Annotated in this window: 104 protein-coding genes and 3 pseudogenes (2 of these 107 cut by a window edge); 49 read left to right on the top strand and 58 right to left on the bottom strand. The window is 72.6% G+C overall.

The annotated features are described in order from the left end of the window. The 3 genes from GA0070613_RS13805 to GA0070613_RS13795 form a co-directional block, all read right to left on the bottom strand. Positions 1-2,771, bottom strand: partial view of an ATP-dependent helicase gene (locus GA0070613_RS13805; protein ID WP_089012671.1) — the 5' portion only. Its footprint begins 784 nt before the window's first position; the window shows 2,771 of its 3,555 coding nt (coding positions 1-2,771); its start codon is at positions 2,769-2,771; its stop codon lies beyond the left edge, outside the window. A 141-nt stretch (positions 2,772-2,912) separates the two neighbouring features. Further along, the gene (locus GA0070613_RS13800) at positions 2,913-3,458 is read right to left on the bottom strand and encodes an LOG family protein (RefSeq protein ID WP_089012670.1); all 546 of its coding nucleotides are present in this window, start codon (positions 3,456-3,458) and stop codon (positions 2,913-2,915) included. A 4-nt stretch (positions 3,459-3,462) separates the two neighbouring features. Next, entirely contained in the window at positions 3,463-4,317 is an 855-nt protein-coding gene (locus GA0070613_RS13795) for an LOG family protein (RefSeq protein ID WP_089012669.1), read from the bottom strand. A gap of 155 nt (positions 4,318-4,472) precedes the next feature. Between GA0070613_RS13795 and GA0070613_RS32750 the strand changes: the two genes are divergently transcribed. Then, on the top strand, positions 4,473-4,640 hold the full coding sequence (locus GA0070613_RS32750; RefSeq protein WP_172875814.1) for a hypothetical protein: 168 nt from the start codon (positions 4,473-4,475) through the stop codon (positions 4,638-4,640). Between the two features lie 96 nt (positions 4,641-4,736). On the opposite strand, the gene dapE is transcribed toward GA0070613_RS32750, so the two are convergent. Next, positions 4,737-5,810: a succinyl-diaminopimelate desuccinylase gene (gene dapE / locus GA0070613_RS13790; RefSeq protein WP_089012668.1), complete on the bottom strand. Its 1,074-nt coding sequence runs from the start codon at positions 5,808-5,810 to the stop codon at positions 4,737-4,739. A 24-nt stretch (positions 5,811-5,834) separates the two neighbouring features. Between dapE and dapD the strand changes: the two genes are divergently transcribed. Together dapD and GA0070613_RS13780 are read left to right on the top strand one after the other, a co-directional pair. Further along, positions 5,835-6,794 (top strand): 2,3,4,5-tetrahydropyridine-2,6-dicarboxylate N-succinyltransferase, encoded by a 960-nt coding sequence (dapD, locus tag GA0070613_RS13785; protein WP_089012667.1) that lies wholly within the window; start codon positions 5,835-5,837, stop codon positions 6,792-6,794. 108 nt (positions 6,795-6,902) lie between these two features. Then, positions 6,903-7,460, top strand: a complete 558-nt coding sequence (locus GA0070613_RS13780; protein ID WP_089012666.1) for a sugar O-acetyltransferase — start codon at positions 6,903-6,905, stop codon at positions 7,458-7,460. A gap of 40 nt (positions 7,461-7,500) precedes the next feature. On the opposite strand, the gene GA0070613_RS13775 is transcribed toward GA0070613_RS13780, so the two are convergent. From GA0070613_RS13775 to fdxA, 5 genes are read right to left on the bottom strand one after another with little or no spacing between them, the layout of a single operon-like run. Beyond that, positions 7,501-8,148 carry a nucleoside/nucleotide kinase family protein gene (locus GA0070613_RS13775; protein WP_089012665.1) on the bottom strand — a complete coding sequence of 216 codons (648 nt, stop codon included), beginning with the start codon at positions 8,146-8,148 and terminating at the stop codon, positions 7,501-7,503. Continuing rightward, positions 8,148-8,798 (bottom strand): SIMPL domain-containing protein, encoded by a 651-nt coding sequence (locus tag GA0070613_RS13770; RefSeq protein ID WP_089012664.1) that lies wholly within the window; start codon positions 8,796-8,798, stop codon positions 8,148-8,150. The genes GA0070613_RS13775 and GA0070613_RS13770 overlap by 1 nt, the downstream gene beginning before the upstream one ends. Positions 8,799-8,849: 51 nt before the next feature. Continuing rightward, complete coding sequence (locus GA0070613_RS13765) at positions 8,850-9,887, bottom strand: prephenate dehydrogenase (protein ID WP_089015931.1); 1,038 nt, start codon at positions 9,885-9,887, stop codon at positions 8,850-8,852. 16 nt (positions 9,888-9,903) lie between these two features. Then, positions 9,904-11,010: a succinyldiaminopimelate transaminase gene (gene dapC, locus GA0070613_RS13760; RefSeq protein WP_089015930.1), complete on the bottom strand. Its 1,107-nt coding sequence runs from the start codon at positions 11,008-11,010 to the stop codon at positions 9,904-9,906. Beyond that, entirely contained in the window at positions 11,007-11,333 is a 327-nt protein-coding gene (gene fdxA, locus GA0070613_RS13755) for a ferredoxin (protein WP_007464872.1), read from the bottom strand. Before fdxA ends, dapC begins: the two co-directional genes overlap by 4 nt. Before the next feature lie 428 nt (positions 11,334-11,761). Between fdxA and GA0070613_RS13750 the strand changes: the two genes are divergently transcribed. Beyond that, on the top strand, positions 11,762-12,721 hold the full coding sequence (locus GA0070613_RS13750; protein WP_089012663.1) for a GNAT family N-acetyltransferase: 960 nt from the start codon (positions 11,762-11,764) through the stop codon (positions 12,719-12,721). Positions 12,722-12,730: 9 nt separating this feature from the next. On the opposite strand, the gene GA0070613_RS13745 is transcribed toward GA0070613_RS13750, so the two are convergent. The 3 genes from GA0070613_RS13745 to mshB form a co-directional block, all read right to left on the bottom strand. Beyond that, the gene (locus GA0070613_RS13745; protein ID WP_089012662.1) at positions 12,731-13,195 is read right to left on the bottom strand and encodes a hypothetical protein; all 465 of its coding nucleotides are present in this window, start codon (positions 13,193-13,195) and stop codon (positions 12,731-12,733) included. An 82-nt stretch (positions 13,196-13,277) separates the two neighbouring features. Next, positions 13,278-13,712, bottom strand: a complete 435-nt coding sequence (locus tag GA0070613_RS13740) for a hypothetical protein (RefSeq protein WP_089015929.1) — start codon at positions 13,710-13,712, stop codon at positions 13,278-13,280. Between the two features lie 17 nt (positions 13,713-13,729). Then, the gene (gene mshB, locus GA0070613_RS13735; protein WP_172875813.1) at positions 13,730-14,653 is read right to left on the bottom strand and encodes an N-acetyl-1-D-myo-inositol-2-amino-2-deoxy-alpha-D-glucopyranoside deacetylase; all 924 of its coding nucleotides are present in this window, start codon (positions 14,651-14,653) and stop codon (positions 13,730-13,732) included. An 86-nt stretch (positions 14,654-14,739) separates the two neighbouring features. Between mshB and GA0070613_RS13730 the strand changes: the two genes are divergently transcribed. Then, positions 14,740-16,887, top strand: coding sequence for a S9 family peptidase (locus GA0070613_RS13730; protein WP_089012660.1), 2,148 nt, complete (start codon positions 14,740-14,742; stop codon positions 16,885-16,887). Between the two features lie 64 nt (positions 16,888-16,951). On the opposite strand, the gene GA0070613_RS13725 is transcribed toward GA0070613_RS13730, so the two are convergent. From GA0070613_RS13725 to GA0070613_RS13705, 5 genes are all read right to left on the bottom strand, one after another. Further along, positions 16,952-18,697, bottom strand: coding sequence for an ABC transporter substrate-binding protein (locus tag GA0070613_RS13725; RefSeq protein WP_089012659.1), 1,746 nt, complete (start codon positions 18,695-18,697; stop codon positions 16,952-16,954). A gap of 109 nt (positions 18,698-18,806) precedes the next feature. Then, positions 18,807-19,793, bottom strand: coding sequence for an ABC transporter permease (locus tag GA0070613_RS13720; RefSeq protein WP_089012658.1), 987 nt, complete (start codon positions 19,791-19,793; stop codon positions 18,807-18,809). Positions 19,794-19,805: 12 nt separating this feature from the next. Next, positions 19,806-20,807, bottom strand: coding sequence for an ABC transporter permease (locus GA0070613_RS13715; protein WP_089012657.1), 1,002 nt, complete (start codon positions 20,805-20,807; stop codon positions 19,806-19,808). Then, positions 20,804-21,859 carry an ABC transporter ATP-binding protein gene (locus GA0070613_RS13710; RefSeq protein ID WP_231929772.1) on the bottom strand — a complete coding sequence of 352 codons (1,056 nt, stop codon included), beginning with the start codon at positions 21,857-21,859 and terminating at the stop codon, positions 20,804-20,806. Before GA0070613_RS13710 ends, GA0070613_RS13715 begins: the two co-directional genes overlap by 4 nt. Beyond that, positions 21,856-22,959 (bottom strand): ABC transporter ATP-binding protein, encoded by a 1,104-nt coding sequence (locus tag GA0070613_RS13705; protein WP_089012656.1) that lies wholly within the window; start codon positions 22,957-22,959, stop codon positions 21,856-21,858. Before GA0070613_RS13705 ends, GA0070613_RS13710 begins: the two co-directional genes overlap by 4 nt. 236 nt (positions 22,960-23,195) lie before the next feature. Between GA0070613_RS13705 and GA0070613_RS13700 the strand changes: the two genes are divergently transcribed. The 6 genes from GA0070613_RS13700 to GA0070613_RS13675 all read left to right on the top strand — a co-directional run bounded on the left by GA0070613_RS13700 (position 23,196) and on the right by GA0070613_RS13675 (position 30,710). Further along, positions 23,196-23,744, top strand: a complete 549-nt coding sequence (locus tag GA0070613_RS13700; RefSeq protein ID WP_089015928.1) for a Uma2 family endonuclease — start codon at positions 23,196-23,198, stop codon at positions 23,742-23,744. 33 nt (positions 23,745-23,777) lie between these two features. Then, the gene (locus tag GA0070613_RS13695) at positions 23,778-25,214 is read left to right on the top strand and encodes a TldD/PmbA family protein (protein WP_089012655.1); all 1,437 of its coding nucleotides are present in this window, start codon (positions 23,778-23,780) and stop codon (positions 25,212-25,214) included. Beyond that, positions 25,211-26,617, top strand: a complete 1,407-nt coding sequence (locus GA0070613_RS13690; RefSeq protein WP_089012654.1) for a TldD/PmbA family protein — start codon at positions 25,211-25,213, stop codon at positions 26,615-26,617. Before GA0070613_RS13695 ends, GA0070613_RS13690 begins: the two co-directional genes overlap by 4 nt. Positions 26,618-26,873: 256 nt before the next feature. Beyond that, entirely contained in the window at positions 26,874-27,680 is an 807-nt protein-coding gene (locus GA0070613_RS13685) for a hypothetical protein (protein WP_089012653.1), read from the top strand. Positions 27,681-27,691: 11 nt separating this feature from the next. Further along, entirely contained in the window at positions 27,692-29,602 is a 1,911-nt protein-coding gene (locus GA0070613_RS13680; protein WP_089012652.1) for a fumarate reductase/succinate dehydrogenase flavoprotein subunit, read from the top strand. Positions 29,603-29,606: 4 nt separating this feature from the next. After that, positions 29,607-30,710 (top strand): succinate dehydrogenase/fumarate reductase iron-sulfur subunit, encoded by a 1,104-nt coding sequence (locus tag GA0070613_RS13675; RefSeq protein WP_089012651.1) that lies wholly within the window; start codon positions 29,607-29,609, stop codon positions 30,708-30,710. A gap of 84 nt (positions 30,711-30,794) precedes the next feature. On the opposite strand, the gene GA0070613_RS13670 is transcribed toward GA0070613_RS13675, so the two are convergent. Next, a complete protein-coding gene (locus tag GA0070613_RS13670) occupies positions 30,795-31,235 on the bottom strand; it encodes a (deoxy)nucleoside triphosphate pyrophosphohydrolase (protein ID WP_089012650.1) in 441 nt (146 codons plus the stop codon). A 184-nt stretch (positions 31,236-31,419) separates the two neighbouring features. Here GA0070613_RS13670 and GA0070613_RS13665 point away from each other — a divergent pair, with 184 nt between their 5' ends. From GA0070613_RS13665 to GA0070613_RS13650, 4 genes are all read left to right on the top strand, one after another. Continuing rightward, complete coding sequence (locus GA0070613_RS13665) at positions 31,420-31,728, top strand: 4a-hydroxytetrahydrobiopterin dehydratase (protein ID WP_089012649.1); 309 nt, start codon at positions 31,420-31,422, stop codon at positions 31,726-31,728. 176 nt (positions 31,729-31,904) lie between these two features. Beyond that, positions 31,905-32,249, top strand: coding sequence for a hypothetical protein (locus GA0070613_RS13660; RefSeq protein WP_172875812.1), 345 nt, complete (start codon positions 31,905-31,907; stop codon positions 32,247-32,249). Between the two features lie 174 nt (positions 32,250-32,423). Continuing rightward, positions 32,424-32,786 (top strand): PH domain-containing protein, encoded by a 363-nt coding sequence (locus GA0070613_RS13655; protein ID WP_089012648.1) that lies wholly within the window; start codon positions 32,424-32,426, stop codon positions 32,784-32,786. A gap of 105 nt (positions 32,787-32,891) precedes the next feature. Further along, positions 32,892-33,617 carry a class I SAM-dependent methyltransferase gene (locus tag GA0070613_RS13650; protein ID WP_089012647.1) on the top strand — a complete coding sequence of 242 codons (726 nt, stop codon included), beginning with the start codon at positions 32,892-32,894 and terminating at the stop codon, positions 33,615-33,617. 47 nt (positions 33,618-33,664) lie between these two features. On the opposite strand, the gene GA0070613_RS13645 is transcribed toward GA0070613_RS13650, so the two are convergent. Next, entirely contained in the window at positions 33,665-34,153 is a 489-nt protein-coding gene (locus GA0070613_RS13645) for an SRPBCC domain-containing protein (protein WP_089012646.1), read from the bottom strand. Then, positions 34,153-34,470 carry an ArsR/SmtB family transcription factor gene (locus tag GA0070613_RS13640; RefSeq protein WP_089015926.1) on the bottom strand — a complete coding sequence of 106 codons (318 nt, stop codon included), beginning with the start codon at positions 34,468-34,470 and terminating at the stop codon, positions 34,153-34,155. The genes GA0070613_RS13645 and GA0070613_RS13640 overlap by 1 nt, the downstream gene beginning before the upstream one ends. A gap of 105 nt (positions 34,471-34,575) precedes the next feature. Here GA0070613_RS13640 and GA0070613_RS13635 point away from each other — a divergent pair, with 105 nt between their 5' ends. Next, on the top strand, positions 34,576-35,292 hold the full coding sequence (locus GA0070613_RS13635; RefSeq protein ID WP_089012645.1) for a SanA/YdcF family protein: 717 nt from the start codon (positions 34,576-34,578) through the stop codon (positions 35,290-35,292). A 32-nt stretch (positions 35,293-35,324) separates the two neighbouring features. Here the strand turns inward: GA0070613_RS13635 and GA0070613_RS13630 are convergent, their stop codons facing one another. Next, complete coding sequence (locus GA0070613_RS13630) at positions 35,325-35,582, bottom strand: hypothetical protein (protein WP_089012644.1); 258 nt, start codon at positions 35,580-35,582, stop codon at positions 35,325-35,327. Next, complete coding sequence (locus GA0070613_RS13625; protein ID WP_089012643.1) at positions 35,582-35,896, bottom strand: DivIVA domain-containing protein; 315 nt, start codon at positions 35,894-35,896, stop codon at positions 35,582-35,584. The genes GA0070613_RS13630 and GA0070613_RS13625 overlap by 1 nt, the downstream gene beginning before the upstream one ends. 239 nt (positions 35,897-36,135) lie before the next feature. Here GA0070613_RS13625 and GA0070613_RS13620 point away from each other — a divergent pair, with 239 nt between their 5' ends. From GA0070613_RS13620 to GA0070613_RS13610, 3 genes are all read left to right on the top strand, one after another. Next, positions 36,136-36,546 carry a GntR family transcriptional regulator gene (locus tag GA0070613_RS13620; protein ID WP_197699074.1) on the top strand — a complete coding sequence of 137 codons (411 nt, stop codon included), beginning with the start codon at positions 36,136-36,138 and terminating at the stop codon, positions 36,544-36,546. A gap of 185 nt (positions 36,547-36,731) precedes the next feature. Continuing rightward, a complete protein-coding gene (locus GA0070613_RS13615; protein ID WP_089015925.1) occupies positions 36,732-37,388 on the top strand; it encodes a GNAT family N-acetyltransferase in 657 nt (218 codons plus the stop codon). A gap of 70 nt (positions 37,389-37,458) precedes the next feature. Next, positions 37,459-37,869, top strand: a complete 411-nt coding sequence (locus GA0070613_RS13610) for an SRPBCC family protein (protein WP_089012641.1) — start codon at positions 37,459-37,461, stop codon at positions 37,867-37,869. A gap of 77 nt (positions 37,870-37,946) precedes the next feature. On the opposite strand, the gene GA0070613_RS13605 is transcribed toward GA0070613_RS13610, so the two are convergent. Both GA0070613_RS13605 and ychF read right to left on the bottom strand, forming a co-directional pair. Further along, complete coding sequence (locus GA0070613_RS13605) at positions 37,947-38,555, bottom strand: DJ-1/PfpI family protein (protein WP_089012640.1); 609 nt, start codon at positions 38,553-38,555, stop codon at positions 37,947-37,949. A gap of 218 nt (positions 38,556-38,773) precedes the next feature. Beyond that, a complete protein-coding gene (ychF, locus tag GA0070613_RS13600) occupies positions 38,774-39,859 on the bottom strand; it encodes a redox-regulated ATPase YchF (RefSeq protein WP_089012639.1) in 1,086 nt (361 codons plus the stop codon). A 208-nt stretch (positions 39,860-40,067) separates the two neighbouring features. Between ychF and GA0070613_RS13595 the strand changes: the two genes are divergently transcribed. Next, positions 40,068-40,301, top strand: coding sequence for a hypothetical protein (locus GA0070613_RS13595; protein WP_089012638.1), 234 nt, complete (start codon positions 40,068-40,070; stop codon positions 40,299-40,301). On the opposite strand, the gene GA0070613_RS13590 is transcribed toward GA0070613_RS13595, so the two are convergent. Then, positions 40,298-41,032 (bottom strand): Type 1 glutamine amidotransferase-like domain-containing protein, encoded by a 735-nt coding sequence (locus GA0070613_RS13590; RefSeq protein ID WP_089012637.1) that lies wholly within the window; start codon positions 41,030-41,032, stop codon positions 40,298-40,300. The genes GA0070613_RS13595 and GA0070613_RS13590 overlap by 4 nt on opposite strands. Before the next feature lie 100 nt (positions 41,033-41,132). Further along, the gene (locus tag GA0070613_RS13585) at positions 41,133-41,633 is read right to left on the bottom strand and encodes a MarR family winged helix-turn-helix transcriptional regulator (protein ID WP_231929771.1); all 501 of its coding nucleotides are present in this window, start codon (positions 41,631-41,633) and stop codon (positions 41,133-41,135) included. Between the two features lie 91 nt (positions 41,634-41,724). On the opposite strand from GA0070613_RS13585, the pseudogene GA0070613_RS13580 reads away from it, so the two are divergent. After that, positions 41,725-42,495: pseudogene (locus GA0070613_RS13580) on the top strand (EamA family transporter); the annotation flags it as partial. Between the two features lie 77 nt (positions 42,496-42,572). Here GA0070613_RS13580 and GA0070613_RS33410 read toward each other — a convergent pair. Beyond that, on the bottom strand, positions 42,573-43,037 hold the full coding sequence (locus GA0070613_RS33410) for a hypothetical protein (protein ID WP_231929770.1): 465 nt from the start codon (positions 43,035-43,037) through the stop codon (positions 42,573-42,575). Positions 43,038-43,416: 379 nt separating this feature from the next. On the opposite strand from GA0070613_RS33410, the gene GA0070613_RS13570 reads away from it, so the two are divergent. The 6 genes from GA0070613_RS13570 to valS all read left to right on the top strand — a co-directional run bounded on the left by GA0070613_RS13570 (position 43,417) and on the right by valS (position 53,551). After that, positions 43,417-44,928 (top strand): DNA-3-methyladenine glycosylase 2 family protein, encoded by a 1,512-nt coding sequence (locus GA0070613_RS13570; RefSeq protein WP_089012634.1) that lies wholly within the window; start codon positions 43,417-43,419, stop codon positions 44,926-44,928. Then, positions 44,925-45,446, top strand: coding sequence for a methylated-DNA--[protein]-cysteine S-methyltransferase (locus GA0070613_RS13565; protein ID WP_089012633.1), 522 nt, complete (start codon positions 44,925-44,927; stop codon positions 45,444-45,446). Before GA0070613_RS13570 ends, GA0070613_RS13565 begins: the two co-directional genes overlap by 4 nt. Positions 45,447-45,483: 37 nt before the next feature. Next, positions 45,484-47,298, top strand: coding sequence for an ABC transporter ATP-binding protein (locus GA0070613_RS13560; RefSeq protein WP_089012632.1), 1,815 nt, complete (start codon positions 45,484-45,486; stop codon positions 47,296-47,298). After that, positions 47,295-49,196, top strand: coding sequence for an ABC transporter ATP-binding protein (locus tag GA0070613_RS13555; protein ID WP_089012631.1), 1,902 nt, complete (start codon positions 47,295-47,297; stop codon positions 49,194-49,196). Before GA0070613_RS13560 ends, GA0070613_RS13555 begins: the two co-directional genes overlap by 4 nt. A gap of 139 nt (positions 49,197-49,335) precedes the next feature. Continuing rightward, positions 49,336-50,895 carry a trypsin-like serine protease gene (locus GA0070613_RS13550; protein WP_089012630.1) on the top strand — a complete coding sequence of 520 codons (1,560 nt, stop codon included), beginning with the start codon at positions 49,336-49,338 and terminating at the stop codon, positions 50,893-50,895. A 91-nt stretch (positions 50,896-50,986) separates the two neighbouring features. Further along, the gene (gene valS, locus GA0070613_RS13545) at positions 50,987-53,551 is read left to right on the top strand and encodes a valine--tRNA ligase (RefSeq protein ID WP_089012629.1); all 2,565 of its coding nucleotides are present in this window, start codon (positions 50,987-50,989) and stop codon (positions 53,549-53,551) included. 45 nt (positions 53,552-53,596) lie between these two features. Here valS and GA0070613_RS13540 read toward each other — a convergent pair whose 3' ends face one another. The 4 genes from GA0070613_RS13540 to GA0070613_RS13525 are packed head-to-tail and all read right to left on the bottom strand — an operon-like array spanning position 53,597 to position 57,048. Beyond that, entirely contained in the window at positions 53,597-54,307 is a 711-nt protein-coding gene (locus tag GA0070613_RS13540; RefSeq protein ID WP_089012628.1) for an ABC transporter permease, read from the bottom strand. A gap of 2 nt (positions 54,308-54,309) precedes the next feature. Beyond that, the gene (locus GA0070613_RS13535) at positions 54,310-55,260 is read right to left on the bottom strand and encodes an ABC transporter ATP-binding protein (RefSeq protein WP_089012627.1); all 951 of its coding nucleotides are present in this window, start codon (positions 55,258-55,260) and stop codon (positions 54,310-54,312) included. Continuing rightward, complete coding sequence (locus GA0070613_RS13530; RefSeq protein ID WP_089012626.1) at positions 55,257-56,141, bottom strand: ABC transporter permease; 885 nt, start codon at positions 56,139-56,141, stop codon at positions 55,257-55,259. The genes GA0070613_RS13535 and GA0070613_RS13530 overlap by 4 nt, the downstream gene beginning before the upstream one ends. Then, entirely contained in the window at positions 56,134-57,048 is a 915-nt protein-coding gene (locus tag GA0070613_RS13525) for an ABC transporter ATP-binding protein (protein WP_089012625.1), read from the bottom strand. The genes GA0070613_RS13530 and GA0070613_RS13525 overlap by 8 nt, the downstream gene beginning before the upstream one ends. Before the next feature lie 220 nt (positions 57,049-57,268). Here GA0070613_RS13525 and cysC point away from each other — a divergent pair, with 220 nt between their 5' ends. The 3 genes from cysC to galT all read left to right on the top strand — a co-directional run bounded on the left by cysC (position 57,269) and on the right by galT (position 60,910). Then, positions 57,269-58,798, top strand: coding sequence for an adenylyl-sulfate kinase (cysC, locus tag GA0070613_RS13520; protein ID WP_089012624.1), 1,530 nt, complete (start codon positions 57,269-57,271; stop codon positions 58,796-58,798). Between the two features lie 238 nt (positions 58,799-59,036). After that, positions 59,037-59,840, top strand: coding sequence for a DeoR/GlpR family DNA-binding transcription regulator (locus GA0070613_RS13515; protein ID WP_089015924.1), 804 nt, complete (start codon positions 59,037-59,039; stop codon positions 59,838-59,840). Next, positions 59,837-60,910, top strand: a complete 1,074-nt coding sequence (gene galT / locus GA0070613_RS13510; protein ID WP_089012623.1) for a galactose-1-phosphate uridylyltransferase — start codon at positions 59,837-59,839, stop codon at positions 60,908-60,910. Before GA0070613_RS13515 ends, galT begins: the two co-directional genes overlap by 4 nt. Before the next feature lie 319 nt (positions 60,911-61,229). Here the strand turns inward: galT and GA0070613_RS13505 are convergent, their stop codons facing one another. Next, positions 61,230-62,447 (bottom strand): NADP-dependent isocitrate dehydrogenase, encoded by a 1,218-nt coding sequence (locus GA0070613_RS13505; RefSeq protein WP_089012622.1) that lies wholly within the window; start codon positions 62,445-62,447, stop codon positions 61,230-61,232. Between the two features lie 135 nt (positions 62,448-62,582). Between GA0070613_RS13505 and GA0070613_RS13500 the strand changes: the two genes are divergently transcribed. Then, positions 62,583-63,389, top strand: a complete 807-nt coding sequence (locus GA0070613_RS13500) for an MBL fold metallo-hydrolase (protein WP_089012621.1) — start codon at positions 62,583-62,585, stop codon at positions 63,387-63,389. Between the two features lie 116 nt (positions 63,390-63,505). Here GA0070613_RS13500 and mdh read toward each other — a convergent pair whose 3' ends face one another. Then, complete coding sequence (gene mdh, locus GA0070613_RS13495; protein ID WP_089012620.1) at positions 63,506-64,456, bottom strand: malate dehydrogenase; 951 nt, start codon at positions 64,454-64,456, stop codon at positions 63,506-63,508. A gap of 122 nt (positions 64,457-64,578) precedes the next feature. Beyond that, the gene (locus GA0070613_RS13490; RefSeq protein ID WP_089012619.1) at positions 64,579-65,439 is read right to left on the bottom strand and encodes a bifunctional methylenetetrahydrofolate dehydrogenase/methenyltetrahydrofolate cyclohydrolase; all 861 of its coding nucleotides are present in this window, start codon (positions 65,437-65,439) and stop codon (positions 64,579-64,581) included. 413 nt (positions 65,440-65,852) lie between these two features. On the opposite strand from GA0070613_RS13490, the gene GA0070613_RS13485 reads away from it, so the two are divergent. From GA0070613_RS13485 to GA0070613_RS13460, 6 genes are all read left to right on the top strand, one after another. Then, the gene (locus GA0070613_RS13485; protein WP_089012618.1) at positions 65,853-67,457 is read left to right on the top strand and encodes a peptide ABC transporter substrate-binding protein; all 1,605 of its coding nucleotides are present in this window, start codon (positions 65,853-65,855) and stop codon (positions 67,455-67,457) included. Between the two features lie 197 nt (positions 67,458-67,654). Continuing rightward, positions 67,655-68,593 (top strand): ABC transporter permease, encoded by a 939-nt coding sequence (locus GA0070613_RS13480; protein ID WP_089012617.1) that lies wholly within the window; start codon positions 67,655-67,657, stop codon positions 68,591-68,593. Next, positions 68,586-69,542: an ABC transporter permease gene (locus GA0070613_RS13475; RefSeq protein ID WP_089012616.1), complete on the top strand. Its 957-nt coding sequence runs from the start codon at positions 68,586-68,588 to the stop codon at positions 69,540-69,542. The genes GA0070613_RS13480 and GA0070613_RS13475 overlap by 8 nt, the downstream gene beginning before the upstream one ends. 7 nt (positions 69,543-69,549) lie before the next feature. Continuing rightward, positions 69,550-70,587, top strand: coding sequence for an ABC transporter ATP-binding protein (locus GA0070613_RS13470; RefSeq protein WP_089012615.1), 1,038 nt, complete (start codon positions 69,550-69,552; stop codon positions 70,585-70,587). Beyond that, positions 70,571-71,602: an ABC transporter ATP-binding protein gene (locus GA0070613_RS13465; RefSeq protein WP_089012614.1), complete on the top strand. Its 1,032-nt coding sequence runs from the start codon at positions 70,571-70,573 to the stop codon at positions 71,600-71,602. Before GA0070613_RS13470 ends, GA0070613_RS13465 begins: the two co-directional genes overlap by 17 nt. 164 nt (positions 71,603-71,766) lie before the next feature. Then, the gene (locus GA0070613_RS13460) at positions 71,767-72,246 is read left to right on the top strand and encodes a hypothetical protein (RefSeq protein WP_089012613.1); all 480 of its coding nucleotides are present in this window, start codon (positions 71,767-71,769) and stop codon (positions 72,244-72,246) included. A 133-nt stretch (positions 72,247-72,379) separates the two neighbouring features. On the opposite strand, the gene GA0070613_RS13455 is transcribed toward GA0070613_RS13460, so the two are convergent. The 4 genes from GA0070613_RS13455 to purN all read right to left on the bottom strand — a co-directional run bounded on the left by GA0070613_RS13455 (position 72,380) and on the right by purN (position 78,148). Continuing rightward, the gene (locus GA0070613_RS13455) at positions 72,380-75,013 is read right to left on the bottom strand and encodes a beta propeller repeat protein (RefSeq protein WP_089012612.1); all 2,634 of its coding nucleotides are present in this window, start codon (positions 75,011-75,013) and stop codon (positions 72,380-72,382) included. A 202-nt stretch (positions 75,014-75,215) separates the two neighbouring features. After that, entirely contained in the window at positions 75,216-75,695 is a 480-nt protein-coding gene (locus GA0070613_RS13450; RefSeq protein WP_157746353.1) for a hypothetical protein, read from the bottom strand. A 264-nt stretch (positions 75,696-75,959) separates the two neighbouring features. Further along, entirely contained in the window at positions 75,960-77,531 is a 1,572-nt protein-coding gene (gene purH / locus GA0070613_RS13445; RefSeq protein ID WP_089012610.1) for a bifunctional phosphoribosylaminoimidazolecarboxamide formyltransferase/IMP cyclohydrolase, read from the bottom strand. Further along, entirely contained in the window at positions 77,528-78,148 is a 621-nt protein-coding gene (gene purN, locus GA0070613_RS13440) for a phosphoribosylglycinamide formyltransferase (RefSeq protein ID WP_089012609.1), read from the bottom strand. The genes purH and purN overlap by 4 nt, the downstream gene beginning before the upstream one ends. A 183-nt stretch (positions 78,149-78,331) precedes the next feature. On the opposite strand from purN, the gene GA0070613_RS13435 reads away from it, so the two are divergent. Further along, positions 78,332-78,625 carry a CD225/dispanin family protein gene (locus tag GA0070613_RS13435; protein ID WP_089012608.1) on the top strand — a complete coding sequence of 98 codons (294 nt, stop codon included), beginning with the start codon at positions 78,332-78,334 and terminating at the stop codon, positions 78,623-78,625. A gap of 37 nt (positions 78,626-78,662) precedes the next feature. Then, complete coding sequence (locus GA0070613_RS13430; RefSeq protein WP_089012607.1) at positions 78,663-79,286, top strand: DUF4190 domain-containing protein; 624 nt, start codon at positions 78,663-78,665, stop codon at positions 79,284-79,286. 138 nt (positions 79,287-79,424) lie between these two features. Here the strand turns inward: GA0070613_RS13430 and GA0070613_RS13425 are convergent, their stop codons facing one another. Next, positions 79,425-80,786 carry a cell division protein PerM gene (locus tag GA0070613_RS13425; protein ID WP_231929769.1) on the bottom strand — a complete coding sequence of 454 codons (1,362 nt, stop codon included), beginning with the start codon at positions 80,784-80,786 and terminating at the stop codon, positions 79,425-79,427. Positions 80,787-80,944: 158 nt separating this feature from the next. Here GA0070613_RS13425 and GA0070613_RS13420 point away from each other — a divergent pair, with 158 nt between their 5' ends. Then, positions 80,945-81,208, top strand: a complete 264-nt coding sequence (locus tag GA0070613_RS13420) for a hypothetical protein (protein ID WP_089012606.1) — start codon at positions 80,945-80,947, stop codon at positions 81,206-81,208. A 47-nt stretch (positions 81,209-81,255) separates the two neighbouring features. Here GA0070613_RS13420 and sucD read toward each other — a convergent pair whose 3' ends face one another. The 4 genes from sucD to GA0070613_RS13395 form a co-directional block, all read right to left on the bottom strand. Beyond that, positions 81,256-82,143: a succinate--CoA ligase subunit alpha gene (sucD, locus tag GA0070613_RS13415; protein ID WP_089012605.1), complete on the bottom strand. Its 888-nt coding sequence runs from the start codon at positions 82,141-82,143 to the stop codon at positions 81,256-81,258. Positions 82,144-82,145: 2 nt separating this feature from the next. Then, on the bottom strand, positions 82,146-83,324 hold the full coding sequence (gene sucC, locus GA0070613_RS13410) for an ADP-forming succinate--CoA ligase subunit beta (protein WP_089012604.1): 1,179 nt from the start codon (positions 83,322-83,324) through the stop codon (positions 82,146-82,148). Positions 83,325-83,504: 180 nt separating this feature from the next. Beyond that, positions 83,505-84,335 (bottom strand): hypothetical protein, encoded by an 831-nt coding sequence (locus GA0070613_RS32055; protein WP_157746352.1) that lies wholly within the window; start codon positions 84,333-84,335, stop codon positions 83,505-83,507. Between the two features lie 536 nt (positions 84,336-84,871). Then, positions 84,872-85,276, bottom strand: coding sequence for a cobalamin B12-binding domain-containing protein (locus GA0070613_RS13395; protein WP_089012602.1), 405 nt, complete (start codon positions 85,274-85,276; stop codon positions 84,872-84,874). A gap of 387 nt (positions 85,277-85,663) precedes the next feature. On the opposite strand from GA0070613_RS13395, the gene GA0070613_RS13390 reads away from it, so the two are divergent. After that, positions 85,664-86,374 (top strand): M23 family metallopeptidase, encoded by a 711-nt coding sequence (locus GA0070613_RS13390; protein WP_089012601.1) that lies wholly within the window; start codon positions 85,664-85,666, stop codon positions 86,372-86,374. A gap of 261 nt (positions 86,375-86,635) precedes the next feature. Continuing rightward, entirely contained in the window at positions 86,636-87,403 is a 768-nt protein-coding gene (locus GA0070613_RS13385; protein WP_089012600.1) for a M23 family metallopeptidase, read from the top strand. Positions 87,404-87,722: 319 nt separating this feature from the next. On the opposite strand, the pseudogene GA0070613_RS34185 reads toward GA0070613_RS13385, so the two are convergent. Together GA0070613_RS34185 and pcrA are read right to left on the bottom strand one after the other, a co-directional pair. After that, a pseudogene (locus GA0070613_RS34185) lies at positions 87,723-87,884 on the bottom strand (aminoglycoside phosphotransferase family protein); the annotation flags it as partial. 101 nt (positions 87,885-87,985) lie between these two features. Beyond that, the gene (pcrA, locus tag GA0070613_RS13375; protein ID WP_089012598.1) at positions 87,986-90,493 is read right to left on the bottom strand and encodes a DNA helicase PcrA; all 2,508 of its coding nucleotides are present in this window, start codon (positions 90,491-90,493) and stop codon (positions 87,986-87,988) included. Between the two features lie 315 nt (positions 90,494-90,808). On the opposite strand from pcrA, the gene GA0070613_RS13370 reads away from it, so the two are divergent. Continuing rightward, positions 90,809-91,159 carry a chorismate mutase gene (locus tag GA0070613_RS13370; RefSeq protein WP_089012597.1) on the top strand — a complete coding sequence of 117 codons (351 nt, stop codon included), beginning with the start codon at positions 90,809-90,811 and terminating at the stop codon, positions 91,157-91,159. A gap of 98 nt (positions 91,160-91,257) precedes the next feature. Here GA0070613_RS13370 and GA0070613_RS13365 read toward each other — a convergent pair whose 3' ends face one another. The 5 genes from GA0070613_RS13365 to GA0070613_RS13345 all read right to left on the bottom strand — a co-directional run bounded on the left by GA0070613_RS13365 (position 91,258) and on the right by GA0070613_RS13345 (position 97,009). Then, the gene (locus tag GA0070613_RS13365) at positions 91,258-92,271 is read right to left on the bottom strand and encodes an ABC transporter ATP-binding protein (protein WP_089012596.1); all 1,014 of its coding nucleotides are present in this window, start codon (positions 92,269-92,271) and stop codon (positions 91,258-91,260) included. After that, the gene (locus tag GA0070613_RS13360; RefSeq protein ID WP_089012595.1) at positions 92,264-93,292 is read right to left on the bottom strand and encodes an ABC transporter ATP-binding protein; all 1,029 of its coding nucleotides are present in this window, start codon (positions 93,290-93,292) and stop codon (positions 92,264-92,266) included. The genes GA0070613_RS13365 and GA0070613_RS13360 overlap by 8 nt, the downstream gene beginning before the upstream one ends. A 26-nt stretch (positions 93,293-93,318) precedes the next feature. Continuing rightward, positions 93,319-94,296, bottom strand: a complete 978-nt coding sequence (locus GA0070613_RS13355; RefSeq protein ID WP_089012594.1) for an ABC transporter permease — start codon at positions 94,294-94,296, stop codon at positions 93,319-93,321. Further along, positions 94,289-95,215, bottom strand: a complete 927-nt coding sequence (locus GA0070613_RS13350; RefSeq protein WP_089012593.1) for an ABC transporter permease — start codon at positions 95,213-95,215, stop codon at positions 94,289-94,291. The genes GA0070613_RS13355 and GA0070613_RS13350 overlap by 8 nt, the downstream gene beginning before the upstream one ends. A 147-nt stretch (positions 95,216-95,362) precedes the next feature. After that, entirely contained in the window at positions 95,363-97,009 is a 1,647-nt protein-coding gene (locus GA0070613_RS13345; RefSeq protein ID WP_089012592.1) for a peptide ABC transporter substrate-binding protein, read from the bottom strand. Positions 97,010-97,438: 429 nt separating this feature from the next. On the opposite strand from GA0070613_RS13345, the gene GA0070613_RS33950 reads away from it, so the two are divergent. Further along, complete coding sequence (locus tag GA0070613_RS33950) at positions 97,439-98,173, top strand: PIG-L deacetylase family protein (protein ID WP_269459039.1); 735 nt, start codon at positions 97,439-97,441, stop codon at positions 98,171-98,173. Between the two features lie 87 nt (positions 98,174-98,260). Here the strand turns inward: GA0070613_RS33950 and GA0070613_RS13335 are convergent, their stop codons facing one another. Beyond that, positions 98,261-98,941, bottom strand: a complete 681-nt coding sequence (locus GA0070613_RS13335; protein ID WP_089012591.1) for a response regulator — start codon at positions 98,939-98,941, stop codon at positions 98,261-98,263. A 2-nt stretch (positions 98,942-98,943) separates the two neighbouring features. Beyond that, positions 98,944-100,212: an ATP-binding protein gene (locus GA0070613_RS13330; protein WP_089012590.1), complete on the bottom strand. Its 1,269-nt coding sequence runs from the start codon at positions 100,210-100,212 to the stop codon at positions 98,944-98,946. Positions 100,213-100,374: 162 nt separating this feature from the next. Here GA0070613_RS13330 and GA0070613_RS13325 point away from each other — a divergent pair, with 162 nt between their 5' ends. The 3 genes and pseudogenes from GA0070613_RS13325 to GA0070613_RS13315 all read left to right on the top strand — a co-directional run bounded on the left by GA0070613_RS13325 (position 100,375) and on the right by GA0070613_RS13315 (position 104,314). Beyond that, a complete protein-coding gene (locus GA0070613_RS13325) occupies positions 100,375-102,228 on the top strand; it encodes a PspC domain-containing protein (protein ID WP_089012589.1) in 1,854 nt (617 codons plus the stop codon). Then, positions 102,225-102,482: pseudogene (locus tag GA0070613_RS13320) on the top strand (hypothetical protein); the annotation flags it as partial. The gene GA0070613_RS13325 and the pseudogene GA0070613_RS13320, both read left to right, overlap by 4 nt. A gap of 584 nt (positions 102,483-103,066) precedes the next feature. Beyond that, positions 103,067-104,314 carry a phosphatidylserine decarboxylase gene (locus GA0070613_RS13315; protein ID WP_089012588.1) on the top strand — a complete coding sequence of 416 codons (1,248 nt, stop codon included), beginning with the start codon at positions 103,067-103,069 and terminating at the stop codon, positions 104,312-104,314. Between the two features lie 58 nt (positions 104,315-104,372). On the opposite strand, the gene GA0070613_RS13310 is transcribed toward GA0070613_RS13315, so the two are convergent. The 3 genes from GA0070613_RS13310 to GA0070613_RS13300 all read right to left on the bottom strand — a co-directional run bounded on the left by GA0070613_RS13310 (position 104,373) and on the right by GA0070613_RS13300 (position 107,612). Further along, on the bottom strand, positions 104,373-105,287 hold the full coding sequence (locus GA0070613_RS13310; RefSeq protein ID WP_089012587.1) for a CDP-alcohol phosphatidyltransferase family protein: 915 nt from the start codon (positions 105,285-105,287) through the stop codon (positions 104,373-104,375). A gap of 347 nt (positions 105,288-105,634) precedes the next feature. Beyond that, entirely contained in the window at positions 105,635-106,534 is a 900-nt protein-coding gene (locus tag GA0070613_RS13305; protein WP_089012586.1) for an NUDIX domain-containing protein, read from the bottom strand. Between the two features lie 130 nt (positions 106,535-106,664). Next, a complete protein-coding gene (locus GA0070613_RS13300; RefSeq protein ID WP_089012585.1) occupies positions 106,665-107,612 on the bottom strand; it encodes an NUDIX hydrolase in 948 nt (315 codons plus the stop codon). A 144-nt stretch (positions 107,613-107,756) separates the two neighbouring features. On the opposite strand from GA0070613_RS13300, the gene GA0070613_RS13295 reads away from it, so the two are divergent. Beyond that, positions 107,757-108,170: a PspC domain-containing protein gene (locus GA0070613_RS13295; RefSeq protein ID WP_089012584.1), complete on the top strand. Its 414-nt coding sequence runs from the start codon at positions 107,757-107,759 to the stop codon at positions 108,168-108,170. A 7-nt stretch (positions 108,171-108,177) separates the two neighbouring features. On the opposite strand, the gene guaA is transcribed toward GA0070613_RS13295, so the two are convergent. Beyond that, positions 108,178-109,731 (bottom strand): glutamine-hydrolyzing GMP synthase, encoded by a 1,554-nt coding sequence (guaA, locus tag GA0070613_RS13290; RefSeq protein WP_089012583.1) that lies wholly within the window; start codon positions 109,729-109,731, stop codon positions 108,178-108,180. Positions 109,732-109,817: 86 nt separating this feature from the next. After that, positions 109,818-111,515, bottom strand: a complete 1,698-nt coding sequence (locus GA0070613_RS13285; RefSeq protein WP_089012582.1) for an FAD-dependent oxidoreductase — start codon at positions 111,513-111,515, stop codon at positions 109,818-109,820. Positions 111,516-111,657: 142 nt separating this feature from the next. Between GA0070613_RS13285 and GA0070613_RS13280 the strand changes: the two genes are divergently transcribed. Further along, on the top strand, positions 111,658-112,785 hold the full coding sequence (locus tag GA0070613_RS13280) for an LCP family glycopolymer transferase (RefSeq protein WP_089012581.1): 1,128 nt from the start codon (positions 111,658-111,660) through the stop codon (positions 112,783-112,785). 1 nt (position 112,786) lies between these two features. Here GA0070613_RS13280 and GA0070613_RS13275 read toward each other — a convergent pair whose 3' ends face one another. Continuing rightward, positions 112,787-113,373, bottom strand: the final stretch of a protein-coding gene (locus tag GA0070613_RS13275; RefSeq protein WP_172875810.1) for a M1 family metallopeptidase. The gene runs 877 nt beyond the window's last position; the window shows 587 of its 1,464 coding nt (coding positions 878-1,464); its start codon lies beyond the right edge, outside the window; it ends in the stop codon at positions 112,787-112,789.

The raw sequence follows: 113,373 nt of genomic DNA, 5'->3' as shown, positions 1-113,373 counted from the left end.
TCCATGGCCGACGGGGTGACCCGGACCGGCTCGCCGTCGTCCACCAGGGGCCGGTCGTCGGAGAGGCCGCGCAGCCCCCACCAGTCGTCGGGGTGCGCGCCGGGGACCCCGGCGGCGGCCAGCCGGGCCAGCTCGGCCGCCGCCACGCGCCGCCGGGCGGGCGGCGCCGCCGGGTCGGTGACCGCGGTACGCAGCTCCGCCACCAGCGCCGACAGGGTGAGCCCGCGCGGCGGGAGGGTGACCGGCAGCGCGCCGGGCCGATCGGCCTCGCCGTCGTCGTGCTGCTCGCCCTCTACGGTCAGCGCCGCGCCGTCACCTGGGCGGCCGCCGGCACCGGGCCGGGTGCCCCCGGGTCCGGCGGGTGTCGGCCCGGCAGGCTTCGGGTCGGGCGGCGTCGGTCCGCCGCCGGTCGCGGGCGGCTCGGTGGCGCCCAGCTCGTGCAGGAAGCGGCTGGGCTGCTCCTCGTGGTCGTCGCCGCCCACCGCCGCCGAGGCGACCGCGGTGACCAGCAGCCGGCGCCGGGCCCGGCTGACCGCGACGTGGAAGAGCCGGCGCTCCTCGTCCAGCAGCGCCGAGGTCTGCCCGACCAGGCTGGCCCGGGTGCCGGCGCCGTCCGCCCGGCCGGCCAGCACGTCGACCAGCCGCTCGGAGCCGAGCAGGCTGCCGCGCAGCCGCAGGTCAGGCCAGACGCCCTCCTGCACGCCGGCGACCGCGACCAGATCCCACTCCAGCCCCTTCGCGGCGTGCGCGGTGAGCAGCCGGACCGCGTCGCCCCGGTCGGCGCTGGCGGCCAGGGTGTCGGCGGGCAGGTCCTGCCCGACCACGTGGTCGAGGAAGACCTCGGTACGCGCGCCGGGCAGCCGGTCGGTGAACCGGGCCGCCGCGTCGAAGAGCACCAGCACCGCGTCGAGGTCCCGGTCGGCCGCCTCGGCCCGCCAGCGCGAGGCGGTCTCGTGCTCCCCGGTGGCGGCCCGCCCCCGGGTGATCGCCCCGGCCCAGCGTTCGGCCAGGCCGCTGTCCCGCCAGACCGCCCAGAGCACCTCCTCCGCGGTGGCGCCGGGGGCGGCCGCGGCCCGCCGGGCGGTCTCCAGCAGGGCCGCCACCGCCTGGGCGGGGACCGCCCAGCGCCGGTCGATCGCGGCCAGCTCGACCGGGTCGCGCAGCGCCTCCACGATCAGCTCGCCGGAGGGCCGCCGGTCGCCGCCGGCCAGCGCGAGCGCGCGCAGCCCCTGGCGGAGCCGCCGCTCGGCGAGCGGGTCGGCGCCGCCGAGCGGCGAGTGCAGCAGGGCGACCGCGGCCTCCTCGTCCAGCCGGTCGGGTTCCAGCGCGCAGCGGAGCAGGAGCAGCAGCGGCGCCACCCCGGGTTGCAGGTGCAGCGGCAGGTCCTCGCCGTGCACGACGGTCGGCACGCCGGCGGTGTGCAGGGCGCGGCGGAGCGACGGCAACTGTCGGCCGGTCGAGCGGACCAGCACCGCCATCCGGGACCAGGGCACCCCGTCGAGCAGGTGGGCCTCGCGCAGGGCGTGCGCCAGCCAGGCCGACTCGCTGGTGGCCGAGCGGAAGGTGCGGACCTCGACCGAGCCGGGCGGTGCGTCGGGCAGCGGGCGGAGCTTCCGGTGCGCCGCCGGGCCGCGCAGCCGGCGGGCCAGCCGGGCGGTCGCCGCCAGCAGCCCGGGGCCGGCCCGGTACGAGGTGGTGAGCAGGACCTGGGCGGCCGGCGCCCCGGAGGCGGTGCGGAACCGGTGCGGGAAGGTGGTCACCCCGGCCGGGTCGGCGCCGCGGAAGGCGTACGTGGACGAATCGGGGTCGGCGAACGCGACCAGGGACTTGCCGCCGCCGGCGATCACGGCGAGCAGGTCGAGCTGGGCGGGGTCGGTGTCGGCCAGCTCGTCGACGTAGATGTGGGCGAGCCGGCGACGCTCGGCCGCCAGCAGCTCCGGGTCGTCCAGCAGCATCCCGGTGGCCGCCCGGACCAGCTCGGCCGGGTCGTACGCGATCGAGCCACGGTTGCTCACGTCGCGCAGGGCGAGGACGGCCACGTACTCCCGGAGGAAGCGCGCGGCGGCCGGCCAGTCGGCGCGCCCCAGCTTCTCCCCCAGCCGGGCCAGCTCGGCCGGGCCGACGCCGCGCTCCGCGGCGCGCATCAGCAGGTCGCGGAGCTGGGCGGCGAATGCCCGGGTGCGCAGGGCGGGGCGCAGGTCCTCCGGCCAGCCGACCGGGTCGTCCTCCGGCTCCTCACCGACCACGTCGAGCAGCTCGCGGATGATCAGATCCTGCTCGGGGCCGGTGAGCAGCCGGGGCGACGGCTCGCCCCGCTCGGCGGCGGCCCGGCGGAGCAGGCCGAAGGCGTAGGCCGGAAAGGTCCGCACCAGCGGCTCGCGGACCACCCGGTGCCCGTCCCCGGCGATCCGCGCCTCGATCCGGTGGCGCAGGTCGGTCGCGCCCCGCCGGCCGAAGGTGAGCACCAGGATGCGCTCCGGGTCGACCCCCTCGGCGACCCGGGCGGCGACCGCCTCGCTCAGGGTGCTGGTCTTGCCGGTGCCCGGACCGCCGACGACGAGCATCGGCCCGTCGGTGTGCGCCATCACCTCGGCCTGCACCGGGTCGGCCAGCCGGGTCGCGGGGTACGCGTCATCGCCCGCCGGCCCCTCGGGCCGGCGAGCCGCCGCGGTCGTCCCTCCGGACCGACCGTCCCCCCGCCCCGCCCCGCCGGACCGCCCGCCAACCGGGGCCGCCGCAGCAGGCCGACGCACCAGCCGGTACGCCTGCATCAGCTCATCCCACCACGCCCGTACGACACCTCCCGCGCCACCACCTCACCCTCGCCCCCCAGCTCACGTTGATCATGAAGTTGTCACCCCGACACGCCGACATCGACGACAACAACTTCATGATCGAGGGGGCGGCGGGCGTCAGGTGAGGCGGGATTCGAGGGCGTCCAGGGCTTCGGGGACGGTGGAGACCACCGTGAGAAGGTGGAGGCCGGCGGGCTTGAGGAAGTGCTGCTCCGCCAGGGCGTTCAGCCAGTCGACCAGTGGGCGGTAGAAGCCGTCGGCGTCGACCAGCACCATCGGCTTGGCGTGCATGGCCAGCGTCGCGGTGGTCCACACCTCGAACAGCTCGTCGAGGGTGCCGAGACCGCCCGGCAGGGTGATGAAGGCGTCCGACTTGTCGATCATCAGCGTCTTGCGGCTGGCCATCCCGTCGGTGACCAGCAGCTCGTCGGAGGCCAGGTCGGCGACCTCCAGGTCGACCAGGGCCTGGGGGATGACGCCGAGGGTCGGCCCGCCGGCGGCCCGCGCCCCGTCCGCCAGCGCACCCATCATCCCGACGCAGCCACCGCCGCTGACCAGGGTGTGTCCGCGCCGGGCCAGCTCCGCGCCGGTCTCGGCCGCGAGGTCCAGCCAGCGCCGGTCGAGGGTGCGGGAGGACGCGCAGAACACGCAGATCGCAGCCACCCGGTCAGCCCTTCCCGCCCTCGTCGGCGGCGGCCCGCTGGTCCGCCTCGGTCCGGGCGACCGACTCCGCGCGGATCGCCTCCTGCTCGGCGGAGAGCACCGCCTCGGCCTCCACGATGTGCCGGACCGCCGCGTCGACGTCGTCGGTGAGGCAGATCAGCTCCAGGTCGGACGGCCCGATCTTGCCCTCGGCGGCCATGCTGTCGCGCAGCCAGTCGAGCAGCCCGCGCCAGTAGTCCACGCCCATCAGCACCACCGGGAAGCGGGTGACCTTGCCGGTCTGCACCAGCGTGAGCGCCTCGAACAGCTCGTCCATGGTGCCGAAGCCTCCGGGCAGCACGACGAACGCCTGCGCGTACTTGACGAACATGGTCTTGCGGGCGAAGAAGTAGCGGAAGTCGATGGCGAGGTCGACCCAGTCGTTGAGCCCCTGCTCGAACGGGAGCTCGATGCCGAGCCCGACGGAGAGGCCGCCCGCCTCGCTGGCCCCGCGGTTGGCCGCCTCCATCACGCCCGGGCCGCCGCCGGTGATCACCGCGTACCCGGCCCGGGCCAGGGCGCCGCCCAGTTCCTCGGCCATCCGGCACTCCGGGCTCTCCGGCATGCTGCGGGCCGAGCCGAAGACGCTGACCGCGGGCGGCAGGTCGGCCAGGGTGTCGAAGCCCTCGACGAACTCTGAAAGGATGCGCAGCGCCCGCCAGGCGTCCTTGGTCTTCCAGTCGCCGCGCCCCCGGGAGTCGAGCAGCCGCTGGTCCGCGGTGCTGGTCGGGATGGCGCCACGGCGCAGCGTGACGGCGCCCCGGTGCCGCTCCCGTCCCCGGTCCGGGCCGGGCTGCTGCCGCCCGTTGCTCTGGCTCATGGGAGCCACCGTAGTGGAGCCGGGGCGGCCGGGTGTGCGGGCCGGCGAGCCGGGGAAATAGTTCGGGATCTTGGGCAACTAATTCGGTCGCTCGTACGTCTTACTATTCACATACCGGGTATGCCCCGGCGCGCGCCTTCGGGGGAGGAGCAAGCGTGATCAGCAACAGCGAGATGATCCGGATCCGGCGACAGATGCAGCGGCGGATCCGGGACGTGGTGGCCGAGCGCCGCCGCGCCCGGCAGTTGGAAGCCCACGACCTCACCGGTGACCCGACCGAGTCCCGCCCCACCGCGGACCAGTCCCTCACCCCGGCCGGCTGACCGGTCGACCAGCGTTGATCAAGAGGTTTGCGTCACCGGATCCCGGTCCGGGTGACGCAAACCTCTTGATCGCTTCCGGGGCGGTCCGGCCGGCGGTCAGGCGGGGGCCAGCCAGCGGTGCAGGGTGGCCGCCCCGTCGCGGATCTTGGTGAGCTCGACGTGCTCGTCCTTGTGGTGGGCCAGGTTCGGGTCGCCGGGACCGAAGTTCAGCGCCGGGATCCCCATCGCCGCGAACCGGGCCACGTCCGTCCAGCCCAGCTTGCCGATCGGGGCCGCGCCCACCGCCGCCAGGAACTCCTGCGCCGGCGGCGCGTCCAGGCCGGGGGCCGCGCCCGCCGCCGCGTCCGTCACCTCGAGGTCGAAGCCGGCGAAGACCTCCCGCAGGTGCGCCTCGGCGGCCGCCGGGTCGCGGTCCGGGGCGTACCGGTAGTTGATCTCGATTTCGCACCGGTCCGGGATGACGTTGCCGGCCACCCCGCCGGTGATCCGGACCGCGTTCAGGCCCTCGCGGTAGTCGCAGCCGTCGATGGTGACCCGCCGCGCCTCGTACGACCGCAGCCGGTCCAGCACCTCGCCCGCCCCGTGGATGGCGTTCACCCCGTGCCAGGACCGGGCCGCGTGAGCCCGCTCGCCGTGCGTGGTGACGATCGCCCGCATGGTGCCCTGGCAGCCGGCCTCGACGATCCCGTACGTCGGCTCGAGCAGCACCGCGAAGTCCGCCTGCAGCCACTCCGGGTGCGCCTCGGAGACCAGGGTCAGGCCGTTGTACTTCGACTCGATCTCCTCGGCCTCGTAGAAGAAGTACGTCACGTCGTAGCGCGGTTCGGGCAGGGCCACCGCCAGGTGCAGCGCGAACGCCACCCCGGACTTCATGTCGGAGGTGCCGCAGCCGTACATCAGGTCGCCGCGCATGGTGGACGGGAAGTTGTCGTTGAGCGGGACGGTGTCCAGGTGGCCGGCGAGCACCACTCGCTGCGCCCGGCCCAGGTCGGTACGCGCCATCACCGTGTTGCCGTGCCGGAACGTGGTCAGGTGCGGCACGCCCCGCAGCACCTCCTCGACGCAGTCGGCTATCGCCTTCTCGTTGAGGGAGACGGACTCTATGTCGACCAGGGCACGGGTGAGCGCCACCGGATCAGCCAAGACCTCGGGGGTCAACGGGTTCTCCATGCTGGGCACGGTACCGTCAAAATCGTGACCAACGCACAGTCTGCCTGGGGCATCGGCCTCGCCACCGTGACCGCTGAAGATCAGGTGCTGGACACCTGGTACCCGACCGGCAAGCTGGGCCTCGGCGAGTTGCCGCTGGTCGCCGGGGAGGACCAGGCCGACGTGCTGGACCTGCCGCCGGAAGCGGTCGGCGAGCGGGCGCTGCCCGGTCTGCGTACGGTCCAGGTGGTGACGGTGATCGGCTCGCTGGACGACCCGATCAAGGACACCGCCGACGCGTACCTCCGGTTGCACCTGCTCTCCCACCGCCTGGTGCGGCCCAACGAGCTCAACCTCGGCGGCATCTTCGGCAAGCTGGCCAACGTGGCCTGGACCTCGGCCGGGCCGTGCCCGCCGGAGCGGGTCGACGAACTGCGCGTCATCGAGCGGGCCGCCGGCCGCCACCTGGCGGTGTACGGGGTGGACAAGTTCCCGCGGATGACCGACTACGTGGTGCCTTCCGGGGTGCGGATCGCCGACGCGGACCGGGTCCGGCTCGGCGCGCACCTGGCCGCCGGCACCACCGTCATGCACGAGGGCTTCTGCAACTTCAACGCCGGCACGCTGGGCACCTCCATGGTCGAGGGGCGGATCGTGCAGGGCGTGGTGGTCGGCGACGGCTCGGACATCGGAGCCGGGGCCTCGATCATGGGCACCCTCTCCGGCGGCGGCACCGAAAAGGTGCGCATCGGCGAGCGGAGCCTGGTCGGCGCGAACGCCGGCATCGGCATCTCGCTCGGCGACGACTGCGTGGTCGAGGCCGGCTGCTACGTCACCGCCGGCTCGAAGATCACCCTGCCGGACGGCCGGGTGGTCAAGGCCCGCGAGCTCTCCGGCGTGGACGGGCTGCTCTTCTGGCGCAACTCGGTCACCGGGGCGCTGGAGGCGAAGCAGCGCAGCGGCCGGGGCATCGAACTGAACGCGGCCCTGCACGCCAACGACTGACGGCAGCCGGAGCCGGGGCCGGGGCGAACCACCCCGACCCCGGTCGCGGAAGTCACCAAGATGACCGTCCGGGCACAACATCGCGGGTCGGCCCGGCATGATCGCCCGGTGAACTCCATGAGGCAACGCATGCTCGCCGGCGAGGCGTACATCGCCGACGACCCCGAGATCACCGCCGACCTGGACCGCGCTGCCCGGCTGACCGAACGCTTCAACACCAGCTCCGCCGAGGACCCAGAGGGTCGGCTCGCGGCGCTGCGGGAACTGCTCGGCTCGCTCGGCGAGGACACCTGGGTGCGGCCACCCTTCCACTGCGACTACGGCTGGCAGACCCACATCGGCCCGCGCAGCTTCGTCAACTTCAACGCCATCTTCCTCGACGTCGCCCGGATCGCCATCGGCGCCGACGTCCAGATCGGACCGAACGTCCAACTCCTCACCGCGACCCACCCGATCGAGGCGGAGCCGCGCCGGGCCAAGTGGGAGGCGGCGAAGCCGATCACCATCGGGGACAACGTCTGGCTCGGGGGCGGGGTCATCGTGCTCGCCGGGGTCACCATCGGCGAGAACACCGTGGTCGGCGCGGGGGCCGTCGTGACGAAGGACCTCCCGGCCAATGTGGTCGCGGTCGGTAACCCCGCCCGGGTGGTACGCGAACTCGCCTGACCGCAGCCAACTGCCGAAACTGCTCCGCCGTGCGGTGCCGTCACCCAGGCGGGGGCTCGGCCAGGCGTACCACCAGGTCGGCGCGGCCGGCGTTGCCGGAGACCAGGGCGGCGTTGGCCTCGTCGCTGCCGAGCGCCCAGGCCCGGGCCTGCTCCGGCGACTTCCCGTACGCCTCGTGCCGGGCGGTGAGCCGGCGCAGCCGCAGCTCGGCGTCGAGATCGAGGAACCAGATCTCGTGCAGCAGGGTCCGGACCTCCTCCCACGGCTCGTCCTGCACCAGGAGGTAGTTCCCCTCGGTCACCACCAGCCGGACCTCGGGCGGCACCTCGATCGCCCCGGCGACGGGCTCCTCCAGATCCCGACGGAACGCCGGCGCCCAGACCGAGGTCGGCTCCAGCCGCCGCAGCCGGCGCAGCACCGAGACGAAGCCGTTGGCGTCGAAGGTGTCCGGTGCCCCCTTGCGCTCCTGCCGGCCGAGCCGGGCCAGCTCGGACTGGGCGAGGTGGAAGCCGTCCATCGGCACCAGCCGGGCGGCCGGCCCGACGGCCGCGACGAGCCGCTCGGCCAACGTGGACTTGCCCGCCCCGGGCGCGCCCGTGATGCCGAGCAGCTGCCGCGGACCGGCGTCGGCGAGGACCCGCGCCCGGGCGGCCAACTCGTCGAAGGGCAGGACCTGCGCCGGAGGCATCAGCCGAGCACCGGCTCGCTGATGGTGAAGCGCGCCTCCACCGCGGCCTGCACCGGCTGCGGGCGCGGGTCGAGCTCCAGCTCCGGCGCGGCATCGGCCGGCCCGCCGGCGCCCTTGCCGAACGCGGCGCGGGCCATCATCGGCTGGGCGCCCGTACCGGTGTCGGACAACTCCAGCAGGGCCGTCACCCGGGCGCCGAGCGCCTCCGCGTACTCCCGGGCGCGGGCCAGCGCGTCCGCGATCGCGGCGTGCCGGGCATCGCGGTAAGCGGGGCTGTCCGGCCGCAGCGACCACCACGGGCCGGCCACCTCGACCTGGTCCTGGTCGGCCAGGCGCAGCATCAGCTCGCCGAGCGCGGTGAAGTCGGTCACCGTGACCGTCGTGCCCACACTGCCGTGGTAGGCCACCACCCGCTCGCCCGAGCGCTTCGTCTCGGGCCAGACCCGCAGCTGGCCGGTCTCCCGCCGGTCGATGGCCGGGCCGGCGGAGTCGAGCAACACCCGGACTGCGGCGGCCCGCTCGGCCAGCCGGGTCAACGTCGTCTCCCGGTCCCGGTCCCGGGCCGTCGCGGTCACCGTGAACTCGGCCAGCTCGGGGGACACCTCCCGGTACGCCTCGCCGCGTACCGCCACGACCGGTGCGTCCGCCATGTCCTCACCCTAACCGCGCGTCGACCCGCCCGGGGCGGTGCGGGTCGCGGTTCAGCCGGGCGGCGCCGGCAGGCGCCCGGTGTAGACGACGGCCCCGGCCTCGACCCGGCACTCCGTCAGGTGGCCCCCGGCGGCGCCCAGCTCCCGCAGGTACGCCAGCTCCCCGGCGTGGTCGACCGCGGCCGGGAATTCCCGCCGGTGGGCGGTGAAGACCCGACCCCCCACCGCGGCGCGGGCGGTCCGGCCCTCGTCGAGCAGGTCGGTCAGGGTGGCGGGGTCACCGGCCCGCACCGCGTCGGCCAGGTCGTCGAGGACGGCGCGGACCGCATCCAGCCCGGTCAGCGCCGGCCCCCGGTTGGCGAGCAGCATGTTGGCGGTCCGCTCGGGCGGGCCGCCGGCCACCCGGGTGCCGTCGGCGAAGCTGCCGGCGGCGAGGGCGAGCACCGCCTCGCGCAGCGCGGACCGCTGCACCGCCCCGGCCAGCGCGCCGGCCAGCAGGTGCGGCACGTGCGAGGAGAGGGCCGCGGCCACGTCGTGCTCCGGCGCGGACATGGGCACGACCCGGGCCCGGAAGACGTCGATGACCAGCGCGGCGAGCCGCCGGAACGCGGCCATCCCCGACCCGGTCGGGCAGAGCACCCAGGCCGCCCCGTCGAGCAGCGCCGGGGTGGCGGAGGCGAGACCGGCACGGTCGGCGCCGGCCATCGGATGGCCGGGGACGAACCGGCGCCCCAGCCCCTGCGCGGTGGCGGCGGCGGCCACCTCCGCCTTGGTGCTGCCCACGTCGGTGAGGACGCAGTGCTCCTCGGTGGCGGCGGCGGCCCGGGACAGCGTCTCCGCCAGGCTGGGCAGTGGACCGCAGAGGAACACCACGTCCCGGCCGGCGACCGCCTCCTCGAGGGTGTCCGGAGCGGCGAGGCCCTGCTCGTGGGCGTACCGGCGGGTGGCCGGGTCCGGGTCCCACCCGGCGACGTCGAGCCCGGCCGCGCGCAGCCGCAGCAGCACCGACCCGCCGATCAGTCCGGTGCCGACCACCGCGGCCGTCCGCTCGCCGAGGACCGGGCGCCGGTCGGTCACCCCGTCAGTCATCGCCGCCGCCCGGTGGTCAGTCGCGCAGCCGGCCGGCGACCGCCGCGACATGTTCGTCGGACTCGGTCAGCGCCGCCCGTACGTGCCGGGAGCCGGCCGGGCCGTAGAAGACCCCGGCGGCGACCAGGATGCCCCGGCGGGCCAGCCAGTCGACGGTCTCCCAGCAGTCCTCGTCCCGGGTCATCCACAGGTAGAGCCCGGCCTCGGAGTGCTCGACGGTGAAGCCGGCGCCGGTGAACGCGCCGTGCAGCCGCTCCCGGCGGGCCCGGTAGCGCTCCCGCTGGGCGTCGGCGTGCGCCTGGTCGCCGAGCGCGGCCACCATCGCGGCCTGCACCGGAGCGGGCACGATCATGCCGGCGTGCTTGCGGATCTTGAGCAGCTCGGCCACCAGCGCCGGGTCGCCGGCGACGAAGCCGGCCCGGTAGCCGGCCAGGTTGGAGCGCTTGGAGAGCGAGTGAACCGCCAGCACGCCGTCGTACGACCCGCCGCAGACCTCGGGCGAGAGCACGGAGACGGGCTCGGCGTCCCAGCCCAGCGGGAGGTAGCACTCGTCGCTGGCGACCACCGCGCCGCGCTCGCGGGCCCAGTCCACCACCTTGCGCAGGTGCCTGGCGGGCAGCACCCGCCCGGTCGGGTTCCCGGGCGAGTTGACCCAGACCAGGCGGACCCGGGGGGTGGGGCCGACCGCGGTCAGCGAGTCGGTGCGGACGGTGGTGGCGCCGGCCAGCCGCGCCCCGTCCTCGTACGTCGGGTAGGCGACGGACGGCACCACGACCACGTCACCGGGGCCGACGCCGAGCAGCGTGGGCAGCCAAGCCACCAGCTCCTTGGAGCCGATCGTCGGCAGCACACCCAGCCCGTCGACGCCGGCGCCGCAGGCCCGGGCGACCCAGGCCGCGATGGCGTCCCGCAGTGCGGGAGTGCCCGCGGTCAGCGGGTAGCCCGGGGCGTCCGACGCGTCGGCGAGCGCCTGCCGGATCACCGTGGGCACCGGGTCCACCGGCGTGCCCATGGAGAGGTTGATCAGACCGTCCGGGTGCGCCGCGGCCGTCGCGGCCGCGGCCTCCAGGGTGTCCCAGGTGAAGTCGGGCAGCCGCGACGAGACCGGCGCGGGCCGGTTCAGTGGCCCTCGCCGCGCGGCGGCTGGGCGGCGACGAACGTCGCGTCCTTCTCCACCTTGCCGATCTTGGAGGCGCCGCCGGGCGAGCCGAGGTCCTCGAAGAACTCGTAGTTCGCCCCGGTGTAGTCCTTCCACTGCTCCGGGACGTCGTCCTCGTAGAAGATCGCTTCAACCGGGCAGACCGGCTCACAGGCACCACAGTCGACGCACTCGTCGGGGTGGATGTAGAGCATCCGATTGCCCTCGTAGATGCAGTCGACCGGGCACTCCTCGATGCATGCCTTGTCGAGCACATCGACGCACGGCTCGGCGATGATGTAGGTCACCGGTCTTCTCCTCCGCAAGACTCGCCGCGATCACCCGCGACGGTAAGAGCCTAGTATCTCGGCGGCAGCATTCTGTCGTCCCCCCGGCCTACCATGGCAGCGCCCCGAGCCAACGAGTGAGGTATGCCGTCCGATGACTGACCCTGTCCGAGCGCAACTACATCTGCACATCGTGCGATCTGATTTTGGATCGGGACCTCAATGCCGCACGGAATCTCGCCGCCCTCGCGCCTGGTGTCAGTGACGCCCGGAGTGGCCGGGAGTCGGCAAACGGACGTGGAGCCGACCGTAAGACCCGCTGCAGCGGGCCGGTGGCTGTGAAGCGTCAACCCGGCACCGCCGCGGCGGTTCAGACCGGGACCGTCCCACCGCAAGGCGGGACTCCTGTCGGTGCACCTTTGAGCGAACACTGACGGGAACGGTGAATCGTGCTCCGACAGCAGGACGTGGGACACCGGATCGTGGTCCGCCGGATTGTGGGGATTCGCGAAGGCCGGCCGCTCTTCACCGACGCGCTCGGCGAGCTGGTCGAGCTGAGCGAGACCCACATCACGCTGGCCACCGCGCAGGGCCGGCTCCGGGTCCCGGTCGGCGAGGTGCACCGCGCGAAGCGGGTGCCCGCCGCCCGCCGACCGACCGCCGGCGCGGTGGTCGCACTGGAGCTGGCCGCCGACGAGGCCTGGCCGGCGCCGGTCACCGGCCGGCTCGGCGACTGGCGGCTGCGCAGCGCCGACGGCTGGACCGGCCGGGCCAACTCGGCGCTCCCGGTGGGCGACCCGGACCGCCCGCTCCCGGCCGCCCTGGACGCCGTCGAACGCTGGTACGCCGACCACGGCCAGCCGGCCATGGTCAACACCCCGCTGCCGCTCGCCGCGCCGGTCGGCGCCGAGTTGGACGCGCGCGGCTGGGGTGCCCGGCCGCCGGTGCTGGTGCAGACCGTCGCGCTCACCGCGCTGCCGCCGGCCCCGACCGGCCGCGCCGACCTGCCGCCGATCGAGCTGACCACCACGCCGTCGGACGACTGGCTGGCCGTCGCCGCCGGCCGCAAGGGTGGCCTGCCGGACGCCGCCCGACACGTACTCACCGCCGTGGAGCGGATCCGCTTCGCCCAGGTGCACGCCGCCGGCAGGCTGGTCGCCGTCGGCCGCGGCACGGTCACCGGGCAGGGGCGCTGGCTCGGCCTGACCCTGATCGAGGTGCTGCCCGAGGCGCGTCGGCAGGGGCTGGCCGGCCGGGTGATCCGGTCCCTGGTCGGCTGGGGCGTCGCGGAGGGCGCCAGCCACGCCTTCCTCCAGGTCGAGCAGCGCAACACCCCGGCGGTGGCCCTCTACCGGGGCCTCGGCTTCACCACCCACCACACCTACCTGACCCGGGTCGCCCCGGCCTGACCCCCCGCGTCAGCGGCGGACGACCTTGCGGGGCTTGGCGGCCTTGAGCTGGGCGTACCGCTTGAGCTGCCGCGAGCGGTGGTCGAGGCCGAGCGCGGTGAGGATCAGGTAGCCGACCAGCACGCCCGCCCCGGCCGCGGCCAGGTAGAGCCAGATCTGGGCAAAGAAGAGCCCGGCGCCACCGCCGAACGGGTTCTCGCCGACCAGCAGCGGGGCGACGAACACGGTCAGCGCCAGCGCCACCCCCACCGCGGCGGCGAGGTCACCGGCCCAGCGGCCCACCGAACGGTCGCGCCCCCAACGGAACGCCATCGCGGCGAGGATCAGCCCGATCACCACGAACATCACCAGCGACACCCGGTCCGCGGCGGTGTCGTCGCCCGCGAAGCCGAACTTGATGACCAGCCGGGCCACCACGTTGACCGTGAACAGCGCCGCCGCGAGCACGCCGACCGCGCGCCACCGCTCCCTCATCGCACCCCTCCCGCCGTACCGCCCGCCCCTGCGACGGGACTCCCTGGCAGGAATATCTACCACCGCGACCGGTGCGGCGTCATCACCCTCGACGGGTGGGCTGCGGCGCGAGGATCTGCCGGAAGCCCATCACCGCGAACGTCATCGCCCCGGCGACGATCATCGCCAGCCCGACCCAGTTGTCGCCGGAGACCAGCAGGTCCCCCTCGGTGGTCCGGACCGAGGCCACCGCCATCAGCGCGAACCACGGCACGGCGGGCAGCGCGACCGCCCACCGGGTGCCGACCGCCTCGTGGGCGAACCAGCTCAGCGCGATGCCGGCGCCGATCGCCACCAGCGCCGACACGCCGATCAGCTGACCGCCCACCCGCACGGTGGCGAGCAGCAGCTCCAGCACCGCCGAGAGCACCCCGGCGAGCACGGCGACCAGGCCGCCGGCGACCCGCAGCGTGAGGTCGACCGCCGGCCGCGGGCGCGCGGGCGGCGTGGCGGGCTCCTGTTCGGGTACGACCGACATCGGCGCGGTCGGCAGGGTCACCGGAGGCCGGCCGCCGCGACCGGGGACCGGTCCGGCCCGTCCAGCGCCAGCCCGGCGAACAGGTCGTCCTCCCAGCCGTACGGGCCGCTGCCCGGGCCCTTCTCGCCGACCGCGAGGGTGAAGTACTCCACCCCCATGAACTCCGCGCCGAAGTTGCCGGCGATCGAGTAGAGCCAGGAGGTGGCCGGGATCTGGGTGGCGTGCGCCCGCATCGCCGCCTCCTTGGCGACGTGCTGCTCGGTGGCGTCGATCCGAGCGGCGATCTCCGGGTCCGGCGTGCCGAAGGGCAGGTCGTCGGCGCTGTCGATGCCGGCGAAGGGGTTGTCCGACGAGTCGACGAAGTGGTCCAGGCCGGCCGCCAGCACGCTGCGCGGCATGGCCGTCCAGTAGACCTTCGCCGGGGCGAAACCCTCGGCGGCGGCGAGCTCCACCGCCCGCATCGCGACCCGGTGCGCCTGGATGTGGTCCGGGTGCCCGTAGAAGCCGTTGGGGTCGTACGTGATCATGACCTGGGGGCGTACCTCCCGCATGATCTCCACCAGGTGCCCGGCGGCCTCGTCGAGGTCGGCCTGCCAGAAGGCGCGGGGGTGCTCGTTGGTGGCGAGCCCCATCATCCCGGAGTCGCGGTAGCGGCCGGCGCCGCCGAGGAAGCGGTGGTCGGTGACGCCGAGCGCGGCGCAGGCGGCGGCCAGCTCGCCGATCCGGTACCCGCCGAGCTGGTCCGCCTCGGCCGCGGCGAGCTGGGCCAGCTCCGGCACGTGGATCTCGCCCTCCTCGCCCAGTGTGCAGGTCACCAGCGTGACGTGGGCGCCGGTCGAGGCGTAGTGCGCCATGGTCGAACCGGTGCCGATGGACTCGTCGTCGGGGTGCGCGTGGACCAGCAGCAGGCGGCGGTCGGGCAGCGTCGTCACGACCGTCACTCTATCCGGCGGTCCTCTCCGACCGAGCCTGACGCGTCCACGCAGGTCGGCCACATCACGCCCGACACGGCTCTACGATCCGAACTGTGGACTTTCCCGAGCTGGCCGCCCGTACCCGCCGGTTCAGCCACGGGGCGCCGCGCGCCGTCTCCGTCGCCGACGACGGTTCCCGGGTGATCTTCCTGCGCTCGTCCGGTCCGGAGGATCCCGCCGACGCGCTCTGGCTGCTGGACGTCGCCTCCGCCGACGAGCGGCTGGTCGCCGACCCGGCGACCCTGCTCGAGGCGGACGCCGATCCGGCCGCGCTGGCGCCGGGCGAGCGGGCGCTGCGCGAACGGCTGCGGCTCAGCGCCGCCGGCATCGGCTCGTACGCCCTGGACGCGGCCGGCCGGGTGGCGGTGTTCCCGCTGGCCGGCCGCCTGTTCCGGGCGGACCTGGTGCACGGCGACGTGGTCGAGGTGGCCACCGTCGGCCCGGTGATCGACCCCCGGCCGGATCCGACCGGGGAACGACTGGCCTACGTCACCGACGCCGCCGAGGGGGTGCGCCGGGGCCAGCTGCGGGTGGTCGAGTCCGACGGCACGGACACCCTGCTGGCCGGCGAGGACAGCGGGGTCACCTGGGGTCTGGCCGAGCACATCGCGGCGGAGGAGTTCGACCGCTTCCGCGGCTACTGGTGGGCCCCGGACGGGCGCTCGGTGCTGGCCGCGCGGGTGGACGAGTCCCGGCTGCCGCACTGGCACCTGCACGACCCGGCCGATCCGGCGAGCCCGCCGACGACCATCGCGTACCCCCTGGCGGGCGGGCAGAACGCCGAGGTCAGCCTGCACCTGCTCGACCTCGACGGCGGCTGGGTCGACGTGCACTGGGACCGCGAGACCTACCCGTACCTGACCTCGGTGGACTGGGCGGACGGCGGGCCGCTGATCACCGTGCTGCGCCGGTCCCAGCAGCACGGCCTGGTGCTCGCGGTGGACCCGCGCACCGGCGAGACCCAGGTGCACGCCGAGCTGGCCGATCCGCGCTGGGTGGAGCCGATCCCCGGCACCCCGGCCCACCTGCCGGACGGGCGGGTGCTGGTCGGCGGGGAGCTGGCCCACGACGGGTACGACGCCCGCTGTCTGTTCGCCGACGGCACCCTGCTCACCCCGCCGTCGCTCTACGTACGCCGGGTGGTGGGCCGGCTGCCCGCGGGCCCGAACGGCCCGGCGGACCTGCTGGTCGAGGCGAGCGAGGGCGAGCCGAGCCAACGGCACCTGTTCCGGGTCCGGACGGCCATCGGAGGCGGCGTGGACGCCCGCCGGATGAGCGGCGACCCGGGTTGGCACACCGCCGCCATCGGTGGCGCGACGCTGGTGGTCGGCGCCGCCTCGCTGGAGCACCCGGGGACCAGGTGGTCCGTCTGGCACGGCGACCGGGAGGTGGCGCAGCTCCGCTCGCTGGCCGCCAACCCGCCGTACGCGCCAAGGCCGACGCTGGTCCGGGTGACCGACCGGCGGCTGCCGAGCGCGGTGCTCTACCCCACCGACCACGTGAAGGGCACCCGACTGCCGGTGCTGCTGGACGTCTACGGCGGCCCCGGGCACCAGGAGGTGATCGCCGCCCGGGCGGCCTGGCTGGAACGGCAGTGGTGGGCCGACTCGGGCTTCGCCGTGGTGACCGTCGACAACCGGGGCACCCCGGGGATCGCCCCGTCGTTCGAGAAGGCGATCCACCGGCGGCTGGCCGACGTGATCCTGGCCGACCAGGTGGACGCACTCACCGCCCTGGCGGACAAGCACCCGGACCTGGACCTGGACCGGGTGGCCGTGCGGGGCTGGTCGTTCGGCGGCTGGCTGGCCGGGCTGGCGGTGCTGCGCCACCCGGAGCTGTTCCGGTGCGCGATCGTCGGCGCTCCGGTCACCGACTGGACGCTGTACGACACCGCCTACACCGAGCGCTACCTGGGCCTGCCGGACGACGGGATGGACGTCTACGCCCACCACTCGCTGGTGGAGCTGGCCGCCGAGCCGGTCGGCGGCCCCGAGCAGGCCCGGCCGATGCTGCTGGTGCACGGCCTGGTGGACGACAACGTGCTGGCCGCGCACACGCTGCGGCTCTCGGCGGCGCTGCTGGCCGCCGGCCGGCCGCACGCGGTGCTGCCGCTGACCGGGGCGACCCACATGGCCTCCGGCGGCACCGCCGAGCGCCTGCTGAGGCTGGAACTCGATTTCCTCCGCACCTACCTGCGCTGAGGCCACGGACGCGACCGCCCCCGGCCGACGACGCTGTCGACCGGGGGCGGACCGTGCGGTGTTGTTACGGCTTGACGTAGGCGTCCACGAAGCTCGGCCAGCCGAAGATGCTGCCCACGAAGACTCCGCCGGCCTTCTCGCCGTGTGCGACGGAGACGACCTCGTTGTACAGCGGCACGGCCGGTGCCGACTCCTTCATGAGCCGCTCGTCCAGCTTGCTCCACTCGTCGGCCTGCTTGGCCGGGTCGAGCGCGAGCACCCGGTCGAACTCCGCGTTGATCGCGTCGTTGTTGAGCTGCGACGTGTTGCTGTTGCCCTCGGCCTTGATGTTGCGGCCGTCGAAGAGCACCGGCAGGATCGAGGCGCCACTGGGCCAGTCAGCCGCCCACGAGTCGACCCAGAGGTCCCACGGGTTGGTCTTCTTCTTCACCGCGTCGAGGTAACCGTCCTCGGGGATCGGCTTGATCGTGACCGTGAAGCCGGCCTTCTCGAGGGCGTTCTTGACCTGGGTCGCCGTCTCCTGCGAGGGGGTGTCGTCGGAGGTGCCGAGCACCAGGCTGACGGACTTGCCGGCGAGCACCTCCTTCGCCTTCTCCGGGTTGCCGCTCTCGCCGGCCGGGTAGGCGTCGAACTTCTTGTAGCCGAGCGTGGTGGGCGGCAGCAGCGTGGTGAGCGGCAGCGCGCCGTACGGGCCGCCGAGGTTCTTGGTGATGCTGCTCCGGTCGATCGCGTAGTTGATCGCCTGCCGCACGGACAGGTCGGTGACCCGGCTGGTGTTGATGCTCAGCCGGTACGCGTTCGGCGTGGCGGCGACGATCATCCGCTCCTTGAGCTTGGGATCGCCGGTGACCTTGGCGATCAGCTCGGACGGGACGCCACCGCTGGCCACGGCCGCGGCGTCGTTGCCGGTGCCGGCGAGCACCCGGTTGGTCTGGGTGGCGTTGTCGGCGCCGAAGGACCAGATGAACTTGTCCGGGTACTGGTGGCGCACCGGGTCGGTGGCCGGGTCCCAGTTCTGGTTGCGCTCGAGCACCATCTCGACGCCCGGAGTGTGCTTGGTGATCTTGTACGGGCCGGAGGAGAAGGGCTGGGAGTCGAGGTTGACCCCGGTGTCCTTGTCGGCCGGCAGCGGCGCGGTGGCCGGCAGCGACACGGCGAACGGCAGGTCACACCGGGGCTTGTTGAACTCGAAGCGCAGCGTCTGCGCGTCCGGCGTGCTCAGCCCCGGCGGCAGCGACGTCTTGTTCTTCTTGAAGTCCCACTTGGTGTCGTACTGCGGGCTGTCGGCCAGCCACTCCTGCAGGTAGGTCGGGCCGCCGGTGAGGTCCGGGTCGAACGAGCGGGCGATGCCGTACGCGATCTCCTTGGAGGTGATCGGCCGACCGTCCTCGAACTTCACCCCCTGCTTGATCTTGAACTCCCAGACCTTGCAGTCGTTGTTCACGTTCGTGCCGGGGGTTTCGGCCAGGTCGCCGACCAGGGTCACGTTGCCCTTGCCGTCGTCCTTGAAGGTGGTGAGGAAGCGAGCGTAGAGCTGGCTGCCCATCAGGCCCGCGAACGAATAGACCCGCTGGGGGTCCAGGTGGGAGATCTTGTTCTCCCGCAGGATGTAGAAGGTTCCGCCCTTGGCCGCGCCGGGCACTTCCGGCGCCGGCCCGAGGGAGTCCTTGGGGTCCGTCGCGATGGCGCCAGTGCGCGGCTTGTTGGCGTCCACGTTGTCGGTGCTGTCGCCGGTGTTCTTGCTGCACGCGCCGAGGGCAACCACCAGTGCCATCGCACCGCCCATGGCGGTGACGAGTCTTGCTCGCATACTCACTCCTCCGGGTCCGATGAAGGAAAGCTTCGCCTAGGTTTCCTTCGCGGTAAATTTCGAGCAGATAACGGGGCCACAACGATCGACACCCGGACGCGCCGGGAGGTCAGCCGAGGCGTACCCGGGGATCGATGAACGCGTAGAGCAGGTCGACGACGACGTTGGCGATCACGACGAACAGGGCCGAGATCAGCACGGTGGCCATGATCGTCGGCAGGTCCCCCTGCCGGACCGCCTCCACCGCGGTACGACCCAGCCCCTGGATGCCGAAGGTGGTCTCGGTGATCACCGTGCCGCCGAGCGCGCCGCCCACGTCCAGGCCAGCGATCGTCACGATCGGCGTGATGGCCGCCCGCAGCGCGTGCCGGCCGTAGACCTGCCGCTTCGGCATGCCCTTCGCCCGGGCCGTGCGAACGAAGTCCTCCGAAAGGGTCTCCAGCATCTGCGCCCGGGACAGCCGCGCGTAGATCGCGGAGAAGAGCAGCGCCAGGGTGACCCAGGCCAGCACCAGTCCCCGCGCCCACTCCACCGGATTGTCGAAGATGGGCGTGTACCGCGGCGTCGGCAGGATCCTCAGGGTGTAGACGAAGATCAGCAACAGCACGGCGCCGACGAAGTAGAGCTGCAACGAGGCGAACGTCAGGGTAAGCCCGATCGAGACACGGTCGAGCAGCGAACCTCGCCGCAGCGCGGAGATCATGCCGAGTCCCACCCCGAGGGCGAGCCACAGCACCGCCGCCGGGAGGACGACATTCAACGTCACCGGCAGCACCCGGGCGAAGGTGTCGCTGACCGCCTCGCTGTTGACGTAGGAGTAGCCGAGACAGGGCGCCTCGCACTTCCCGCCCTGCGCGCTGCCCAGGTCGCGGCCGACGAAGATGCCCTTCATGTAGTTGGCGTACTGCTCCACCTTCGGGTCGTTCAACCCCAGCTCGGTACGCACCCGTTCCAGGCGTTCGGCGTTGCAGTTCTTCGGGCACATGCCGGTCACCGGGTCGCGGGGCAGCGCGAAGAACATCAGGAAGCTGACGATACTCACCGCCAGCAGCACCGAGACCGCCAGCAGCAGCCGCTTCAGCAGGAAGCGCATCATGCGCAGTACCCCTTACCGTGACGACTTCGGATCGAGCGCGTCGCGGAGCGCATCGCCGAAGAGGTTGAACGCCAGCACGAGCGCGAAGATGGTGATGCCGGGGAAGAAAACGTAGGCAGGGTCGGTCTGCAGGTAGTCGATGCTGCGGTAGATCATCCGGCCGAAGCTGGGCACCGACTCGGGAAGCCCGACGCCGAGGAAGGACAGCGCCGCCTCGCCGGTCACGTACGCCGGCACCGCTAGCGAGAACGACACCAGGATCGGGGCCCAGATGTTCGGCAACAGTTGCCGGAAGAGCATGTGTCCCAGCCCGGCGCCGCTGGCCCTGGCCGCATCCACGAACTCCCGCTCGCGCAGCGACACCACCTGCCCGCGTACCAGTCGGGCGGTGCCGGTCCAACCGAACGCGGCGAAGACCACGATCAACGTGGTGACCGCGAACCAGGTCGGCACCGCGTCCCGGGGGCCGTAGAAGCGCAGCGAGAACGTCGGCACCACGGCCAGCGCGAAGACGAGGAACGGCATCGCCAAGGCGACGTCGGTGATCCAACCGATCACCGCGTCGACCACCCCGCCGAGGTAACCGGCGAGGATCCCGAGCACCACACCGATCGTCGAGGTGACCACGGCGGCGCCGAGCGCGATCAGCAGCGACGTGCGGATGCCGTAGATCATCCGGACGAAGATGTCCCGGCCCAGGCCGGGTTCGAGCCCGAACCAGTGGTCGAAGTTGACCCCGCCGACGTAGCCGAGGGGCATGCCGGTGGCGTCCAGCAGGTCCCCGAACTGCTCGTTCGGCGACACCCCGTAGATCCGCTGGATCATTGGCGCCCCCAACGCCGCCAGGACGAACAGGGCCAGCACGATACCGCTGACCAGCGCCGTACGGTCGCGCCGCAGCCGGCTCCAGACCAGTTGGCCCGGTGAGCGACCGACGAGCGCCTTCTCCTCGGGACCCGCACCGGTGGACTCGATCTCGGCCAGTGCCACGCCCTCGACCGGGGACAGGCTCATTTCGACACCTCCGCGGCGGTCGCGTCGACCGGCCCGGCGGAACTCTCGCCGGCCGGCCCTGGGTCCGGGCTGATCGTTCCCGTCTCGGGGAAGTGGCAGGCGGTGGCCTGGTTGCCGCCGCGGGGCACCAGTGCCGGTTCCTCCGTCGCGCAGCGGTCCTGCGCTTTCCAGCAGCGGGTGCGGAAGCGGCAGCCCGAGGGCGGGTTGAGTGGGGTGGGGACGTCGCCGGTGAGGCGGATGCGTCCGGCGGGGCCGAGGGTGGTGACGTCGGGGATCGCGGACAGCAGCGCCCGGGTGTAGGGGTGCTGGGGGCGTTGGTAGATGTCGTCGCGGTCGCCGATCTCGACGATCTTGCCCAGGTACATGACGGCGACGCGGTGGCAGAAGTGCCGGACCACGGCCAGGTCGTGGGCGATGAACACGAACGCCAGATCGAGGTCGCGTTGCAGGTCCCGCAGCAGGTTGATCACCTGCGCCTGGATGGAGACGTCCAGTGCGGAGACCGGCTCGTCGGCGACGATCAGCTTCGGCTGCAACGCCAGGGCGCGGGCGATGCCGATGCGCTGGCGCTGCCCGCCGGAGAACTCGTGCGGGTACCGGTTGTAGTGCTCCGGGTTCAACCCGACCAGCTCGAGGAGCTCCTGGACCCGCTTCTTCACCCCGCCGGGCGGGGTGATCCCGTTGACCTGCAACGGCATCGCCACGATCCGACCCACGGTGTGCCGGGGGTTCAACGACGCGTACGGGTCCTGGAAGATGATCTGCAGGTCCTGCCGCAACGGCCGCAACGCACCCCGCCGGGCGTGGGTGATGTCCCGCCCCGCGAACTCGATCGTGCCCGCGGTCGGCTCCAGCAGCCGCACCAGCATCCGACCCGTCGTGGTCTTCCCACACCCGGACTCCCCGACCAGCCCCAGGGTCTCCCCCGGCCGCACGTCGAAGTCCAGCCCGTCGACCGCCCGGACCGCTCCGGTCGACCGGAAGCCGTCCCGCACCGGGAAGTGCTTCGTCAGGCCGCGGACCCGCAGCAGCGGCTCGGCGTCCCCGCTCATCGCGCCACCCCCACCTGTGCGATGTCCTCCCGGTAGAGCCGGGCGCGCTCGTCGGCCGGCAGGTGGCAGGCGACCAGGTGGCCGGCCTCTCCCGCCGGGCGCAGCTCCGGCACCTCGGTGCTCGACCGGTTGCCGTTGCGGCCGGCGTACCGGCAGCGGGGGTGGAACGCGCAGCCCGACGGCAGGTTGATCAACGACGGCGGGTTGCCCTTGATCGGCACGAGATCCGCGTCCGCGTCACCACGCAACGACGGCACGCTCGACAACAACCCCCACGTGTACGGATGCTGCGGCCGCCGCAACACCTGCTCCACACTCCCGTGCTCCACCGCCCGACCGCCGTACATCACCAACACGTCATCGGCCACCTGACTGACCACACCCAGGTCATGCGTGATCAGAATGATCGCCGAATGGAACTCCGCCTGCAGATCAGCCAGCAGATCCAGGATCTGCGCCTGCACCGTCACGTCCAGGGCGGTCGTCGGCTCGTCGGCGATCAACAGATCCGGGTCGTTGACCAGGGCCATCGCGATCATCGCTCGCTGCCGCATCCCACCCGAGAACTCGTGCGGATACTGATCGAACCGCTTCGCCGGCTGCGGAATCCCCACCCGATCCAGCATGTCCACCGCCCGCTGCCGGGCCTCCCGCTTCCCCGCCCTCGGATGGTGCACCCGGTACGCCTCGGCGATCTGCTTGCCCACCGTGAAGTACGGGTGCAGGGCCGACAACGGATCCTGGAAGATCATCGCCATGTCCCGGCCCCGCAGCCGCCGCACCTGCTCCTCCGGCAGACCGACCAGCTGACGGCCGCCGACGGAGATCTCGCCGGTGATGGTGGCGCGCTTGGCGTTGTGCAGGCCGAGGATGGCCAGCGAGGTGACGCTCTTGCCCGAGCCGGACTCGCCGACGATGCCCAGCGTGCGACCACGCTCGACCGCGAACGACACCCCGTCGACCGCGCGGACCACGCCGTCCTCGGTGTCGAAGCGGACCCGCAGGTCGTTCACCCGCAGATAGGGCCCCTCGCCGGGGCGCTGCTCCGGCACTTCGGGGCGGTCCGGTTCCCCGGACGGCGCCGACTCCGACCTGCCCATGACGCCTCCCTCAGTGATGAAGAGAACCTACAGCAAACATCTGAGGGCGAAAATAAGCTACAGAGCGGCAGCTGTCAGCGGGGCTCAGCGTAACGAGTCAGCATCGGACCTGAACAGCCCTCACCTGCATATTCACGTCGGCAACTCGACGTCGTTCAACCGCGGTCGCACCTCAGGTGCGACCATGGTTGCGGCAACCACGGGAGGATTCCCGCCGGCATGAGGTGGAGGTGACCATGACCGCGGCGGTGTTCGGGCACGACGGACCGTGGACCGAAGAGGAGTACCTCGCCCTCGGCGAGACGCAGCAACGCGTCGAACTCTTCGACGGGAGCCTCCACGTGACCCCAGCCCCCACCCCACGGCACCAGAACATCTCCGGCGAGCTGCGGGCGGCACTGCGCGTCCCCGCGCGCGCGGCCGGGTTGCACGTGCTCGAAGCGGTCAACGTACGGCTCCGACCCGGTCGCATTCCGATTCCCGACCTCGTCATCACCGGCCCCATCGACTTCGACGAACTCAACGTCGACGCCAGGGACGTACGGCTGGTCTGCGAGATCATCTCGCCGAGCAACGCCGCCACCGACAAGGTGCTCAAGATGCACTACTACGCGGCTGCCGGCATCGAGTGGTACCTGTTGATCGAGCAGGAGAACGGCACCCTGCATCTCCACCGTCGGCACTACAGCCATTACAAGGAGCAGTCGGTGACCAAGCCCGGCCAGGTCCTGGAGCTGAGCGAGCCGGTGCGGGCGACGATCCGGCCGGAGGATCTCGTCCCCTGACGGATGTCGGTCGGCTCGCCTAGGGTCGAGCGCATGACCGAGTTCGACGCGGCGTCCGCCGCCGTCCAGGCCGCCCTCGATGCGGGCGCCCGGTACGCGGACGCCCGGGTGATGCACCGCCGCTACGAGTCGATGTCGGCCCGCAACGGCGACATCGAGGAGCTGACCCAGGACGAGAGCATCGGGTTGGGGGTCCGGGCGCTGGTCGGGTCGAGCTGGGGCTTCCACGCCGTACCGGATCTGTCGGACGCGGCGGCCCGCGACGCCGGCCGGCGCGCCGCGCGGATCGCCGCCGCGAGCGCGCGGGTCCCCGGCCCGCCCATCGACCTGGTACCCGTCGAGGCGACCACCGCGAGCTGGGCCTCGGGCTGCGCGGTCGACCCGCTCGGCGTGCCCCTGTCGGACAAGGGCGATCTGCTGGTCCGGGCCACCGGGACGATGCGGGAGCACGGCGCCGACCTGGCCGAGGGGCTCTACCAGATCTGGGACACCGCCAAGTGGTTCGTCTCCAGCGAGGGGCACCGGATCGACCAGCGGATCCGGGAGTGCGGCGGCGGCATCTCGGCCACCTCCATCGGCGACGGGGAGACGCAGCGCCGCTCCTATCCCAGCTACCGGGGCCAGTACGGCACCACCGGCTGGGAGCTGGTCACCTCCCTCGACCTGGCCGCGCACGCGGCCCGGATCGCCGAGGAGTCCCGGGAGCTGCTCACCGCCCCCGAGTGCCCGGCCGGCGAGACCGACCTGATCCTCGGCGGCGAGCAGCTCGCGTTGCAGATCCACGAGTCGGTCGGGCACGCGATCGAGCTGGACCGGATCCTCGGCTGGGAGGCCGCCTTCGCCGGCACGTCCTGGCTGGACCTGGCCCAGCTCGGCACGCTGCGCTACGGCTCGGAGCTGATGAATGTCACCATCGACCCGGCCCTGCCCGGCGCGCTCGGCAGCTTCGGCTACGACGACGAGGGTTCCCCGGCGGTGAAGCGGGACGCGGTCCGCGAGGGGCGGTGGGTGGGCGTGCTCGCCGGCCGGGACTCGGCCGCCGTCGCCGGTCTCGACCACGGCGGCAGCGTACGCGCCGACGGCTGGGCCCGGCTGCCGATGGTGCGGATGACCAACGTCGGCCTGGAGCCCGGCCCGCACACCCTCGACGAGATCATCGCCGCCACCGAGGACGGGGTCCTGATGGACCTCAACCGCTCCTGGTCCATCGACGACAAACGGCTCAACTTCCAGTTCGGCTGCGAGATCGGCTGGGAGGTGAAGAAGGGCCGGCGCGGGCGGATGCTGCGCAACCCGACATACACCGGGATCGGCCCGCTCTTCTGGCGGTCGATGGACATGCTCTCCTCGGAGATCGTCCCGTGGGGCACACCGAACTGCGGCAAGGGTCAACCCGGCCAGACCGGCCACACCGGCCACCCGGCCGCGCCGGCCCGGTTCCGCAACGTCCGGGTGGGGGTGCGGGCATGAGCGAGCTGGACATCGCCGGTCAGGTGGTGGAGCTGGTCCGCCGGCTCGCCGGGCCGGACGCGCAGGCCGAGGTGGTGGCGAGCCGGTTCGAGCTGGCGCTGACCCGTTTCGCCAACTCCTTCATCCACCAGAACGTCGCCGAGTCGGCCGTCGGGGTGCGGCTGCGGCTGCACGTCGACGGCCGGACCGCCGCCGGCAGCGGCAGCATCGTCACCCCCGACGGGCTGCACGCGCTGGTCGAGCGGACGCTGACCGCGGCGCGGCTCGGCCCACCCGACCCGGCCTGGCCGGGGCTGACCCCGCCGTCGGCGGTGCCGTCGGCCCCCGACTGGGACGAGGCCACCGCCGACGCGGACCCGGACGAGCGTGCCGCCCGGGTACGCGCCTTCGTGGACGCCGCCGGTGGGCTGGAGGCGGCCGGCTACTGCCGTACCGCGCACCGATCCGGAGCGTTCGCCAACTCCGCGGGCCACAGCGCCCGGGGCCGCTCGGCCGAGGCGGCGATGGACGGCATCGCGCGGACCGGCGGGGCGGACGGGGTCGCCCGGCTCTGCGCCGACCGCCTCGCCGACCTCGACGGCGCCGCCCTCGGCGCCCGGGCGGCCGCCAAGGCGCGCGCCGCCGCCGACCCGGTCGAGCTGCCCCCGGGCCGGTACGAGGTGGTGCTCGAACCGGCCGCCGTCGCCGACCTCTTGCAGAACCTGGCGTGGTACGGCTTCAACGGCAAGCGGTACGCGGAGCGGCAGTCCTTCGCCGAGCCGGGCGTGGCCCAGTTCGACCCGGCGGTGACCCTGGTCGACGACCCGCTGCACGGCTCGGCCCTCCCGTACGACCCGGAGGGGACCGCCCGGCGCGCGCTGGCCCTGGTCGACGGCGGTGTCACCCGGGCGGTGGCGCACGACCGGCGCGGCGGCGCGCAGGCGGGGACCGGTTCGACCGGTCACGGCGGGCCGGGCAGCGCCACCTTCGGGCCGATCCCACACAACATCCGCCTCGTCGCCGCAACCGGCGGCGCTGGCTCCGGCGACGACGGGCCGGCCGGCGACGACCCGGTCGGGGGCGCCGGCGCGGTGGCCGACCGGGACACCGCCGAACTGATCGCCGGGGTGGAGCGAGGGCTGCTGGTCAGCGACTTCTGGTACACCCGGGTGCTCGACCCGAAGCGCCTGGTGATCACCGGCCTGACCCGCAACGGGGTCTGGCTGGTCGAGGACGGGGTGCCGACCCGGGCGGTCCGCGACTTCCGCTTCACCGAGTCGTACCCGCGGGCGCTCGGCCCCGGCGCGGTGCTGGGCCTCGGCCGGCGGCCGGTCCGGCAACCGGATCGGATGGACGGCGTCTGGTGGGAGGCGCCGCCGCTGCGGCTGGCCGCCTGGAACTTCACCGGCGGGGCCTCCGGCTGACGCGCGCCGGTCGATCTTTCCTAACGGCCGGACATCGATCATGCTCCGGGGGCTTTCCAACGTGCGGGACACACGGGACACTGCGTTGCGCGGCCGGGCCGCGAAGATCGGCGTAACGTGTGTCACTTAGCTGCGCCGGTACGCCGGTGTGGTCGCCTGCGTGCGCAAGACGTGGCAGTGGACGCGGTCTCGCCGGTCCGCTGACCGGTACGACTGATCCGCCGCCCGCGAGGGCCCCGTCAGGGAGACGACTCGAATGACATCAACGGCAACGAGGCCGCGGGGGGCGCGGGCACGCGCCGCGATCGCGGCGAAGACGTTGCGGACCGACCGCTGGTGGTTCCAGCCTCTGATCACCGTCATCGGGCTCAGCGCCTGGGTCGCGTACGCGACGGTCCGGGTCTTCATGCACAAGTGGTACTGGGTGGACGGGTACCACTACCTGACCCCGTTCTACTCCCCGTGCGTGACGGACCGGTGCGTCGAGGGCTCCTCGCACTTCGGCAGCTTCCTGCCCGGCTGGTGGATCATCCCGGACGCGGCGCTGACCCTGCCGTTCCTGCTGCTGTTCCGGCTGACCTGCTACTACTACCGCAAGGCGTACTACCGGTCGTTCTGGCTGTCGCCGCCAGCCTGCGCGGTGCCGGACGGGCACCAGGCGTACGGCGGGGAGACCCGGTTCCCGCTGCTCGGGCAGAACCTGCACCGCTACTTCTTCTACGCCGCCGCGATCATCTCGCTGATCAACACCTACGACGCGATCTACGCCTTCCACTCGCCGAAGGGCTTCGGCTTCGGCCTGGGCAACCTGGTCCTGCTGGCCAACGTGGTGATGCTCTGGGCGTACACCATCTCCTGCCACTCCTGCCGGCACATCATCGGCGGCCGGCTCAAGCACTTCTCCAAGCACCCGATGCGCTACCAGGCCTGGACGTTCATCTCCTGGCTGAACGTCCGGCACATGCAGCTCGCCTGGATCACCCTCGGCACCCTGGCGCTCACCGACTTCTACGTCATGGCGGTGGCGGCCGGCTGGTTCAACGACCTGCGGTTCATCAACTAGAGGCCCTGGACATGACTGAGACGCGAATCGAACGACACCACTACGACGTCGTCGTGATCGGGGCCGGCGGCGCCGGCCTGCGGGCGGCGATCGAGGCCCGGCTGGCCGGCAAGAAGACCGCGATCATCTCCAAGTCGCTGTTCGGCAAGGCGCACACGGTGATGGCCGAGGGCGGCGCGGCGGCCGCGATGGGGAACGTGAACAGCCGGGACAACTGGCAGGTGCACTTCCGCGACACCATGCGCGGCGGCAAGTTCCTCAACAACTTCCGGATGGCCGAGCTGCACGCGAAGGAGTCGCCGCAGCGGATCTGGGAGCTGGAGACGTACGGGGCGCTCTTCGACCGCACCAAGGACGGGAAGATCTCGCAGCGCAACTTCGGCGGCCACGAGTACCCGCGCCTGGCGCACGTCGGTGACCGGACCGGCCTGGAGCTGATCCGTACCCTCCAGCAGAAGATCGTCTCCCTCCAGCAGGAGGACAAGCGCGACCTCGGCGACTACGAGGCCCGGATCAAGGTCTTCGCCGAGACCACCATCACCGAGCTGCTGCTCGACGGGGAGCGGGTGGCCGGCGCGTTCGGCTACTACCGGGAGTCCGGCGAGTTCGTCCTCTTCGAGGCCCCCGCGGTGGTCCTCGCGACGGGCGGCGTGGGCCGGTCCTACAAGGTCACCTCGAACTCCTGGGAGTACACCGGGGACGGTCACGCCCTCGCGCTGCGCGCCGGGGCCACCCTGATCAACATGGAGTTCCTCCAGTTCCACCCCACCGGCATGGTCTGGCCCGTGTCGGTGAAGGGCATCCTGGTCACCGAGTCGGTGCGCGGTGACGGCGGCGTGCTGAAGAACTCCGACGGCAAGCGGTTCATGTTCGACTACGTCCCCGACGTCTTCCGCAAGCAGTACGCGGACAACGAGGAGGAGGCGGACCGCTGGTACAAGGACCCGGACAACAACCGGCGTCCGCCGGAGCTGCTCCCCCGCGACGAGGTCGCCCGCGCGATCAACAGCGAGGTCAAGGCCGGTCGCGGTACGCCGGCCGGCGGCGTCTACCTGGACATCGCCTCCCGGCTGCCGGCCGAGGAGATCCGCCGCCGCCTGCCGTCGATGTACCACCAGTTCAAGGAGCTGGCCGACGTCGACATCACCAAGGAGCCGATGGAGGTCGGCCCGACCTGCCACTACGTGATGGGTGGCGTCGAGGTGGAGCCGGACTCCGGCGCCGCGTACGGCACCGTGCGCGGGCTCTTCGCCGCGGGTGAGGTCTCCGGCGGCATGCACGGCTCGAACCGGCTCGGCGGCAACTCGCTGTCCGACCTGCTGGTCTTCGGCAAGCGGGCGGGCGGCCACGCCGCCTCGTACGCCGACAAGTTGACCTCGCGTCCGAAGGTGCCGGTCACGGCGGTGGAGACCGCGGTGGAAACCGCGCTGGCGCCGCTGCAGCGGGACACCGGGGAGAGCCCGTACACCCTCCAGCAGGACCTCCAGGCGGTGATGGGGGATCTGGTCGGAATCATCCGGCGGGAGGGCGAGCTCGTGGACGCATTGAGCCGGCTGGCCGAGCTGCGCGAGCGGGTGGCCAAGGTGAGTGCGGCCGGCGGCCGGCGCTACAACCCGGGCTGGCACCTGGCGCTGGATCTGCGCAACATGCTGGTGGTCTCGGAGTGCACCGCGAAGGCGGCGCTGGAGCGGCAGGAGTCGCGCGGCGGCCACACCCGGGAGGACCACCCGGCGATGGACCCGAAGTGGCGGCAGGTCAACCTGGTCTGCTCGCTGGACGGCGACACCGTCCGGCTGACCCACAAGCCGCTGCCGACGATGCGGGGCGAGCTGATCCGCCTCTTCGACCGTGCCGAGCTGTCCAAGTACCTGACCGACGAGGAGCTCGCCGAGTTCGACGCCCTCGCGCAGAAGGAGAGCTGACGAAATGGGTGAGCAGAAATCCCAGGCGGCCGGCAAGCCGGCCGCGAAGCGACAGTTCCGTATCTGGCGGGGCGACGAGACCGGTGGCGACCTGCAGGACTACACGGTCGAGGTCAACGAGGGCGAGGTGGTCCTCGACGTCATCCACCGGCTCCAGGCCACCGACGCACCGGACCTGGCCTGCCGGTGGAACTGCAAGGCGGGCAAGTGCGGCTCCTGCTCGATGGAGATCAACGGCAAGCCGCGGCTGAGCTGCATGACCCGGATGTCGACGTTCGAGGAGGCCGAGACGGTCACGGTCACGCCGCTGCGGACCTTCCCGGTCATCCGGGACCTGGTCACCGACGTCTCGTTCAACTACGAGAAGGCCCGGGAGACCCCGGCCTTCGCGCCGCCGGCCGACGTCGCGCCGGGCGACTACCGGATGCAGCAGGTGGACGTCGAGCGCTCGCAGGAGTTCCGCAAGTGCATCGAGTGCTTCCTGTGCCAGAACGTCTGCCACGTGATCCGCGACCACGAGGAGAACAAGCAGGCCTTCTCCGGCCCGCGGTTCTTCATCCGGGCCGCCGAGCTGGACATGCACCCGCTGGACGCGAAGACCGACCGCAAGGAGTACGCGCAGGCCGAGCAGGGTCTGGGCTACTGCAACATCACCAAGTGCTGCACCGAGGTCTGCCCCGAGCACATCAAGATCACGGACAACGGGATCATCCCCATGAAGGAGCGGGTCGTCGACCGCAGGTACGATCCCCTCGTGTGGCTTGGTAGCAAGATCTTCCGGAGGGGTCAGGTGCCTCAGACCTTCGTAACCAGCGCCCAGCACGGCGGCGCGGTGCATTCCGCCGCCGCCCACGGCGGCGTGCATTCGCACGCGGGGGGCTCGCATGACCCGCGCCACGAGACGGAGGCGCAGCAGGGCGTGAACTGGCACCGCCAGGTGCCGCACCCGACCACCCCGCCCGTCGACGCCAACGGCAAGCTGCCGCTGACGGAGCTGACCTTCGACCGGGCGGCCGCGCCGTCGCCGTTCGGCGACGACGTCACCTTCCCGCTGCCGCCCGAGCACCTCAACTTCGCTCACCCGAGCCAGGACGAGCCGAAGCACTGAGCACGACGACAACAACGAAGACGGGGGCCGCGGCGACTTGCCGCCGGCCCCCGTCCCGTTTTCGCCCCCGTGTCCGCTTCCGCGTCAGCCGGTGGCGAGCAGCGGGCGGAGGGCGGCGACGATCGGGGCGTCGGCGGGGAGCCAGGTGACGGAGTCCAGTTCGGCGGCGGTGAGCCAGCGCAGCTCCGAGTGCTCCAGCGCCTTCGGCTGGTCGCCGTGGTGCAGGCGGGCCGCGTACACCTTGAGCACCGAGCGACCGTGCGCCATCCGGACGTCGCGGCCGATCCGGTCGCCGATCTCCACGCGTACGGCGAGTTCCTCGGCGCACTCACGGATCAGCGCGGCGGTCTCGGTCTCCCCCGGCTCGACCTTGCCGCCAGGAAACTCCCACTTCCCGGCGACCTCGGGCGGCGCGGAGCGCGCGCAGGCCAGGACCCGCCCGTCGGCGATGATCGCCGCCCCGACGACCACCTTCGGCTCGCGCCGGTCGGCCTGTCCGTTTCCGCTTACCCGTTCGGTCCGCACGGGCGTCCAGCGTGCCAGATCAATCGGCGGTTTGGGTAGCGGAGTCGGCCGTCAGGTCAACAGAACACGGAAGTGTGGGCGTGGACACACCCTCCGTGCGACGACAGACTAGAGGTCGTCTACGAGGACACGGGGCGGCGACGATTTGGCCACAAGCCGGCAACGACGCCTGGGAGGTGCGGTGATGCGCGTGCTGTTCAGCGGCCGCTCCAAGCACGACTACCTCAGCGACGCGCTCACCCTGCTGTCGGGATGGACCCGGGAGGGCGAGCAGATCCGCCGGACCATGGTCCTCGACGACACCCAGCACGCGGCCCTGACCGAAAGGGTCAAGGTGGTCGCGGACGCGCTGCGCCTGCGCCCCGAGATCAGCCGCCGGGCCGACCAGACCCACATCCGGGTCGGGCACGGCGACGGCGAGCCGCTCACCGAGGGCGAGGTCCTGCTGGCCGCCCGCATCGAGGACGCGTTCCGCGCGGTCACCGACTCCTGACCCGCACGGTCTCCGCCCGACGGCAGATCACGGGCCCGATCGAGCGGGCCTGGAAGAAGGCTGAAAAACCTTGTTTCCGGCGAAGTACGTACGGGGTAACTGAACCCCGCGGGAGAGCAGCAACCCCCGCATAAGGGTTTTGTCACCTTAATACGTTTACCTTCTCGGGAGCTGACATGACGACGCCCACCACTGCGAGCACGACCCGCGCGACCGACGACATCGACCACGCGCACGCCGGCCACCTCGACCGCGACGTCCGGCACCTGCACCGGCACGGCGAGGAGACCAAGCCGGCGTGGAAGACCACGGAGCTGGCCGTCTACCTGCTGTCGGTCATCGGCGTGCTGATCGCCTCGAACGCCGTCGGCGACGGCGCCGCCAACAACGGGAGCGACTACTTCGCCGCCGACAAGGCCTGGTGGTACATCACGCTGCTGACCGTCGGTTACCTGATCAGCCGCGGCCTGGCCAAGGCCGGCAGCCGCACCCGGGACGACGACCCGCGCACCAACGGCTGACCATTACGTCGCACCGGAGCCCCGCCGCGAATCCGCCGATGCGCGGCGGGGCTCCGTCGTGTCGGCCGTCCCGGTGGGCCACGGCGAGTTCCTCGTCGTCGCCCGGACGCGAGCGCTGGTCTCCAGCGCGGGCGCTCCGCCGGCTGTTGGCGCGGGCTGCCTACCTTGGAACGCATGGCAAACGTGACGTACGACCGCAAGGAACAGTTCCAGCAGGTCCAGAGTGGGCTCCTGGACGGCGAGCAGATCATCGCCGTCTACGACGCGGTCGGCGCGGGCACCGGATTCATCGGCCTGACCGACCGGCGGGTGATCATCCAGGACCGATCGTTCATCGGCAAGCGGTACGCCATCACCAGCATCCCGTACTCGAAGATCACCAGCGTCAGCGTGGTCAGCAACAAGTCGTGGGGCGGTTCATTCTTTTCCACCGGCGCGATCGCCATCCACGTCGGTACGCACACCTACGAGGTCGAGTTCCGGGGCGCGCAGAAGAGCCACCACGTGCACAACGTGATCCTGCACCACATCTCCTGACCCCTATCCTGATCAGTCATGGCGGATCTCCACGCGCACGAGGCCAAGCGCGCCGAGCTGGATCGGGTGGTCCGCGAGATCATCCGCCGGAACGACGCGGCCTGAATGGACCGGCGTCCCGCGGCCATCTACGACGCGGAGAACCGGTGGGGCCGCGACGACGACTTCTTCCTCGCGGCGGTCGACGAGACCCCGGCGGCCCGGGTGCTCGACCTCGGCTGCGGCACCGGCCGCCTCACCCTGGCGCTGGCCGCCGCCGGCCACACCGTCACCGGCGTCGACCCGCATCGCGCCGCCCTCGACGCCGCGCGGGCCAAGCCGGGCGCCGACCGGGTCACCTGGATCGAGGGCACGGCCGAGGTCCTGCCGGAAGCGGCGTACGACGTCGCGGTGCTGACCAGCCACGTGGCGCAGGAGATCCGCGCCGAGGACGGCTGGAGGCGGACGCTGGCCGACCTGCGCCGGGCGCTCGTGCCCGGCGGCCGGCTGGTCTTCGACTCCCGCGACCCGGCGGCCCGCCGGTGGGAACGCTGGACCCCCCACGACTCGCGACGCCGGGTCGCGCTGCCCGACGGCACGGCGGTCGAGGCCTGGACCGAGCTGACCGAGGTACGCGACGGCCTGGTCAGCTTCGTCCACCACTACCTCCTGCCCGATGGCGACGAGCTGCGCAGCCCGGGCACGTTGCGCTTCAGGACCGAGGCGGAGCTGCGGGCGGATCTGGCCACCGCCCATTTCACCGTCGAGCGGATCCACGGCGGCTGGGGCCGGGAGCCGGTGGGCGCGAGCGACGACGGAGAACTGGTCGTCATCGCCCGCGCCGCCGACTGATCAGGCCAACGTGCTCGCGGACTGGCTGTCCATCGCCGGCCCCACGGTCAGCAGGCCAGCGGCTTGCCGGTCTCCAACAGCGTCTTGAGGTCGCTGAGCACCTCGCTCCAGCCGCCTCCGGCGTTGGGTACCTCCCCGGCAACCAGCGCCGCCACGCCCGGCGCGTCGGTGACGTCATGGACCACGGTCAGCCGGGTGACGCCGGAGGAGATCTCTTCGATCTCGTACGTCAGGCGGGTGGCCGGTTCGGCGGCGGCCTCCGGGCCCCACACCGGGTGCCACGTCTGCACGAGGCGGTGCGGCGGGTCGACCTCGACGACCTCACCCTCGACGGCCACCTCCGGCACGCCGGTCGCCTTCATCTCGGCGCTGGCCAGGCCCTGGTAGCGGCCGCCGGGGCGCAGCTCGTAGTGGGCGGGCGATCGGTAGCCGTACCGCTCGCTCCACTCGGGATTCGTGATCGCCGTCCAGACCGCCTCGGGCGTGGCCTGGATGTAGATCCGGTGCACCTGGACGGTGCGCGTGCTGCTGGTCATCATCGGTCCTCCAACTCGGTCTTCAGGTCGACGAGTGCCGACGCGTGGTGCGCGGTGTACTTGTCGATCCACCGGTCGTGGATCTGGCGGATCGGCACGGGGTTGAGGAAATGCAACTTCTCCCGACCCGACCGGCGGGTGACGACCAGGCTCGCGTCCTCGAGGACGCGGAGATGCTTCATCGCGCCGAAGCGCGTCATCTCCAGCTCGGACTCCAGCTCGGTCAGGGTCCGCCCGTCGCGGGCGAAGAGCAGGTCGAGCAGGAAGCGCCGGGTCGGGTCGGCGAGCGCCTTGAACACGAGGTCGTCATCGGGCACGACCTCAACATAGGTGACCATCTGGTCACATGTCAACGTCGTAGCCGCGCCACGGCAACCCGGGCCGGCCCGGGTTGCGCGACCATGACGGGGATAATCGTCCGAATGTGGGGGCGATTCGCGATCATCAACCGGTGGTGCGCCACTCACCACCGCGCCGTACGCCGGTTACGCCGCGCGTTCCTCGCGGTCATCGTCGCGGCGGTCCTCCTGACCGGCGGCACCGTCGCGAGCGTGGCGTGGATCCGCGGCGGCGCCGAGGGCCACATCTTCACCGAGGCCGGCGTGCCGGACGAACCGGTCGCCCTGGTCCTGGGCACGAAGGTGGAGGCGGACGGCACCCCGTCGCCGTTTCTCACCGCCCGGCTGGAGATCGCGCAGCGCCTGTTCACCGCCGGCAAGGTCCGCGCGATCCTGGTGTCCGGCGACAACATGCACGCCGGCTACAACGAGCCGGAGGCGATGCGGCGCTGGCTGCTCGACCACGGCCTGCCGGCGGAGAAGGTCGTGATGGACTACGCGGGCTTCGACACGTACGACTCGTGCGCACGGGCCAAGCGGATCTTCGGGGTGGACCGCGCGACGGTGGTGACCCAGTCCTTCCACCTGCCCCGCGCGGTCGCATTGTGCCGGCACCTCGGCATCGAGGCCAACGGGGTCGGCGACGACACCGCGCGACGGTACGCCCAGCGGTGGCGGGCCAGCTCCACCCGGGAGTACGGCGCCTGCGTGAAGGCGGCGGTCGACGTCCTCTCCGGGCGCGACCCCGTCCACCTCGGCCGCCGCGAGACCGGCGTCGACGACGCCCTCCGCGACGGCTGACGACCCCACGTCCGGGCCCGCGCGGAAGGCTCTCAGCGGGTCAGCCGGCGGGCGCACGGTCCGTCGTGGTCGGCCCGGAGGAGGCAGCGCCGACCGCCCGGCAGCCGCAGGTCGCAGAAGACCCGATGGCGTACGCCCTGGTCGTCCTCGGCGGAGACGGTGGTCTCCCCCGGATCGGCCGCGGACAGCAGGCTCGCCCAGCGGGCCACCACCCGGGCCAGCCGGACCGCGCCGACCAGGTCGCCGGCGGCCACCGGCAGGTGGATGACGAAGCGCTCCCGCTCGACCATCAGCGGTACCGCCCGGCGTTGACCCACTGCTGGTTCTGCTCGGACTGCCAGCGCCGCAGCGCGTCCTTGATCCGGGCCGTCTCCTGCCGACTGTCACCCAGTGCCCGGTAGGCGGCGGTGAGGTCGGCGGCGACCCGGTCGAGGAACTCCGCCACCTCGGCCGGATCGAGACCGCGCCGGCCGAACCGGGTCGACCGGAACCGTCGCTCGCGCACCTGCCAGGGCGCCAGCGGGACGTACGTCGAGGAGCGGTAGCAGTTCCCCGGCCCCCGCTGCGCCGGCTCGTCTCGGCCCCGCCGGAAGAAGCCACGCATGACCGTCCCACCTTTCTGCGCACTCGGGATGGAAGGGGTGGCCGCACCCGCCCGCCGCGCGCGGGCCGACCACCCCGCCCCACCACCGCAGCTCCACTCAGCGGTACGGCAGCAGGGCTGCTCATCAGGGGTCAGCCAGACGAGCGTTTCCGCCCGAGCACCGACCGTCACTGCGACTATACGGTCAGGGGCTCAGGGGCACAACCACACCTGCGCACGGGGGAATGAGGCTATGTGTCATGGCCATCGATCCGCGGTCGCACACACCGGTCTACGTGCAGCTTGCCGACCTCCTCCGCGAGCAGATCGAGGCAGGAGAGCTGACGCCCGGGTCGGCTTTGCCCAGCGAGGCCCGGCTGACTCAGGAGTACGGGATCGGCCGTGAGGCCGTGCGGATGGCAATCTCACTTCTGCGCTCCGAGGGGCTGGTCAACACCGTGCGAGGACACGGCAGCCACGTCCGGGAGACTCCGCAGCGGCGGCAGGTCGAGTTGCCGCCGGGGGCATCGGTCATCGCGCGGATGCCGAGCGGCGGCGAACGCCGGTCGATGCAGCTCGACGAGGGTGTGCCGGTCCTGGAGATCCGCGACCCCAAGGGCACCATCGAGGTCCTGCCGGGCGACGAGGTCGAGCTGACCCGCCCCGCATGAACCCGCACGAGGGCGGTCGATTCGCCGAGAATGATGTGCCTGGTCCAGTCCGACGATCCCGACATCCGCTTCGATGCAATAGGAGTCACGGGCGGTCTTGTTGACGTCCGCGCACCTGGTGGGCAACCTCTTCGTCGTGCCGGACGCGAGGGCTCGGCCGAATCCGGAGGGACGGTGTGGCGACGATGGCGGACACGACCGGGAAGGCCAAGGACGCCTCTATCTCCGTCCTGCCCGCCAACAAGGCGAGCTGGGAGGACCTGCAGGCCGTCTTCGGCACGCGCGGCAACGCGGCCGAGTGCCAGTGCCAGTGGTTCCAGTCCACGCCCGCCGAGTGGCGGTCGCAGTCCGTCGAGGAACGCACCCGGCGGCTACGCGAGGAGACCCGGTGCGGCCAACCCCGGGCCCGTACTACGAGCGGCCTGGTCGCCTACCTCGACGGGGAGCCCGCCGGCTGGTGCGCGGTCCAGCCGCGCGCCGTCTACGTGCACCTGCTGGGCAGCCGCGTCGTGTGGTCGGGCCGCGGCGAGGACCCGGCAGACGCCGGCGTCTGGGCCGTGACCTGCTTCGTCACCCGGGTGGGCTTCCGGCGCCGGGGCGTCAGCGGCGCGCTCGCCGCCGCGGCCGTCGACTTCGCCCGGGAGCGCGGTGCCCGAGCCGTCGAGGGCTACCCCATGATCATGCAGCCGGGCAAGGTGGTCACCTGGGGCGAGCTCTACGTCGGCAGCCGCAACATCTTCGCCGACGCCGGATTCACCGAGGTGACCCGGCCGACCCCGCGGCGCGTGGTGATGCGGATCAACTTCCAGGGCGCGCGCGACACGACGAAACTCGCGGAGTGATCCCGCCGCCACCACGTCGGTCGCCGGTCGATGCCTCCCACCAGCGGGCCGCCGGTGGCATGATCCGGGGGTGGCGTCGGAATCCAGGCAGCTGTCCGAGCGGATCGACCGGCCGGCCACCGAGGTGTACGAGTACGCGTCGAACCCGGCGAATCTACCTCGGTGGGCGCCGGGTCTCGGGTCCTCGGTGGAGAACGTGGACGGACAGTGGTACGTCGAGACGACGACGGGACGGGTCGGCTTCGCCTTCGTCCCGCGTAACGAGTTTGGCGTCCTCGACCACGACGTGACGCTGCCCTCCGGGGAGACCGTCTACAACCCGATGCGCGTGATCCGGGACGGGAGCGCCTGCGAGGTGGTGTTCACGCTGCGCCGGCTGCCCGGCATGAGCGACGAGGACTTCGCCCGCGACGCTCAGCTGGTGGCGGCCGACCTCACCCGGCTCAAGCACGTCCTCGAGTCGACGGGGCGCGAGGCGTAGCAGGCGCCTGCCCAGACGAGGCTCTCAGGAGTCGTCGCCATAACTGTAGGCGGCCCCAAACGGCTGATCGCGGGGCGTCAGCGCAGTGCAAGCTCGCCCGCGTGGACGGCACGCATGGCGCGCTCGACAGTCTCCTGGTTTTCGCCGACCGGAGCCACGTAGCCGATGACGTCGCGCGCGGCGTTCTCCCCGAGCATTCGGGTGATCACCCACGTGGCGAGATACTGGGACGCCAGGCAACCGCCCGCCGTAGCGATGTTCCCCTCGGCGTAGAACGGCGCGTCCAGCACGGTGACGTCGCAGGCTTCGACAAAGGGCCGGCTCTTCATGTCCGTGCAAGCTGGCATGCCATCCAGCAACCCGAGCCGGGCGAGCACCAGCGCGCCGGAGCACTGCGAACCGATCAGCTGTCGCGAAGGGTCGAGCGGCAACATAGAGAGCAGCCGGTCGTCGGCGGCCACGTCGCGTGCTTTCACTCCGCTACCGATCAGCACGACGCTGGCCTCGGTCACGAACTCCATCGGGCGCTGCCCGGTCACCTCGACGCCGTTCATCGACGTGACCACCGGCGTCGGCGTCGTAATGAAGGCCTCCAAGCCGTCCTTACGGCACCGGTTGATCAGCGCGGAAGCGATGAAGCTGTCGAGCTCGTTGAACCCGTCGAAGGTGACCACGGCTACCTGCATCACAACTCCTTCAAGTACGGCATCAGATGTCCAGTCTCCCTGCGCGCCGTTCCAGGTCGAGAGCCAATCAGCGGCTGGCGGCATGCCTACTGACGCTCTGCGTTTCGAGCTCCGAGCCTGAGTGCCGTACTTACCGTCCCGCCGACCTGCTGCCTGCTCGCCACCACGCTGCCAGCTCACCCTGATCGACCCGAGCACCTTGACCACGGGCGGCGGATTCAGACGTTGAAGCGGAACTCCACGACGTCGCCGTCCTGCATGACGTACTCCTTGCCCTCGATCCGGACCTTGCCGGCGGCCTTGGCCGCCGCCATCGAACCGGCCGCGACCAGGTCGTGGTAGGAGACCACCTCGGCCTTGATGAAGCCGCGCTGGAAGTCGGAGTGGATGACGCCCGCGGCCTCCGGCGCGGTCGCGCCGACCGGGACGGTCCAGGCCCGCGCCTCCTTGGGACCCGCGGTCAGGTACGTCTGGAGCCCGAGCGTGCGGAAGCCGACCCGGACGAGCTGGTTCAGGCCGGGCTCGTGCTGGCCGATCGACTCCAGCAGCTCGCGGGCCTCCTCCTCGGGCAGGTCCACCAGCTCGGACTCGATCTTGGCGTCCATGAAGACCGCCTCCGCCGGGGCGACCAGCGCCCGCAGCTCGTCGAGGAACTCGGCGTTGCCCAGCTCGGCCTCGTCCACGTTGAAGACGTAGAGGAACGGCTTGGTGGTGAGCAGATGCAGCTCGCGCAGGTGTTCCAGCTCGATCTTGGCGGCGGCCGCGCCGGCGTACAGGGTGGTGCCGCCGTCGAGGACCTCGACGGCCTTCTTCGCGGCCTCGACCGCGGCGGCCCGGTCCTTGCGGAGCTTGGCTTCCTTCTCCAGCCGCGGCAGCGCCTTCTCCAGGGTCTGGAGGTCGGCGAGGATCAGCTCGGTGTTGATCGTCTCGATGTCGTCGGCCGGGGAGACCTTGCCATCGACGTGCACCACGTTCGGGTCGGAGAAGGCGCGCACCACCTGGCAGATCGCCGAGGCGTCGCGGATGTTCGCCAGGAACGCGTTGCCCCGGCCCTGCCCCTTCGAGGCGCCCCGGACCAGGCCGGCGATGTCGACGAACGACACCGGCGCCGGCAGCACCTTCTGCGAGGCGAAGATCTCCGCGAGCGTGCCCAGCCGCTCGTCGGGCAGCCCGACCACGCCGACGTTCGGCTCGATGGTGGCGAACGGGTAGTTCGCCGCGAGCACGTCGTTCTTGGTCAACGCGTTGAACAGGGTGCTCTTGCCGACGTTGGGCAGGCCGACGATCCCGATGGTGAGGCTCACGGGCCGCCAGTCTACGCGGCCCCCGACCTGGCCCTGCCGGCCGGCGTCCGGAGAGGTGCGCCGACCGCCCGTCCCCGGCCCACCACGCGCTGTCAACGACGGTCACCGGCAGGTGGCACCGCGTTGCTACCCTCTTCGGTGCCGTAGGCCCGCGGGGAGGCGGATCCGCACCCGGCTGCCCGACGCGGTCCCCTACCGGCGTGACTCGGTGGACGTCCGGGGCAACCTGCTGGAGATCAACCCCAACGAGGGAGCCGACCCGCGGCTGGCCGCGACCGACGAGGACGACTACCTCTACTTCCGGTGGCGGGTCGAGCTGACCCCGATGGACCGGACGGTGGACGAGGACCACCAGATCGCGCTGGCCCGGGAGCTGCTCCGGGCGATCGAGGGTCCGCAGGTCCGGGCGACCGTCTGCGCGGCCTTCGAGGACCGGGTCTAGGCGAGCAGCCGGGGCTCGATCCGGGTCTCCCGGACGCTGCCGTCCTCGGCCCGGCTCACCTCGTACGCCGCGACGCCCTCGCAGTCGGCGACCGCCTCGACCAGGCGGGTGCCCCGGTAGACCAGCCCCACCCCGTCGTCGGTGCAGTGGCTCACCGGCAGCGTGCCGTCGCCGACCAGCTTGTGCATCAGCGGCCGGCGCTGCTCCTCGCCGTCGTAGTGCACCCCGTTGCCGTACGGCAGCCAGCCCAGCCCGTCGGTGAAGGACCGCAGGGTCGGGCCGAAGCTGTCGGTGGCGCCGCCGAGGTGCCAGCAGATCGACCCGGCGGAGACCCCGCCCAGCACCACGCCGGCCTGCCAGCACTCGTGCAGGATCTCGTCGAGGCCGTGCACCCGCCAGACCGCGCAGAGGTTGGCCACGCTGCCGCCGCCCACCCAGATGACGTCCTGGGCGAGCAGGTGGGCTCGCACGTCCTCGACGTTGGGCATCGGGAAGAGGGCCAGGTGGGACGGACGGAACCGGGTCCCGGCGAAGGCGCCGTAGAACAGGGTGAACGAGGTCGGCTGGTCACCGACCGCCTGGTTGAGGTAGCAGATCCGGGGCGCGTCACCGGCCTGCGCCAGCTCGGCCATCAGGTCGAAGACCGGGCCGGGCTGCGCGTCGTACGGGCCGCGCCACCGGCTGGAGAAGCCCATGCTGGTGGCGACGATGGTCGGTTCGCTGGCGGGCACGGTCGTCCTCCCGGTCGGTGGCTGGCGGTCACGATCATCCTCCGACACGAGCGTCGGCGGGCGCAGCCCCGCCCTCCGTTCCCCGCCGCCCTGCGACCGCTCAGGCCTCCGCCTCGGCGGCGGCGAGCAGCGTACGCAGCAGGTCGGCCAGGCGCGCCTGCTCCTCGGGCGGCAGCGCGTCGAGGATCCGCCGCTGCACGGCCAGCCCGGCCTCGACCGACTCCTCGACCACCCGCCGGCCGGATTCGGTGAGGGTGACCCGCAGCCCGCGCCGGTCGGCCGGCTCGGGCGTACGCCGGACCAGGCCGGCCCGCTCCAGCCGGTCCAGCCGGCCGGTCATCCCGCCGGAGGTGAGCATCAGGCCGGCGGCGAGCGCCTTCGGTGCGAGCGTGTACGGCTCGCCGGAACGGCGCAGGGCGGCGAGCACGTCGAACTCACCGCGGCCGATACCCCAGTCGGCGTACACCTTCTCCTGGCGGTCGCCGACCAGCCGGGCCAGCCGGTAGATCCGGCCGAAGACGGCCATCGGCTCGGGCCGCATCCCGGCCCGTTCCCGACGCCACTGCTCGACGATCACGTCGACCTCGTCCGCTGCTGCCACTCCGGGATTGTGCCGCATCTCGCCCTTCCCCTTTCACTCGACACTGGTTAGCTTAGCTCTGAGATACTTAACGACAAGGTAAGGACGCGCCATGAACCGACGCTGGACCGACGCCGCGCTGACCGCCGCCGCACCGACAGCCTGGGGCACCACCTACCTGGTCACCACCGAGCTGCTCCCCGCCGACCGGCCGCTCTGGTGCGGCGCGCTCCGGGCGCTGCCGGCCGGGCTGCTGCTGCTCGCGCTCACCCGCCGTCGACCGCGCGGCGTCTGGTGGTGGCGCTCGGCCCTGCTCGGCGCGCTCAACATCGGCGCCTTCTTCCCGCTGCTCTTCCTCGCCGCGTACCGGCTGCCCGGCGGGACCGCCGCCGTGCTCGGCGCCGCCCAACCGCTGCTGGTCGCCGCGCTCGGCGTGGTCGCCCTCGGCACCCGGCCCGGCCGGCCGGCGCTGCTCGCCGCGCTGGCCGCGCCGCTGGGCGTGACCCTGGTGGTACTGCGACCGGGGGCGGCGCTGGACCCGCTCGGCATCACGGCCGGCCTCGCCGCCACCGCCGCCATGGCCGCCGGGCTGGTGCTCACCCGGCGCTGGGGCCGGCCCGCCGGGGTCGGCACCCTCGCGGCCACGAGCTGGCAGCTCGTCGCGGGCGGCCTGATGATCGTGCCGCTGGCCGCCGCCGTTGAGGGCGCGCCAGCCGCACCGGACCGGCCCGCCCTGCTCGGGTACGCCTGGCTCGGGCTGGTCGGCACCGCCGGGGCGTACGCGCTCTGGTTCCGGGGGGTCGCGCTGCTGCCGGTGACCCGGGTGTCGGTGCTGGGCGCGCTCAGCCCGCTGACCGCCGCCGCACTCGGTTGGCTGGTGCTCGACCAGGCGCTCGGCCCGGTGCAGCTCGCCGGCTTCGCCGTGGCGGTCGCGGCGATGGTGGTCGGCCAATTGCCCGGTCAGCCGGCGAGCAGGCGCCGCCAGCCGGGGGGCCGGCCATCGCGGTCCACCCACTCGGGCAGCGCGCCGGGCGACAACTCCGCCGCCGCGGCACGCGGCAGCACGAACCGGTGCGCGGCGGCCGGGCCGGCCGCGTACGACTCGTCGAGCATCCAGCGCACCTCGTCGACGGTCCAGCCCAGTCCGGCCCGGCCGGCGATCTCCCGAACCAGCCGCAGACCCACCCGGGTGTCGTCGTCGTAGAAGCGCACACACCAGTGGTGCGCCCACATGCCCAGCGCGCGCAGCCCGGCCACATCCAGCGAACCGGCGAGCCGGCCACAGGCGGTCTCCGGAAAGGCCCGCCCCGGGTCGTCGGCCCGGTCCCGCTCGATCGCGCCGTAGGCTGCCGGCGCCACCACCCGCATCCGGTCGTAGAAGCCCTGCACCACCGCGCGGTCCAGCCGGACCCGTCCGGACCGCATCAGCGGGCACCTCGCCCGGCCACGCTCGCCATCCCCCGCACCTTTTCTTGAGTTGGTGGCGGGACGGTACCGCCCGCTACCGACACTTTCGGACCGGAAATCGTTGCCGCGCCAGGGATAGCTGGCCTGAGCTGGGGCGTCTGTAACTGCGACAGTGAGAACGGGGAGGGTGGGTGGACGAGGACGAACGGGCCCGGCTGGCCGACTTCGTGGCGAGCCGCACTCCGGCGCTGATGCGGGTCGCGTACCTGCTCACCGGGGACCGGCACGCCGATCTTCCGGGCGGAGGCCGCCCTGCGCCGGGCCCCGCCGGCCGCCCGCACGGCCAGGTCCGAATCCCGCCAGCCATCGCCCCGACCAGCGAGGCAGTATCGGTGGCGTGGAGTTGGACTTCGAGCGGTGCTACCGAGCCGTGGACAGCCGTGACCAGCGGTTCGACGGCTGGTTCTACACCGGCGTGACCTCGACCGGGATCTACTGCCGGCCGTCCTGCCCGGCGACGACGCCGAAGCGGCAGAACGTCCGGTTCTTCCCGTCCGCCGCCGCCGCGCAGGGCGCCGGGCTGCGGGCCTGCCGCCGCTGCCGCCCCGACGCCGCCCCCGGCTCCCCGCAGTGGGACGTCCGGGCCGACGTGGTCGGGCGGGCGATGCGGCTGATCGCCGACGGGGTGGTCGACCGGGACGGCGTACCGGGGTTGGCGGCCCGGCTCGGCTACACCGAGCGCCACCTGCACCGGATGCTCCGCGCCGAACTGGGCGCCGGACCGCTCGCACTGGCCCGCGCCCAGCGCGCGCAGACCGCCCGGATCCTCATCGAGACCACCGGCCTGGGCATGGCCGAGATCGCGTTCGCCGCCGGGTTCGGCAGCGTCCGGCAGTTCAACGACACGGTCCTGGAGGTGTACGCGGCCGCCCCGTCCGAGCTGCGGGTCAGCCGGGGCGGCCGGCCCGCGACCGGCGGGGCGGGCACGATCACGCTGCGGCTGGCGTACCGGCCGCCGATGCACGCGGCGGCGCTGCTGGACTTCCTCGCGGTGCGGGCGTTGCCCGGCGTGGAGGAGGTGCGCGACGGGACGTACCGCCGGGGGTTGCGGCTGCCGCACGGGGCCGGCGAGGTCGCGCTGACCCCCGCCGACGGGCACGTGTCCGCCACCCTGCGCCTGGCCGACATGCGCGACCTGGCCCCCGCGGTCGCCCGCTGCCGCCGCCTGCTCGACCTCGACGCCGACCCCACCGCCATCGACGAGACCCTCGCCCAGGACCCCGCCCTCGCAAAGGCCGTCGCCGCCGAACCGGGAGTCCGCCTCCCCCGCGCCGTCGACGGCTTCGAGATGGCGCTCCGCGCCATCACCACCCAACAGGTCTCCCTCCAGTCCGCCCGAACCACCCTCACCCACCTCCTCACCGCCGCCACCCCCACCCCCGATCCCGTTGATCATGAGGTTGGCGGAGAGTTCGATCTCCAGATCACCCGTCAACTTCATGATCAACAGCGGCAGGGCGGGGCGGGGGAGCTGCGGGGGTTTGTTACCGCCGAAGAGGTGGCGAGGCTGCCGGACGGGGCGTTTCGGATGCCGGGGGCGCGGCGGGAGACGGTCCGGGCGCTCGCGCGGGCCGTCGCCGAGGGAGAGATCGAGCTGGAGCCGGGTGGGGATCGGGAGAAGACCGTACGGCGGCTGACGGCGCTGCCCGGGATCGGGCCGTGGACCGCCGGCTACGTGGCGATGCGGGCCCTCGGCGACCCGGACGTCTTCCTCCCCACCGACCTCGCCGTACGCCGCGGCGCGGCCGCGCTCGGCCTGCCCACCGACCCGAAGACCCTCGACGCGTACGCCGACCCCTGGCGCCCCTGGCGGTCGTACGCGGTGATCCGACTCTGGAGAGCAGCATGACCATCCTGGACAGCAGCGTCATCGACACCCCCGCCGGCCCGCTGAGCATCCTGACCGGCCCCGACGGGGCGGTCCGCGCGGCCGGTTTCACCGCCGACCCGGCCGGCCTGCTCCCGCTGACCCACCCGAGCCTGCGCGGCGAGCTGCGGCACCGGCCGGACCTGGGCCCGGTCACCGCGGCCGTCCGCTCCTACCTGGACGGCGACCTGACCGCGATCGACGCGGTGCCGGTGGAGCAGCACAGCGGGGGCGCGTTCCTGACCCACGCCTGGCAGGTGCTCCGCGAGGTGAAGCCGGGCGAGCCGGTGACGTACACCGGTTTCGCCGGGCTGGCCGGCCGCCCCGCGGCGGTCCGCGCCGCCGCGGCGGCCTGCGCCCGCAACGCCGCCGCGCTCTTCGTCCCCTGTCACCGGGTGCTGTGCACCGACGGGACCCTGGGCGGCTACCGGTGGGGGCTGACTGTGAAGAAGTGGCTGCTCGATCACGAGCAGCAGGAGCGCTCAGTGACGGGAAGCTGACAGAAGCGTGACTCACATTTGACGCTAACGTCGGGTAGTGCCTGCGGAGAGCCACAATGGACGAGCTGCCCGTGACGACACCCGCCCGCACCCGCTGCACAACCTCTGGCGACTACGGCACTACCTGCGGCCGTACGCGGTGGAGTTTGCCTGGCTGCTCGTCGCGGCCCTCGCCGCCACCGCGGCCAGCCTGGCCGTACCGCTGGTGGTGCAGCGGGTGGTGGACGGGCCGGTCGCCCGGCACGACGCGGCCGGGCTGTTCCGGCTCTGCCTCCTCGCCCTCCTCCTCGGCCTGGCCGAGGCCGTGCTGATCTTCATCCGGCGGTGGACCCAGTCCGCCTCCTCGGTCGGCATCGAGGCGGCCATCCGCGCCGACATCTACGCCCACCTGCAACGCCTCCCGGCTGGCTTCCACGACCGGTGGCAGTCCGGCCAGCTGCTCTCCCGGATCACCAGCGACCTGTCGGTGATCCGCCGGTTCCTCTCCTTCGGCCTGCTCTTCCTGGTCCTCAACCTGGTCACCTACCTGGCCGTGGTGGTGCTGCTGGTCCGCCTGCACCCGGCGCTGGGGCTGCTGGTGGCGGCCAGCGCCGTGCCGCTGTTCCTGATCAGCCGCCGGTTCGCCCGGCACTACCATGCCGCCTCCCGCCGGATGCAGGACCAGCAGGGCGACGTGGCCACGCTGGTCGAGGAGACCGCGCAGGGGTTGCGCACCATGCGGGCGTACGGCCGAGGTCCCGAACTGGCCGCCCGGTTCGCCGGCGGCGCCCGAGCGCTGCACGACACCGGCGTCGGCAAGGCCCGGCTGCTGGCCCGCACCTCGGCGTTGTTCGACCTGGTCCCCAACCTGACCCTCGGAGTGGTGCTGGTGGCCGGCACGGCCGCCGCCGCCCGCGGGGCGCTCAGCATCGGCGAGTTGGTCGCCTTCGTCAGCCTCCAGCTGATGCTGATCTGGCCGGTGCAGTCGCTCGGCTGGATCATCGCCAACGGCCAGGAGGCGGCGACCGCGGCCGACCGGATCCAGGAGGTGCTGGACACCCCGCCGACCATCGTGGACGCCCCGCACGCGCGGACGTTGGACCGCGCGCAGGTGCGCGGCCGGCTGCGCTTCGAGCGGGTCTCGTTCCGCTACCCGGGCTGCGCGGCACCGGTGCTGCGCGAGGTGGACCTGACCGTCGAGCCGGGCGAGACGCTCGCCCTGGTCGGGGCCACCGGCTGCGGCAAGAGCACGCTGCTCTCCCTGGTCCCCCGGCTGCACGAGGTGACCGGCGGGCGGATCACCCTGGACGGGCGGGACCTGCGGGACCTGCGGCTCGCCTCGCTGCGCCGGCTGGTCGGGGTCGCCTTCGAGGAGCCGACGCTCTTCTCCATGTCGGTCTGGGAGAACCTGACCCTCGGCCGGCCGGACGCCGGCAAGGAGGAGGTCCGGGCGGCGCTCGCCCTCGCCCAGGCCGAGTTCGCGTACGACCTGCCGTGGGGGCTGGCCACCCGGATCGGCGAGCAGGGGCTCTCCCTCTCCGGCGGCCAGCGGCAGCGGCTGGCGCTGGCCCGCGCGGTGCTCGGCCGGCCGGCGCTGCTCGTGCTGGACGACCCGCTCTCCGCCCTCGACGTGCACACCGAGGCGCTGGTCGAGTCCGCGCTGCGGCGGGTGCTGCGGGACACCACCGCGCTGCTGGTGGTGCACCGCCCGTCGACCGTGGCGCTCGCCGACCGGGTGGCCCTGCTCGACGACGGCCGGATCGTCGCCGTCGGCACCCACTCCGAGCTGCTGGCCACCGTGCCGGCGTACCGGGCGGTGCTGTCGGCCGGGCCGGTGGAGCGGCACGACGACGCCGGCCTGGTGCGCTCGTGACGGAGGCGCCGGACGGGTCACCCCCGGTCCCCCGACCGAGAAGCGCCCCGGACGACGAACTCGACCTGGCCCGGTGGCGCGGGCGGGCCACCGACCCGGACGCCGACCGCAGCCGGGCCGAGGACGCGGCGCCGGAGGCCGTCGCCCGGCTCCGGGCCCGCAGCCGGGCCCTGCTCGGCCAGCTCCTCCGCCCGCACCGCCGGCGGCTCGGGTTGGCCGTGGCGCTGCTGCTGGCCCAGAACGCTGCCGCGATGTCCGGCCCGTACCTGGTCATGCTCGGCATCGACCGGGCCATCGCGCCGCTGCGCGCCGGCGACCCCGGACCGCTGGTCGCCGTCGCCGCCGCGTTCGCCGCCGCGAGCATCACCGAGTACGCGGCCCGGCGCGGCTTCCTCACCCTCGCCGCCCGGATCGGCCAGGCCGTCCTGCTCGACCTCCGCCAGCGGGTCTACGGCCACTTCCTCCGCCTGGACGTCGGCTTCCACGAGCGGTACACCTCCGGGCGGATGGTGTCCCGGCTGACCAGCGACCTCGACTCGATCGCCGAGCTGGTCGACGGCGGGATCGACAACCTGGTGGTCGCGGCGCTGTCGGTGCTGTCCGTCGCCGGCATCCTGCTCTGGCTGGACCTGCCGCTGGCCGCGGCGACCCTGCTCGCCTTCCCGTTCCTGTTCTGGCTGTCCCGCTGGTTCGCCCGGGCGTCCGCCGGGGCGTACCGGCGGACCCGGGAAGCCGTCGCGCTGGTCATCGTGCACTTCGTCGAGTCGCTGCGGGGCATCCGCGCGGTGCAGGCGTACCGGCGGGAGCCGCGCAACCAGCGGATCTTCGCCGCGGTGAACCACGACTACCGGCAGGCCAGCCTGCGCGCCTTCCGGCTGATCGCGGTCTACTCGCCAGGGATCAAGGTGATCGGCAACCTCACCGTGGCGCTGGTGCTGGGCTACGGCGGCTGGCGGGTGCTGGCCGGGCGGACCGAGGTGGGCGTGCTCGCCGCGTTCCTGCTCTACCTGCGCCGGTTCTTCGAGCCGATGCAGGAACTGAGCCAGTTCTACAACTCGCTCCAGTCGGCCACCGCCGCGCTGGAGAAGCTCGCCGGGGTGCTCGACGAGCGACCCGCGGTGGCCGAGCCGGACCGGCCGGTGCCGCTGCCGACCGGGCCGGGCCGGGGCGCGGTGGTCTTCCGGTCGGTCTCCTTCGGCTACCGGCCGGACGCGCCGATCCTGTCCGAGCTGGAGCTGACCGTGCCGGCCGGGCAGACCGTCGCGCTGGTCGGCCCGACCGGCGCCGGCAAGTCGACCATCGCCAAGCTGCTGGCCCGGTTCCACGACCCGGCCGGCGGCGCCGTCACCCTGGACGGGGTGGACCTGCGGGACCTGGCCGACGCCGAGTTGCGCCGGGCGGTGGTGCTGGTCACCCAGGAGAACCACCTGTTCAGCGGCTCGGTGGCGGAGAACATCCGGTTCGGCCGGCCGGGCGCGGACGACGCGGCGGTGGAGGCCGCCGCCCGGGCCATCGGCGCGCACGACTTCATCGCCGCGCTCCCCGACGGGTACGCCACCGAGGTGCACCGGCGCGGCGGCCGGCTCTCCGCCGGGCAGCGCCAGCTCGTCGCGTTCGCCCGGGCGTTCCTGGCCGACCCGCGGGTGCTGATCCTGGACGAGGCGACCTCGTCGCTGGACGTGCCGACCGAGCGGCTGGTGCAGGGGGCGCTCGGCAGCATCCTGCGGGATCGGACCGCCCTGGTGATCGCGCATCGGCTCTCCACCGTGGAGATAGCCGACCGGGTGCTGGTGCTCGACGGCGGCCGGATCGTCGAGGACGGCGCCCCGGCCGAGCTGGCCGCCGCCGGTGGCCGGTACGCCGCCCTGCACCGGCAGTGGCGGGACAGCCTGATCTGATCGCCGCTGACTAGACTGACGGCTCGTCGATCGGCCGCATCATGCCGGACGGACAGCACGGTCCGCGCGTGACCGTCGATCCTGCCGATCAGGCACTGCCGAACACACGGGAGGGTACGGCGTGCGCGCACCATCACGCATGATCATTGCTGGGCTGGCGGTCGCCGGGACGCTCGCGGGCGGTCTCGTCACGCTGGCCGCGCGGGCGGAGGACGACCGCGGACCGGCGACCACGCCGGCCGCCGTGGCGGGTGACGCCACGGGGACGGACAGCCCCGCCCGAGCCCGCACCGGCCTCGGCGGGCGGTCGGCACCCGCCGACGGCGCGGCGCCGGCCCAGCCGGACCCGGCCGGCGCGAAGGCCGGCGGCGGGAGCATCGGGAACCTGGCCGACCTCGCCCCGGCCTCGGTCGCCTACCTGACCGGCCGCTACCGGATCTCGCCGACCGAGGCGGCCCGCCGGCTGGCCCTGCAGGAGCTTTCCGCGCCGCTCGCCACCCGCCTGGCCGGCCAGTTCCCGGCCCAGTACGGGGGCATGTGGCTGGACCAGACCGCCGGCGGCGTCCTGACCATCGGGGCGACCGACGCCGCGCCGCTGCGGACCGCCGTGGCGGGCGTGCCCGACGCCGCCCACGTCCGGGTGGCGCCCGTGCGCAACTCGCTGGCCCGGCTCACCGCCGCCGCGACCCGGCTCGCCGGCACGCTCGGCGGGGTCGCCGGCACCGATGTCGTCGTCGATCAGCGGGCCAACGAGGTCGTGGTGCTCACCGGCGACCGGATCGACGGGCAGGACGCCCGGCTGGCCGACGCGCTCTCCGCCGCCGGCGTACCGGCCCGCGCCCAGGCCCGGGTCGCCGGGGCCAGCATCGAGAAGGCGTGCGACCCCCGCTACTGCGCCCAGGCCCCGATGCGCGGCGGGATCCGCCTGGACGTGCCCCGGGACGACGGCACGGTCGGCGGCTGCACCACCGGCTTCAACGTGGTGGGCAAGGGCGGGGTCTCCTACGTGCTGACCGCCGGGCACTGCGTCGTGGGTGGGCGGCACCAGCACGTGGACCGCACCTGGCACCAGTACCTCGGGCCGAAGGTCCGGGTCGGCGTCGAGTCGACCGCACCGGTGCTCGCCGAGAACGCCTACCCGACCGATTACGCGATCATGCCGTACCAGACCGGCGTGATCGACCGTTGGGCGTACCCGCTGCGGAAGACCGGCCCGGTGCCCAGCCTGGTCAACTACTGGTGCGTGAAGGACAACCCGCGCTGCACCAGCAGCCGGGACATCGCGATCACCGGCTACGTGCCGGTCGCCGACATCCAGGTCGGTTGGGTGGTCTGCGCGACCGGCTCCGCCTACACCCCCGCGCCGGGCGAGGTCTACGTCGACTCCGGGGCCGGGGCGGGGTACGTTCCGGGCACGCGGTGCGGGGAGATCACCGGCAAGACGAGCGGCGGCATCGACGTGCGGATCTGCGCGCGTCCCGGGGACAGCGGCGGACCGCTGTTCACCGAGGCCGGCGGCAAGGCGCTGGGCATCCTCTCCAACGGTGACCCGGGCACCGGCCCGTGCACCAACCCGGATGAACACAACTCGTACGCGCCCGTGTCGACCATCCTGGACCGCGCCAACGCGGTCACCGGTGGGACGCGCGGGCTGCAACTGGCCACCCGTGGCCCGCTGCTCGTCCGGACCCGGCCCTGAGCGGGTGCCGATGGTGGGCCCCGGCGCGGCCCACCATCGGCACGCGGGCAATGGCGTCGCCCGACCGGCGTCCACGGCCTAGCATCGACGGATGACCGATACGGCGAGGACGGCCCGCGCCGGCGTCCCCGAGCGTCCGACCCTGGACGGCATCGAGGAGACCTGGGCGCGCCACTGGCAGGAGGACGGCACGTACGCGTTCGACCGCTCGAAGGAGCGCTCGGACGTATACGCGATCGACACCCCGCCGCCGACCGTATCCGGCGAGCTGCACATGGGACACGTCTTCTCGTACACGCACACGGACACGGTGGCCCGGTTCCAGCGGATGCGCGGCCGGACGGTCTTCTACCCGATGGGCTGGGACGACAACGGCCTGCCCACCGAGCGTCGGGCGCAGAACGTGTACGGGGTGCGCTGCGACCCGGCCCTGCCGTACGACCCGTCCTGGGTGCCGCCCGCCGCCCCGGTGAACGAGGCGGCCCGGAAGGACCCGACGTCGATCTCCCGGCAGAACTTCATCGAGCTGTGCGAGCTGCTGACGGTCGCCGACGAGGAGGTCTTCGAGGCGCTGTGGCGGCGGCTCGGGCTGTCGGTGGACTGGTCGCTGACGTACACCACCATCGGCTGGGTGGCCCGGGCGACGTCGCAACGGGCGTTCCTGCGGAACCTGGCCCGGGGCGAGGCGTACCAGGCGGAGGCGCCGACGCTCTGGGACGTCGGGTTCGCCACCGCGGTGGCCCAGGCGGAGCTGGAGGACCGGGAGCGGCCGGGCGCCTACCACCGGCTGCGGTTCACCGGGCCGGACGGGCGGGAGGTGCTGATCGACACCACCCGGCCGGAGCTGCTGCCGGCCTGCGTGGCGCTGGTCTGCCACCCCGACGACGAGCGGTACGCCGACCTGGTGGGCGCGTCGGTGCGTACCCCGATCTTCGGGGTCGAGGTGCCGGTGCGCGCGCACCCGCTGGCGGACCCGGCCAAGGGCACCGGCATCGCGATGGTCTGCACCTTCGGCGACCTGGCGGACGTGACCTGGTGGCGCGAGCTCCAGCTCGACACCCGGGTGGTGATCGGCCGGGACGGCCGGCTGCTGCCCGAACCGCCGGCCGGCGTGCCGGCGGAGCCGTACGCGGCGCTGGCCGGGCAGACGGTCAACGGCGCCCGGCGGACCATGGTCGAGATGCTGGCCGACGCGGGCGACCTGGTCGGCGAGCCGCGCCCGATCACCCACCCGGTGAAGTTCTACGAGAAGGGCGACCGCCCGCTGGAGATCGTCTCCACCCGCCAGTGGTACCTGCGCAACGGCGGCCGGGAGCCGCGGCTGCGGGCCGAGCTGCTGGCCCGCGGCGCCGAGCTGCGCTGGGTGCCCGAGCACATGAAGCACCGGTACGACCACTGGGTGGGCGGGCTGACCGGCGACTGGCTGGTCAGCCGGCAACGCTTCTTCGGGGTGCCGGTGCCGGTGTGGTACCGGCTCGACGACGCTGGCGAGCCGGACTGGTCCCAGCCTCTCACCCCGGACGAGGCGCTGCTGCCGATCGACCCGTCCAGCGACGCCCCGGCCGGTTTCGACGAGGCGCAGCGCGGCGTGCCGGGCGGTTTCATCGGCGACCCGGACGTGCTGGACACCTGGGCGACCTCATCGCTGACCCCGCAGATCGTCGGCGGCTGGGAGACCGACCCGGACCTGTTCGCCCGGGTCTTCCCGATGGACCTGCGCCCGCAGGGCCAGGAGATCATCCGGACCTGGCTCTTCGCCTCAGTGGTCCGGTCCCACCTGGAGCACGGCCTGCTGCCCTGGCGGGACGCGGTGCTCTCGGGCTGGATCCTCGACCCGGACCGGAAGAAGATGTCCAAGTCCAAGGGGAACGTGGTCACCCCGATGGCGCTGCTGGAGCAGCACGGCTCCGACGCGGTGCGGTACTGGGCGGCCAACGGCAAGCCCGGCATGGACCTGGCCTTCGACCCGGCCCAGATCAAGGTCGGTCGGCGGCTCGCCACCAAGCTGCTGAACGCGTCCAGGTTCGCCCTCGGGCTGGGTGCCGCGGGCGCGTTGCGCGCCCCGGCGACCGAGCCGCTGGACACCGCCATGCTCGCCGAGCTCTCCGGCGTGGTCGCCACCGCGACGTCCGCCTTCGAGGGGTACGACCACACCGCGGCGTTGCAGGCCACCGAGGCGTTCTTCTGGCGGTTCTGCGACGACTACATCGAACTGGTGAAGGAGCGCGCCTACGGCACCGGGCCGGGGGCCGACTCGGCCCGGGCGGCGCTGGCGACCGCGCTCTCGGTGCAGTTGCGGCTCTTCGCGCCGGTGCTGCCCTTCGTCACCGAGGAGGTCTGGTCGTGGTGGCGGTACGGCTCGGTGCACCGGTCGCCCTGGCCGACGACGTACGAGGTGGGGCGGGCCGTCCAGGGTCCCGGTGACCCGGAGCTGCTGCGGCTGGCCTCCGACGCGCTCAGCCAGGTGCGCCGGGCCAAGTCGGAGCGGAAACTGTCGATGAAGGCGGAAGTGCCGCTGGCCGAGGCGCTCGGCCCGGCCGCCCTGCTCGACCAGCTCACGCTGATCGCCGACGACCTCCGCGCCGCCGGCCGGATCGCGAAACTCGACCTGCTCCCCGACCGCACCCCGGACCTGGTCATCGCCTGCGCCTTCTGACGGCGCGTCGCCCGCGCCCCGTTCCTCGGGGCGCGGGCGACCCGGTCAGCTCGTCTCGCCGGCCACGCTGAACGAGCGGAGGCGGTCGATGGCCAGGACGGTGAAGCCGACGCTCACCAGAGCGGTGAGCACCGCGGCGACCGGGACGGAGACGGTGGTGGAGAGCAGCGCGGTCGGGGCCGTCCGGTCGGCGAGGGCGATCACCCACTGCTGGATCGAGAGCACCTTCGTGCCGCTGACGAAGTTGCCGAGCAGCCCCTCCCAGATCAGCACGTAGACCAGGCCGAGCAGGACCGGTCGCCGGGTGACCAGGCTGAGCGCCAGGAACAGCGCCGAGTACGCCAGCGCGCCGAGCGTCGAGGCGGCGGCGAGCGCCAGGCCGAGGCGTACCGAATCGGCGAGCACGCCCGCGACGTAGAGCGGGACGGCGACGGTGACCGCGCTGACCCCGGTCGCCACCGCGAGCTTCGGCAGCACGATCTGCCACCGCGGCAGCGGCTTGGTCAGGATGTGCACCACCGTGCCGTCGTCGATCTCGGCGCCCAGCACGCCGGTGCCGACGATCAGCGCGACCACCGGCAGCACCACGGCCAGGCCCAACCCGACCAGCACCGGCGGCCCCCACTGGCCCGGGTCCACCCCCAGCGATCGGCAGAGCACGGCCAGCGCCACCAACACGACCGGGAGCGGCAGCAGCATCAGGAACCGGCGCCGGCCGAACAGCCCACGCGCGGTGATCCAGGAAACGGTCCACATGGTCAGGCCCCCACCAGGTAGGAGAAGACGCTCTCCAGGGATTCGTCCTCGGGCGTCAGCGCGCGGACCCGGATGCCCCGGGCCAGCGCGATCTTCGGCAGCGCCCGGGTGAAGGCGCCGTAGTCGCCGGCCCGGACGGTCAGGCCGGTACGGTCCAGCTCGACGCCGGTGACGGACGGTTCGGCCATCAGCGCCACCGCGAGCGCCCGGTCGTCGGTGGAGCGGACGCCGAACACGTGCGGCCGGTTGGTCATCAGCCGGCGGATGGTCCGGAAGTCGCCGGACGCGGCCAGCCGGCCGGCCACCATCACCTGCACGGTGCCGGAGACCTGCTCGACCTCCTCCAGGATGTGCGAGCTGAACAGGATGGTCCGGCCGGCGTCGCCGAGGGAGTGCAGCAGCCCCATCATGTGCAGCCGCTGCCGCGGGTCCATCCCGTTGAACGGCTCGTCGAGCAGCAGCACCTGCGGGTCGTGCACCAGCGCCGCGGCCACCCGGGTGCGCTGGCGCATCCCCTTGGAGTACGTGCCGATCCGCCGGCCCTGCGCGTCCTCCATCTCCACCAGCGCGATGGCCCGGCGCGCCGCCGCCTCCGGGTCGGGCAGCCGGTGCAGCTTCGCGCTGGCCAGCACGAACTCGTACGCGGTGAGGAAGGTGTGCACCGCCTCCCGCTCGCTGACCAGGCCGAGCCGCCGGTAGACGCCGGGGTTGCGCCAGGTCGGCGTGCCGTCCAAGGCGACCGTGCCCCGGGACGGGGCGAGGAAGCCGGCCATCATGTGCAGCAGGGTGGTCTTGCCGGCGCCATTCGGGCCGAGCAGGCCGGTGACCCCCGGGCCGAGGCGCATGGTGACGTCGTTGACCGCCACCACATTGCCGTACCAGCGGGAGACGCCGGACAGGTCGAGCGTGCTGGTGGCGGTGGCCGGCGGGGCGCCCGCGTCGAGCGTGGTCATCGGGTGGCCACCTTCCGGTATCGCAGCAGCAGCAGGGTGACGCAGGCGGCGACCAGCAGGACGGCGGCGACCCCGTAAAGGGGGCCGAAGTCACCGATCGGGATTCCGCCGCCCTGGCCCTCGGGCACCAGCAGGTCGCCGAGCGCCCAGGTGCCCACCCCGCCGACGAGCGTCGAGGGCGAGGCGAGGAAGGCCAGCTCGTTGACCGTCCGGGACGGCATGATCGACAGGACGCCGACGACCGGCGCGGTCATCAGGAACACCGCCACCACGCCACCGGCGGCGAACGCCCGCTTGCCGGTGAGCGAGGCGACCAGCAGACCGACCGCGCCGAAGACCACCGCCCAGAGGCCGGCGTACAGCAGCCCGGGCAGCAGGTCGAGCAGCTCGTCCCAGACCCCGCGCATCCCGTTGTTCGTGGTGAACGCCGCGCCCAGGAACATCACCAACTGCGGGCCGCCGAGCAGCAGCCAGAGCGCGCTGACCAGGGCCAGCAGCTTGGCCAGCGCGTAGTCGCCGCGCGGCAGCGGCCGGGAGAAGTACAGCGGCAGCACGCCGCTGCGCAGGTCCCGGGAGACCAGCTCGGGGGCGGCCACCGCGACGAAGAAGATGACCAGCCAGCTCATCGCGTCGGCGAACTGGGCGTACGTCATCACCACCTGGCCGATCTGGCTGCGGACCGCGGTGACCCCGGCCGCGACCAGGGTGACGATGGCGACCACCAGCCAGGGGAAGATCTTCGCCTTGGCGGTGCGGCCCAGCCCGAAGGCGGTCCGCAGGCCGTGCAGGTAGAGCGCGCCGAAGACGTGCCGGCGGCCCAACCGGGGGCCGGTGTAGCGCTGGTAGCCGATGTCGTGGATGACGCCGGTCGGCTCAGACATGGCTGGGCTCCCTCGTGGCGAAGAGTTCGGCCACCCGGTGCCGGCGCTGGTCCAGCCGGTGCAGCGGCAGGTCCAGCTCGGCGACCGCGCCGAGGATCAGGTCGTAGGTGGCGTCGTCGGCGAGCGGGACGAGCAGCAGCCGCCCCTCCCGGGCCACCGGCAGGTCGAGCGCGGCGAGCCGGGCCGCGAGGTCGTCCGTACCCTCGCTGACCTCGACCGCGAGGACGTCGGTGGCCGACGTCATCGCGGCGATGCGGTCGGCGCGGAGCAGCCGGCCGCCGTCGACGGCGACCAGCGTGTCGCAGATCCGCTCCACCTCGCCGAGCAGGTGCGAGCAGACCAGCACGGAGATGCCGAACTCGGTGCCGATCCGGTGGATCAGGGCGAGCATGGCGTCCCGGCCGGCCGGGTCGAGGCCGTTGGTCGGCTCGTCCAGGAGCAGCAGGTCCGGGTCGTGTACCAGGGCCTGGGCGAGCTTGACCCGCTGCTTCATCCCGGTGGAGTAGCCGCCGACCGGGCGGTAGCGCTCCTCGTAGAGGCCGACGTGGCGCAGCGCCTCGGAGGCGCGTTCGCGGGCCACCGTCCGGGGCAGGCCGCTGATCCGGCCCAGGTGGGTGACCAGCTCGGCGGCGGAGAGGTCCGGCGGAAGGGCGTCGTGCTCGGGCATGTAGCCGACCCGGGCCCGGACCGCCGCCGGGTCGGTGGTCGGGTCGAGGCCGAGCACGGAGACCCGGCCGCTGGTGGGCGGGAGCAGGCCGAGCAGGATCTTGATCAGGGTGGACTTGCCGGCGCCGTTCGCGCCGACCAGGCCGATGATCCCCGGCTCGACCGATACCGTGAGGTCGGCCAACGCGGTGACCCGACCTCCGTACGTCTTGGTCAGCGACTCGGTCGCGATCAGTGTCACGCTGCTCAGCCTAGGAAGTGGAGGCTCGTCGGGACATCAGGCGCGCCCCTGATCCTCGCCCGGTCTCCACTAGGGGTCGCCCCGGGGGGCCGGCCGACCAGCCGGATCGCCCACCCGTTCGGCCCGGGCGAACGGCGGGTGGCCGGCAGGTGGAGTGGCGCTCTCGACCGATCGCCGGTGGGCTGCGAAACTGTGTGCCGGCCGGTGAGTTGGGGGTTAGATGAGCAACGGGTGGGTGCTGCCCGAGGACGTGCTGCGGGACGCTCCGGCGTACGCGCCACGCGTCAGTGAACTGGCCGACCTGGAGTTGCTGCTGACCGGGGCGTACGCCCCGTTGACCGGCTTCATGACCCGCGCCGACCTGGCCTCGCTGAGCCGGCGGGGCCGGCTCGCCGACGGGACGCCCTGGCCCGTACCGGTGACCCTGCAGGTGCCGGCGGCGCTCGCCGACGGCCTGGCGCTGGAGGACCCGCTGCGCCGGGCGCTGGTGCTCACCGACGGCGAGGGCGCCCCGGTGGCGGCGATGGACGTGACCGACGTCTGGCCGGCGCGGGACGGCACGGTCGGCGTGGGCGGCGCGGTCGGCCGCCTCGGCGACGGCGGGCACGGGCCGTTCCAGCGGCTGCGCCGTGGCCCGGACGAGGTCAAGGGGCTGCTGCCCCCGGGCCGGGTGCTCGGGGTCTTCGCCGACCGTCCGCTGCACCGGCCGCAGCTCGCGCAGATCGCGCACGCCGCCCGCACGCTCGGCGCGCACCTGCTGGTGCTGATCCCGGTGGGTGAGGAGGCGACCGGTGGGCTGCCGGCCGAGGCGCTGGTGCGCAGTGTCTTCGCCGCCCGGGACCGGATGCCCCCGGCCACCCTGGTGGCGGTGCCGCTGGCCCGGCGGCGCGACGAGATCAGCGACGCGCTGCTGCGGGCCCGGGTCGCCGCCGCGTACGGGGTGACCCACCTGCTCTCCACCGGCGAGATGCTCTCCGGCGCCGGCCTGCGGGTGCTGGTCCCCCGCGAGCTGGCCTACGACAACCGGGACGGGCAGTGGCGCTGGCGGGAGGACATCCCGCCGCGCAACCGGCGGCTGGCGCTGACCCAGGAGGAGATCGACGACCTGCTGGACCGGGGCTTCCCGCTGCCCGAGTGGCACACCCCGCCGGCGGTGGCCAAGGAGCTGGTCCGGGCCCGCCCGCCGCGCCGGCACCGGGGCCTGGTGGTCTTCTTCACCGGGCTCTCCGGGTCCGGCAAGTCGACCATCGCCCGCGGCCTGGCGGACGCGCTGCGCGAGGGCGGCGACCGGACGATCACCCTGCTCGACGGGGACGTGGTGCGCCGGGAGCTCTCCGCCGGGCTGACCTTCAGCAAGGCCGACCGGGACCTCAACGTGCGCCGGATCGGCTGGGTGGCCGCCGAGATCGCCCGGCACCGGGGGGTGGGGATCTGCTGCCCGATCGCCCCGTACGCCGCCGCCCGGGCCACCGCCCGGGAGATGGCGCACGCCACCGGGGCGGGGTTCCTGCTGGTCCACGTCGCCACCCCGCTGGAGGTGTGTGAGCAGCGCGACCGCAAGGGCCTGTACGCCCGCGCCCGGGCCGGCCTGCTCACCGGGATGACCGGCATCGACGACCCGTACGAGGAGCCGACCGACGCCGACCTGGTGGTGGACACCACCGAGCTGACCATCGAGGAGGCGGTCCAGGTGGTGATGAGCCACCTGACCGAGACCGGCTGGGTGGAGCCCCGCCTCCAGTCCGCCTGACCCGCCCGGCGTCCCGCCGCGCCCGCCGCCCGGCCCCGCCGCCGCCCGACTTTCGTCCCGGCCCGCCGCCGCCCGCCCCGCCCCCGGTCCGCTCGTCGGCCGGCCGGCGGGGACGGGCGGCGGCGCCGTTTCGCCGCAGGTCTCCTTCCGTCGTGCCCTTCTGCGCGCTAGTGTTCGTCTTTGTTGGAACACGTTCGACCGCGTGGACACGTGGTCGCGGAACCCGGAGGTACGGCGGATGCTGGCGCGGCAGCGGCAGACGGCCATCCTGGAGCGGGTCCGCAGCGCCGGCGGCGTGCGGGTCACCGAGCTGGCCGCCGAGCTCGGTGTCTCCGACATGACCATCCGACGGGACCTGGAGACGCTGCACGAGCAGGGCCTGCTCGCCAAGGTGCACGGCGGCGCCACCCTGGCCGGACCGGGCTCCACCGACGAGCCCGGCTTCCGCGCCAAGTCGGTCCGCCAGTCGGCCGAGAAGGGGGCGATCGCCACCCGCGCCGCCCAACTGGTCCCGCCCGGCGCCGCGATCGCCCTGTCGGCCGGTACGACCACGGCGGAGCTGGCCCGCCGCCTGGTCGACGTGCCGGCGCTGACCGTGGTGACCAACTCGCTGCCGGTCGCCGAGATCCTGCACGTGGGCGGGCGTCCGGACCAGACGGTGGTGCTCACCGGCGGCGTCCGAACGCCCTCCGACGCGCTGGTCGGCCCGCTGGCCGTGGCCGCCATCGGGTCGCTCCACCTGGACCTGCTCTTCCTCGGCGTGCACGGGATCAGCGAACGAGCCGGCTTCACCACGCCGAACCTGATGGAGGCGGACACCGACCGGGCCCTGGTGGCGGCCGCCGACCGGCTGGTCGTCCTCGCCGACCACACCAAGTGGGGCACGGTGGGGATCTCCTCCATCGTCGGCCTGGACGCCGCGGACGTGCTGGTCACCGACGACCGGATGGCACCGGAAGCACGACGGGTACTCGACGAGAAGGTGGGTGAGCTCGTGATCGTGCCGGGCACGGGACGGCCCACGGAGGAGACGGCGGAGTGAAGCGTACGCAGATCGAGCTGGCCGACGGCCGTGAGCTGATCTACTTCGACGAGCGGGACGACGCGGTCCGCGACCAGCCGGACCGGCGCGAGCTGCCCCCGCCGCCGCCCGCCTCCCAGCTGCGCCACGACCCGCTCACCGACGAGTGGGTGGCGGTGGCGGTGCACCGGCAGACCCGCACCTTCCTGCCCCCGGCCGACCAGTGCCCGCTCTGCCCGTCGACGGCCGACCGGCTCAGCGAGATCCCGGCCCCCGACTACGACGTGGCGGTCTTCGAGAACCGCTTCCCGTCGCTGAGCCAGCGGGTGGCCGAGGAGCCGGCGGAGATCACCCCGTTCACCCCGGTCCGGCCGGGGCGCGGCCGGTGCGAGGTGGTCTGCTTCACCGACGACCACAACGCCTCCTTCGCCGGCCTGCCGCCGCGCCGGGTGCGGACCGTGCTGGACGCGCTCGCCGACCGGACCGCCGCGCTGGGCGAGCTGCCCGGGGTGGAGCAGATCTTCCCGTTCGAGAACCGGGGCGTGGAGATCGGCGTGACCCTGCACCACCCGCATGGTCAGATCTACGCGTACCCGTTCGTCACGCCGCGGACCCGGTCGATGCTGGCCGCCGCGCGGCGGCACGCCGAGCGGACCGGCGGCAACCTCTACGCCGACGTGCTCGCCGCCGAGCGGGCCGCCGGGGAGCGGGTGGTGGCGAGCAACGAGCACTGGACGGCGTACGTCCCGGCTGCTGCCCGGTGGCCGTTCGAGGTGCACGTCGCCCCGCACCGGCCGGTGCCGGACATCCCGGCGCTCGACGACGCCGAGCGGGACGCCTTCGGGCCGCTCTACCTGGACGTGCTGCGCCGCTTCGACGGGCTGTTCGACCTGCCCATGCCGTACATCGCGGCCTGGCACCAGGCGCCGGTGCGGATCGACCGCGACCTGGGGCACCTGCACCTGCAGCTGTTCAGCATCCGGCGCGCCAGGGACAAGCTGAAGTACCTGGCCGGCTCCGAGTCCGGAATGGGCGTCTTCATCAACGACATCGCCCCCGAGCGCGCCGCCGAACTCCTCCGCGCCGCCTGAACCCGACGCGGAAGGCGGGGGAACAGGGCGCGGGGGGCCCGGGACAGGGCCCCCCGCAGGGAAGGGACGGCTGGCTGTGCGCGACAGCCGGGAAGGCTGGCTGATCGGCACTCGGGCCGCGAGGCGACCGCGGTCAACCTTCCTGGACGGGACTGGCATCACGTCCACCTAGCTCAACGACCCGCCAACGCGCCAGTGACGCGCACCCCGGTCGGGCCGGACGGGACGCGGCGGGCGCGTGGGGCCGTGAGCGTCCGCCCGGGTACGACGGAGCCCGCCGGCGGGTGCCGGCGGGCTCCGTCGGTGACGCGGGGCGGAATCAGGCGTTGATCTTGCGCGCCAGGTTCTCGTCGAGCGCGTTCATGAACTCGTCCGTGGTCAGCCACGGAGCGTCCCGCGAGATGAGCAGCGCGAGGTCCTTGGTCATCTGACCACCCTCGACGGTGTCGACGATGACCTGCTCCAGGGTGTTGGCGAACTCGGTGACCGCCGGGGTGCCGTCCAGCTTGCCCCGGTGGGCCAGGCCCCGGGTCCAGGCGTAGATCGAGGCGATCGGGTTGGTCGAGGTCTTCTCGCCCTTCTGCCACTGCCGGTAGTGCCGGGTGACCGTGCCGTGCGCGGCCTCGGCCTCGACCGTACGGCCGTCCGGGGAGAGCAGGACGGAGGTCATCAGGCCGAGCGAGCCGAAGCCCTGCGCGACGGTGTCGGACTGCACGTCACCGTCGTAGTTCTTGCAGGCCCAGACGTAGCCGCCCTCCCACTTGAGCGCGGCGGCGACCATGTCGTCGATCAGCCGGTGCTCGTAGGTGATGCCGGCGGCGGCGAACTGGTCCTTGAACTCCGCCTCGAAGACCTCGGCGAAGATGTCCTTGAACCGGCCGTCGTACGCCTTGAGGATGGTGTTCTTGGTGGACAGGTAGACCGGGTAGTTGCGGTCCAGGCCGTAGCGGAACGAGGCCCGGGCGAAGTCCCGGATCGACTCGTCGAAGTTGTACATGCCCATGGCGATGCCGCCGCCGGGGAAGTTGGCGACCTCCATCTCCATCGGGGTGCCGCCGTCGGCCGGGGTGTAGGTGATGGTCACCGTGCCCGGGCCGGGGACGACGAAGTCGGTGGCCTTGTACTGGTCACCGTGGGCGTGCCGGCCGATGATGATCGGCTTGGTCCAGCCGGGGACCAGCCGCGGCACGTTGGACATGATGATCGGCTCGCGGAAGACGACGCCGCCGAGGATGTTGCGGATCGTGCCGTTCGGCGACCGCCACATCTTCTTCAGGCCGAACTCCTCCACCCGGGCCTCGTCCGGGGTGATGGTCGCGCACTTGACGCCCACGCCGTGCTGCTTGATGGCGTTGGCGGCGTCGACGGTGACCTGGTCGTCGGTCTCGTCGCGGTGCTGGATCGACAGGTCGTAGTAGTGCAGGTCGACGTCGAGGTACGGCAGGATCAGCTGCTCCCGGATCTGCTTCCAGATGATCCGGGTCATCTCGTCGCCGTCGATTTCCACGACCGGGTTGTTTACCTTGATCTTCGCCATCGGCCGGCGCTCCTCTCGGGGGACACTTGCTCAAGCAGTACGAGCGTACTGGAAACTGGCCGGGGTGCCCCAGCCGGCCTCGGTCGGCCGGGAATCGGGGTGTACGGCGCAGGAGATCGCTGGCAGCATCACCGGATGCCACTGAGCCGCACCCTCGGGTCTATCACGGTCACCGCCCTCACCGACGGCGAGGGCCGGTTCTTCCAGCCCCGGGTCGAGGCGTTCCCGGACGCCACGGAGGCGGACTGGCGCGAGGCCGACCGGCGCGATCCCGCGTCGGTGACCGCTCAGGGAGGGTGGTGGCTGCAGTTCCGCTGCTTCGCCCTACGCGCCGGCGACGGGCCGGTCACCCTGGTCGACGCCGGGATCGGCCCGGCCGACTCCCCCGCCGCGAGCTGGGCGCCGGCGCCCGGCCGGCTGCCGGAGGAACTGTCCGCCGCCGGCATCGACCCCGCCGACGTGCGCACCGTGGTCCTCACCCACCTGCACAGCGACCACATCGGTTGGGCGGTGGCCGGCGCGCCCGGCCACCCCTACTTCCCGAACGCGGACCACCTGGTGCAGCGGGCCGAGCTGGACGCGTTGGAGCTGTTCCACCCCGAGCTGCCGGCCCGGCTGGTCGGTCCGTTGCGCGCCGCCGGCCAGCTCCGGGTGGTCGACGGTGACACCCCACTGACCCCGGGGGTACGCGCGCTGAGCACCCCCGGCCACACCCCCGGCCACCAGTCGGTGCTGGTGGAGGCGACCGACGAGCGCCTGCTGATCACCGGCGACCTGCTGGTCCACGCCATCCAGCTCGTCGACCCCGACCTGGCGTACGCCCACGAGGAGGACCCGGCCACCGCCCGCGCCTCCCGCACGACCCTGCTCCGCACCCTCACCGCGCACGGCCCCGCCCTCCTCGCCACCCCCCACCTGGGCACCCCCTTCGTCGCCCTCTGACCCGGCCCCACCCCACCCGGGCCCCGGGCGGGAGCCGGGCGGGGGCGGGAGGGGTGGGAACGGCGGAGGGGCACGCCGGCGGGTGCCGGCGTGCCCCTCCGTGGGCTGAGCTCGGGTCACATGTTGGCGACGTCGGCCTGCTTGGCGCGGACGGCCTCGGCGGCCGCCTTGAGGCTGGCCAGCTCGTCGGCGTCAAGGTCGGTCTCGACGATCCGGCGGATGCCCTCGCGGCCGATCTCGGCCTCGACGCCCAGGTAGACGCCGGAGATGCCGTACTCGCCGTCGACCCAGGCGCAGACCGGCATGATCTCGCCAGAGTCCTCGGCGACGGCCTTGGCCATCCGGGCGGCGGCGGCCGACGGGGCGTAGTACGCCGAGCCGGTCTTCAGCAGGGCGACCACCTCGGCGCCACCGTTGCGGGTCTTGACGACCAGCTCCTCGATCTGCTCGGCGGGCATCGCCTCACGCAGCGGCTTGCCGTTGACGGTGCTCTTGGACGGCACCGGCACCATGGTGTCGCCGTGCGAGCCGAGGGTGAGGGTCTTGACCGACTTCACCGGTACGTTCAGCGCCTCCGCGACGAAGTTGGTGAACCGGGCGCTGTCCAGCATGCCGGCCTGGCCGAGCACCCGGTTCTTCGGGAACTGGGTGGCGAGCTGGGCCAGCGCGGTCATCTCGTCGAGCGGGTTGGAGACGACGATGACGACCGCGTTCGGGGCGTACTTGGCGACGTTCTCGGAGACCTGGCGAACGATCTTGGCGTTGGTCTCCAGCAGGTCCATCCGGCTCATGCCCGGCTTGCGGGGCAGCCCGGCGGTGATGACAACGACGTCGGAACCCTCGATGGCCTCGTAGCCCTCGCCATTCGGGCCGGTGGTGACGCCCACGACCTTGGTCTCGAAGCCCTCGACCGCGCGCGACTGGTTGAGGTCCAGCGCGAGACCCGCCGGCTTGCCCTCCACGATGTCCGTGATCACGACGGTGTCGAAGATGTCGTACTCGGCCAGGCGCTGTGCGGTGGTGGAGCCGTAGAACCCGGCGCCGACGACAGTGACCTTCTTACCCATGGTCGTCCCACTCCCTGATACCAGTCGGTTTTCCGGACCGTATCAGCCATCCTGGCACCGATCGGGCCAGGGGCGGACGGTTATGACGCGCTTGGGCGTAACGACACACCGCCCCGGGCGGATCAGCCGCGCTCGGCGCGCTCGACGACGTTGGTCAGCAGCATCGCCCGGGTCATCGGGCCGACGCCGCCCGGCATCGGCACCAGCGCGCCGGCAACCTCGGCCACCTCGGGATCCACGTCGCCGGTGTAGCGGCCCTTGCCGTCCGCGCCGATGACCCTGGTGATACCGACGTCGACCACGGTGGCGCCCGGGGTGACCATGTCGGCGGTGAGCAGTCCCGGCACGCCGGCCGCGACGATGACGATGTCGGCCGCCCGGGTGTGCGCGGCGAGGTCCAGGGTGCCGGTGTGGCAGAGGGTCACGGTGGCGTTCTCGCTGCGCCGCGTCAGCAGCAGGCCGAGCGGGCGCCCGACCGTGTTGCCCCGGCCGACCAGGGCGACCTTGGCGCCGCGCAGCGCGACGTCGTACCGGCGAAGCAGCTCGACGATGCCGCGCGGGGTGCAGGGCAGGGGGCCCTCGTAGCCGAGCACCAGCCGGCCCAGGTTGACCGGGTGCAGCCCGTCGGCATCCTTGTCCGGGTCGATCATCTCCAGCGCGCGCTGGGTGTCCAGGTGGGCCGGGAGCGGCAGCTGCACGATGTAGCCGTGGCAGGCCGGGTCGGCGTTGAGCTCGGTGAGCACCTCGTCGAGCTGGGCCTGGGTGGCGTCGGCGGGCAGCTCCCGCCGGATCGAGGCGATGCCCACCTCGGCGCAGTCCCGGTGCTTGCCGTTGACGTACGCCTGGGAGCCGGGGTCGGCGCCGACCAGGACGGTGCCCAGTCCGGGGGTGATGCCCCGCTCCGCGAGCGCCTTGACCCGTACCCGCAGCTCGTCCTTGATCTCCGCCGCGGTCGCCTTGCCGTCCAGGATCGTCGCCGTCACGCACCGATCGTCTCACGTGCGCCGGCCGGCGGGCCGACGACGGCAAACCGTGACTATCCGTCACGTGGGCAGAGTCACTCACAGTAACAAAATGTGGTGCGCGCCACACAACGGGACGGACAGCCGATCATGAACCGGCGTAGACCGGACGGCGCGCCCGCAAGACCCCGAACACCCTCGATGGCTCTCGAAGGGCGCGGCAACACGGTCCGAGCAACGCCACTGACCAGCATATCTGGGACTTCCTCATAGCACGGCCAGCGAGCGCCGACAAGACCTGGGGCCCCAGTCCGTTACGCCTTCGCAACGCTCTCGTTGCCGAACCGCCTCCGACGACCTACCGTTACCCATCGTTGCGCAGCGTCACCCAACGGCGGGCCTGACTGCGCAGCGTGAGGAGATGAGGAGGCTCAATGCGAGTTCGTAGGCTCGCCGCCTGGACCGCCCTCCCGCTCGCGGTGACCCTGGGCCTCGCGGCCTGCGGCAGCGGCGGAGGCAGCGGATCCGGCAGCAGCGACCCCAACGCGGCCGTAAGCATCCAGATCAGCGAGCCGCAGCACCTGGTTCCGTCGAACACCACCGAGGTATCGGGTGCCCAGGTGCTCGCCGGCCTGTTCAGCCCGCTCGTCGACTACGACGCGCAGAACAAGCCGTACGAGGTGGCGGCCCAGTCGGTGACGTCGTCGGACAACAAGGTCTGGACGATCAAGCTGAAGGACGGCTTCACCTTCCACAACGGTGAGAAGGTCACGTCCGAGGACTACATCAACGCGTGGAACTACGGCGCGTACGCCCCCAACGGCCAGGGCGGCAGCTACTTCTTCGAGAAGATCGCCGGCTACCAGGACCTGCAGGGCGAGAAGCCGAAGGCCAAGACGATGTCCGGGCTGAAGAAGGTCGACGACCTCACCTTCACCGTGACGCTGTCCGAGCCGTACATCGACTTCAAGACGATGCTCGGCTACACCTCCTTCTACCCGCTGCCCGAGGCCGCGTTCTCCGCCCCGGGCGTGCTGAAGGACTCGTACGAGCAGGCGCCGATCGGTCAGGGCCCGTTCAAGATGAAGGGCACCTGGCAGCACGACGCCAAGATCGACGTCGAGCGGTACGACGCGTACGCGGGCGAGAAGCCCAAGGTCAAGGGCGTCGAGTTCCGGGTCTACCAGCAGCTCAGCGCGGCCTACGCGGACGTGCAGGGGGACAACCTGGACGTCCTCCCGACGATCCCGACCGAGAACCTGAGCACCGCGCCGACCGACCTGGGCGACCGGTACCAGACCAGCCCGATGTCGTCGTTCCAGTTCCTGGCGTTCCCGACGTTCGACAAGAACTTCAGCAACCCGGACGTGCGCAAGGCCATCTCGATGGCGATCGACCGGGACGAGATCACCAAGTCGATCTTCAAGGGTTCGCAGCAGCCGGCCCGTTCGTTCGTCTCGCCGGTGCTGCCGGGCTACCGGGACAACACCACCGGTGCGGCGGGTGAATTCAACCCGACCGAGGCCAAGAAGCTCTACCAGGCCGCGGGCGGCCCGTCGAAGATCGTCATCTCCTACAACGGGGACGGCGGTCACAAGGACTGGGTCGACGCCACCGCCAACCAGCTGAAGGCCAACCTGGGCGTCGACGTGGTCGGCTCGGCCGAGCCGAAGTTCGCCGACCTGCTCACCAAGGTCGAGAAGAAGCAGCCGGTCGGCTTGTTCCGGATGGGCTGGGTCATGGACTACCCGTCCATGGAGGACTACCTCGGCCCGCTGTACAGCACCAACGGCTCGTCGAACTACTACGGCTACAGCAACCCGGAGTTCGACAAGCTGGTCAAGGAGGGTTCGGCCGCCAAGACGCAGGACGAGGCGATCGCCAAGTACCAGCAGGCGGAGGACATCCTGGCCAAGGACATGCCGGTGATCCCGCTCCGCTTCGGCGAGAACGTGTTCGGCCACTCGTCCAAGGTCAAGAACGTCGAGGTGGACCTGTTCCAGCGGGTCAACCTCGTCAAGATCGAAGCGGCCAGCTGAGCTGACCATGGTGCGGGCCACCCGGGCGACGACGCCCGGGTGGCCCGAACCGCGCTATCCGGCCCGGGCGGCACGCCCGGCGTCGGTGGCGGCGCCGGCCTCCCCCGGGCCGGACGGCATGCGCTTCGGATATTTCCGGTACGACCAGAGATGCCGTCCTGCGACCCTTTCGCATTTTTCCGGAGAGACTGCTAAGCATGTTCCGCTACATCTTGCGGCGCCTACTGCAGATGGTCCTCGCGTTCTTCGGGACCACCCTGATCGTCTATGCGCTGATGTTCGCCGGCCAGGGCGACCCCATCCAGGCCCTCGCGGGCGAACGGCCGGTGACGGCGGCCCAGCGGGCATACCTGACCGAGAAGTACCACCTGGACGCCACCGGCGTCGGTGGCTTCTTCTACCGCTACTTCGACTACGTCAAGAGCCTGCTCCAGGGTGACCTCGGCCAGTCGCTGACCGGCCGCCAGATCGGCGACATCCTTCAGGCGGCCTGGCCGGTCACCGTGCAGCTCGCGCTGATTGCGCTCGCCGTGGCGATCATCTTCGGCGTCACCGCCGGCGTGATCGCCGGCATCCGGCGGGCCAGCATCTTCGACAACTCGACGCTGGTGCTCACCCTGCTGGTGCTCGGCATCCCGACCATCGTGCTGGCGCCGCTCGCCCAGTACTTCCTGGGCGTCAAGTGGCAGCTCTTCCCGCCCACCGCCGGCGCCGAGCCGACTTTCTACGCGCTGCTGCTGCCGGGCATCGTGCTCGGCTCGCTGTCGCTGGCGACCGCGCTGCGGCTGACCCGTACCTCGGTGGCGGAGAACCTGCGCGCCGACTACGTGCGCACCGCCCGGTCCAAGGGCCTGGTCAAGCGCCGGATCGTCAGCGTCCACGTGCTGCGCAACTCGCTCATCCCGGTGGTCACCTTCCTCGGTGTCGAGCTGGGCAACCTGATGAGCGGCGCGATCATCACCGAGGGCGTCTTCAACATCCCCGGTGTGGGCTTCAACCTCTTCCGCGGCATCCGCACCGAGGACGGGCCGCTGGTGGTGGGCATCGTCAGCGTGCTCGTCGTGGTCTACCTGGTCTCGAATCTGGTGGTGGACGTCCTGTACGCCGTACTCGACCCGAGGATCCGCTATGAGTGACTTTGAGACGGTGGCGGCGACCGAGAACCAGGCCGCCCGCCGGGGCCCCTCCGGCGAGCCGGGCACGCCCAACCAGATCGGCGCGGCGCACAAGCCGCGCAGCCTGGCCGGCGACGCCTGGCGCGACCTGCGGCGCAACCCGATCTTCTGGATCTCGCTGGCGCTGGTGGTCATCTTCACCCTGATGGCCGTGGTCCCCGGCCTGTTCACGTCGAACGACCCGAGCGACTGCCTGCTCTCCCGGCAGCACGCCGGGCCGTCCGGCGGGGCCATCTTCGGGTACGACTTTCAGGGCTGCGACACGTACTCCCGCGCGGTCTACGGCACTCGCGCCTCGCTGCTGGTCGGCGCGCTCTCCGCGCTGGGCACCGGGGTGATCGCGCTGGTGATCGGCATGCTGGCCGGCTACTTCGGCCGCTGGATCGACGCGGTGCTCTCCCGCGTGATCGACGTGGTGCTCGGCATCCCGCTGCTGCTGGCCGCGATCGTGCTGCTCAAGCGGGTCGGCAACGCCAGCCCGACGGTCCGGATCACGGCGGTGATCTTCGTGCTGGCCATCCTCGGCTGGACCACGGCCGCCCGGGTGGTGCGCTCGTCGGTGATCACCGCGAAGGAGCAGGACTACGTCGCGGCGGCCCGGATGCTCGGCGCCGGCCACGGCCGGATCATGTGGCGGCACATCCTGCCGAACTCGCTGGCCCCGGCCATCGTGGTGCTGACCATCGCGCTCGGCTCGTTCATCGCCGCCGAGGCGACGCTCTCCTTCCTGGGCATCGGCCTCAAGGCGCCGACCATCTCGTGGGGCCAGGACATCGACACCGGCCGGATCCACATGCGGGAGTCGGCGACGCCGCTGATCGTCCCCTCGACCTTCCTCGCGCTGACCGTGCTGGCGTTCATCATGCTCGGCGACGCGATCCGTGACGCCTTCGACCCGAAGCTGCGGTGACACTCTCATGACCCAGTCCGCTGTCCGGCCGACGCCGGCTTCTCCCACCCCGCCCGGCGGCCACCTGCTCGAGGTACGCGACCTGCACGTCGAGTTCCGCACCCACGAGGGCGTGGCCCGGGTGATCAACGGGGTCTCGTACCACCTGGACGCCGGCGAGACGCTGGCCGTGCTCGGCGAGTCCGGCTCCGGCAAGTCGGTCACCGCGCAGGCGATCATGGGCATCCTCGACACTCCCCCGGCGCACGTCCGCTCCGGCCAGATCCTGTACCAGGGCCGGGACCTGCTGACCCAGTCGGAGGAGCAGCGCCGGCAGGTGCGTGGCAAGGAGATCGCGATGATCTTCCAGGACGCGCTCTCCGCGCTGAACCCGGTCTTCCCGGTCGGCTGGCAGATCGGCGAGACGCTGCGCCAGCGCGAGGGGATGTCCAAGGCCGACGCCCGACGCCGGGCGGTCGAGCTGATGGACCTGGTGAAGATCCCGGCGGCGGCGAAGCGGCTGGGCGACTACCCGCACCAGTTCTCCGGCGGCATGCGGCAGCGCGTCATGATCGCGATGGCGCTGGCGCTGGACCCGAAGGTGCTGATCGCCGACGAGCCGACCACGGCGCTCGACGTCACCGTGCAGGCCCAGATCATGGACCTGCTGGCCGACCTGCGCCGCGACCTCAACATGGCGATGATCCTGATCACCCACGACCTCGGCGTGGTCGCCGGCGTCGCGGACCGGATCGCGGTCATGTACGCCGGCCGGATCGTCGAGCACGCCGACGTGCGCTCGCTGTACCGGGCGCCGGCCCACCCGTACACCAAGGGGCTGCTCGAGTCGATCCCGCGGATGGACGTACGTGGGCAGGCCCTCTCCACCATCAAGGGGCTGCCGCCGAACCTGATGCGGATCCCCTCCGGCTGCCCGTTCCACCCCCGGTGCCCGTACGTGCAGCAGGTCTGCGTGGACGTGGTGCCGCACGACCTGGTCCTCGGCGACGGCCGGACCAGCGCGTGCCACTTCGCGCAGGAGGTCCGTGATGACAGCGCCCGCTAGCCCGACCAAGGTCCGCGGCGAGACGATCCTCTCCGTCGACAACGTGGTCAAGCACTTCCCGATCAGCCAGGGGGTGCTGTTCAAGAAGCAGACCGGGGCGGTCAAGGCCGTCGACGGGGTGAGCTTCGAGCTGCGCCGGGGCGAGACGCTCGGCATCGTCGGCGAGTCCGGCTGCGGCAAGTCGACCCTCGCCCGGCTGCTGATGCGGCTGGAGACCCCGACCGCCGGTCGGGCCACCCTGGAGGGGAAGGACCTGTTCAAGGCCTCCGGGTCGGAGCTGCGCCGGCTGCGCCGCAACATGCAGATGGTGATGCAGGACCCGTACACCTCGCTGAACCCGCGGATGACGGTCGGCGACATCATCGGCGAGCCGTTCGAGATCCACCCGGACGCCGCGCCGAAGGGCAGCAAGCAGAAGCGGGTGCAGGAGCTGCTGGACGTGGTCGGGCTCAACCCCGAGCACATCAACCGCTACCCGCACCAGTTCTCCGGCGGCCAGCGGCAGCGCATCGGCATCGCCCGGGCTCTGGCCCTGCGGCCGGAGATCATCGTCTGCGACGAGCCGGTCTCGGCCCTGGACGTGTCGATCCAGGCCCAGGTGATCAACCTGCTGGAGCAGCTCCAGGACGAGTTCGGGCTGTCGTACATCTTCATCGCGCACGACCTGTCGGTGGTCCGGCACATCTCCGACCGGGTCGCGGTGATGTACCTCGGCAAGATCGTGGAGATCGGCACCGAGGACGAGATCTACGAGCGGGCCACCCACCCGTACACCCAGGCCCTGCTCTCGGCGGTGCCGGTGCCCGACCCGGACGCCCGCGACGACCGGAACATCATCCGGCTCACCGGCGACGTGCCGAGCCCCGCCGACCCGCCGAGCGGCTGCCGGTTCCGCACCCGCTGCTGGAAGGCCCAGGACATCTGCGCCACCCAGGAGCCGCACACCGTGCTCCGCGCGGCCGACCCGCACCCCTCGGCCTGCCACTTCGCCGAGGTCCGCCCCCCGGCCGCCTGACCTGCATCCCCGCGGCCTGCGCGGCCCTCGCCGTCGATCATGAAGTTGTTGTCGCGACACGCCGACCCGGCGGTCGACAAACTTCATGATCGACACGTGTCTCCCCCGGGGGTTGACCGGGGCGGGAGACTCGAGGGATGGGGATTCGCCGATGGGTTGTGGCAGTGGCGGGGCTGGTGCTGGTGGCCGGGTGTGACGGCGGCGGGTCGCCGGGCGGGGCGAGTGGGGGCGCGTCGCCGCAGGGTGGGGTGAGCGGGGCGGCGCGCGCCGACGGTGCGGTGCCGGCCCCGAGCTGCCCACCCGACAACCTGTACGGCGGGCCGATGGGCTCCGGTGGCGAGGTGGCCGGGACGCCCGGGGTGTTCTGGGGGCTGCTCTTCCTGGGCGGGGAGCGGCTGCCGGCCGGCGAACCGGTCAAGATCGCGCTGCGGGTCACCGGCTCCGGTGAGCTGACGCTACGCGCCGTCGGGCCCGACGGCGCCACCGTCGACCCCCAGTCGATCGACTCCCACGACGGCAGCACCTGGGCCCGCCCCGGCGACGAGTGGGGCTCCTACTGGGTCTTCCCCACTCCGGGATGCTGGACCATCCAGGCCGAGCGCACCGACGGCACCCGGGGTGCCCTCACCCTCCGCGCCGGCTGAGCCTCCTCCGGGGTACGACCAGGCCGCCATGCGCGGACGACGCAGGCCCCGCCCCCGATACGGGGGACGGGGCCTGCTGGTGTCCGGCCGGCGGTCCGGCCCGGATCGGGAGCCGGCCCGGACCGCCGACGTCTCAGAGCTGGGCCAGGTCGAACGCCCAGATGCCGCGGCCGTGGGTGGCCACGTAGACCGAGTTGTCCACCGCGTTGTACTCGACGTCCATGCCGACGGTCAGCGGCAGGCCGGCGCCGAGCCGCTGCCAGTCGGTGGCGCCGGGCCCGCGGTAGAAGGTGGCCAGGTCGGTGGCCAGCACCAGGGCGCCGTTCGACAGCTCCCTGATCGAACTGGCCGGCACGTCCGGCAGGTTCGCCGAGACGTCCTTCCAGGTCGCGCCCGCGTCGGTCGTCTCGTAGACGTGGCCGACGCCGGCGCCCGGCCCCTCGGTGAACCGCCGGGAGAACCCGTTGATCGCGAGGAAGGCGTGCGCCGGGTCGGCCGGGTCGACGCCGGCGCCCTGCACGAACCGGTTCGGGAAGTCCGCCGGCAGGGTGAGCTGGTGCCAGCTCGCCGGGTCGTTCACCTTGCCGACCGCGACGCCCCGGGCGAACCCGGCATTGTTGCAGGGACCGCACCAACCGACGTACGCCGTGCCGCCGGAGACGCCCACCGAGGTGGCGGTGTGGCCGGCGCCCAGGTCGAAGACGTTCGTCCAGCCCTTGCCGTTGGAGATCGAGTAGCCCTTGGTGTTGACCCAGACGTGCTGGCCACCGGCGACCCACACGTTCGCGTCCCTGGCGTCCGGGGAGAACGGCGCGATGAACCGGGCCAGCTCGTCGCCCGGTGCCGAGGTGTACGGCTGGATGTCCCGCGAGGTCGAGGTCTCCGCCGTGCCCGGGCCCGGGTTGGCGTTGCAGTTCTCGGTCACCCGCATGGCCAGGTTGGTGTATTCCTGGACCTGCCGGCAGCCGTTCGCCGGGTCGGCCAGCGAGTCGCCGCCGTCACCGCCGAAGTTCGAGCCCATCACGGTGTCGCCGGCACGCAGCACCGAGGCGCCGTTGTCCTGGAGACCGCCGGAGACCACGGTGCCGGCCTTGGCCGGGTCCTTGCCGACCGAGACCGAGTAGTACTGGAGGGCGTCGATGGTGCCGTCGTTCAGGCTCTGCCAGTCGGTCGCGTGACCGTCCTTGTCGGTCTTGCCGCTGATCGGCCGGCGGTAGATGCCACCGTCGTTGCCGACGTAGACGAAACCGTTGCCCACCGCCACGGAGTGCTGGTCCGAGTGGGTGGTCTTGTTGCACTTGTTCTGCGCGTCGTAGATGTTCCAGCAGGAGAATCCGAAATTCCAGTACGGCCCGACGGTCTTCCAGTTGGCGCCCGCGTCGGTCGACTCGTAGACCTCCTCCAAGCCCGCCCAGACGTGGTTCGGGTTGGCCGGGTCGACCGTGAGGAACTGGTTGTACCAGGCCTGGATGCCCGGGCCGTAGCCCTTGCCGATCACGGTCTGCTTGAGCGCCGAGCCGGAGTTGCCCAGCTTGGACGAGTCGGCGATCTTGTTCCACGGGCCGGCCGGGGAGCCGGTGTTGGAGACGTAGATGCCGTCCAGGTAGCTGTTGACGTTGCCGGCCGGCTTGTTGAGCAGCTTCGGCGACTGGTTGATCGCGTACAGCTTGCCGCCGTCGGCGGAGAACGCGAACGTCACGTAGCCGATGTCGTCGGCCGGCATGGCGCCACCCGGGTTGACCTTCGCCCAGCCGCCGGCCGTGTAGTCGGCGGTCTCGTAGAAGCCGTTGTAGGTGTCGCCCGACCGCCAGGCCGAGGCCACCACCACGTGCTTCGGGTTGCGCGGGTCGTCGGCCACGTCGTTGACGATGTTCTTGTACGCCGCGTTCGCCGTGCCCGCGTCCGCCCCGCCCGGCAGGTAGCTCGGGTTCGGCGCGAATTCGAACTTCCACGCCCCGGCAGTGCTGGTCATCGCGTGCGAGTAGAGGCCCCGGTTGGTGGCGGCCCAGACCTTGCCGTCGAAGAACCGGAGCTTGTTGATGACCGTGCTCTCCAGTTCGGCGCCACCGACCCGGTCGGTGGTGCTGAACCGGCCGGTCTTCGGGCTGGCCAGCCGGTAGACGCCGGCGCCGACGTACGAGGTCGCGCCGGTGTTCGCCTCGCCGGTGGCGTACCAGAGCGAGCCGTCCGCGGCCAGCACCACGTCGCCGCTGGACAGGGTGGGCAACTGGTCCGCGATCGGCGTCCAGCTCCCGCCGCCGATCGAGGACCGCCACACACCACCGTCGGCACCGGCCGCGTAGACGAACCCGCTGTTGTCCGCCGCGAGGCCGGTGATCCGACCGGTCACCAGGCCCGCGCCCCCGGAGGAGTTGGAGGCGTAGTCGCGGTAGCGGGGGTCGTCCCCGTCGTACTTGATCTTCGTGACCTCGCGCCAGTTGCCCTTGGTGGCGGCCAGCCCGTTGAGCTGGCTCAACGCGTTGGAGTACGCGCCCGGCGCGACGATGCCCGGCGCGGAGCGGGCCTGGGCGAACTGCTCGGCGATGACCCGGGCCTCGAAGGCCTCCTCGCCGGCCTCTTCCGAGTTCTCCCCGGCCGCCATCTCGGCGAACTCCCGGGCGTGCCAGGGCAGGTTGGCGCCGGGCTCCTGGGCGAGGCCGAGGGCCTCGAGGACCTCGTGGTTGGTGGCCGCGACGCCACCGAGCGCGGCGGTCAGCACCAGCGCGCCCGCGATTGTCGCCGGCTTGCGCCAGCGGAATTTCGACATGTGAATCCTCCAGGATTCAGGGAGGTCCCGGGCAGGGTGGGCCCGGGGAGGGAGACCACGGCGGCGGATGGCGCGCCGTGGCATGTGGACTGGTGACCGGACGGGCACCGTCCGGACTCGACCCTCGTCGCGCTGCGGCGTCCACATCCGGTGAACGGGCCACCCGGGCGTCGGGCCCCGCGGGACCGGGCTGCGGGGAGGGTCAGGCGGTGGCGGGTGGCGCCCGGGTGAGCAGGGCGCCCCGGGGCGGCAGCGGGACGACCGGCGGCCGGTAGCGGGTCGCGGCACGGACGGCGACCGTCGTGCCGTCGACCCGCAGGGGCGCGCCGAGGAGGAGGTCGTCCGGTCCGTCGGTCTGGCCGACGCCGGCGCGGTGGTCACCACAGGGCCCGCCGGGAACCTCCGCCCGCAGCTCCGACGGAGTGTCGGGGTGCGCGTGGCGCTCCCCGACGACCCGGGGGCCGCCGGACGGCGGGGCGGCAGGGTGCGGCGTGGTGACCGGGGCGACGACGCGCCGTACGTCAGGAGGGACGACGTGCGACGCGTCGTGGACGATCGACCGGTGCGCGGCGGTGACCACCGCGCCGGGCAGGTGGGCCTCCGCGCAGGCCGGCGCGCCCAGGCCGGCCAGGACGAACGCCAGCGCGACGACGACGGCGCTCAACCGGTCGCACATGCGCATGGGCCAACCTGTCGGAACGAGGTATGTCGGACGCCGCTCGGGCGGGCGGCCGGGGCCGCGGGCGGGAGACGGGTGGTAAGGAGTACCCGGGGGGTCGATCGCTTGCTGCCGGGATCACGCTAGCAACACCAATTGCCGACCGGCAACGGGTTGATGGTCGAACTTTCGGCTGCTCAGCGGGACGACAGAGGGAGCGCTCCCGAGTGGAGGCTCAACGCGGAGGCGGGGCGCGGCCGCCGGCCGCGCCCCGCCTCCCACGACGTGTCAGTGGAAGAAGTGCCGGGTGCCGGTGAGGTACATGGTCACCCCGGCCTCCTTCGCCGCGGCGATGACCTCCTCGTCGCGGATCGAGCCGCCGGGCTGGACGATCGCCCGGACGCCCGCATCGATCAGGATCTTCGGCCCGTCCGCGAACGGGAAGAACGCGTCCGACGCGCAGACCGACCCGCGGGCCCGGTCGGCGCCGGCCCGGCTGACCGCGAGCTGCGCCGAGTCGACCCGGTTCACCTGGCCCATGCCCACGCCGACGGTCGCGCCGTCCCTGGCCAGCAGGATCGCGTTGCTCTTCACCGCGCGCACCGCCCGCCAGGCGAAGGCGAGGTCCCGCAGGGTCGCCTCGTCGGCCGCCTCGCCGGTGGCCAGCCGCCAGTTCGCCGGGTCGTCGCCCGCGGCGTCGATCCGGTCCCGCAGCTGCACCAGGACGCCGCCGGTGACCTGTCGCCACTCCGCCGGCAGCGGGTTGAACTCCGGGGCGCGCAGCAGCCGGATGTTCTTCTTCCCCTGGAGGATCTCCACCGCGCCCTCGGCGAACCCGGGCGCCACCAGCACCTCGGTGAAGATCTCGGAGACCTGGCGGGCCAGCTCCACGCTCACCGGGCGGTTCACCGCGATCACCCCGCCGTACGCCGACACCGGGTCGCAGGCGTGCGCCTTGCGGTGCGCTTCGGCCACGTCCGCGCCGACCGCGATGCCGCACGGGTTGGCGTGCTTGATGATCGCCACCGCCGGCTGGTCGGCGAAGTCGTTCGCGGCCCGCCAGGCGGCGTCCGCGTCGACGTAGTTGTTGTAGGACATCTCCTTGCCGTGCAGCTGCTCGGCCTGGGCCAGGCCGGCCGGGCTGTCCGGGTCGGCGTAGAGGGCCGCCGCCTGGTGCGGGTTCTCGCCGTAGCGCAGCACCGCCTGCCGGCGCAGCGCCAGTCCGGCGAACTCCGGCCACCCGTCGGCGGCCGGGGCCAGGGTCGCGGCGAACCACTCGGCGACCGCCACGTCGTACTCGGCGATGTCGGCGAAGGCGCGGGCGGCGAGCGCCCGGCGCTGGGCCAGCGTGAAGCCGCCCGCGCCGAGCGCGGCCAGCAGCGCCGGGTACGCGGCCGGGTCGGTCACCACGGCGACCGAGGCGTGGTTCTTGGCGGCGGCCCGGACCATCGCCGGTCCGCCGATGTCGATCTGCTCGACGCACTCGTCCTGGCTGGCGCCGGAGGCGACGGTGGCCTGGAACGGGTAGAGGTTCGAGACCAGCAGGTCGATCCCGGCGATGCCGTGCTCGTCGAGCTGGGCGGCGTGGGAGTCCTTGCGCAGGTCGGCGAGGAGGCCACCGTGGATCTTCGGGTGCAGCGTCTTCACCCGGCCGTCGAGGATCTCCGGGAAGCCGGAAACCTGCTCCACCGGGGTCACCGGCACGCCCGCGCCGGCGATCGTCGACGCGGTGCTGCCGGTCGAGACGATCTCCACCCCGGCGTCGTGCAGGGCCCGGGCCAGCTCGACCAGGCCGGTCTTGTCGTAGACGCTGACCAGCGCCCGCCGGATCGGGCGGCGCTCGTCCTGAGTGGAGCTCACGGCACGGTGACCTTTCTTCCGGTGATCGTCCAACCTTCACGGACCAGCCGGCCGACCTGCTCGACGAGCTGGAGCCGCTCGGCTTCCTTGATGCGCTCGGTGAGCGCCTCCTCGTCGTCGTCGTTCAGCACGGGCACGGCGACCTGGGCGACGATCGGGCCGGTGTCCATCCCGGCGTCGACGAAGAAGAGGGTGGCGCCGGTGACCTTCACGCCGTAGGCGAGGGCGTCCCGGGGGCCGTGGATGCCGGGGAACGCCGGCAGCAGGGTGTTGTGCGTGTTGAGGTAGCGGTCGCCGAACGCGGCCAGGAAGTGCGGGCCGACGAGCTTCAGGAAGCCGGCGCTGATGACCAGGTCGGGCCGGTGCTCCGCGACGTGCGCGGTCAGCGCCTTGTCCCAGTCCGCCCGGGTCGGGTGGTCCTGCACCCGGTCGACGAAGGTCGGCACCCCGGCCGCGGCGGCCCGGTCCAGGCCCGCGATCCCGTCCCGGTCGGCGCCCACGGCGACCACCCGGGCTCCGTACGCGGGGTCGGCGGCGGCGTCCAGCAGCGCCTGGAGGTTGCTGCCGGAGCCGGAGACGAGGACGACGAGGCGGGCGACGGACGCGGGCTCGGTCACGCGGCCAACCCTATCGGGCAGGTCGGAGCGTCCAGCCGTCGGGCAGCGACGATTCGGGTGATCACCCGAGTGGCGCCGACACGATACGCTGCCGGTCCCTCGGTGTCCGGCGTACGCCCGGCCCCGCACCCGTCAGTGAACCGGCACCGCAGCCGTGCCGATGGAACGAGGAGTACGCCCGCCATGCAGCCTGGTTACCCGCAGCAGCAGCCGCCGCAGATCGACAACAACATGACGATGTCGATCGTCTCGATCTTCCTGTTCTGGCCGTTGGCCATCCCGGCCATCATCAACGCGTCCAAGGTGAACCCGCTGCTCCAGCAGGGTGACTACGCGGGCGCCCAGGCGGCCGCCGCCGAGTCCAAGAAGTGGTCGAAGCTGGCCCTCATCATCGGCATCATCTGGATCGCCCTGACGGTCGTGTGCTGCCTCGCCGGTGGCCTGGCCGGGATCATGGGTGGCAGCAGCTCGAACTAACCGACCCCCGACCCCCAGTCTGAGGAGCACCCTGCAAATGCAGCCCGGTTACCCCGGTCAGGACCCGTACGGCCAGCAGCCGCCGCAGGACCCGACCGCCCCGCAGTACCAGGACCCGCACGCCCAGCCGCCGCAGGCGCCGCAGTACGGGCAGCAGCCCCCGGCCGGCCAGCCCTACGGCCAGCCGCAGGACCCGTACGCCCAGCCGCAGGCGCCGCAGTACGGGCAGCAGCCGACCTCGGGGCAGCCGTACGGCCAGCCGACCTCCGGCCAGCCCTACGGCCAGCCGACCTCGGGGCAGCCGTACGGCCAGCAGCCGTACCAGGACCCGTACGGTCAGCACCCGCCCTACGGCGCGGCGCCGACCTACCCGAACGCCGGCTACCCGATGCCGCAGGGACAGAACAACACCCTCGGCCTGATCGGCATGATCGTCGGCATCACGTCCATCGTGCTCGGCCTCTGCTGCGGCGGGATCGGCATCCCGTTCGGCATCGCCGGTGTGGTGCTCGGCGTCCTGGGCCAGAAGAAGGCCCAGCAGGGCGAGGCGAGCAACGGCGGCCAGGCCAAGACCGGCCTGATCTGCGGCGCGGTGGGCATCGTGCTCGGCCTCGTCGTCGCCATCGCGGGCGCCGCGATCAACTGGAGCAACTTCGCCTGACCCGGCTCGGCGAGGGGCGTCCGGCGTGGCCGGGCGCCCCTCGCCGTGTCCGGCCCCGCCCGGCACGCCGCCCGCCGATCGGCGTCGATCAAGCGGTGCGCGTCGCGGGACGGGACGTCCCGGACGTGAACGTCCTGCTCAGCGCGGCCCGGCCGGCGGGCGGGGCACCGCTGGGCGGTGGGCGCCGGGATCGGGGTGGGCGGAGCGGGCCGGGGCGGCGGGGCGGGCGAGGAGCTTGGTGCCGGCGGCGCCGAGCAGCGCGCCGGCCGCCACGACCACGGCGGCCATCCCGGCCACCTGCCAGGGCACCGGGCCGACCTCGGCCAGCCGGCCACCGCCGAGCGACCCGCCGGAGGCAGCGGCGGCCGCGCCGAGCAGCAGGCCGGCGACCGGTCCGGCGAGCGCCGCCGGGGCGAGCAGCGGCCCCCAGCCGACCACCACGCGGTCCTCGGCGGCCACGCGCAGCAGCCGCCGGGCGAGCAGCCAGCCGGCGGCCATCCCGGCCAGCACCGGCACCGCGAGCAGTCCGGCGCCGAGCCCGTCGACCGGCCCGCGCGGCAGCCCGGCCAGCAGCGGTACGGCCGGCAGCGCGCCGACGGAGACCTCGCTGGTCCGCACCGCCGTGTCGGTGCCGACGGCGAACCCGGGGCCGAGCAGGTAGGCGGCCGACCAGACGGTGGCGTTCGGCGCGTACGCGAGGCTGACCAGGGTGATGCCCGCCTGACCGGCCACCCCGGTCCGGTACGCCCCGATCATGTCGGCGGCGTCGCCGCCGCCGGTCGCCACCGACAGGCCGGCCGCCCCGGCGCCCGCGCCGAGCAGCAGCAGCCCGGCGACCAGCCCGGTCCGCACCCCGTCCCGCAGCGGCGGCGGGGAACGCCGGGCGAGCAGCACCGACACGCCCGTGGTACGCAACGCGCCGACCAGCGCCGACAGTGCGCCGAAGACCGCGAAGGTGACCGCCGCCCGGACCGGGGACACTCGCGGGCCGCCCGCGCCGACGACGATCGCGGCGAGGGCGCCGAGCAGCGCGTACCCGATGCCGACCGCGACCGCGACCGCGAGCGCCTGCCGCGGCGAGCGACCGGCGCGGGCGCCGATGGCCCGGCTGACGTGCACCCCGGCCCGGGTCAACCGCCAGACCGCCAGCGCGGCCAGCGCCAGCGGGGCCAGGCCGAGCGGGCCGGCGGCGGTCTCCAGCGGCACCCCGTGGCCGAGCAGCCAGCCGGCCAGCCCGGTGCGCAGCGCCCCCGACAGCGATCCGGCGTCCTCACTGAGCTGGGCCAGGCCGAGCACGACGGTGACCGGCAGCCAGGACGTGAGAGCCGCCCAGCCGGCCGCCACGCCGGCGGCGACGGGCAGCGGCGCCCGGCCGCGCGGCGTCTCCCCCGACCGGGCCGCGGGCACCCGGGACGCCGACCGGGCGCGGCCGGGCGGCCGGGTGTCGGCGGCGACTCCGGCGGCGGGGCGGCGGGGCTGGTCAGGGGTGACGGGTGACATCCGCTCTACTCTGGCATGCCGCACGAGCGGCGGCAGTCCGACACCGGCCCCAGAGGGCGGCGAGTTCGGTGATCCACCGGCTTCCCCGCCCCGATCCGGTTTAGCCTCGGCCCAGGACGCGACCTTCCTGTCGCGGCACCGACCGCTCGGAGGAAGCCGTGAACGCTCCGTATCCGCCGCCGCCACCGCCGCCGGCCGCCGGCCGGGACCGCACCACCCTCTGGGGCGTACTGGGCATCGTCCTCGGCCTGATCTGCTGCGGCATCCTCGGCATCGTCTTCGGCTGGCTCTCGATCCGGGACGCGAAACGGTTCGGCAAGTCCCCGGTGCTCGGCTACCTGGCCATCGCGTTCGGCGTGATCAACATCGTCGGCAGCGCGATCTGGCGGGCCAGCGGCCGCGGCCTGTACTGGTACAGGTGAGGGGGCCGACCGCATCCGGTCGACCCCCTCAACATGTCACGTACGGCTCAGCCGGCGGACATGATCTCCCGCATCAGCTTGGCGGTCTCGGTCGGGGTCTTGCCGACCTTCACGCCGACGGCCTCGAGGGCCTCCTTCTTCGCCTCGGCGGTGCCCGCCGAGCCGGAGATGATCGCGCCGGCGTGACCCATGGTCTTGCCGGGCGGCGCGGTGAAACCGGCGATGTAACCGACCACCGGCTTGGTGACATTGGCCTTGATGAACTCGGCGGCCCGCTCCTCGGCGTCGCCACCGATCTCACCGATCATCACGATGGCGTCGGTCTCCGGGTCGGCCTCGAACGCGGCCAGGGCGTCGATGTGCGTGGTCCCGATGATCGGGTCACCGCCGATGCCGACGCAGGTCGAGAAGCCGATGTCACGCAGCTCGTACATCATCTGGTAGGTCAGCGTGCCGCTCTTGCTGACCAGGCCGATCCGGCCGGTGCCGGTGATGTCGGCCGGGATGATGCCGGCGTTGGAGGCGCCCGGCGAGGCGATGCCCGGGCAGTTCGGCCCGATGATCCGGGTCCGCTCGCCCTTGGCCACGTTGTACGCCCAGAAGGCGGCGGTGTCGTGCACCGGGACGCCCTCGGTGATCACCACGGCCAGGTCGATGCCGGCGTCGATCGCCTCGACGACCGCGCCCTTGGTGAACTGCGGCGGCACGAAGATGACCGTGACGTCGGCCCCGGTCTCCTTGATGGCGTCCGCGACGGACGCGAAGACCGGCAGCTCGGTGCCGTCGAAGTCGACCGTCTGACCCGCCTTGCGCGGGTTGACGCCGCCGACCACGTTGGTGCCGGCGGCGAGCATCCGCCGGGTGTGCTTGGAACCCTCGGAACCGGTCATCCCCTGCACGATGACCTTGGAGTCCTTGGTCAGCCAGATAGCCATGATCAGACCCCCGCAGCTGCCAGCTCGGCGGCCCGCTCGGCCGCGCCGTCCATGGTGTCCACCCGCTGCACGAGCGGGTTGTTCGCGCCGTCGAGGATCGCCCGACCGGCCTCGGCGTTGTTGCCGTCGAGGCGGACGACGAGCGGCTTGGTGATCTTCTCGCCCCGCTGCTCGAGCAGCCCCAGCGCCTGGATGATGCCGTTGGCGACCTCGTCGCAGGCGGTGATGCCGCCGAAGACGTTCACGAAGACGCTCTTCACCGACGGGTCCGACAGGACGATCTCGAGGCCGTTCGCCATCACCGCGGCGCTCGCGCCACCGCCGATGTCGAGGAAGTTCGCCGGCTTGACGCCGCCGTGCCGCTCACCGGCGTACGCGACCACGTCGAGGGTCGACATGACCAGACCCGCGCCGTTGCCGATGATGCCGACCTCGCCGTCGAGCTTGACGTAGTTGAGGTCCTTCTCCTTGGCCGCCTGCTCCAGCGGATCCACCGAGGCCTGGTCGACCAGGGCCTCGTGGTCCGGGTGCCGGAACGCGGCGTTCTCGTCCAGGGTGACCTTGGCGTCGAGCAGCAGCAGCTTGCCGTCCGCGTTCTTCGCCAGCGGGTTCACCTCGACCAGCGTGGCGTCCTCGGCGACGAACGCCTGCCACAGCTTGACCGCGATGTCGACGACCTGGTCGGCGACCTCGGCCGGGAAGCGGGCGGCGGTCACGATCTCGCGGGCCTTCGCCTCGTCGACGCCGGTGTTGGCGTCGATCGGGGCCTTGACCACCTTGTCCGGGGTCTCGGCGGCGACCTGCTCGATGTCCATGCCGCCGGCGACGCTGGCGATGCAGAGGAAGGTGCGGTTCGCCCGGTCGAGCAGGTACGAGAAGTAGTACTCCTCGGCCACGTCCGCGGTCACGGTGATCATGACCTTGTGAACCGTGTGACCCTTGATGTCCATGCCGAGAATGTCGGTGGCCCGGGCCACCGTCTCCTCCGCGCCCTCGGCCAGCTTGACGCCGCCGGCCTTGCCTCGGCCGCCGACCTTCACCTGCGCCTTGACGACCACCCGACCGCCGAGGCGTTCGGCGATCGCGCGGGCCTCCTCCGGGGTAGTGGCGACGCCGCCGGCGAGCACGGGCAACCCGTGCCGCTCGAACAGGTCCCGCCCCTGGTACTCGTACAGGTCCACGATTGCGCGTCCCGTCCCGTCTCCGCGGCGCGCCGTCGCGCCGCCACCAGCGTTGGAAAATCAGTTTGACGCCTGTCATCAGATGAGACAGGTCATTTGCCGCAGCCTAACGAGATGGGAACCGGGGGCAACCGAGCGGGTGCGGGGTGTGCGGTAATGCACAGCCGCCGGCCCGACCGGTCAGGCCACCCGGCAGCGGCCGGCCGAGTAGTGGACCACCGCCGTCATGATCTCCTGCTCCGACCGGTCGGCGAAGTTGACCGTGGCGGTGAAGCCGGTGCCGAAGAAGGCCTGCTGCATCCCCGCGTCGAGCGCGGTGAACGCGCCCAGGTCGCCGCCGGCCCGCGGGTCGCGCGCCCGCACGCAGAGCATCTTCTCCAGCCCCCAGCGCCGCCGGTAGATCTGGTCGATCGCCTCCCACGGCAGCCAGATCGCCTGCCCCCGGGTCGGCCGGGTCTTGATCCAGAGCCCGGCCGGGCCCACCGCGAGCACCGGACCGCCGGACGAGACCAGCCAGAGCTGGAGACCGACCACCAGGGCGAAGAAGAACATGATCAGCGGTACGGCGAGCAGGATCTCCGCGCCGCCGTTCTCGGACGACGCGGCCAGCCCCATCGGGCAGGCGATCACCAGCCCGATCAGCAGGGTCAGGCCGCCCAGGGCCAGCGCCCGCTTGCGCAGACTCGGCCGGGCGACGAACGGCTGGTCCTCCGGGATCCGCTTCGCCCGTCGCGCCGCCGGGGGCTGCCAGGGCGGCGGTAACTGCGCCGGCCCGCCCGGCGGCGGCCACCCACCACCGGCGTACGCCTGCGGCGGCCCCGACCACCCCGGACCCGGCCCGCCCGGATACCCCTGCTGCGGCGGCCCCGACCACCCCGGCCCACCCGGCGGCGGCCCCGACCACCCAGGGCCCGGCCCGCCCGGCTGCCCCTGCTGCGGCCAGCCGGTGGCCGGTGGGGCCGGCGGCCACCCGTCGGCGGGGTTCGGTTGCGGGTGCGGCGGCTGGTTCACGGCGGGCTCCCGGCGGGATCGTCGACCGCGGAACGCGGTGCGGGGAGCCACAGGGTAGGCCAGCGGCGCGGCGGGAAGGACCCCCGGTTGACGCGGCGCCGACCCGCCCGGACCCCCGCCGCGCCCACGGTCGGCTCCATGTCGCCGAGGTGGGCTGTCGGACTCGCCCGGCCAGCCCACCATGGCGGATCCGGAGTGGATCAAGCCGAACGGGCTTGGCATCGGACCGGGAGAGGGCCGGGCGCGGGCCCGGCGGAGGAGCGTCGCCGCGGCCGCCGCGAATGTCGGTTCAGCCGTCCGGGGGATGTTGTGGAAGATGCGTAACCCTGCCGTGGGGGCATCGTTGAGTCTGATGTCGGAGCGCTGATTCAGTGCGATGACGGGAGACGGCCGATGCCCTGTCGGTCGAGGGGTGGCGGCGGGGCATCGTGCATAGAAGGGCCGGACGTGTGAGGGGTGCGTCCGGCCCTTCCCCCTGTCCGCGCTCCGGTCATTCCCGCCCCGCGACGACGCCGCCGTCGAACGCCCCGTTTCGGTCAGGCGACCGGCTGGGCGACGTTCTGCCGGACCCATTCGACGATGGACTGGGTGGTGGCGCCCGGCGTGAAGATCTTGGCCACGCCCAGCCGCTCCAGCTCCGGGATGTCGGCGTCCGGGATGATGCCGCCACCGAAGACCACGATGTCGCGAGCGTCCCGCGCGGCGAGCAGCTCCAGTACCCGCTTGAAGAGGGTCATGTGCGCCCCGGAGAGCACGGAGAGGCCGACCGCGTCGGCGTCCTCCTGGATCGCGGTCTCCACGATCTGCTCCGGGGTCTGGTGCAGGCCGGTGTAGATGACCTCCATGCCGGCGTCCCGCAGGGCGCGCGCGACGACCTTCGCGCCTCGGTCGTGGCCGTCCAGGCCGGGCTTCGCGACGACGACCCGGATACGAGAGCTCATCAGCGCACACCTTTCACCGGCTCCGCGGCTATTCACCTGAACGAACGGTAACCCGGCCGCCCCGGGGCCGGGAACCCGGGCTGCACCCATAGCCTCGCACCGCACCGGCCGGAAGTCGGACGCCTCCGCCGAACGGTCACTGTGCGCGACGAACGGGTGGTCAACGGGCCGTCCATCCGGCGGCGCGAGCTATGACATCAACGGACGGAAAGGGACAGAACGAAACACCAATTCGGCGCTTCGGCTTGTGACTGGAGTGGCAGTTGGCTAACGTGGCCACGGTTGTCATCAGGTCCACGGACGGGTGACGACGCGGCCAGCCGACGTTCATCCGAGCTTCACGGGCGCCGGCCGACCGCATCGGAACCCCGACAACGGAGGGTGTGCGTGCGCCAGCGCCTGTCGTCTGAGCCCGATAGATATCGCGGCCGCCGCCGCGTACCCACCCCCCCGCGGAGCCGCTACGCCGCGGTCGTCACCACCGCCTTCGTCGGGGCCGGCATCGTCGCCCTCGGCGCGAACGCCCTCCCCGACGCCAAGAGCGTCAGCCCGTCGGTCCTCGACGAGCTCAAGCAGGCCTCGATCACCAGCCAGGACGCGGCGGCCCGTACCGACGCCGCCGACCGCGCCACCCGGGACAGCCGGGTCGCCAAGGCCGGGGCCGAGCAGGACGTCTGGCTGCTCCCCCTGCAGGGCTACGACTTCAACTCGCCCTACGGCATGCGCTGGGGCAAGCTGCACACCGGCGTCGACCTGGTCGCCCCCGAGGGCACCCCGTACGTCGCGATCCACGCCGGCACCGTCACCAAGGCCGGCTGGTTCGGCGGCTACGGCTACGCGGTGATCGTCCAGCACCCGGACGGCAGCGAGGCCATCTACGGCCACTCCTCAGCGGTGAGCGTGCAGGAGGGCCAGCAGGTCAAGGCCGGCGACCAGCTCGGCCTGGTCGGCAACACGGGGCACTCCTACGGCTCGCACCTGCACCTGGAGATCCATGTCAACGGGCAGCCACTGGACCCGGTGCCGTGGCTCGAGGACCGCGGAGTGGACATCAAGAACCAAATCGAGGCAATCTACAGCGAGGTAGCCGCGTCCTGACGCTGGGTATCGCCCGTTCACCGCCCGGATCACTCGATCCGGGCGGTTTTCGTTGGCCCGAAGTCTGCCGGGTCACAGGCTCAACTGTGAGCGGAGACACAGCAGAACATGATCCTTTTCCGGGTCAGAACCCCCGTGCGGGACGAAACCGGGCGGGTGCCGCCACCAGCCCTCGGCCGCCCTCCGGAGCCCCTACCCGGCACCGACCGGGCCGACACCAGTATTTCGAGGTCAAGTGCCCCTCGACTGTGAAGGTCCGCCGTGCAGGAAGACAGCTCCGTCCAGAACGAGAACACGCAGGACATCCCCCGGCACCGGGCGCCCAAGCGGACGGGTCGACGCACCACATACTTCCTGGTCGGCGCGGTGGCGCTGATCGGCCTCGGCCTCGGCGGCGTCTCCGTCGCCACCACCGACCACGGCACACCGACCCCCGCCGCCGTCGACTTCGACGCCCAGGCCCGCGCCGAGGCCGCCGCCCGCGCCGACCGCTCCGTGCGCGAGTCGACCGGCCCGGTCACCCCGTCCGCGACCCCGGCCAGCCCGTCGCCGAGCCCTTCGACGGCAAGCCCGAAGCCGACGAAGAACGCGGCCACCGCCAAGCCGAAGCCGACCGCCAAGCCGAAGCCCACCTGGGTGATCCCGATGAAGGGGGCCGAGATCACCTCCTGCTACGGGCAGCGGTGGGGCACCTTGCACGCCGGCATCGACTTCGCGATGCCCGCCGGCACCCCGATCCACGCCGCCGCCGCGGGCACGGTGGTCAAGGCCGGCGACGTCGGCGACGGGTACGGCAACTCCGTCTTCATCGACCACGGCAACGGCTACCTGACCCACTACGCCCACCAGAGCCGCATCGCGGTCAGTGTGGGCGAGAAGGTCAGCGCCGGCGAGGTGATCGGCTACGAGGGCGCCACCGGCGACGCCACCGGCCCGCACCTGCACTTCGAGGTGCACAAGGGCGCCATGTGGAACCAGATCGACCCGGCGCCGTTCCTGCGCGCCCGGGGCATCGACGTGGCCTGCTGACGGTCGGAACCGTCAGTTCCCGGGGTCGGGTCGCCGGAGCCGTGCCGGGTGATCCGTTACCGGCGGCATGAACAGTCGGCGGTTCTGTTTGGGCAAGGGCTTTCGGGCTGGCCGACGATCATTCCAGCGCGGCCTGCCATGCATCGCGGTGTTCGTCGAGGTACTTGGTTGTGGCCAGCCAGTACGGGCCGTCTTCGGTCCAGATCCTGGCCCATGGCTGGCGTTGCTGCTGGGCACCCTCGCGCAGCATGTCGTACATGGCTCTGGTGCGGCGGCCCAACATGGTGGCCAGAGCCAGTCTTGACACGTCACCAAGCCTGCCCAAGGGACGAGGGGCCGCGATGAACCCCACCGCATGCAGGTGCTCCAGCAGGGCGTCGACGGTGTCGGTCCACGGCCCGACGGGACGACGAACGGTGTCTCCGACGCGTACCACACCGGTCGTGACGTTCCCCGTCAACGTCTCTTCGTCGCTGCCCATCCCAAGATCATGGCAGAAGGCCCAGATGCGGTGACCTACACGGTCGCAGAGCAGGAGACCGGGCCCGGTCCGGCGGTTCGCCGGGCCGGGCCCGTTGTCGCTCAGAGCTTGTCGATCGGGGCGTGCCGCAGCACCAGCCACATGGTCTGGTCGCCGAAGTCGATCTGCGCCCGGGCGCCCGGACCGTGCCCCTCCACGGCGAGCACCCGGCCCAGGCCGTAGCGCTGGTGGTTGACCCGGTCGCCGGCCGCCACCTTCGGTACCTGGGGCAGCTCGCTGGCGGTGGCCAGTCGGCTGCCGTCCACGCCGAGCCGCTTCGCCAGTTGCGCCGCCTTCGGGGTGCCGCCGGTGAAGCCGCCCCGCCCGCCGGGCGCGCGGTCCGCCCGGCCGCCGACGCCGCCGCCCCCGCCGGCCCACGAGGTGTACGACCCCTCGGTGCGCTCCCACCGGACCAGATCCGGCGGCAGCTCCTCCAGGAACCGCGACGGCGGATTGTAGGCCGGCTGCCCCCACGCTGAGCGGGTGACCGTACGGGACAGGTAGAGCCGCTGCCGGGCCCGGGTGATGCCCACGTACGCGAGCCGGCGCTCCTCCTCCAGCTCCTGGGTGTCGCCGAGCGACCGCAGGTGCGGGAAGACACCGTCCTCCAGGCCGGTCAGGAAGACCACCGGGAACTCCAGGCCCTTCGCGGTGTGCAGGGTCATCAGGGTGACCACGCCCTGATGGTCCGGGTCGTCGGAGGGGATCTGGTCGGCGTCGGCGACCAGCGCCACCTGCTCCAGGAAGCCGGCCAGGGTGGCCCGCTCCCCCTCCTCGCCCAGCGCCTCGATCCGCTCGGTGTACTCCCGGGCGACGCTGACCAGCTCCTGGAGGTTGTCCACCCGGCCGGCGTCCTGCGGGTCGAGGCTCTCCTCCAGCTCGGTCAGGTAGCCCGAGCGGGTCAGCAGCGCCTCCAGCACCTCCTCCGGGGTGCCGGTCTCGGCCAGCTCCCGGGCGCCGTCGAGCAGCGCGACGAAGTCGGCGATGCCGTTGGCGGCCCGGGTGGAGATGCCCGGCGCGTCCTTGGCCCGGCGCAGCGCCGCCCCGAAGGAGATCCGGTCCCGGCTGGAGAGCGCCTCCACGCACGCCTCGGCCCGGTCGCCGATGCCCCGCCGGGGGGTGTTGAGGATCCGGCGCAGGCTGACCGTGTCATCGTCGTTGACCACCGCGCGCAGGTAGGCCAGCGCGTCGCGGACCTCCTTGCGCTCGTAGAAGCGCACCCCGCCGACCACCTTGTACGGCAGGCCGACCCGGATGAACACCTCCTCGAAGACCCGGGACTGGGCGTTGGTGCGGTAGAAGACCGCGACGTCGCCGGGGCGGGTCTCGCCGCCGTCGACCAGCCGGTCGATCTCCCGGGCCACCCAGTCCGCCTCGGCGTGCTCGGTGTCCGCGACGTACGCCACGATCTGCTCGCCGGGCCCGGCGTCGCTCCAGAGCCGCTTGGGCTTGCGGGAGGTGTTCCGGTCGATCACCGCGTTGGCGGCGTTGAGGATGGTCTGGGTCGAGCGGTAGTTCTGCTCCAGCAGGATCGTCCGGGCGTCGGTGAAGTCCCGCTCGAACTCCAGGATGTTGCGGATGGTCGCGCCCCGGAACGCGTAGATCGACTGGTCGGCGTCGCCGACCACGCAGAGCTCGGCCGGCTCGACCCCCTCGGTGCCGGAGACCAGCTCCTTGATCAGCACGTACTGGGCGTGGTTGGTGTCCTGGTACTCGTCGACCAGGACGTGCCGGAACCGGCGTCGGTAGCTCTCCGCGACGTGCGGGTGCGACTGGAGCAGGTGCACCGTCGCCATGATCAGGTCGTCGAAGTCGAGCGCGTGCGCCTCGCGCAGCCGACGCTGGTAGAGCGTGTACGCCTCGGCCAGCGCCCGCTCGTTGGGGCCCTTGGCCCGGGCGGCGAACGCCTCCGGGTCGACCAGCTCGTTCTTGAGGTTGGAGACCTGGGCGGCGAGCCCGCGCGCCGGGTAGCGCTTCGGGTCGAGGTCGAGCTCCCGGGCCACCATCTGCATCAGCCGGCGCGAGTCGTCCGCATCGTAGATCGAGAAGGTCGACTTCAGCCCGGCGTGCTCGTGCTCGGCGCGCAGGATCCGGACGCAGGCGGAGTGGAACGTCGACACCCACATCAGCCGGGCCCGCGGCCCGACCAGGGCGGCCACCCGCTCCTTCATCTCGCCGGCGGCCTTGTTGGTGAAGGTGATCGCGATGATCTCGCCCGGGTGCACGCCCCGCGCGGCGAGCAGGTACGCGATCCGGTTGGTCAGCACCCGGGTCTTGCCGGAGCCGGCGCCGGCCACGATCAGCAGGGGCGAACCGGCATGGGTGACGGCGTCGCGCTGCGGACCGTTCAGCCCGGCGAGGAGGGCCTGCGGATCCAGCCGGGCGGCCGACGGCTCCAGGTCGCGGCGCGGCGACAGACCGGCCTTCATTCGGTCCGAAGCGCCGCGTAGCGGCGCGGAGGCCGAATTGTGGCCGCCAGCCGCGCTGGAGTCGTCGTAGGACCCGGGCCGGTGCGGCGGGGTCGGCTCCGGCGCGGGCGGGGACGCGGGGATGTCGAAGAGAGGATGCATCGCACGGCGAGTCTATGCCGCCGGACGGACACTTCCCGCCCGCGCACGCCCGGGACGAGACGAAGCCGTCACCCGGGGCGGAATCGTGCCCCGTCCCACCTGTTGGCGGGAATCCTTGCGCGCCCCGGCCGAGAGTCGGCATACTCGACGACGTGTTCGGTCAGCGCTTCTACTTTTACTACGGCACCGGGAGTCCGGCAGCCGTAGGTCGCGCCTGATCACAAGACCTGCGAAAAGCCCCGGGCTCTCGGAGCCCGGGGCTTTTTCGTCCCGGGATCCGGGCACCGGGCCCGACACCCGAGGGGTACGACGACGATGACTGACGTGGCGGAACAGAGCGGCAGCCTGGCGAAGAACCACGACCGGGCCGACACGGGTCCCACGGCGGCCGCGACCGCCCGGACCGGCACCGGCGACTCGGCGGCCGCCGAGCGGATCGTGGCGATCCGGGAGCGGATCGACGAGATCGACCGGACCATCATCGCGCTGTGGCAGGAGCGGGCCGCCCTCTCCCAGGAGGTGGGGGCCACCCGGCTCGCCTCCGGCGGCACCCGCCTGGTGCTCTCCCGGGAGCGGGAGATCCTGGAGCGGTTCCGGCAGGCGCTGGGCGCGGACGGGACGCAGCTCGCGCTGCTGCTGCTCCGGGCCGGTCGCGGCCCGCTGTGAGGAGGGCGGTGCCGACCCGGCGGGCCGCCGCGGCCGGGCCCGGATACGACGAACCGCCCGCCGGCGTCGAGCTGACGCCGGCAGGCGGTCCGGAGCGATCACGCCTCGTGGGTGGCGACGATCTCCCGCTTCTCCGCGAAGTGGCAGGCGCTCGGGTGGTCCGTGCCCCGCCGGATCTGCAGCAGCGGCACCTCTCGGGCGCAGATGTCCTGCGCCTTCCAGCAGCGGGTGCGGAACCGGCAGCCCGAGGGCGGGCTGACCGGGGAGGGGACGTCACCGGTGAGCCGGATGATCGCCTTGTTCTCCCGCAGCGTCGGGTCCGGCACCGGCACCGCCGAGAGCAGCGCCTGGGTGTACGGGTGGGTCGGCCGCTCGTAGATCTCGTCCTCGGTGCCGACCTCCACCATCTTGCCCAGGTACATCACCGCGACCCGGTCGGAGAGGTGGCGCACGACCGACAGGTCGTGGGCGATGAAGACGTACGACAGGCCGAACTCGTTCTGGAGCTTCTCCAGCAGGTTCATCACCTGCGCCTGGATCGACACGTCAAGGGCCGAGACCGGCTCGTCGCAGACGATCACCTCGGGCCGCAGCGCCAGCGCCCGGGCGATGCCGATGCGCTGCCGCTGGCCGCCGGAGAACTGGTGCGGGTACCGGTTGATGTGCTCCGGGTTGAGGCCGACCAGGTCGAGCAGCTCCTTGACCTTGTTCCGGCGACTGCCCTTCGGGGCCACCTCGGGGTGGATCTCGAACGGCTCACCGATCAGGTCACCCACCGTCATCCGGGGGTTCAGCGAGGTGTACGGGTCCTGCATCACCAGCTGGATCTGCCGGCGCAGCCGCCGCAGCGCCCCGCCGGAGAGCTTGGAGATGTCCTGCCCCTTGTAGCGCACGCTGCCGGCGGTCGGCTTCTCCAGGTTCATCAGGACCCGGGCCAGCGTCGACTTGCCGCAGCCCGACTCGCCCACCACGCCCAGCGTCTCGCCGGCCTTCAGGTCGAAGGAGACGCCGTCGACCGCCTTGACCTGACCGATGGTCTTCTTGAACACCACCCCGCGGGTGACGGGGTAGTGCTTGACCAGGTCACGGACCTCGATGATGTTCTCAGTCACGGTTCACGAGCTCCTCGGCGAAGTGGCAGGCGCTGGCCCGAGCGCGGCCGATCTGCAGCAGCGGGGGCAGCTTCTCCCGGCACACCGGCTGCGCCATGGGGCAGCGCGGGTTGAACGGGCAGCCCGGCGGGATGTTCATCAGGTTCGGCGGCAGCCCCTTGATGGTGCGGAGCTCCTGCCCCTTCTCGTCCATCCGCGGAATCGAGTTGAGCAGGCCGAGGGTGTACGGGTGCGCCGGCTTGGCGTACAGGTCGTACACGTCGGCTTCCTCGACGATCCGGCCGGCGTACATGACCGCGATCCGGTCCGCGACGTCGGCGACCACGCCGAGGTCGTGGGTGATCAGGATCATGCCCATCTGCCGCTCCCGCTGGAGCTCGCCGAGCAGGTCCATGATCTGGGCCTGCACGGTCACGTCCAGCGCGGTGGTCGGCTCGTCCGCGATCAGCACCTCCGGGTCGAGCGCCAGCGACATCGCGATCATCGCGCGCTGCCGCATGCCACCGGAGAACTGGTGCGGGTAGTTGCTGTACCGGCCCTTGGCGTTCGGGATCTTGACCTGGTCGAGCATCTCGATCGCGCGCTTCTTGGCGTCCGCGCGGCTCAAACCGCGCCGGATGCGGAACTGCTCAGCGATCTGGAAACCGACGGTGAAGACCGGGTTCAACGCGGAGAGCGAGTCCTGGAAGATCATCGCGATGCCCTCGCCGCGGATGCGGCGGCGCGCCTCGGCGGACATCTTGAGCATGTCCTTGCCGTGGAAGCGGACCTGACCACCGGTGACGAAGCCCGGCGGGGTGTCCAGGATGCCCATGATGGTCTGCGCGGTGACGCTCTTGCCGGAGCCCGACTCGCCAAGCACGGCGAGGGTCTCCCCCGCGTTGACGTGGTACGTGACCCCATTGATGACCTTGGCGACGCCGTCCCTGGTGCGGAACTCCACCCGCAGGTCTTCGACCTCGAGCAGGCGGCCGGAGGGGCGACCGGAGCCACCAAAGCCCGGCGCGGACTGCTCGGACACGAGAATGTCGGACAACTCAGTCTCCCCTAGCGGAGTTTCGGATCGAGGGCCTCGCGGACCGCTTCACCGAGCGTCACGAAGCTGAGCACGGCGGCGACGAGGAACGCGGCGGGGAAGAACAGCAGGAAGGGCGAGACCCGGATGTAGTTCTGCGCCTCACTGATCATGATGCCCCACGACACGACCGGCGTCTTCAGGCCGATGCCCAGGAAGGACAGGGTGGCCTCGGCGCCGATGAAGGAGCCGACCATGATCGTCCCGTAGACCAGCAGCGGCGCCAGGCAGTTCGGCAGCAGGTGCTTGAGGATGATCCGGCCGCTGCCCGCGCCCAGCGCCCGGGCCGCCACGATGTAGTCGGCCTCCTTGGTGGCGAGCACCGACGAGCGCATCAGCCGCATCACGACCGGCCAGCTCAGCACGACCAACGACATGATCACCAGGCCCATGATCTGCCACTCGTTGTTGTCCGTGCCCGAGCCGTTGAACGTGGTCAGGATGACGATCGCGCCGAGCACGAAGGGCAGGCCGAAGAAGATGTCGGCGATCCGGGAGAGCACACCGTCGACCCAGCCGCCCTTGTAGCCGGCGATGATGCCCATGGTGCCACCGATCAGCAGCGTGCCGATGGTGGAGAGCAGGGCCACCACGATCGAGGCGCGGGCGCCGTAGATCGTCCGGGCGAACACGTCCCGGCCCTGCACGTCGTAGCCGAACCAAGCGTCGGCCGAGGGCTCCACCCGGCTGTGCGACAGCGCACCGTTCACGGCGTCGCCAGAGGTGAACAGGGACGGGAACGCCGCCATCACCACGAACAGGGCGATGAACACCGCCGAGATCCAGAACAGCGGCTTGCGGCGCAGGTCCAGCCAGGCGTCGGCGAGCAGGCCACGCGGCTTCTGCTGCTTCGCGCTGGCCGGCAGGCCGGCGTTGGTCGGGGCGCCGAACTCGGTCGGCTGCTCGGGGCGGGGGGTGCTGACGATCGAAGCGGCACTCGGGTCACTCATAGCGGATCCTCGGGTCCAGGGCGGCGTAGAGCAGGTCCACCAGCAGGTTCATCAGGAGATAGACGAGCACCAGGACCACCACGATGGAGACAACCGTAGCGCTCTCCTTGGTGACGATGGCCCGGAGGACCTGGCGGCCGATCCCGTTGATGCCGAAGATGCCCTCGGTGACGATCGCGCCACCCATCAGGGCGCCGAGGTCGGTGCCGAGCAGGGTGACGACCGGGATCAGCGAGTTACGCAGCAGGTGCACGCCCACCACCCGGCGCATGGGCAGCCCCTTGGCGATGGCGGTGCGGACGTAGTCGGCGCGGCGGTTCTCCGCGATGCTGGTCCGCGCCACCCGGGCGATGTACGCCATCGAGGCGCTGCCGAGCACGAAGCCCGGGACGATCAGCTCGGAGAAACGCATCTCGTTGGAGACCGTCGGGGTGACGATGCCCCACTTGACGCCGAAGAGCCACTGCAGCACGAAGCCGACCACGAAGACCGGCAGCGCGATCAGGAAGAGGGTGGAGACCAGGACCAGGTTGTCCAGGAAGCCGTTGCGTCGGAGACCGGTCAGCACGCCGGCGCCGAGACCGATGACGGCCTCGATGGCGAGCGCGACCACCGCCAGCTTCAGGGTGTTGGGGTACGACGTCACGATGATGTCGTTGATCGAACGACCGCTGAACGTGATGCCGAAGTCACCCTGGAAAAGGTTCTTCATGTAGCTGGCGTACTGCACCCAGATCGACTGGTCGAGATGGTACTTCTCGGTCATCATCGCTCGGAAGTTGGGCGGACAACCGCGGTCGCCGCACTTGCCGGCGAACGGGTCGCCCGGCACCGACCAGACGAGCCAGTAGATCAGGAACGTCGTGCCGATGAAGACCGGCACGAGTTGCAGCAGCCGTCTCAAGAGATAACGGCCCATGGGGTGGTCCTCCAGACAGGGGGCGCGCGTCGGACGGCCGACACGGGTGGTGACAACGTGCGAGGGGTTTGTTGTACACCCCTCGCGGAACGGCCCCGGGTCGGGCTCACCGGTAGGCGAGCCCGACCCGGGGTCAGACCGTTCGGATCAGAGCTCGACCGAGGTGATGTCGATCTCGCCGACGTTGCTCAGCTCCATCTTCTTGATCTTCTCCGAGTGGCCGGACTGCTGGCCCTGGAAGTAGATCGGCATCGACGGAACGTCCTGGTCGATGAGCTTGACGGCCTCAGCGAACTTCTTGTGCGACTCCTCGATGCTGGCGGCCGCGGAGGCCTCCTTGGCGAGGGCGTCGACCTGCGGGTTGCTGTACTTGCCGTCGTTCGAGGAGCCACCGGTCACGTAGAGCGGGTTGATCCAGTTCTCCACGTCCGGGTAGTCCTGCTGCCAGCCGGCCCGGTAGGCACCGGTCATCTTGTGGGCGTTGATGTTCGCCCGGAAGACCGCGAAGGTCGGCACACCGACGGCGACGGCGTCGATACCCAGGTTGGTCTTGATCTGCTGGGCGACGGCCTCCATCCACGCCTTGTGGCTGGCGTCCGCGTTGTACGACAGGGTCAGCTTGCCCTGGAAGCCACCGGCCTCGTTGAGGAGCTTCTTGGCCTCGGTGACGTCGAACTTGCAGGCGGTGCAGTTGCCCGGCTCGGCACCCGGGGTCAGCGGGTTGGCCCAGCTGTCGGCCGGCTTGCGGTTACCGAAGAAGATCTTGTCGGTGATCTCCTGCCGGTTGATGGACATCGAGATCGCCCGACGCAGCTTCGGGTTCTGGAAGCGCTTGTCGTAGATCGGGAAGGCGATGATGCCCGTCGACGGGGTGGTGGAAGCGATGGCCCGGTCGCCCAGGTCCGACTTCCACTTGTCACCGGCCAGCGCGGAGACCGGGACCTGCTGCTGGAAGTCCAGGTTGTTGGAGACCAGGTCGTTGTAGGCCGCCGTGTCGTCCTGGTAGAGCTTGACGGTGACGTCCTTGATCTTCATCTTGTCGCGCAGGTTGTAGTCGTCGAAGCGGGTCAGCTTGATCTCGACGTCGTCCTGCCACGACACGAACTTGACCGGGCCGTTACCGACCGGCTTCTTGCCGAACTCTTCCGGCTTCTGCGTGAAGAACACGTCCGGCAGCGGCATGAAGGCGCTGTAGCCGAGCTTGGTCGGGAACACGGCGGTCGGCGCGGCGAGCGTGACCTCGAAGTTCCAGTCGTCGACGACCTTGAGGCCGGACATCTCCTTGGACTTCGGCTCCGGGGCCTTCTGCGGGCCCTCCGGGCCGTCCGGGTCCTCGGTGTAGACGTCCGAGAAGCCCTGGATGTCGGAGAAGAAGCTGGCGTTCTGCGCGCCGCTCGGGCCGTACGCCGCCCAGTTCCAGGCCTTGACGAAGTTCTCGGCCTTGACGGTGGTGCCGTCGTGGAACTTGGTGTTCTGCTTGATCTTGATCTTGAAGACCTTGGAGTCGGTCGTGTCGATCGACTCGGCCAGCGCGTTCTGCGGCGCGCCACCGTTGTTCGGGTACTCGACCAGGCCGGTCCACAACCAGTCGACGACCTTGCCGCCCTGGGTCTCGGTGGTGTTCGCCGGAACCAGGGGGTTCTCCGGCTGGCCGCCGTCGATGACGATCGCGCCGTCCTTGCTGGCGCCGGGGTCACCGCCGTTCCCGCTGTCGCCGCTGGAGCAGCCGGACGCGACGAGCGCGAACGCCGCGCCCACCGCGAGGGCGCCGCTCGCCCGCTTCGAGACTCTCATACCGAGGGGCCTCCTCTTTCTAACCTGGTTCCGTCGTGGGTTTCACGCACGTATGGGGGGTGACGCCGCCGGCGGCCCGAACCACAGGCCGACGGTTTACCGCAGAGGAAATCGGGACACCCCAGGGGTACCGATCCGCCGGGCTCCCCACCTTCGGAGGCGGCACCGCGCAGGGTCGACGGCCACGTTCCGCGACGATTAGACGGCGTCACGTGGTCGGCGGGCCCGACGGGGTGCCCCACACCGGGGGTGAGGTGCTGCCACTGTGACACCCACCGGCCCATTACGTGAAGGTGCCGTTATCAAGCCGTTAGTTGGCCGCCACGTTGCCGATACCTGAGAAAAGATCATTAAATACGCGAGTCGTACCGCGCTGAACAGGAAAGAGGCGGTCACACCGGGCGATGACGGCACGTACTCTCGGTCGCTGTGAGCTTCCCTGCCTCCGCTCCGGCGCTGCCCGACGTCCATCGGGCACTGGCCGTTTTTGCCCATCCGGATGATGTCGACTTCGCCTGTGCGGGCACCATCGCCAGCTGGGTGGAGGAGGGCATCGAGGTCGGGTACCTCATCGTGACCCGGGGCGACTCCGGCGGCTTCGACGACACACCGCGCGAGGAGATGCCCCGGCTGCGCGAACGGGAGCAGCGGGCCGCGGCCGCTGCGGTCGGCGTACGCCGGGTCGACTTCCTCGACGGCCACGCCGACGGGACGCTCACCCCCAGCCTCGCCCTGCGCGGGCAGGTCGCCGCGGCGATCCGGCGGTTCCGGCCGGACCGGGTGCTCACCAGCTCGCCGCTGCGCCGCTGGGAGCACCTCGCCGGCCCGAGCCACCCGGACCACCTGGCGGTCGGCGAGGCCACCACCTGCGCGGTCTACCCGGACGCGCGCAACCCCTTCGCCTTCCCGGAACTGCTGGCCGAGGGGCTGCAGCCGTGGGTGGTCCGGGAGATCTGGTACTTCGGCGGCCCCGCCCCGGACCACGCCGTGGACGTCACCCCGTACGTCGACCGGACGGTTGCTGCGATGCGGGCCCACCGCTCGCAGACCGCGCACCTCGACGTGGAGACCTGGGTACGCGACCGGCTCACCACAGTGGCCGACAACGCCGGGCTGCCCGCCGGCCGGCTGGCCGAGGCGTTCACCGTGCTCCGCACCGAGTGACCGGCGGCGGCCACCAACCGGCGAAGAGGAAAACCCGGCCGACGGAGACCGAGTCCTGGGCGGAAACGGTCAGGGTCCCTCACCCGCTCACACCAGTCGGCGGTCCGCCGCCCACCGGGACAGCTCATACCGGTTGGACATCTGGAGCTTGCGGAGCACGTTCGACACGTGCGTCTCGACCGTCTTGATCGAGATGAACAGCTCCTTGGCGATCTCCTTGTACGCGTACCCCCGGGCCAGCAGCCGGAGCACCTCGCGCTCCCGGTTGGTGAGCTGGTCCAGCTCCGGATCGGCCACCGGCGCGTCCGGCCGGGCCGCGAACGCGTCCAACACGAACCCGGCCAACCGCGGGCTGAACACCGCGTCGCCGTCGGCCACCCGCCGGATGGCGTCGGTCAGCTCGTCCGGCGAGATGGTCTTCGTGACGTACCCCCGGGCGCCGGCCCGGATCAGCCCGATCACGTCCTCGGCCGCGTCCGACACGCTCAGCGCGAGGAACTTCACCTGCGGGTGGGTACGCCGCATCGCGTCCAGCACCGCCCGGCCACCGCCATCCGGCATGTGCACGTCGAGCAGCACCACGTCGGGCTGGGTGGCGGCGATCCGGGTGACCGCCTCGGTCACCGTGCTCGCCTCGCCCACCACCTCCAGGTGGCCGCCGAGCTCGGCGCGTACGCCCGCCCGGAACATGGCGTGGTCGTCGACGAGGAACACCCGCAACCGCCCGTCCCGGGGCTGCGCCCCCTCGACCGGTCCGTGCTCGGCCATGGTCATCTGTCCCTTTCCGTCGCGGAGCCGGTGCCGGTGATCGGCAGGATCAGCCGCACCTCGGTCCCCTCCCCCGGCGCGGACCGGATCTCCGCCCGGCCACCGTGCCGCTTCATCCGTCCGATGATCGACCCTCGGACGCCGTGCCGGTGATCCTCCACGGTATCCGGGTCGAAGCCCTTGCCCCGGTCCCGCACGAAGACGCTGACCTGGTCCGGCTCCACCTCCGCGTAGAGCGAGACCGTCTGGACCCCGCCGTGCCGCGCGGCGTTCACCAGCGCCTCCCGGGCCGCGGCGACCAGCGCGCCGACCCGCTCGTCCGTCTCCCGGTCACCGACCACCACCGCCTCCACCGTGATGGCGAATGTGTCCTCCACCTCGGCGGCGGCCTGTTCCAGCGCCGCGGCGAAGCGCTCGGTCGGTGAGCCGGTCGGCTTGTAGAGCCAGTTCCGCAGCGACCGTTCCTGGCCCCGGGCCAGCCGCTGAACCGTCTTGACGTCGCTGGCGTTGCGCTGGATCAGGGCCAGGGTGTGCAGCACCTGGTCGTGCACCATCGCGGCCAACTCGGCGCGCTCCTGCTCGCGGATGCGCCCCTCCCGCTCCGAGCGGAGCTGGTTCCAGGTCCGCCAGAGCACGGGCGCGGCCACCACGCCGACCCCGGCCAGCCCGACCAGCGCGAAGATCACGCCGTTGATCACAGCGTCGAAGTTCTGCGCCGGCGAGTAGACCGCCGCCACGCCGATGATGCCGACCGCCACCAGCACGCCGCCGCCGACGAAACGGAGCACGAAGGCCCGCCGGTCGCTCTCGTCCACCACCGCGCCGAGCCACGGCACCGGCATCGACTCGCCCCACTGCCGACGACGCTCCGGGGCGGACTGGTGCCAGATCACCCCGGCGCCGACCGCGATGATCGCAACCAGCCAGCCGGCGGTGCCGGCCGCGCCCACCGAATCGAAGACCATCACCTGCGTCAGCAGCACGCCCAGCCCGATCGCGACGAACGGCAGGAGCTGGGCGAGGTCCCGGCGGGGCGGTACGGCGTCGCCGGGGCGCAGCGGGACCACCGCCCAGAAGGCCGCGTAGAGCAGCAGGCCCAGGCCGCTCAGCCCGAGCAGCACCATGAAGGCCACCCGGACCCGGACCACCGAGATGCCGAGGTGGTCCGCGATGCCGGCGGCCACCCCCGCGGCCAGCCGGTGTTCGGGGGCACGGTAGAGCCGCGGCGGGTGTGGGGTCACGGTGCTGCTGATCGGAGGCTCCCGGGTCATGGGACGAGGTACGGGCCGATTCCGGCGCCGCTCCGATCGTCACACGGCCGGACCGCCCCGGACCACGGGGACGCCCCCGACATTCGGCCGCCGCGGATCTCAGGGTGGCGTCAGGGTCGGGTCCGGAGGACGCTCGGGCGCCCGGGGCAGCAGGATCGGAGCATGACCGAGGACGCTGCCCGTCCGCCCCAGCCCGGGGCGGCACCACCGGACGGGCCACCGCCACCCCCGGCGCCGGCACCGGCGCCCACCACCCAGGCCGGTTCGGGCCCGGGCGCCCCGCCGGCCGGGGACGCCTTCGGCGACCCGTCGTGGTCGGCCGCCGGACCCGCCGCCCCACCGCCGGGCGCGTCGGCCGCCGGCGCCGAGCCGCTCGGCGACCCGCCGCCCGGGTACGCCCCGCCGCCCGGCGCCGCCGGCTTCACCTCCCGGTACGGGCTGGTCCGCCCCCGCGAGGGGCGCTACCTGGCCGGCGTCTGCGCGGCGATCGGCCGGGCCACGAACACCGACCCGGTGCTCTGGCGGGTGCTGCTCGCCGTGCTGGGCTTCTTCGGCGGCGTCGGCATCCTGATCTACGTCGCCGCCTGGCTGATCATCCCCGGCGAGGGGGACACCGCCTCCCCGGTGGAGTCGATGCTCGGCCGGGGCCGGTCCAGCATGTCGCCGGTGACCGTCATCGTGCTCAGCATCCTGGTCGCGGTCAGCTTCGGCTACATCGTCACCGACGCGTTCCGGGCCGTCCTGCTCGGCGCGGCCATCCTGATCGGCGGCGCGCTGCTCCTCAACCGGGAACACCGAGGGCCAGCGGCGCCGGGTGGCCCGTCCGGCCCGCCCGCGACACCGCCCGGGCCCGTGCCGCCGGTCAGCTGGCCGGCCCCCGGCCTCTTCACCCCGCCGGCCGGGACGCCCGCCACCGGCGCGCCCGCCTGGTCCGGGCAGCCGACGCCCGCCGGGTGGGAGACCACCGCGGCGGCCCAACCGGCGACGTCGGCCGCGCGGCCGGCCGGGGAACCGCTGGCATCGGAGCCCGGGACGGGCACCGCCGGGCTGCCCACCTGGCCGGAGGCCGGTCAGGCGAGCCAGCCGACGGGCTGGCCGGTGCGGGGGACCGGTGGGCCGGGGACGCCCGCCGGGGCGGCCACCAGCGGCCTCCCGGCCTGGTCGGCGGCCCACCCGACGACCGAGGCGTCCGGCTGGCCGGAACCGGGGACGGCGGCCTGGCCGCCCGCCCCGACGAGCGGAGGAGTCCCCGGTGGGATGCCGGCCGCCGTACCGCCGGTCAGCGCGCCGCTGCCGCCGACCGGCTACCGGGCGCCGTTCGCCCCCCGTGGCCCGTACGCCGGCCCGTACCCGCCGGTGCCGCCGCAGCCGCCGGCGCGGGCGCCCAAGCCGCCCAAGCGGCCGAAGGAACGCTCCCCGCTCGGCGCGGTGACGTTCTCGCTGATCTTCCTGGCGCTGGGCGTGGTCGCCGTGCTCGACCTGCTGGACGTCTTCCCGGTCGGCGCCGCCGGGTACTTCGCCGCGGCGCTGGCCACGATCGGGCTCGGGCTGCTGGTCGGCACCTGGTTCGGCCGGGCGCGCTGGTTGATCGCGCTCGGCCTGGTGACCGCGGCGGCGCTCGGCGTCGCCACCGTCGCCGAGTCCTATGACCGGGTACGCGGCATCGACGGCGACGTGACCTGGGCCCCGACGGACTATCGCGACCTGGCGACCCGGTACGAGAACAACTTCGGCGACGCCGTGCTCGACCTGCGCGGGGTCGACTTCGACAAGAAGGAGACGCAGATCATCGTGGCGATCAACTTCGGCGAGGCGACCGTGGTGGTGCCGCCGAACGTCGACGTCACCACGGTGGCCGACGTGAACGCCGGTGACGCGACCGTCTTCGGCCAGCGCTCCGGCGGGCTGGACGGCAACCTCCGGGAGAGCACCGACGTCGGCCCGGACGGCCCCGGCGGCGGCAAGCTGCGGCTGCTGATCCACGTCAACGCCGGCAACCTGGAGGTGACCCGGTGAAGGCCCACCGCACCGACCTCGTCTCGCTCGCGTTCGGGCTGGTCTTCCTGGCCCTCTCCGTCTGGTGGCTGCTGGCCCGGATCCTCGGGCTCACGGTCCCGCCGGTGGGGTGGTTCCTGGCCGGCGCGCTCGTCCTGATCGGGGTGCTGGGCCTGGCCGGCGCGCTGCGCTCCGGCCGACACGCCGACCGGGACGCCGCCGCGCCGACGGACGCCGAGGCGACCGTGTCGGCCCCCTACGACGGCGGCCCGGGGTTGACCCCACCGGCGGCGCCGGAGGCCGACGAGTGGAGCACCGACGCGGTCGGCGACGACGCGGTCGGGGCTGCGGAGGACCGGCCGGTCAGCGGAGGGGCGGGCGACCGGCGCTGGTCGCCGTCCGCGACGCCGGCGGACCCCGGGCCGCCCACCACCGGCGCGGACGCGGCCACCCGGGAGCAGCCCACCCTCGAGGTGGCACCGGCGACCCGGGAGCAGCCCACCGTCGACCTCGGACCGACGAGCCCCGGGCGGTCCACCGGCGGCGACGCACCGGCCATCCGCGAGCAGCGGACCGCCGGCGACGGCCCGGCAGCGGGGCCGGACGGCGAGGAGCGGTCACCGGGCTGAGCGCGGCGGTGCGGGTCTCCTCCGGCGGCGCATATGCTGGCTGGTGGAGATCTCGCCACCGCCGGCCGGCCCACGCCGTGGGGCCTCGGCCGCGGCCGGGCCGCCACGTCGCCGGGTTCCGCCCGGGTCCGGTGGTCCCGGTCGCCGAGCCTCGCCCCCGGCCCAGCCGACCAGGTCGCCGTGGCGGTCCCGCCGCTTTCCCGTCTCTACCCGTCAGGAGCCCGTCCGACATGACCCAGTCCCCCGCCGTGCGCACCTCCGGCGCGTCCGGTCCGGTCCGCATCGGCGAGCGCGCCGCCCGTACCCTCGTGACCGAGCTCGCCCGGCGCAACGACCCGAAGGCCGCCCTGCTGGTCGGCGCGGTTCCGGAGTCCCCGGTCCTGGCCGCGGCGATCGAGGCGCTGCTTCCCGGCGACCGGCTCACCGTCGTGCCGGCGGAGGGGGCCTCCGCCGCCGCGCTCCGCGAGCACGTGTCGGCCCAGGGCCGTTGGGTCGCCGACCGGGTACGCGTGATCGACACCCTCGCCGAGGCCGACGCCGCCGAGGTGGTCATCGCCGCCGAGCCGTGCACCGGCACCGCGGAAGAGGCTCGGATGGCGGTCGACGGGCTGTCGAAGTACCTGTCCGACGGCGCGGTGCTGAGCGTGGCCGCGCCGCTCTTCCGGACCGAGGGCGCCGGCACCGAGCTGGATCGGCAGGGCGTGCTGCACGGCATCCGCACCGACCTGGTGCTGCGCAACTCCCCGCCGGTCCGGGTGCACCACCTCCGCTTCACGCCGGCCAGCGCCGCCGTGGCCGCCCGACTGGCCCCGGCGTACCGGCCGTCGAGCGTGCCGCTGACCCGCAGCATGCACATCGACTCGAACGGCGTCGCCGCGGCCGGCATCAGCCTCGGGCTGGCGGCGCTGGCCCGGGTGACCCGGCCGAAGTCGAAGCTCTGGCTGCTGCCGGCGCTGGCCGCCGTCCCGGTGGCCGCGTTCTTCCGGGATCCGGAGCGGGACGTGCCGGAGGACCCGTCGGCCGTGGTCGCCGCCGCGGACGGTCAGGTCCTCTCGGTGCAGCGCCTGCACGACGAGCGCTTCGGCGACGGCGAGTGGCTGCGGGTGGCGGTCTTCCTCTCCGTGCTGGACGTGCACGTCAACCGCGCCCCGGTCGCCGGGAAGGTGGTCGACTACTTCGTCGCCGACGGCGGCTTCGTCAACGCCATGAAGCCGGACGCCGAGCACAACGTGGCGGCGTACACGGTGCTGGACACCGAGCACGGCACGGTGGTGGTCGCGCAGCGTACCGGCCTGATCGCCCGGCGGATCGTGCAGCGGGCGCCGGTCGGCGCCCTGCTGGCGAGGGGCGAGCGCTTCGGGCTGATCCGGTTCGGCTCGCGGACCGACGTCTACCTGCCGGCGGACGCCGCCGAGCCGCTGGTCGGCCCCGGCGACAAGGTGGTCGGCGGCTCGACCGTGATCGCCCGCTGGGTCTGAGACACGGAGACGCGAAAAGGGGCGCCGCGAGTGCGGCGCCCCTTTTCGATGGCTCGGATCAGGCGGTACGGCGCTGGTGCAGCCACAGCAGCGGGCCGCTGACCAGGTAACCCACCACCACCAGGGCGAAGGTCAGCCGGATGTCGACCAGGGCGCCGACCACCGGCGCCAGCCAGAGCCACGGCGGCAGCTTCACCAGCCGGGCCAGCTTCGCGTACGGGAAGCTGGAGACCATCGCGAAGGCCAGCAGGGCCACCCCGCCGACCAGCACCAGGCCGGAGACCGGCAGCCCGATGGCCACGGTCAGGGCCAGCACGGCCGCCGCCATGGTGGTCGGTACGCCACAGAAGAACCGGCCGTCCTTCGGCGAGACGTTGAACCGGGCGAGCCGGATCGCGGCGCAGGCCGCGACGAGGGCGCAGGCCACCGCGGCGGCGGCCGGCGGCACCGAGCCGGCCAGCGAGGCGTAGACCACCACCGGGGCGGCGAGGCCGAACGAGCACATGTCGGCCAGCGAGTCCATCTGGGCGCCGAAGGGGCTGGCCACGCCGAGCTTGCGGGCCAGCGCGCCGTCGAGGCCGTCGAACACGACGCAGGCGATCAGGCAGAGCGCCGCGACCCGGACCTCGCCCTGCATGGCCAGGAAGATGGCCAGCATGCCGAGCATCAGGCTGCTCAGGGTGCAGGCGTTGACCAGGGCGAACTTCATCCGCCGGGCGGCGGTGCGCTCACCCGGCAGGAGCGGGATCGACATCGCCGACGCGTCGTCGTCGACCGGCGAGGTTGGGGCGAGCGCCGGGCTGACCGGCATGATCGCCTCGACCTCGGTGCGGTCGAACCGGCCGTAGCGGCGGCGCTGCCGGTCGGCGTAGCGGTGGTCGGGTACGACCAGGTCGGTCCCGGCGACGGCACCCTCCCGGCGGCCCACCCTGACCAGCAGCACCTGGCGGGCGAACGTGCTGCTGCGGCGCAACCGGCCCGCCCAGCGACGCCCTGCGGGGCGCGGACTGTCAGTCGTACGACGCCGGCGCCATGGGGCTCTCGGCACGTTTCCTCCATCACCGGATCGGCTGACCGCCCACCAGGGGCGGCTGTCCGGCTGTCTCGTGCCGGACCTTGCTGGTCCGGCAGCCCGTTTTGCGGAGTACACCATTGCACAAGGGAAAGGGGCTTGGCGATAGCTGCCGGCGGCACTTATATCTCCCTTAAGCCGCGCGAACCGCTCTCTTATTCCCATCTCGGGCGTCATCGCCCGTTTCTCGCACCAACCCAACTACCGACTGTACCGGAGGAGGCCCGGGGCGGCTCGGCGAGCGGGTGCTACCTCCCCCGACGTCCGGTTGCCAGGACCGCCACGTCGGTCAGCCGCAGCTCGCTGATCTGCTCCGGAGCGAACCAGGCGGCGCGGGCGGTGGACCCGCCGGCGAGCTCGGTCACCATCGCCTCGGTCGGGGCGTCCACCCGCACGCGGTAGATCACCCGGACGCCGTGCCAGTCCAACGGCCGCCCCTCGGGGCCGAGCGCGGCCGGATTGTGCAGGTTGTCCACGGCCAGCAGGTCGACCACCCGGCCGAGCTGGCCGGCCTCCTCGACCAGCTCGCGGAGCAGTCCGGCGGCGGGCTGCTCGCCGTGGTCGGTGCCGCCGCCGGGCAGGTGCCACTTACCGGCGCCCGGGTACCCGTCGGCGATCATGGTGAGCAGCACCCGTCCCGCCGGGTCGGTGACCAGGCCGTACGCGGCGAAGCGCTGCCGCCGGTCGGTGGGCGCCGGCTCGAACGGCGCCCGGGCGGTCCGCGCGGGCAGCGGGGTGACCGGCAGGCCGAGCAGCTCGGCGGTGAACGGCAGCAGCGACAGGCCGGCCGCCTCGGCGGGGGTGAACCAGGCGGCCAGGTCGGTGGTCTGGTCGACCTCGTCCCGGAGCGTCCCTCCGGTCGGCGTGACGTCGAAGATGATCCGGTCGGTGTGCAGGGCGACCCCGAGGTCCGGGAACCGGGTCACGTCCGCCACGGCGTCCCGGAGCCCGGCCGCCTCGACGGCCAGCCCGGTCTCCTCGGCGAACTCCCGCACCACCGCCGCCTCGGGATGCTCGGCGTGGTCGAGCCCGCCCCCGGGCAGCTGCCACACCCCGGGAAAGTCCGCGGCGGCCGACCCCCGCACGAGCAGCACCCGCTCCCCGTCCCGGCACACCCCGTACGCCCCGATCCGCCGCCGCTGTTCCATCAGCCCCCGCTCTCCACTACCCGACCGGCCATCCCCGTCGATCATGAACCTATTGCCCACCGGCACGGCGTGTCGTGGCAACAACTTCATGATCACCGGGGCGGCCGGTGGGGAGGGGGTGCGGGTGGGGTTAGAGGAGTTGGGCGGCCTGGACGGCTTCGGCCGTCACCTCGGTGAGGCGGTCGGCGGGGAGGGCGGTCAGCTCCTCTCGGCGGAACCAGCGGGCCTCGCAGGTGGAGCCGCCGACGTCGGTCACGGTGGGCGGGGCAGGCTGGTCGACGACCACCCGGTAGAAGGCGCGCACCCCGTGCCAGTCGATCGGGTAGCCCTCGGGGCCGAGCGAGGCGGCGTCCCGGTGGCTGGCCACCCCGAGCAGCTCGACCAGGCGACCGGTCTGCCCGGTCTCCTCGACCAGCTCCCGGATCAGCGCCGCGCCCGGCTGCTCGCCGTAGTCGGTGCCGCCGCCCGGCAGGTGCCAGCAGCCGGCGCCCGGGTACCCGTCGGAGACCCGGGTGAGCAGCACCCGCTCCTCCGGGTCGGTGACCACGGCGTACGCGGCGAAGCGCTGCGCCCGGTGCAGCCCGTCCGGGCCGGGCACCGCGTAGAAGGAGGGGAACTCGGGGACCTCCTCGGGCACCACGTCGGCCGAGGAGGCGGGGAGCCCCAGGGCGCGCGCGGTGAACGACCGCAGCGGCAGCGCCCGGGCCTCGTCCAGGGTGACCCAGCGGGCCAGGTCGGTCGGGCGGTCCACCCGCTCGGTCAGCGTCCCGCCCCGCAGTGAGACCGTGTAGAGCAGCCGGTCGGTGTGCAGGGTGATGCCGCGCTCGGCCAGGGCCCGCATGTCGGCGAGCACGTCCGCCAGCCCGGAGACGGCGACCGAGAGCCCGGTCTCCGCCGCGGTCTCGCGGACGACGGTGTGCTTGGGGTCCTCACCGTGGTCGACCGCCCCTCCGGGCAGCGACCAGGTGCCGGGGGTGCCGGAGCGCTCCGATGCGCGGACCAGCAACACTCGACCGGCTTGATCAGCACAAACTGCGTATGCCGCGATCCTGCGGAGCGGCTCCAGCGAGGTGGTCACGGGAGGAAATTCTCCCCCTGCCGGGTTACCTCCATCGAAAAGAGTCAGATTCCTGACTCTTGGCTGGCGCCTCAGGGAGCGATCAGGGTAGGAGTCCGGGCGGTCACCGAGGTCGCCCGCCCGCCGGCGCGGGACCGTGGGTACATGACCTCCACGAGCACCCCTCAGGCCCCGTACAAGCAGCTCCGCAGACCCACCACCGACCGCATGGTGGCCGGCGTCGCCAGCGGCCTCGGCCGCTACCTCGCCGTCGACCCCACCCTCGTCCGGGTGGTCTTCGCCGTCGCCACCCTGCTCACCGGCGGCTTCGCCGCGCTGGCGTACCCGATCATGTGGTTCCTGATGCCGGAGGAGCCGGCCGGCGCGCCCGCCTGGCCGCACCCGGCGGGCGCCGCGCCGCGCGGCTGGCGGCCCGCCGGCCCCGCCCCGCAGGGCTGGCCGCAACCGGCGCCCGACCCGGCGGCCTGGCCGACCGCGACGGGCGGGCCGGCGACGCACCCGGCCGGCACGCCGGAGCCGACGCCCCGGCCGCAGCCTCAGCCGCCGACCGCCGGGTGAGCCGGCGTCACTCCCACTCGATGGTGCCCGGCGGCTTGCTGGTGACGTCCAGGACCACCCGGTTCACCTCGGCCACCTCGTTGGTGATCCGGGTGGAGATCCGGGCGACCACCTCGTAGGGCAGCCGGGACCAGTCGGCGGTCATCGCGTCCTCGCTGGAGACCGGGCGAAGCACCACGGGATGCCCGTAGCTGCGCCCGTCGCCCTGCACGCCGACGCTGCGCACGTCGGCCAGGAGCACCACCGGGAACTGCCAGACGCCCCGGTCCAGGCCGGCGGCGGTCAACTCCTCCCGGGCGATCAGGTCGGCCTTGCGGAGCAGGTCCAGCCGCTGCTTGTCGACCGCACCGATGATCCGGATGGCCAGGCCGGGGCCCGGGAACGGGTGCCGCCAGACCATCGCCTCGGGCAGGCCCAGCTCCAGGCCCAGCGCCCGGACCTCGTCCTTGAAGAGCGTGCGCAGCGGCTCGACCAGGGCGAACTTCAGGTCCTCCGGCAGGCCGCCGACGTTGTGGTGGCTCTTGATGTTGGCGGTGCCGGTGCCGCCGCCGGACTCCACCACGTCCGGGTAGAGGGTGCCCTGCACCAGGAACTCGACGTCGCCGTGGGAGGCGATCTCCCGGGCGGCGGCTTCGAAGACCCGGATGAACTCCCGGCCGATGATCTTGCGCTTCTGCTCCGGGTCGGTCACCCCGGCCAGCGCGCCGAGGAACCGCTCCTGCGCGTCGACCACCTTGAGCTTGATGCCGGTGGCGGCGACGTAGTCCTTCTCCACCTGCTCGGCCTCGCCCGCGCGGAGCAGACCGTGGTCGACGAAGACACAGGTCAGCTGGTCGCCGACGGCCTTGTGCACCAGCGCCGCGGCGACCGCGGAGTCGACACCGCCGGACAGGCCGCAGATGACCTCCTTGTCGCCCACCTGCTCCCGGATCCGGGCGACCTGCTCGTCGATGATGTTCTCGGGCGTCCAGGTCGGCTCGACACCGGCGATGTCGTACAGGAACCGGGTGAGCATCTCCTGGCCGTGCGCGGTGTGCCCGACCTCGGGATGGAACTGCACGCCGGCCCGGCGGCCGGCCAGGTCCTCGAACGCGGCGACCGGAGCGCCCGCCGACTCGGCGGTCACCGTGAAGCCCGCCGGGGCCTCGGTCACGCAGTCACCGTGGCTCATCCACACCGGCAGGTCGTCCGGCAGCTCGCGGAGCAGCACCCCGGTGTCGGCGCGGGCGCGCAGCGCGGTGCCGCCGTACTCGCGGTTGCCGGTCCGGGCGACCGTGCCGCCGAGCGCCTGGGCCATCGCCTGGAAGCCGTAGCAGATGCCGAACACCGGCACGTCGGCGGTGAACATGCCGGCGTCGATCTGCGGGGCGTCGGGGGCGTAGACGCTGGCCGGGCCGCCGGACAGGATGATCGCGGCCGGGTTCTTCGCCAGCATCTCGGCGACCGGCATCGAATGCGGGACGATCTCCGAGTAGACCTTCGCCTCCCGCACCCGGCGCGCGATGAGCTGGGCGTACTGGGCTCCGAAGTCCACCACGAGGACGGGGCGAGGCGTGCTCATGTGCAGAAAGCCTACCGACCGTCACCCCCGCGCCGGGCGCGGGCCAGCCGCTCCGCGCGGCGCGTCCCGCCCGGGTGTCGCCCAGGTCACCCGCGCAGGGCGGCGGGGGCGTGCGCCGGGACCGCCGGGTGGCGCGGACGGACCGGCGTCAACCGGCGGTACGCGGCACCGAGCGGCGGCCGCGGATCCTCCTCGCCCTTGTTGGGCCAGAACGACATCGCCCGTTCCGCCTGGGCGGTGATGGTCAGCGACGGGTTCACCCCGAGGTTCGCCGAGACCGCCGCGCCGTCCACCACGTGCAGCCCCGGGTGCCCGTGCACCCGGTGGTACGGGTCGATCACCCCGTCGGCCGGGGTGGCGCCGATCACCGCCCCGCCGAGGATGTGCGCCGTCATCGGGATGTTGAACGGCTCCGTCATCGCCCCGCCCGGCGTGCCGTCGATCTCCTCGGCCAGCAGCCGGACCGCGGCGTTGCCGGCCGGGATCCAGGTCGGGCTCGGCGCGCCGTGCCCCGGGCCGGAGACCAACCGGCGGCCGAACGGGCCGCGCCGCCAGCGGGTGGTGAGCGAGTTGTCCGCCGACTGCATCACCAGGGCGATCACCGTCCGCTCCGACCAGCCGCGGACCGACAGCATCCGGGCGGCCAGGCCGGGCTGCCGGACGATGCTGCCCAGCCAGCGCCGGACCCGGTGCGGCCCGCCGTCGACCAGCAGCGACTGGAGCAGCCCCATCGCGTTCGAGCCGCGGCCGTAGCGGACCGGCTCGATGTGGGTCTGCGGGTCGGGGTGGAACGAGCTGGTGATCGCCACCCCCTCGGTGAAGTCCAGCCGCCGCTCGCGGGCCCGCTGCCGGGGCACCGAGGCGCCGAGGATGGCCTCCGAGTTGGTCCGGGTCAGCTCGCCGAGGCGGGGCGACAGCCCCGGCAGCGCCCCGGTCGCCTTCATCTCGTGCAGCAGCCGCTGGGTGCCGAGCGCGCCGGCGGCGAATACCACCTGGTCGGCGTGGCTGACCTGGCGCCGCTTGCGCAGCCAGGCGCCGGTGCGCTCGGTGTGCACCTCGTAGCCCCCGCCGACGGCGGGGCGGACCGCGGTGACGGTGGTCAGCGGGTGGACCTGGGCGCCGAGCCGCTCGGCCAGCCAGAGGTAGTTCTTGACCAGGGTGTTCTTGGCGCCGTGCCGGCAGCCGGTCATGCACGAGCCGCAGTGCGTGCAGCCGGTCCGCTCCGGCCCGGCCCCGCCGAAGTACGGGTCGGGCACCCGCTCACCCGGTCGCCCGATGTGCACCCCGACCGGGGTGGCGTGGAAGGTCTGCCCGACCCCCATCCGCTCGGCCACCGCCCGCATCGCCCGGTCCGCGCCGGTGTGGATCGGGTACGTGGTCACCCCGAGCATCCGCTTGGCCTGGTCGTAGTGGCGGGCCAGTTCGTCACGCCAGTCGGTGATGTCCCGCCACTGCGGGTCGGCGTAGAACGCGTCGAGGGGCTCGTAGAGGGTGTTGGCGTAGACCAGCGAGCCGCCGCCCACGCCCGCGCCGGAGAGCACCATGACTCCCCCGCCGGCCTTCCGGTCGGCCGAGCGGAGCAGGGTGATCCGTTGCAGGCCGTAGCAGCCGAGCTTCGGCGCCCAGAGGAAGCGCCGGGCCCGCCAGGAGGTCTGCGGGAACTCGTCGTCGGCGAAGCGCCGCCCGGCCTCCAGCACGCCGACCGAGTAGCCCCGCTCCGCCAGCCGGAGCGCGGTGACGCTGCCGCCGAAGCCGGACCCGATGACGACCACGTCGTACCGCATGCACGCATCATTACCGACGGGTAGCCATCGCGCCAGCGGCAGATTTTCGGGATCATGCAGAGCGCTCGACCGACCCGGGCCCGCCGGCGGCAACCCGGGCCCCCGTCCGAGCGTCGTTTCCATACGGGGGAGGGGAAGCCTGATGACGCAGGAGACCGCAGGGCCACGACGGCGCTGGACGCTGGGGGTGGCCGCCGTGGTGGCGGTGCTCCTGGTCGCCGCCGGCGCGGTGGTGGCCGCCCGCCTGCTCTCCCGGTCCACCCCCGCGCCCGGCCCGGTGGCCGGCCCGGCCACGCCCACGGCGTCGGCGAGCAGCCCCGCCCCGGCCCAGGCGAGCCCCACCCCGCCGCCCGGCGCCGACCTGACCGGCCCGCTGAACCTGCTGCTCGTCGGGGTGGACACCCGGGTCAGCGTGCCCGGCTGGGAGCCGCACGCCGACGCCGTGCTGGTGCTGCACATGGCGGCCGGGCTGGACCGGGGGTACCTCTTCTCCCTCCCCCGCGACCTGGTGGTGGACATCCCCGCCTACCCGAAGGCCGGTTACCCGGGCGGCCGCACCAAGCTCACCCACGCGATGAGCTACGGCAGCCGGGTGCCCGGCGACAAGAAGCACCCGAGCACCGCCCAGGGGTACGAGCTGCTGCGCACCACGGTCAGCCGGTACACCGGGCTGCGCATCGACGCCGGCGCCGTGATCACCTTCAACGGCTTCGACAAGCTGGTGGACACGCTCGGCGGGGTGGACCTGCACATCGACCAGCGGGTCGCCTCGATCCACCGCCGCCCCGACGGGACGTACCGGGACCGGGTCGGCAACACCTACACCGGGCCGCAGATGGTGTACCAGCCGGGCGACCGGCACCTCACCGGCTGGCAGGCGCTGGACTACGCCCGACAGCGTTACACGGCCGGCGGCGACTACACCCGCCAGCGCCACCAGCAGCAGCTCATCCGGGCGCTGGTCCGGAAGATCCTCGACCAGGGGCTGGCCCGTGATCCCGGGCGGGTGGAGCAGGTGGTCGCCGCCCTGGGCAAGACCCTGGTCTACGCCGGCGGCGGGCGGGGGCTGGTCGACTTCGCGTACGCCCTGGGCGGCCTGCCCGCCGACGGCCTGGTCCTGGTCGGTCTCCCCGGCGACGCGGTCGGCAAGGGCGCGGCCTACCGCGGCGAGCAGCTCCGCCCCGTGGGCCGCCAGTTCCTCGCCGAACTCCGCGCCGACCGCGCCGAGCAGTTCCTCAAGACCCATCCCACCCTGCGGGTGCGGACCTGACTCAGAGCGGCTTCGGCTCGGCGGGGCGTTCAGTGGCGTAGAGCCAGGCGTCGAAGAGCTTGTCCAGCTTCTTGTTCGAGACGCGCTCGGCGAGCGCGCGGAAGTCGGCGGTGGTGGCGTTGCCGTTCTTCTTCTCCTCCGCCCAGGTGCGCAGGATGGTGAAGAAGGCGGTGTCGCCGACCGCCACCCGCAGCGCGTGCACGGTCATCCCGCCCCGCTGGTAGACCGAGTCGCCGAACAGGTGCGCCACCCCCGGCTTCCCCGGCGGGGTACGCCAGACCTGCCCGGACGCCGTCGCGTACCTCAGGTCGAAGGCGCGCTGGACGGTGGACTCGCCGGTGTGCTCGGCCCAGAGCCACTCGGCGTACGTGGCCAGCCCCTCGTTGAGCCAGATGTCCTGCCACCGCTCCAGCGCCACGCTGTTGCCGAACCACTGGTGGGCCAGCTCGTGCGCCACCACCCCGGTGTTGTCGCCCTGCCGGAAGAAGCCCGCGGAGTAGACCGGCCGGGTCTGCGTCTCCAGCGCGTACCGGATCCGGTCGTCGGCGACCACCACCCCGCCGTACGCGTCGAACGGGTACGGCCCGA

The organism is Micromonospora inositola (genome assembly GCF_900090285.1).
Classification (GTDB): Bacteria; Actinomycetota; Actinomycetes; order Mycobacteriales; family Micromonosporaceae; genus Micromonospora; species Micromonospora inositola.
Note: the sequence above shows the minus strand (reverse complement) of the source record. Positions and strands in the feature narration are given on the sequence as shown.

Excerpts from the sequence above, each read along its gene's own strand:
- GA0070613_RS13395 (WP_089012602.1), bottom strand. The coding sequence starts at position 85,276 with ATGAGCTCTCGTATCCGGGTCGTCGTCGCGAAGCCCGGCCTGGACGGC.
- GA0070613_RS13645 (WP_089012646.1), bottom strand. The coding sequence starts at position 34,153 with ATGACCAGCAGCACGCGCACCGTCCAGGTGCACCGGATCTACATCCAG.
- GA0070613_RS13690 (WP_089012654.1), top strand. The coding sequence starts at position 25,211 with ATGAGCGAGCTGGACATCGCCGGTCAGGTGGTGGAGCTGGTCCGCCGG.
- GA0070613_RS13515 (WP_089015924.1), top strand. The coding sequence starts at position 59,037 with ATGCTGGCGCGGCAGCGGCAGACGGCCATCCTGGAGCGGGTCCGCAGC.
- GA0070613_RS13775 (WP_089012665.1), bottom strand. The coding sequence starts at position 8,148 with ATGCCTCCGGCGCAGGTCCTGCCCTTCGACGAGTTGGCCGCCCGGGCG.
- GA0070613_RS13680 (WP_089012652.1), top strand. The coding sequence starts at position 27,692 with ATGACTGAGACGCGAATCGAACGACACCACTACGACGTCGTCGTGATC.
- GA0070613_RS13685 (WP_089012653.1), top strand. The coding sequence starts at position 26,874 with ATGACATCAACGGCAACGAGGCCGCGGGGGGCGCGGGCACGCGCCGCG.
- GA0070613_RS13740 (WP_089015929.1), bottom strand. The coding sequence starts at position 13,712 with ATGTCGGTCGTACCCGAACAGGAGCCCGCCACGCCGCCCGCGCGCCCG.
- GA0070613_RS13345 (WP_089012592.1), bottom strand. The coding sequence starts at position 97,009 with ATGAGAGTCTCGAAGCGGGCGAGCGGCGCCCTCGCGGTGGGCGCGGCG.
- GA0070613_RS13650 (WP_089012647.1), top strand. The coding sequence starts at position 32,892 with ATGGACCGGCGTCCCGCGGCCATCTACGACGCGGAGAACCGGTGGGGC.
- GA0070613_RS13655 (WP_089012648.1), top strand. The coding sequence starts at position 32,424 with ATGGCAAACGTGACGTACGACCGCAAGGAACAGTTCCAGCAGGTCCAG.
- GA0070613_RS33410 (WP_231929770.1), bottom strand. The coding sequence starts at position 43,037 with ATGCGGTCCGGACGGGTCCGGCTGGACCGCGCGGTGGTGCAGGGCTTC.
- GA0070613_RS13530 (WP_089012626.1), bottom strand. The coding sequence starts at position 56,141 with ATGTCTGAGCCGACCGGCGTCATCCACGACATCGGCTACCAGCGCTAC.
- dapE (WP_089012668.1), bottom strand. The coding sequence starts at position 5,810 with ATGGAGAACCCGTTGACCCCCGAGGTCTTGGCTGATCCGGTGGCGCTC.
- GA0070613_RS13620 (WP_197699074.1), top strand. The coding sequence starts at position 36,136 with ATGGCCATCGATCCGCGGTCGCACACACCGGTCTACGTGCAGCTTGCC.
- GA0070613_RS13485 (WP_089012618.1), top strand. The coding sequence starts at position 65,853 with ATGCGAGTTCGTAGGCTCGCCGCCTGGACCGCCCTCCCGCTCGCGGTG.
- GA0070613_RS13450 (WP_157746353.1), bottom strand. The coding sequence starts at position 75,695 with ATGCGCATGTGCGACCGGTTGAGCGCCGTCGTCGTCGCGCTGGCGTTC.
- GA0070613_RS13700 (WP_089015928.1), top strand. The coding sequence starts at position 23,196 with ATGACCGCGGCGGTGTTCGGGCACGACGGACCGTGGACCGAAGAGGAG.
- GA0070613_RS13705 (WP_089012656.1), bottom strand. The coding sequence starts at position 22,959 with ATGGGCAGGTCGGAGTCGGCGCCGTCCGGGGAACCGGACCGCCCCGAA.
- GA0070613_RS13355 (WP_089012594.1), bottom strand. The coding sequence starts at position 94,296 with ATGAGTGACCCGAGTGCCGCTTCGATCGTCAGCACCCCCCGCCCCGAG.
- GA0070613_RS13430 (WP_089012607.1), top strand. The coding sequence starts at position 78,663 with ATGCAGCCCGGTTACCCCGGTCAGGACCCGTACGGCCAGCAGCCGCCG.
- GA0070613_RS13770 (WP_089012664.1), bottom strand. The coding sequence starts at position 8,798 with ATGGCGGACGCACCGGTCGTGGCGGTACGCGGCGAGGCGTACCGGGAG.
- GA0070613_RS13675 (WP_089012651.1), top strand. The coding sequence starts at position 29,607 with ATGGGTGAGCAGAAATCCCAGGCGGCCGGCAAGCCGGCCGCGAAGCGA.
- GA0070613_RS13370 (WP_089012597.1), top strand. The coding sequence starts at position 90,809 with ATGACTGACGTGGCGGAACAGAGCGGCAGCCTGGCGAAGAACCACGAC.
- GA0070613_RS13665 (WP_089012649.1), top strand. The coding sequence starts at position 31,420 with ATGCGCGTGCTGTTCAGCGGCCGCTCCAAGCACGACTACCTCAGCGAC.
- GA0070613_RS13615 (WP_089015925.1), top strand. The coding sequence starts at position 36,732 with ATGGCGGACACGACCGGGAAGGCCAAGGACGCCTCTATCTCCGTCCTG.
- GA0070613_RS13315 (WP_089012588.1), top strand. The coding sequence starts at position 103,067 with ATGACCCAGTCCCCCGCCGTGCGCACCTCCGGCGCGTCCGGTCCGGTC.
- GA0070613_RS13335 (WP_089012591.1), bottom strand. The coding sequence starts at position 98,941 with ATGGCCGAGCACGGACCGGTCGAGGGGGCGCAGCCCCGGGACGGGCGG.
- GA0070613_RS13475 (WP_089012616.1), top strand. The coding sequence starts at position 68,586 with ATGAGTGACTTTGAGACGGTGGCGGCGACCGAGAACCAGGCCGCCCGC.
- guaA (WP_089012583.1), bottom strand. The coding sequence starts at position 109,731 with ATGAGCACGCCTCGCCCCGTCCTCGTGGTGGACTTCGGAGCCCAGTAC.
- GA0070613_RS13435 (WP_089012608.1), top strand. The coding sequence starts at position 78,332 with ATGCAGCCTGGTTACCCGCAGCAGCAGCCGCCGCAGATCGACAACAAC.
- GA0070613_RS13505 (WP_089012622.1), bottom strand. The coding sequence starts at position 62,447 with ATGGCGAAGATCAAGGTAAACAACCCGGTCGTGGAAATCGACGGCGAC.
- GA0070613_RS13550 (WP_089012630.1), top strand. The coding sequence starts at position 49,336 with ATGATCATTGCTGGGCTGGCGGTCGCCGGGACGCTCGCGGGCGGTCTC.
- GA0070613_RS13660 (WP_172875812.1), top strand. The coding sequence starts at position 31,905 with ATGACGACGCCCACCACTGCGAGCACGACCCGCGCGACCGACGACATC.
- GA0070613_RS13565 (WP_089012633.1), top strand. The coding sequence starts at position 44,925 with ATGACCATCCTGGACAGCAGCGTCATCGACACCCCCGCCGGCCCGCTG.
- GA0070613_RS13465 (WP_089012614.1), top strand. The coding sequence starts at position 70,571 with ATGACAGCGCCCGCTAGCCCGACCAAGGTCCGCGGCGAGACGATCCTC.
- GA0070613_RS13500 (WP_089012621.1), top strand. The coding sequence starts at position 62,583 with ATGCCACTGAGCCGCACCCTCGGGTCTATCACGGTCACCGCCCTCACC.
- GA0070613_RS13425 (WP_231929769.1), bottom strand. The coding sequence starts at position 80,786 with ATGTCACCCGTCACCCCTGACCAGCCCCGCCGCCCCGCCGCCGGAGTC.
- GA0070613_RS13605 (WP_089012640.1), bottom strand. The coding sequence starts at position 38,555 with ATGCAGGTAGCCGTGGTCACCTTCGACGGGTTCAACGAGCTCGACAGC.
- GA0070613_RS13625 (WP_089012643.1), bottom strand. The coding sequence starts at position 35,896 with ATGCGTGGCTTCTTCCGGCGGGGCCGAGACGAGCCGGCGCAGCGGGGG.
- GA0070613_RS13725 (WP_089012659.1), bottom strand. The coding sequence starts at position 18,697 with ATGCGAGCAAGACTCGTCACCGCCATGGGCGGTGCGATGGCACTGGTG.
- GA0070613_RS13635 (WP_089012645.1), top strand. The coding sequence starts at position 34,576 with ATGTGGGGGCGATTCGCGATCATCAACCGGTGGTGCGCCACTCACCAC.
- GA0070613_RS13795 (WP_089012669.1), bottom strand. The coding sequence starts at position 4,317 with ATGAGCCAGAGCAACGGGCGGCAGCAGCCCGGCCCGGACCGGGGACGG.
- GA0070613_RS13350 (WP_089012593.1), bottom strand. The coding sequence starts at position 95,215 with ATGGGCCGTTATCTCTTGAGACGGCTGCTGCAACTCGTGCCGGTCTTC.
- GA0070613_RS13295 (WP_089012584.1), top strand. The coding sequence starts at position 107,757 with ATGACCTCCACGAGCACCCCTCAGGCCCCGTACAAGCAGCTCCGCAGA.
- GA0070613_RS13720 (WP_089012658.1), bottom strand. The coding sequence starts at position 19,793 with ATGATGCGCTTCCTGCTGAAGCGGCTGCTGCTGGCGGTCTCGGTGCTG.
- mdh (WP_089012620.1), bottom strand. The coding sequence starts at position 64,456 with ATGGGTAAGAAGGTCACTGTCGTCGGCGCCGGGTTCTACGGCTCCACC.
- sucD (WP_089012605.1), bottom strand. The coding sequence starts at position 82,143 with ATGGCTATCTGGCTGACCAAGGACTCCAAGGTCATCGTGCAGGGGATG.
- GA0070613_RS13280 (WP_089012581.1), top strand. The coding sequence starts at position 111,658 with ATGACGCAGGAGACCGCAGGGCCACGACGGCGCTGGACGCTGGGGGTG.
- GA0070613_RS13455 (WP_089012612.1), bottom strand. The coding sequence starts at position 75,013 with ATGTCGAAATTCCGCTGGCGCAAGCCGGCGACAATCGCGGGCGCGCTG.
- GA0070613_RS13330 (WP_089012590.1), bottom strand. The coding sequence starts at position 100,212 with ATGACCCGGGAGCCTCCGATCAGCAGCACCGTGACCCCACACCCGCCG.
- GA0070613_RS13305 (WP_089012586.1), bottom strand. The coding sequence starts at position 106,534 with ATGGAACAGCGGCGGCGGATCGGGGCGTACGGGGTGTGCCGGGACGGG.
- GA0070613_RS13710 (WP_231929772.1), bottom strand. The coding sequence starts at position 21,859 with ATGAGCGGGGACGCCGAGCCGCTGCTGCGGGTCCGCGGCCTGACGAAG.
- GA0070613_RS13765 (WP_089015931.1), bottom strand. The coding sequence starts at position 9,887 with ATGACTGACGGGGTGACCGACCGGCGCCCGGTCCTCGGCGAGCGGACG.
- GA0070613_RS13535 (WP_089012627.1), bottom strand. The coding sequence starts at position 55,260 with ATGACCACGCTCGACGCGGGCGCCCCGCCGGCCACCGCCACCAGCACG.
- cysC (WP_089012624.1), top strand. The coding sequence starts at position 57,269 with ATGAGCAACGGGTGGGTGCTGCCCGAGGACGTGCTGCGGGACGCTCCG.
- GA0070613_RS13480 (WP_089012617.1), top strand. The coding sequence starts at position 67,655 with ATGTTCCGCTACATCTTGCGGCGCCTACTGCAGATGGTCCTCGCGTTC.
- GA0070613_RS13695 (WP_089012655.1), top strand. The coding sequence starts at position 23,778 with ATGACCGAGTTCGACGCGGCGTCCGCCGCCGTCCAGGCCGCCCTCGAT.
- GA0070613_RS13745 (WP_089012662.1), bottom strand. The coding sequence starts at position 13,195 with ATGAGGGAGCGGTGGCGCGCGGTCGGCGTGCTCGCGGCGGCGCTGTTC.
- pcrA (WP_089012598.1), bottom strand. The coding sequence starts at position 90,493 with ATGCATCCTCTCTTCGACATCCCCGCGTCCCCGCCCGCGCCGGAGCCG.
- GA0070613_RS13325 (WP_089012589.1), top strand. The coding sequence starts at position 100,375 with ATGACCGAGGACGCTGCCCGTCCGCCCCAGCCCGGGGCGGCACCACCG.
- GA0070613_RS13715 (WP_089012657.1), bottom strand. The coding sequence starts at position 20,807 with ATGAGCCTGTCCCCGGTCGAGGGCGTGGCACTGGCCGAGATCGAGTCC.
- GA0070613_RS13285 (WP_089012582.1), bottom strand. The coding sequence starts at position 111,515 with ATGCGGTACGACGTGGTCGTCATCGGGTCCGGCTTCGGCGGCAGCGTC.
- GA0070613_RS13630 (WP_089012644.1), bottom strand. The coding sequence starts at position 35,582 with ATGGTCGAGCGGGAGCGCTTCGTCATCCACCTGCCGGTGGCCGCCGGC.
- GA0070613_RS13540 (WP_089012628.1), bottom strand. The coding sequence starts at position 54,307 with ATGTGGACCGTTTCCTGGATCACCGCGCGTGGGCTGTTCGGCCGGCGC.
- valS (WP_089012629.1), top strand. The coding sequence starts at position 50,987 with ATGACCGATACGGCGAGGACGGCCCGCGCCGGCGTCCCCGAGCGTCCG.
- GA0070613_RS13470 (WP_089012615.1), top strand. The coding sequence starts at position 69,550 with ATGACCCAGTCCGCTGTCCGGCCGACGCCGGCTTCTCCCACCCCGCCC.